Annotated in this window: 120 protein-coding genes, 2 tRNA genes and 1 other RNA gene (2 of these 123 only partly in view); 72 read left to right on the plus strand and 51 right to left on the minus strand. The window is 58.1% G+C overall.

From position 1 onward, the window contains the following. Positions 1-106, minus strand: partial view of a formate--tetrahydrofolate ligase gene (locus DV711_RS17040; protein WP_114696939.1) — the 5' portion only. 1568 nt of this gene lie to the left of the window's left edge; 106 of the gene's 1674 nt are visible here — the first part of the coding sequence; it begins with the start codon at positions 104-106; the stop codon falls past the left edge of the window. Positions 107-243: 137 nt separating this feature from the next. Next, positions 244-519 carry an HU family DNA-binding protein gene (locus tag DV711_RS17045; RefSeq protein WP_114696940.1) on the minus strand — a complete coding sequence of 92 codons (276 nt, stop codon included), beginning with the start codon at positions 517-519 and terminating at the stop codon, positions 244-246. 168 nt (positions 520-687) lie between these two features. Here DV711_RS17045 and DV711_RS17050 point away from each other — a divergent pair, with 168 nt between their 5' ends. The 4 genes from DV711_RS17050 to phoR all read left to right on the plus strand — a co-directional run bounded on the left by DV711_RS17050 (position 688) and on the right by phoR (position 4376). Next, the gene (locus tag DV711_RS17050; RefSeq protein WP_243633870.1) at positions 688-1224 is read left to right on the plus strand and encodes a chorismate--pyruvate lyase family protein; all 537 of its coding nucleotides are present in this window, start codon (positions 688-690) and stop codon (positions 1222-1224) included. 60 nt (positions 1225-1284) lie between these two features. Next, positions 1285-2163 carry a 4-hydroxybenzoate octaprenyltransferase gene (gene ubiA, locus DV711_RS17055; RefSeq protein ID WP_114696942.1) on the plus strand — a complete coding sequence of 293 codons (879 nt, stop codon included), beginning with the start codon at positions 1285-1287 and terminating at the stop codon, positions 2161-2163. A 128-nt stretch (positions 2164-2291) separates the two neighbouring features. After that, positions 2292-2984: a phosphate regulon transcriptional regulator PhoB gene (gene phoB / locus DV711_RS17060; protein ID WP_114696943.1), complete on the plus strand. Its 693-nt coding sequence runs from the start codon at positions 2292-2294 to the stop codon at positions 2982-2984. 42 nt (positions 2985-3026) lie between these two features. Beyond that, a complete protein-coding gene (gene phoR, locus DV711_RS17065) occupies positions 3027-4376 on the plus strand; it encodes a phosphate regulon sensor histidine kinase PhoR (RefSeq protein WP_114696944.1) in 1350 nt (449 codons plus the stop codon). Positions 4377-4426: 50 nt separating this feature from the next. On the opposite strand, the gene cysZ is transcribed toward phoR, so the two are convergent. Both cysZ and DV711_RS17075 read right to left on the minus strand, forming a co-directional pair. After that, the gene (cysZ, locus tag DV711_RS17070) at positions 4427-5215 is read right to left on the minus strand and encodes a sulfate transporter CysZ (protein WP_114696945.1); all 789 of its coding nucleotides are present in this window, start codon (positions 5213-5215) and stop codon (positions 4427-4429) included. A gap of 56 nt (positions 5216-5271) precedes the next feature. Then, positions 5272-5499, minus strand: a complete 228-nt coding sequence (locus DV711_RS17075; RefSeq protein WP_114696946.1) for a hypothetical protein — start codon at positions 5497-5499, stop codon at positions 5272-5274. Between the two features lie 203 nt (positions 5500-5702). Here DV711_RS17075 and DV711_RS17080 point away from each other — a divergent pair, with 203 nt between their 5' ends. Next, on the plus strand, positions 5703-6641 hold the full coding sequence (locus tag DV711_RS17080) for an NADP-dependent oxidoreductase (protein ID WP_114696947.1): 939 nt from the start codon (positions 5703-5705) through the stop codon (positions 6639-6641). Positions 6642-6657: 16 nt separating this feature from the next. Here the strand turns inward: DV711_RS17080 and DV711_RS17085 are convergent, their stop codons facing one another. Together DV711_RS17085 and yihA are read right to left on the minus strand one after the other, a co-directional pair. Then, positions 6658-7254, minus strand: a complete 597-nt coding sequence (locus DV711_RS17085; RefSeq protein WP_114696948.1) for a YjaG family protein — start codon at positions 7252-7254, stop codon at positions 6658-6660. Between the two features lie 128 nt (positions 7255-7382). Beyond that, a complete protein-coding gene (gene yihA / locus DV711_RS17090; RefSeq protein WP_114696949.1) occupies positions 7383-8027 on the minus strand; it encodes a ribosome biogenesis GTP-binding protein YihA/YsxC in 645 nt (214 codons plus the stop codon). A gap of 208 nt (positions 8028-8235) precedes the next feature. Between yihA and DV711_RS17095 the strand changes: the two genes are divergently transcribed. From DV711_RS17095 to DV711_RS17130, 8 genes are all read left to right on the plus strand, one after another. Then, positions 8236-8838 carry a c-type cytochrome gene (locus tag DV711_RS17095; RefSeq protein WP_114696950.1) on the plus strand — a complete coding sequence of 201 codons (603 nt, stop codon included), beginning with the start codon at positions 8236-8238 and terminating at the stop codon, positions 8836-8838. An 89-nt stretch (positions 8839-8927) separates the two neighbouring features. Then, positions 8928-10226, plus strand: coding sequence for a hypothetical protein (locus tag DV711_RS17100; protein WP_114696951.1), 1299 nt, complete (start codon positions 8928-8930; stop codon positions 10224-10226). 150 nt (positions 10227-10376) lie between these two features. Next, positions 10377-10586 carry a hypothetical protein gene (locus DV711_RS17105; RefSeq protein ID WP_114696952.1) on the plus strand — a complete coding sequence of 70 codons (210 nt, stop codon included), beginning with the start codon at positions 10377-10379 and terminating at the stop codon, positions 10584-10586. Between the two features lie 56 nt (positions 10587-10642). Further along, a tRNA-Arg gene (locus tag DV711_RS17110) sits at positions 10643-10719 on the plus strand. 48 nt (positions 10720-10767) lie between these two features. After that, positions 10768-10905, plus strand: a non-coding RNA gene (locus DV711_RS17115) — RtT sRNA. A 244-nt stretch (positions 10906-11149) separates the two neighbouring features. After that, on the plus strand, positions 11150-12883 hold the full coding sequence (locus tag DV711_RS17120; protein ID WP_207802677.1) for a S8 family serine peptidase: 1734 nt from the start codon (positions 11150-11152) through the stop codon (positions 12881-12883). Positions 12884-13081: 198 nt separating this feature from the next. Next, positions 13082-13564, plus strand: a complete 483-nt coding sequence (locus DV711_RS17125; RefSeq protein WP_114697118.1) for a nucleoside deaminase — start codon at positions 13082-13084, stop codon at positions 13562-13564. Between the two features lie 4 nt (positions 13565-13568). Further along, positions 13569-14222, plus strand: coding sequence for an ankyrin repeat domain-containing protein (locus DV711_RS17130; protein WP_114696954.1), 654 nt, complete (start codon positions 13569-13571; stop codon positions 14220-14222). 49 nt (positions 14223-14271) lie between these two features. On the opposite strand, the gene DV711_RS17135 is transcribed toward DV711_RS17130, so the two are convergent. The 17 genes from DV711_RS17135 to DV711_RS17210 all read right to left on the minus strand — a co-directional run bounded on the left by DV711_RS17135 (position 14272) and on the right by DV711_RS17210 (position 31291). Next, the gene (locus DV711_RS17135) at positions 14272-15513 is read right to left on the minus strand and encodes a B12-binding domain-containing radical SAM protein (protein WP_114696955.1); all 1242 of its coding nucleotides are present in this window, start codon (positions 15511-15513) and stop codon (positions 14272-14274) included. Next, positions 15510-16409: a sterol desaturase family protein gene (locus DV711_RS17140; RefSeq protein WP_114696956.1), complete on the minus strand. Its 900-nt coding sequence runs from the start codon at positions 16407-16409 to the stop codon at positions 15510-15512. The genes DV711_RS17135 and DV711_RS17140 overlap by 4 nt, the downstream gene beginning before the upstream one ends. Before the next feature lie 11 nt (positions 16410-16420). Then, entirely contained in the window at positions 16421-17056 is a 636-nt protein-coding gene (locus DV711_RS17145) for a GyrI-like domain-containing protein (protein ID WP_114696957.1), read from the minus strand. An 11-nt stretch (positions 17057-17067) separates the two neighbouring features. Next, entirely contained in the window at positions 17068-17238 is a 171-nt protein-coding gene (locus tag DV711_RS19525; RefSeq protein WP_165840153.1) for a hypothetical protein, read from the minus strand. 2 nt (positions 17239-17240) lie between these two features. Further along, the gene (locus tag DV711_RS17150) at positions 17241-17834 is read right to left on the minus strand and encodes a TetR/AcrR family transcriptional regulator (RefSeq protein WP_114696958.1); all 594 of its coding nucleotides are present in this window, start codon (positions 17832-17834) and stop codon (positions 17241-17243) included. 197 nt (positions 17835-18031) lie between these two features. Next, positions 18032-18493: a GAF domain-containing protein gene (locus tag DV711_RS17155; RefSeq protein WP_114696959.1), complete on the minus strand. Its 462-nt coding sequence runs from the start codon at positions 18491-18493 to the stop codon at positions 18032-18034. Between the two features lie 116 nt (positions 18494-18609). Next, positions 18610-19695 carry a sensor domain-containing diguanylate cyclase gene (locus tag DV711_RS17160; protein ID WP_114696960.1) on the minus strand — a complete coding sequence of 362 codons (1086 nt, stop codon included), beginning with the start codon at positions 19693-19695 and terminating at the stop codon, positions 18610-18612. A 252-nt stretch (positions 19696-19947) separates the two neighbouring features. Next, positions 19948-21576: a methyl-accepting chemotaxis protein gene (locus DV711_RS17165; protein WP_114696961.1), complete on the minus strand. Its 1629-nt coding sequence runs from the start codon at positions 21574-21576 to the stop codon at positions 19948-19950. A gap of 480 nt (positions 21577-22056) precedes the next feature. Further along, positions 22057-23688: a methyl-accepting chemotaxis protein gene (locus DV711_RS17170; protein ID WP_114696962.1), complete on the minus strand. Its 1632-nt coding sequence runs from the start codon at positions 23686-23688 to the stop codon at positions 22057-22059. A 178-nt stretch (positions 23689-23866) separates the two neighbouring features. Then, a complete protein-coding gene (locus DV711_RS17175; protein WP_279386523.1) occupies positions 23867-24613 on the minus strand; it encodes an endonuclease in 747 nt (248 codons plus the stop codon). Positions 24614-24815: 202 nt separating this feature from the next. Continuing rightward, positions 24816-25163 carry a RidA family protein gene (locus DV711_RS17180; protein ID WP_114697119.1) on the minus strand — a complete coding sequence of 116 codons (348 nt, stop codon included), beginning with the start codon at positions 25161-25163 and terminating at the stop codon, positions 24816-24818. Positions 25164-25269: 106 nt separating this feature from the next. Next, positions 25270-26385: an NAD(P)/FAD-dependent oxidoreductase gene (locus DV711_RS17185; protein ID WP_114696964.1), complete on the minus strand. Its 1116-nt coding sequence runs from the start codon at positions 26383-26385 to the stop codon at positions 25270-25272. Then, entirely contained in the window at positions 26382-27824 is a 1443-nt protein-coding gene (locus DV711_RS17190) for an FAD/NAD(P)-dependent oxidoreductase (protein ID WP_243633871.1), read from the minus strand. The genes DV711_RS17185 and DV711_RS17190 overlap by 4 nt, the downstream gene beginning before the upstream one ends. 4 nt (positions 27825-27828) lie before the next feature. After that, positions 27829-28227, minus strand: a complete 399-nt coding sequence (locus tag DV711_RS17195; RefSeq protein ID WP_114696966.1) for a (2Fe-2S)-binding protein — start codon at positions 28225-28227, stop codon at positions 27829-27831. Between the two features lie 167 nt (positions 28228-28394). Next, a complete protein-coding gene (gene dctP, locus DV711_RS17200; RefSeq protein WP_165840154.1) occupies positions 28395-29411 on the minus strand; it encodes a TRAP transporter substrate-binding protein DctP in 1017 nt (338 codons plus the stop codon). A 109-nt stretch (positions 29412-29520) separates the two neighbouring features. Next, a complete protein-coding gene (locus DV711_RS17205) occupies positions 29521-30819 on the minus strand; it encodes a TRAP transporter large permease (protein WP_114696967.1) in 1299 nt (432 codons plus the stop codon). Next, positions 30812-31291: a TRAP transporter small permease gene (locus DV711_RS17210; RefSeq protein WP_114696968.1), complete on the minus strand. Its 480-nt coding sequence runs from the start codon at positions 31289-31291 to the stop codon at positions 30812-30814. Before DV711_RS17210 ends, DV711_RS17205 begins: the two co-directional genes overlap by 8 nt. 143 nt (positions 31292-31434) lie before the next feature. On the opposite strand from DV711_RS17210, the gene DV711_RS17215 reads away from it, so the two are divergent. Continuing rightward, positions 31435-32361: a LysR substrate-binding domain-containing protein gene (locus tag DV711_RS17215; RefSeq protein WP_114696969.1), complete on the plus strand. Its 927-nt coding sequence runs from the start codon at positions 31435-31437 to the stop codon at positions 32359-32361. Positions 32362-32405: 44 nt separating this feature from the next. Here the strand turns inward: DV711_RS17215 and DV711_RS17220 are convergent, their stop codons facing one another. Next, positions 32406-33338 carry a LysR family transcriptional regulator gene (locus DV711_RS17220; protein ID WP_114696970.1) on the minus strand — a complete coding sequence of 311 codons (933 nt, stop codon included), beginning with the start codon at positions 33336-33338 and terminating at the stop codon, positions 32406-32408. A gap of 159 nt (positions 33339-33497) precedes the next feature. Between DV711_RS17220 and DV711_RS17225 the strand changes: the two genes are divergently transcribed. The 10 genes from DV711_RS17225 (at position 33498) to DV711_RS17270 (ending at position 43594) form a co-directional block, all read left to right on the plus strand. After that, on the plus strand, positions 33498-34058 hold the full coding sequence (locus tag DV711_RS17225) for a TRAP transporter small permease (protein ID WP_114696971.1): 561 nt from the start codon (positions 33498-33500) through the stop codon (positions 34056-34058). Then, positions 34051-35349, plus strand: coding sequence for a TRAP transporter large permease (locus DV711_RS17230; protein ID WP_114696972.1), 1299 nt, complete (start codon positions 34051-34053; stop codon positions 35347-35349). Before DV711_RS17225 ends, DV711_RS17230 begins: the two co-directional genes overlap by 8 nt. A gap of 53 nt (positions 35350-35402) precedes the next feature. Next, positions 35403-36401, plus strand: a complete 999-nt coding sequence (dctP, locus tag DV711_RS17235; RefSeq protein WP_114696973.1) for a TRAP transporter substrate-binding protein DctP — start codon at positions 35403-35405, stop codon at positions 36399-36401. Between the two features lie 113 nt (positions 36402-36514). Beyond that, positions 36515-37639 carry an NAD(P)/FAD-dependent oxidoreductase gene (locus tag DV711_RS17240; RefSeq protein ID WP_114696974.1) on the plus strand — a complete coding sequence of 375 codons (1125 nt, stop codon included), beginning with the start codon at positions 36515-36517 and terminating at the stop codon, positions 37637-37639. Next, positions 37623-37982, plus strand: coding sequence for a (2Fe-2S)-binding protein (locus DV711_RS17245; RefSeq protein ID WP_114696975.1), 360 nt, complete (start codon positions 37623-37625; stop codon positions 37980-37982). The genes DV711_RS17240 and DV711_RS17245 overlap by 17 nt, the downstream gene beginning before the upstream one ends. After that, the gene (locus DV711_RS17250; RefSeq protein WP_114696976.1) at positions 37979-39436 is read left to right on the plus strand and encodes an FAD/NAD(P)-dependent oxidoreductase; all 1458 of its coding nucleotides are present in this window, start codon (positions 37979-37981) and stop codon (positions 39434-39436) included. Before DV711_RS17245 ends, DV711_RS17250 begins: the two co-directional genes overlap by 4 nt. Further along, positions 39433-39780 (plus strand): RidA family protein, encoded by a 348-nt coding sequence (locus DV711_RS17255; protein ID WP_114696977.1) that lies wholly within the window; start codon positions 39433-39435, stop codon positions 39778-39780. The genes DV711_RS17250 and DV711_RS17255 overlap by 4 nt, the downstream gene beginning before the upstream one ends. 162 nt (positions 39781-39942) lie before the next feature. After that, positions 39943-41355, plus strand: a complete 1413-nt coding sequence (locus DV711_RS17260; RefSeq protein ID WP_114696978.1) for a sodium:solute symporter family protein — start codon at positions 39943-39945, stop codon at positions 41353-41355. A gap of 258 nt (positions 41356-41613) precedes the next feature. Continuing rightward, positions 41614-42297: a response regulator transcription factor gene (locus DV711_RS17265; protein WP_114696979.1), complete on the plus strand. Its 684-nt coding sequence runs from the start codon at positions 41614-41616 to the stop codon at positions 42295-42297. Then, positions 42290-43594 (plus strand): sensor histidine kinase, encoded by a 1305-nt coding sequence (locus DV711_RS17270; protein ID WP_114696980.1) that lies wholly within the window; start codon positions 42290-42292, stop codon positions 43592-43594. The genes DV711_RS17265 and DV711_RS17270 overlap by 8 nt, the downstream gene beginning before the upstream one ends. A 28-nt stretch (positions 43595-43622) precedes the next feature. Here the strand turns inward: DV711_RS17270 and DV711_RS17275 are convergent, their stop codons facing one another. Further along, positions 43623-44264: a LysE family translocator gene (locus DV711_RS17275; RefSeq protein WP_114696981.1), complete on the minus strand. Its 642-nt coding sequence runs from the start codon at positions 44262-44264 to the stop codon at positions 43623-43625. Between the two features lie 47 nt (positions 44265-44311). Then, the gene (locus DV711_RS17280; RefSeq protein ID WP_165840155.1) at positions 44312-45151 is read right to left on the minus strand and encodes an AraC family transcriptional regulator; all 840 of its coding nucleotides are present in this window, start codon (positions 45149-45151) and stop codon (positions 44312-44314) included. 457 nt (positions 45152-45608) lie between these two features. On the opposite strand from DV711_RS17280, the gene DV711_RS17285 reads away from it, so the two are divergent. Continuing rightward, complete coding sequence (locus tag DV711_RS17285; protein WP_114696983.1) at positions 45609-46799, plus strand: diaminopropionate ammonia-lyase; 1191 nt, start codon at positions 45609-45611, stop codon at positions 46797-46799. Between the two features lie 81 nt (positions 46800-46880). On the opposite strand, the gene DV711_RS17290 is transcribed toward DV711_RS17285, so the two are convergent. Next, complete coding sequence (locus DV711_RS17290) at positions 46881-47381, minus strand: Lrp/AsnC family transcriptional regulator (RefSeq protein WP_114696984.1); 501 nt, start codon at positions 47379-47381, stop codon at positions 46881-46883. 249 nt (positions 47382-47630) lie between these two features. Here DV711_RS17290 and DV711_RS17295 point away from each other — a divergent pair, with 249 nt between their 5' ends. The 7 genes from DV711_RS17295 to DV711_RS17325 all read left to right on the plus strand — a co-directional run bounded on the left by DV711_RS17295 (position 47631) and on the right by DV711_RS17325 (position 54413). Further along, positions 47631-48470, plus strand: a complete 840-nt coding sequence (locus DV711_RS17295) for a maleate cis-trans isomerase family protein (RefSeq protein ID WP_243633872.1) — start codon at positions 47631-47633, stop codon at positions 48468-48470. A 46-nt stretch (positions 48471-48516) separates the two neighbouring features. Beyond that, the gene (locus DV711_RS17300) at positions 48517-49680 is read left to right on the plus strand and encodes a M20 aminoacylase family protein (RefSeq protein ID WP_114696985.1); all 1164 of its coding nucleotides are present in this window, start codon (positions 48517-48519) and stop codon (positions 49678-49680) included. A 63-nt stretch (positions 49681-49743) separates the two neighbouring features. After that, positions 49744-50787: a TRAP transporter substrate-binding protein gene (locus DV711_RS17305; RefSeq protein WP_114696986.1), complete on the plus strand. Its 1044-nt coding sequence runs from the start codon at positions 49744-49746 to the stop codon at positions 50785-50787. Between the two features lie 85 nt (positions 50788-50872). Further along, positions 50873-51415 (plus strand): TRAP transporter small permease, encoded by a 543-nt coding sequence (locus DV711_RS17310; protein WP_114696987.1) that lies wholly within the window; start codon positions 50873-50875, stop codon positions 51413-51415. Beyond that, positions 51412-52755 carry a TRAP transporter large permease gene (locus DV711_RS17315; RefSeq protein ID WP_114696988.1) on the plus strand — a complete coding sequence of 448 codons (1344 nt, stop codon included), beginning with the start codon at positions 51412-51414 and terminating at the stop codon, positions 52753-52755. The genes DV711_RS17310 and DV711_RS17315 overlap by 4 nt, the downstream gene beginning before the upstream one ends. A gap of 71 nt (positions 52756-52826) precedes the next feature. Continuing rightward, on the plus strand, positions 52827-54005 hold the full coding sequence (locus DV711_RS17320) for a M24 family metallopeptidase (protein ID WP_114696989.1): 1179 nt from the start codon (positions 52827-52829) through the stop codon (positions 54003-54005). A gap of 48 nt (positions 54006-54053) precedes the next feature. Then, positions 54054-54413 carry a RidA family protein gene (locus DV711_RS17325; protein ID WP_114696990.1) on the plus strand — a complete coding sequence of 120 codons (360 nt, stop codon included), beginning with the start codon at positions 54054-54056 and terminating at the stop codon, positions 54411-54413. A 79-nt stretch (positions 54414-54492) separates the two neighbouring features. Here DV711_RS17325 and DV711_RS17330 read toward each other — a convergent pair whose 3' ends face one another. The 5 genes from DV711_RS17330 to DV711_RS17350 all read right to left on the minus strand — a co-directional run bounded on the left by DV711_RS17330 (position 54493) and on the right by DV711_RS17350 (position 61703). Beyond that, complete coding sequence (locus tag DV711_RS17330; RefSeq protein WP_114696991.1) at positions 54493-55308, minus strand: enoyl-CoA hydratase-related protein; 816 nt, start codon at positions 55306-55308, stop codon at positions 54493-54495. A gap of 10 nt (positions 55309-55318) precedes the next feature. Further along, complete coding sequence (locus tag DV711_RS17335) at positions 55319-56170, minus strand: 3-hydroxybutyryl-CoA dehydrogenase (protein WP_114696992.1); 852 nt, start codon at positions 56168-56170, stop codon at positions 55319-55321. A gap of 352 nt (positions 56171-56522) precedes the next feature. Continuing rightward, positions 56523-59672, minus strand: coding sequence for an efflux RND transporter permease subunit (locus tag DV711_RS17340; RefSeq protein ID WP_114696993.1), 3150 nt, complete (start codon positions 59670-59672; stop codon positions 56523-56525). Between the two features lies 1 nt (position 59673). Next, on the minus strand, positions 59674-61062 hold the full coding sequence (locus DV711_RS17345) for an efflux RND transporter periplasmic adaptor subunit (RefSeq protein ID WP_114696994.1): 1389 nt from the start codon (positions 61060-61062) through the stop codon (positions 59674-59676). Beyond that, complete coding sequence (locus DV711_RS17350; protein ID WP_114696995.1) at positions 61059-61703, minus strand: TetR/AcrR family transcriptional regulator; 645 nt, start codon at positions 61701-61703, stop codon at positions 61059-61061. The genes DV711_RS17345 and DV711_RS17350 overlap by 4 nt, the downstream gene beginning before the upstream one ends. Before the next feature lie 210 nt (positions 61704-61913). Between DV711_RS17350 and dbpA the strand changes: the two genes are divergently transcribed. Together dbpA and DV711_RS17360 are read left to right on the plus strand one after the other, a co-directional pair. Continuing rightward, the gene (gene dbpA, locus DV711_RS17355; RefSeq protein WP_114696996.1) at positions 61914-63299 is read left to right on the plus strand and encodes an ATP-dependent RNA helicase DbpA; all 1386 of its coding nucleotides are present in this window, start codon (positions 61914-61916) and stop codon (positions 63297-63299) included. Positions 63300-63322: 23 nt separating this feature from the next. Next, positions 63323-63799, plus strand: coding sequence for a LabA-like NYN domain-containing protein (locus tag DV711_RS17360; protein WP_114696997.1), 477 nt, complete (start codon positions 63323-63325; stop codon positions 63797-63799). 13 nt (positions 63800-63812) lie between these two features. On the opposite strand, the gene DV711_RS17365 is transcribed toward DV711_RS17360, so the two are convergent. From DV711_RS17365 to DV711_RS17390, 6 genes are all read right to left on the minus strand, one after another. Further along, positions 63813-64586 carry a M15 family metallopeptidase gene (locus DV711_RS17365; RefSeq protein WP_114696998.1) on the minus strand — a complete coding sequence of 258 codons (774 nt, stop codon included), beginning with the start codon at positions 64584-64586 and terminating at the stop codon, positions 63813-63815. Positions 64587-64590: 4 nt separating this feature from the next. After that, positions 64591-65868, minus strand: coding sequence for a TRAP transporter large permease (locus tag DV711_RS17370; RefSeq protein WP_114696999.1), 1278 nt, complete (start codon positions 65866-65868; stop codon positions 64591-64593). 2 nt (positions 65869-65870) lie between these two features. Continuing rightward, complete coding sequence (locus tag DV711_RS17375) at positions 65871-66302, minus strand: TRAP transporter small permease (protein WP_207802678.1); 432 nt, start codon at positions 66300-66302, stop codon at positions 65871-65873. Between the two features lie 105 nt (positions 66303-66407). Continuing rightward, a complete protein-coding gene (locus tag DV711_RS17380; protein ID WP_114697001.1) occupies positions 66408-67439 on the minus strand; it encodes a TRAP transporter substrate-binding protein in 1032 nt (343 codons plus the stop codon). A 200-nt stretch (positions 67440-67639) separates the two neighbouring features. Further along, the gene (locus tag DV711_RS17385; RefSeq protein ID WP_114697002.1) at positions 67640-68581 is read right to left on the minus strand and encodes a LysR family transcriptional regulator; all 942 of its coding nucleotides are present in this window, start codon (positions 68579-68581) and stop codon (positions 67640-67642) included. A 285-nt stretch (positions 68582-68866) separates the two neighbouring features. Continuing rightward, a tRNA-Leu gene (locus DV711_RS17390) sits at positions 68867-68953 on the minus strand. A gap of 109 nt (positions 68954-69062) precedes the next feature. On the opposite strand from DV711_RS17390, the gene queA reads away from it, so the two are divergent. From queA to secF, 5 genes are all read left to right on the plus strand, one after another. Next, positions 69063-70106: a tRNA preQ1(34) S-adenosylmethionine ribosyltransferase-isomerase QueA gene (gene queA / locus DV711_RS17395; protein WP_114697003.1), complete on the plus strand. Its 1044-nt coding sequence runs from the start codon at positions 69063-69065 to the stop codon at positions 70104-70106. A gap of 175 nt (positions 70107-70281) precedes the next feature. After that, complete coding sequence (gene tgt, locus DV711_RS17400) at positions 70282-71403, plus strand: tRNA guanosine(34) transglycosylase Tgt (protein ID WP_114697004.1); 1122 nt, start codon at positions 70282-70284, stop codon at positions 71401-71403. Between the two features lie 25 nt (positions 71404-71428). Further along, the gene (gene yajC / locus DV711_RS17405; protein ID WP_114697005.1) at positions 71429-71758 is read left to right on the plus strand and encodes a preprotein translocase subunit YajC; all 330 of its coding nucleotides are present in this window, start codon (positions 71429-71431) and stop codon (positions 71756-71758) included. Positions 71759-71902: 144 nt separating this feature from the next. Further along, the gene (gene secD, locus DV711_RS17410; RefSeq protein WP_114697006.1) at positions 71903-73768 is read left to right on the plus strand and encodes a protein translocase subunit SecD; all 1866 of its coding nucleotides are present in this window, start codon (positions 71903-71905) and stop codon (positions 73766-73768) included. Positions 73769-73771: 3 nt separating this feature from the next. Next, complete coding sequence (secF, locus tag DV711_RS17415) at positions 73772-74707, plus strand: protein translocase subunit SecF (RefSeq protein WP_243633873.1); 936 nt, start codon at positions 73772-73774, stop codon at positions 74705-74707. A gap of 63 nt (positions 74708-74770) precedes the next feature. On the opposite strand, the gene DV711_RS17420 is transcribed toward secF, so the two are convergent. After that, positions 74771-75949, minus strand: coding sequence for an acyl-CoA dehydrogenase family protein (locus tag DV711_RS17420; protein WP_207802679.1), 1179 nt, complete (start codon positions 75947-75949; stop codon positions 74771-74773). 55 nt (positions 75950-76004) lie between these two features. Continuing rightward, complete coding sequence (locus DV711_RS17425) at positions 76005-76496, minus strand: flavin reductase family protein (protein WP_114697008.1); 492 nt, start codon at positions 76494-76496, stop codon at positions 76005-76007. A gap of 163 nt (positions 76497-76659) precedes the next feature. Between DV711_RS17425 and DV711_RS17430 the strand changes: the two genes are divergently transcribed. After that, positions 76660-77349 (plus strand): winged helix-turn-helix transcriptional regulator, encoded by a 690-nt coding sequence (locus tag DV711_RS17430; protein ID WP_114697009.1) that lies wholly within the window; start codon positions 76660-76662, stop codon positions 77347-77349. A 16-nt stretch (positions 77350-77365) separates the two neighbouring features. Here the strand turns inward: DV711_RS17430 and DV711_RS17435 are convergent, their stop codons facing one another. The 6 genes from DV711_RS17435 to DV711_RS17460 all read right to left on the minus strand — a co-directional run bounded on the left by DV711_RS17435 (position 77366) and on the right by DV711_RS17460 (position 83628). Further along, positions 77366-78574: a winged helix-turn-helix domain-containing protein gene (locus DV711_RS17435; protein WP_114697010.1), complete on the minus strand. Its 1209-nt coding sequence runs from the start codon at positions 78572-78574 to the stop codon at positions 77366-77368. A gap of 133 nt (positions 78575-78707) precedes the next feature. Next, positions 78708-79289 carry a c-type cytochrome gene (locus DV711_RS17440; RefSeq protein WP_114697011.1) on the minus strand — a complete coding sequence of 194 codons (582 nt, stop codon included), beginning with the start codon at positions 79287-79289 and terminating at the stop codon, positions 78708-78710. 315 nt (positions 79290-79604) lie between these two features. After that, on the minus strand, positions 79605-80219 hold the full coding sequence (locus DV711_RS17445; RefSeq protein ID WP_165840156.1) for a cytochrome P460 family protein: 615 nt from the start codon (positions 80217-80219) through the stop codon (positions 79605-79607). 180 nt (positions 80220-80399) lie between these two features. Next, a complete protein-coding gene (locus DV711_RS17450; protein WP_114697013.1) occupies positions 80400-81350 on the minus strand; it encodes a LuxR C-terminal-related transcriptional regulator in 951 nt (316 codons plus the stop codon). A 239-nt stretch (positions 81351-81589) separates the two neighbouring features. Further along, entirely contained in the window at positions 81590-82936 is a 1347-nt protein-coding gene (locus DV711_RS17455; protein WP_114697014.1) for a sensor histidine kinase, read from the minus strand. Next, on the minus strand, positions 82936-83628 hold the full coding sequence (locus DV711_RS17460; protein WP_114697015.1) for a response regulator transcription factor: 693 nt from the start codon (positions 83626-83628) through the stop codon (positions 82936-82938). The genes DV711_RS17455 and DV711_RS17460 overlap by 1 nt, the downstream gene beginning before the upstream one ends. On the opposite strand from DV711_RS17460, the gene DV711_RS17465 reads away from it, so the two are divergent. Then, positions 83627-84373 carry a hypothetical protein gene (locus DV711_RS17465; protein ID WP_133297482.1) on the plus strand — a complete coding sequence of 249 codons (747 nt, stop codon included), beginning with the start codon at positions 83627-83629 and terminating at the stop codon, positions 84371-84373. The two genes, DV711_RS17460 and DV711_RS17465, sit on opposite strands and share 2 nt — an antisense overlap. Positions 84374-84416: 43 nt before the next feature. Next, complete coding sequence (locus tag DV711_RS17470; RefSeq protein ID WP_114697017.1) at positions 84417-84794, plus strand: hypothetical protein; 378 nt, start codon at positions 84417-84419, stop codon at positions 84792-84794. 89 nt (positions 84795-84883) lie between these two features. On the opposite strand, the gene DV711_RS17475 is transcribed toward DV711_RS17470, so the two are convergent. Beyond that, positions 84884-85621 carry a TSUP family transporter gene (locus DV711_RS17475; protein WP_114697018.1) on the minus strand — a complete coding sequence of 246 codons (738 nt, stop codon included), beginning with the start codon at positions 85619-85621 and terminating at the stop codon, positions 84884-84886. Between the two features lie 226 nt (positions 85622-85847). Here DV711_RS17475 and rnr point away from each other — a divergent pair, with 226 nt between their 5' ends. Next, the gene (gene rnr, locus DV711_RS17480) at positions 85848-88331 is read left to right on the plus strand and encodes a ribonuclease R (protein ID WP_207802680.1); all 2484 of its coding nucleotides are present in this window, start codon (positions 85848-85850) and stop codon (positions 88329-88331) included. A gap of 15 nt (positions 88332-88346) precedes the next feature. On the opposite strand, the gene DV711_RS17485 is transcribed toward rnr, so the two are convergent. Next, the gene (locus tag DV711_RS17485) at positions 88347-89765 is read right to left on the minus strand and encodes a bifunctional DedA family/phosphatase PAP2 family protein (RefSeq protein WP_114697020.1); all 1419 of its coding nucleotides are present in this window, start codon (positions 89763-89765) and stop codon (positions 88347-88349) included. Positions 89766-89907: 142 nt separating this feature from the next. Here DV711_RS17485 and serB point away from each other — a divergent pair, with 142 nt between their 5' ends. From serB to rplQ, 29 genes are all read left to right on the plus strand, one after another. Further along, a complete protein-coding gene (gene serB / locus DV711_RS17490; protein ID WP_114697021.1) occupies positions 89908-91119 on the plus strand; it encodes a phosphoserine phosphatase SerB in 1212 nt (403 codons plus the stop codon). Positions 91120-91375: 256 nt separating this feature from the next. After that, positions 91376-91687: a 30S ribosomal protein S10 gene (gene rpsJ, locus DV711_RS17495; RefSeq protein WP_114697022.1), complete on the plus strand. Its 312-nt coding sequence runs from the start codon at positions 91376-91378 to the stop codon at positions 91685-91687. A gap of 103 nt (positions 91688-91790) precedes the next feature. Continuing rightward, the gene (rplC, locus tag DV711_RS17500; protein WP_114697023.1) at positions 91791-92429 is read left to right on the plus strand and encodes a 50S ribosomal protein L3; all 639 of its coding nucleotides are present in this window, start codon (positions 91791-91793) and stop codon (positions 92427-92429) included. An 11-nt stretch (positions 92430-92440) separates the two neighbouring features. Continuing rightward, positions 92441-93046: a 50S ribosomal protein L4 gene (rplD, locus tag DV711_RS17505; protein WP_114697024.1), complete on the plus strand. Its 606-nt coding sequence runs from the start codon at positions 92441-92443 to the stop codon at positions 93044-93046. After that, positions 93043-93336, plus strand: coding sequence for a 50S ribosomal protein L23 (gene rplW, locus DV711_RS17510; protein WP_114697025.1), 294 nt, complete (start codon positions 93043-93045; stop codon positions 93334-93336). The genes rplD and rplW overlap by 4 nt, the downstream gene beginning before the upstream one ends. A 13-nt stretch (positions 93337-93349) precedes the next feature. Then, the gene (gene rplB, locus DV711_RS17515) at positions 93350-94177 is read left to right on the plus strand and encodes a 50S ribosomal protein L2 (RefSeq protein WP_114697026.1); all 828 of its coding nucleotides are present in this window, start codon (positions 93350-93352) and stop codon (positions 94175-94177) included. 23 nt (positions 94178-94200) lie between these two features. After that, positions 94201-94476 (plus strand): 30S ribosomal protein S19, encoded by a 276-nt coding sequence (gene rpsS, locus DV711_RS17520; protein WP_114697027.1) that lies wholly within the window; start codon positions 94201-94203, stop codon positions 94474-94476. Positions 94477-94490: 14 nt separating this feature from the next. After that, a complete protein-coding gene (gene rplV, locus DV711_RS17525) occupies positions 94491-94823 on the plus strand; it encodes a 50S ribosomal protein L22 (RefSeq protein ID WP_114697028.1) in 333 nt (110 codons plus the stop codon). 11 nt (positions 94824-94834) lie between these two features. Further along, the gene (gene rpsC / locus DV711_RS17530) at positions 94835-95521 is read left to right on the plus strand and encodes a 30S ribosomal protein S3 (protein ID WP_114697029.1); all 687 of its coding nucleotides are present in this window, start codon (positions 94835-94837) and stop codon (positions 95519-95521) included. A gap of 11 nt (positions 95522-95532) precedes the next feature. After that, positions 95533-95946: a 50S ribosomal protein L16 gene (rplP, locus tag DV711_RS17535; protein WP_114697030.1), complete on the plus strand. Its 414-nt coding sequence runs from the start codon at positions 95533-95535 to the stop codon at positions 95944-95946. After that, positions 95946-96137 (plus strand): 50S ribosomal protein L29, encoded by a 192-nt coding sequence (rpmC, locus tag DV711_RS17540; protein ID WP_114697031.1) that lies wholly within the window; start codon positions 95946-95948, stop codon positions 96135-96137. Before rplP ends, rpmC begins: the two co-directional genes overlap by 1 nt. 2 nt (positions 96138-96139) lie before the next feature. Further along, positions 96140-96400 carry a 30S ribosomal protein S17 gene (gene rpsQ / locus DV711_RS17545; RefSeq protein WP_114697032.1) on the plus strand — a complete coding sequence of 87 codons (261 nt, stop codon included), beginning with the start codon at positions 96140-96142 and terminating at the stop codon, positions 96398-96400. Between the two features lie 86 nt (positions 96401-96486). After that, positions 96487-96858: a 50S ribosomal protein L14 gene (gene rplN, locus DV711_RS17550; RefSeq protein WP_114697033.1), complete on the plus strand. Its 372-nt coding sequence runs from the start codon at positions 96487-96489 to the stop codon at positions 96856-96858. Between the two features lie 110 nt (positions 96859-96968). Further along, positions 96969-97286 (plus strand): 50S ribosomal protein L24, encoded by a 318-nt coding sequence (rplX, locus tag DV711_RS17555; RefSeq protein WP_114697034.1) that lies wholly within the window; start codon positions 96969-96971, stop codon positions 97284-97286. 16 nt (positions 97287-97302) lie between these two features. Then, positions 97303-97842 (plus strand): 50S ribosomal protein L5, encoded by a 540-nt coding sequence (gene rplE / locus DV711_RS17560; protein ID WP_114697035.1) that lies wholly within the window; start codon positions 97303-97305, stop codon positions 97840-97842. A gap of 10 nt (positions 97843-97852) precedes the next feature. After that, on the plus strand, positions 97853-98158 hold the full coding sequence (rpsN, locus tag DV711_RS17565) for a 30S ribosomal protein S14 (protein WP_114697036.1): 306 nt from the start codon (positions 97853-97855) through the stop codon (positions 98156-98158). Positions 98159-98213: 55 nt separating this feature from the next. Continuing rightward, positions 98214-98606 carry a 30S ribosomal protein S8 gene (rpsH, locus tag DV711_RS17570; RefSeq protein WP_114697037.1) on the plus strand — a complete coding sequence of 131 codons (393 nt, stop codon included), beginning with the start codon at positions 98214-98216 and terminating at the stop codon, positions 98604-98606. 9 nt (positions 98607-98615) lie between these two features. Further along, complete coding sequence (gene rplF / locus DV711_RS17575; RefSeq protein ID WP_114697038.1) at positions 98616-99149, plus strand: 50S ribosomal protein L6; 534 nt, start codon at positions 98616-98618, stop codon at positions 99147-99149. A 13-nt stretch (positions 99150-99162) separates the two neighbouring features. Then, positions 99163-99513 (plus strand): 50S ribosomal protein L18, encoded by a 351-nt coding sequence (gene rplR, locus DV711_RS17580; RefSeq protein WP_114697039.1) that lies wholly within the window; start codon positions 99163-99165, stop codon positions 99511-99513. A 10-nt stretch (positions 99514-99523) separates the two neighbouring features. Then, positions 99524-100024, plus strand: a complete 501-nt coding sequence (gene rpsE, locus DV711_RS17585) for a 30S ribosomal protein S5 (RefSeq protein WP_114697040.1) — start codon at positions 99524-99526, stop codon at positions 100022-100024. 6 nt (positions 100025-100030) lie between these two features. Further along, positions 100031-100213 (plus strand): 50S ribosomal protein L30, encoded by a 183-nt coding sequence (gene rpmD / locus DV711_RS17590; RefSeq protein WP_114697041.1) that lies wholly within the window; start codon positions 100031-100033, stop codon positions 100211-100213. A gap of 14 nt (positions 100214-100227) precedes the next feature. After that, the gene (rplO, locus tag DV711_RS17595; protein ID WP_114697042.1) at positions 100228-100662 is read left to right on the plus strand and encodes a 50S ribosomal protein L15; all 435 of its coding nucleotides are present in this window, start codon (positions 100228-100230) and stop codon (positions 100660-100662) included. Then, positions 100663-101988, plus strand: coding sequence for a preprotein translocase subunit SecY (secY, locus tag DV711_RS17600; RefSeq protein ID WP_114697043.1), 1326 nt, complete (start codon positions 100663-100665; stop codon positions 101986-101988). Positions 101989-102017: 29 nt separating this feature from the next. Continuing rightward, positions 102018-102134, plus strand: coding sequence for a 50S ribosomal protein L36 (gene rpmJ, locus DV711_RS17605; RefSeq protein ID WP_114697044.1), 117 nt, complete (start codon positions 102018-102020; stop codon positions 102132-102134). A 147-nt stretch (positions 102135-102281) separates the two neighbouring features. Further along, positions 102282-102638, plus strand: a complete 357-nt coding sequence (gene rpsM / locus DV711_RS17610; protein ID WP_114697045.1) for a 30S ribosomal protein S13 — start codon at positions 102282-102284, stop codon at positions 102636-102638. A gap of 20 nt (positions 102639-102658) precedes the next feature. Then, positions 102659-103051, plus strand: coding sequence for a 30S ribosomal protein S11 (gene rpsK, locus DV711_RS17615; RefSeq protein ID WP_114697046.1), 393 nt, complete (start codon positions 102659-102661; stop codon positions 103049-103051). Positions 103052-103068: 17 nt separating this feature from the next. Beyond that, the gene (rpsD, locus tag DV711_RS17620) at positions 103069-103689 is read left to right on the plus strand and encodes a 30S ribosomal protein S4 (RefSeq protein ID WP_114697047.1); all 621 of its coding nucleotides are present in this window, start codon (positions 103069-103071) and stop codon (positions 103687-103689) included. Positions 103690-103708: 19 nt separating this feature from the next. Continuing rightward, positions 103709-104710, plus strand: a complete 1002-nt coding sequence (locus DV711_RS17625) for a DNA-directed RNA polymerase subunit alpha (protein WP_114697048.1) — start codon at positions 103709-103711, stop codon at positions 104708-104710. Positions 104711-104753: 43 nt separating this feature from the next. Continuing rightward, the gene (gene rplQ, locus DV711_RS17630) at positions 104754-105149 is read left to right on the plus strand and encodes a 50S ribosomal protein L17 (RefSeq protein ID WP_114697049.1); all 396 of its coding nucleotides are present in this window, start codon (positions 104754-104756) and stop codon (positions 105147-105149) included. Positions 105150-105223: 74 nt separating this feature from the next. On the opposite strand, the gene DV711_RS17635 is transcribed toward rplQ, so the two are convergent. The 3 genes from DV711_RS17635 to uvrA all read right to left on the minus strand — a co-directional run. Then, positions 105224-105991 carry a Mut7-C RNAse domain-containing protein gene (locus tag DV711_RS17635; RefSeq protein ID WP_114697050.1) on the minus strand — a complete coding sequence of 256 codons (768 nt, stop codon included), beginning with the start codon at positions 105989-105991 and terminating at the stop codon, positions 105224-105226. Between the two features lie 263 nt (positions 105992-106254). Then, a complete protein-coding gene (locus DV711_RS17640; RefSeq protein ID WP_114697051.1) occupies positions 106255-107823 on the minus strand; it encodes a methyl-accepting chemotaxis protein in 1569 nt (522 codons plus the stop codon). A gap of 212 nt (positions 107824-108035) precedes the next feature. Further along, positions 108036-110547 carry the 3' portion of an excinuclease ABC subunit UvrA gene (gene uvrA, locus DV711_RS17645; protein ID WP_114697052.1) on the minus strand. The gene runs 317 nt beyond the window's last position, so 2512 of the gene's 2829 nt are visible here — the last part of the coding sequence; its start codon lies off the right edge, out of view; its stop codon occupies positions 108036-108038.

The raw sequence follows: 110547 nt of genomic DNA on the forward strand, positions 1-110547 counted from the left end.
GGCCATAGGGCATCAGGTGTTGAGGCTCGATACCGAGCTTGGCGCCGATCTCTTGAATCGGTAACAGCTTGGCTTCACGAGCGATCTCGATATCAGATTTATGCATAGAATCCCCATAATGCAGAGAATGAAGGTACCGGCTAACCATAGCAGTGCAGCAAGCGGAAGAATTGATACAGGTAAAGCGAAGGCAAAAAAAAGAGCCCAGAGGGCTCTTTTAGGATTTGGAAACGGTGTCGGCCGTTAGGCGTTGACGGCGTCCTTGAGTGCCTTGCCGGGCTTGAAGCCGACGTTGTTGGCAGCGGCGATTTCGATGGTGGCGCCGGTCTGCGGGTTACGACCCTGACGGGCTGCACGATGACGCTGTTCGAAGGTGCCGAAACCAATCAGGCTGACGGACTCGCCGCGAGCCAGGGCATCGGTAATGCTGTCGGTGACAGCGTTCAGTGCTGCTTGCGCTTCAGTTTTGGTCAGGCCCGCCTCTTCTGCGATCTGGGCTACCAGTTCCGCTTTCTGCATGTTATCTCCTGGATTTCCGTTTTGAGAGCTGAGGGCCATTAAATCAGGCCCTGAGGCCGAAGGTAAAGCCATTTTTACCGTCATCGCGGGAGTTTCTTGAAACCATGGCCTAGATCAATCATGCTCTGCGCCTTTAGAGCCATTCTTACAGATCCAAGGTCCAGATTTTTGCCTTCCAACACCCTGTCACGACAGCCCTTATCGGTGCGCTGGCGCAGCTTTCGGCGTCACCCGAGCCTGCAGCTACCCCGCCGTTGGCGTGGCTGGCTGCTGGACAGTGGTTCGCTGACCGCGCGGCTGGTTGCCCTGTCCGAGGGCGACTTCCGGGTCGAAGTGGTGGACCAGGGTTGGGGCAGGCCGAACCTGTCGGAAGCCCGCGCGTTGCGGATCGATCCGCGCCTGAGAGTGCTGGTACGTGAGGTGCGTCTGATCGGTCGGGATCAGGCCTGGGTGCATGCCCGCAGTTTGATCCCGGCGACAACGCTGACCGGCCCCCATCGCAAGCTGGCGCATCTGGGGTCCCGCCCGCTGGGGGAAGTGCTGTTCCAGGATCCGAGCATGGAGCGCAGCCCGATTGAGACTGCGCTGGTGCCGCTTTACCGGGATAATCAGAAAGCCTGGGCCCGGCGCTCGGTGTTCCGGCTCGATGGCAAGCCGCTGCTGGTCAGCGAGGTTTTTCTCCCGCAGTTACTGGCGCTACAATAGCCCCCGACCAGCCATCCACCGCCAAGCGGCGGAAATTGCCCTGACTTTGGGAACTGCTTCATGACGCTATCGGACAGCCTGTTAAGCCCGGAAAAACTGCTCGGATACTCGCAACTGATGCGGTTGGAAAAGCCGATCGGTATCTATCTGCTGCTGTGGCCGACCCTCTGGGCACTCTGGGTGGCGGCCGAAGGCATTCCTGACGTCAAACTGCTGATCATCTTCTGCCTCGGCGTGGTGTTGATGCGTTCGGCCGGCTGCGTGATCAATGACTATGCTGATCGCAATCTGGATGGCCATGTCGAGCGGACCCGTAACCGGCCGTTGCCGGCTGGACGGGTAACCGAACGCGAAGCGTTGGGGCTGTTCGGGGTGCTTTGTCTGCTGGCCTTTGTGCTGGTGCTGTTTACCGATACGCAGACGGTGCTGTTGTCATTTGGTGGCGTGTTGCTGGCTGCGATCTACCCCTTTATGAAGCGCTATACTCACTTCCCGCAGCTGGTGCTGGGGGCCGCTTTCTCCTGGGCGGTGATCATGGCGTTCAGTGCCCAGAGCGGCGAGGTGCCGCGTCAGGCCTGGCTGATCTACGTGATCAACCTGCTCTGGACCGTGGCCTACGACACCATGTACGCGATGACGGACCGTGAAGATGACCTGAAGATCGGCATCAAATCCACCGCGGTACTGTTCGGCGATGCCGATAAGCTGATCGTCGGTGTGCTGCAGTTGCTGGTGCTGTTCGGGTTGCTGTTGCTGGGTGACCTGATGGGGCTGGGACTGGCGTTCTATGCCGGGGTCGCGGCCTGTGCGGGGCTGTTCGGCTACCAGCAGTACTTGATCCGTGATCGTGCACCCCAGGCCTGTTTTGTCGCCTTTCTGAACAACCATTGGGCCGGCAGTCTGATCTTTCTCGGCCTGTTTATCGACTACCTGATTTAATCCCTCCGAAAGAAGTAGGCCGATTCGGCGTCGATAGCCGAATCCCGGCGCCGCTGTAACCTGTCTGTCATAATTGGCGGGTGTAATAGTTCGGTAATTGTTCATTCATTTAAGGGAGAGAGGGGATCATGACGTTTAAGCGCGTACTGATCGTCGATGATGAAGCGCCGATCCGTGAGATGCTGACACTGGCGCTGGAGATGGCGGGATACGAGTGTCTGGAGGCGGATAATGCGCAGGCTGCATTATCGCAGGTGGTGGACGCGCGCCCCGATCTGATTCTGCTTGACTGGATGATGCCCGGTACCAGCGGTATCGAACTGGCACGGCGTTTAAAGAAGGACCCGTTGACCAGCGATATCCCGGTGATCATGTTGACGGCCAAGGGTGATGAAGACAATAAAGTGCAGGGCCTGGAAGCGGGTGCTGACGACTACATTACCAAGCCGTTCTCTCCCCGAGAATTGGTGGCTCGTCTAAAAGCCGTATTGCGACGCACCTCCCCGGAAGGCGAAGATGCGGTGGTCAAGGTCGATGGCTTGATGATGGATCCGGTCTCCCATCGGGTAACTGCCGAAGGCAAACCGTTGGATATGGGGCCGACCGAGTTTAAGCTGTTGAATTTCTTTATGACTCACCAAGATCGAGCGTTTTCACGCGGACAATTGCTCGATTATGTCTGGGGCGGTAATGTCTATGTGGAAGAGCGTACGGTTGATGTCCATATCCGTCGACTGCGTAAGGCGTTGGGTGACCAGTATGCGCCCTTGGTCCAGACCGTACGGGGCATGGGCTATCGCTTCTCCAGTCAGCATATCTGACGGCTTATATTTGCTGTCGTCACCACAAGGATGTAAGCAAGGGTGACCAATCCGGCTCAATCTCAATTCAAGCGGTTGTTCTTGATACTGCTGCTGGCGCTGTTGATCGGCCTGATGATCGGGTCGGTGGCCTGGGCACTGGTGGTGGTGTTGGCAGGCCTGCTGGTCTGGCAGTATCTGCAACTTTACCGACTGATGCAGTGGTTGCGGCACAGCTCCAGTCGCGAGGTCCCTGAAAGCCACGGCAGCTGGGGCGAACTGTTTGACGAGCTGTACCGGCTGTTGAACCGTCACCGCAAGGCCGAAGGTAAGCTGCGTGGCGTAATCGAGCGGGTGCAGGAGTCGACCTCGGCGCTGCGCGACGCGGTGATCATGGTCGACGGTAACGGCGACCTGGAGTGGTGGAACCGCTCCGCCAAACGACTGTTGGGATTCCGCCGTCCGGATGATCTGGGTCAGGCGATCACCAACCTGATCCGGGATCCGATCTTTGTCCGCTACCTCTACCAACGGGACTTCAGCGAACCGTTGGAACTCCCATCGCCAGTCGATAAGCGGATCCAGCTGCAGTTTATGGTGACCGAGTTTGGCCGCTCCGAGCTGTTGATGCTGGTTCGCGATGTGACCCGGATCAGTCAACTGGAGCGGATGCGGCAGGACTTCGTCGGCAACGCCTCCCATGAGTTGCGCACGCCACTGACGGTGATTCGCGGCTACCTGGAAACCCTGCAGGACCAGTTTGACGGTCAGCACCCGGGACTGTTGCGGGCGTTGCGGCAGATGGAGGGCCAGGCTAAACGGATGGATAATCTGGTGACCGACATGCTGACCCTGTCACGGCTGGAGACCACCGACGGAATGCTGGATGAGCTGCCGATCGATATCGGTCGGATGCTGCGCGAAGTCTGCAATGATGCCCGTCGCCTGGCTCCGGAGAAGCAGCAGCGGATCGAGCTGGAGCTGGACGAAGGTTATGTGTTGATGGGGCACGAGAAGGAGCTGCACAGTGCCTTCTCCAACCTGGCCACCAATGCAGTCAAGTACACCCCGGAGCAGGGTGAAGTGAAGATTCGCTGGTGGGTCGATAAGGACGGCGGTCACTACGAAGTCTGCGATAGCGGTATCGGTATCGAAACCCACCATCTGAAACGTCTGACCGAGCGCTTTTATCGAGTCGACGACGGCCGTTCAACCGCCGAAGGCGGTACCGGTCTGGGGCTGGCGATCGTCAAGCATGTGATGATTCGCCATCATGCCCAGCTGGAGGTGCAGAGTACGCCGGGCAAGGGCACCTGCTTCCGCTGTCATTTCCCTGCAGATCTGATCCGCCAGAACCAGCTCGACGAGCTTGAGGCCGATGACGACGGGGCCGATCTGGAGTCGTTGCACTAACTGCACCGCCCAGTCAGAAACCGCCCCGCCAAGATTGAGCTACCGAGCCCCTAACGCCGAGTGTCGGCCTCTGAATGGGGTAAGATCGGTTTTCCAGCGGCGCTGGGGGACGAGGTTGTCGTCGGCGCATATTCTTCGACCCAGAACAGGGTCGCGCCGATCACCGCCGCCGGCATCACCAGCAGGTTCAGCACCGGCACCATCATCGCGGCTGATACCAGCCCGCCAAAGCCCAGCGAACTCAGACGCTGGGTCTTCAGCAGTCGTTTCATCTCGCCGAAACGGACCCGGTTGTTGTCCATCGGGTAGTCGCAGTACTGGATCGCCATCATCCAGGCGCCGAACAGGATCCACAGAATAGGCCCGACCACCGGAATAAACAGCGCCAGCAACAGCACCAGCAGCCTTGGCAGGTAGTAAGCCCATTTGGCGGCTTCCCGGGCCAGCGCCCGGGGAATCGATGCCAGTAGTCCTTTCCAGCCCTCGTCCTGAATCGGCATCCCCCGCAGGCGCTGTTCGACTTTTTCGGACAAGATGCCGTTGAACGGGGCGGCGATAAAGTTGGCCATCATGCCGAAGCTGAAATAGACCACCACCAGCACCAGCAGGGCGAAAAACGGCCACACCAGCCAGTCGAGGAACGACAGCCAGTCGGGCACAAAGCCCATCCAGTAGTCGAGCCAGACCGAGAAGTATTCGCTCAGCAGGTAGATCGCCAGCGAGAACAGCAGTACGTTGATCAGCAACGGTAAGATGATGAATTGACGCAGACCAGGCTCGGTCAGCATCTTGGCGCCGCGCAGCAGATAGATTGCGCCGCGGAAAGGATTTCCAGCCATAAGGCCCTCCGATGAAGGGCCGACCGGTCAGATAGCGATGACGCTGTGGATGGCCCTTAGGCAACCATCCAGGAGTTGGCAAAGCGCAGAACGATGCCCATAAACATCAGGATGATGCCGATACGATTGACGATAAATTCACGATGGCTCAAAGCCATCTCAGCCTGCCAGAACATCAGCACCGCACGGTAGTCGGTTGTGCGCTTCAGGTAGAGGATGATAGAACTGGCAAAAACCGCAAAGCCGACAGCCAGCAAGGTGGATTCCAGAATATCCAAGACCATGGTAAAGCCCCTCGTAATCTCGATTATTATTGTCGGAGGTTGAAACGGCGATACTACTGAAAACCGGCTGGGCGGCATATGGGACGATCGGCTAAGGACAACGCGTAACTAGCCGCTCAAACCCAGTGGACGCACCATAGCCCGAAGGCTAGGGCCGTTCAAGCGATTAATGATGACAACTCTATGTATGAGGTGAATACGCCATGTTAGCGATCCGATTGCACCAGTTCGGCGGGGCCGAGCAGCTGCAGGCCGAGCAGCTTGAGTCACCGGCACCGGGGGCCGGAGAGGTTCTGATCGATCTTGTCTCGGCCGGGGTCAATCCGATCGATTGGAAAACCCGCGAGGGTGGCGGGGCGGCGCCATTTCAGGGGGAGCCGCCGTTGACCCTGGGCTGGGAGTGCGCCGGCACCGTCCACAGCCTGGGCGAAGGTGTTAGCGGTCTGGCGGTCGGGGATCGGGTCTGCGGGCTGCTGAACTTCCCCGAGCCGGGACGCTGCTACGCTGAGCAGACCCTGGCCAAGCAGGATCAGTTGGCACGGGTCGCTGATTCGATCGACCTAGTCGAATGCGGCGGCCTGCCGTTAGCCGGCTTAACCGCCTGGCAGGCACTGTTCGAGGCCGGCAAGCTGCAACCGGGTCAGCGGGTGCTGATCTTGGCTGCGGCCGGCGGTGTCGGCCACCTGGCGGTGCAACTGGCCAAATGGAAGGGCGCCGAGGTGATCGGCACCGCTTCGGCGGCCAATCACGAGTTTCTGCAGAAATTGGGCTGCGATCGGGTGATCGACTATCGCAACGAGGAGGTCACCGAACTGATCCGTGACGTAGATCTGATTCTCGACGGCATGGGTGGCCAGACCGGGGTCGATGTACTGGCTTGCCTGAAACCGGGTGGCGTATCGGTGACGCTGCCGTCGGTGACCGCCGCGCAGGTGATCGAGGCGGCCGAGGCTCGCGGCTGCGAGGCGCTGTCGGTTCGGGTCGCGCCCAACGGTGAGCAACTGGCCCAACTACTGGCGTTGGTTGAACAGGGAGCGCTGCGGCTGGCGGTGGATAAGATCGTGCCGCTACGCCAGGTGGCACAAGCCCATCAGCACAGCGAGAGCGGCCGGACTCGCGGCAAAATCATCCTGCGAGTCTAAGCCTTGCGTGACGGCGTCAGTCGAGGCTGATGCCGATATTGCTGACCCCGTCGTTGGCGGCTTGGGTGCGGATCTTGTCCAGCGTCGCCGCATCGGGGCTGGCTTTTTGCAGCAGTTGATCGATCAGGCTTTCCTGGAACTCCAGCTCCTGCTCGATCAGCTCGTGGGTGTTGATAAAGCGGACCAACTGCTCGTCGGAAAGCTCGGCATCGGCGATCAGCTCCAGGTAGGTCTCGATCCCCTGCAGTGACAGCTGGCTGGTCTGGCGCGCGTCCTGGTGGGATGCTTCGACCATCTGGTTGAGGGTGGTGATCAGCGCCACACAGGTGTCCAGCGCCGGGTAAACTCCGTACATGTCGAAGTCTTCCGGATCGGGAACGACCGCATCGACCTTCTCCATCTGGGTCTCGAAGTTGACCGCACCACAACGGTTGCACAGCCGATCCCAGATTTTGTCCAGCGCCGTGCGCAGGGTCTGGGTATTGCCGAACTCGGCTACCTGGGAAAACAACGCATAGTTGGGCAGCAGGCGCTCGCTGATTGCGGCGCAGAAGGCCGACAACTGCTGGTCATTGAGTTGCTTTAGTCGTGGGCTTGGCTGGTTAGCGTCCATCGGGCTCTCCGGTTCGGGTATCGCGCCGGCACAGCCGGACAGGTTGTATTGGCGATCAGCTGGGTTAACGGCGGCAGATTCGCTTTGTTGAGTCGGGTTCTATCCCGTTGCATCGAGTCCTGAGCGAATCAGCCCGGATCCGCTTCCGTCTCGACTTCGGGTTCTCCCAGCATCCAGCCGTCCAGCCGGGCTTGAAGCTGTTCGATGCCGGCGCGTTTCAGCGCTGAGAAGGTCTGTACGCTGACCAGATCGCCCAACTCCTGGCGCAGCTCTTTGCGTAGTTTCAGCTGGGTGCTCTGGGCCGGCCCTTTTTTAAGCTTATCGGCTTTGGTCAGCAGGATATGCAGCGGCATCTGGGACTCGCGGCACCAATCGACCATCATCCGGTCAAACTCTTTCATCGGATGGCGAATATCCATCACCAAGACGACTCCCTGCAGGCACTGTCGCTTCTGCAGGTACTCGTCCAGGTGTTTCTGCCAGTGCTGCTTCATCGCCACCGGTACCTTGGCGTAGCCGTAGCCGGGCAGGTCGACCAGCTTGCAGCCGGGCTGGCTCAGCTCGAAAAAATTGATCAGCTGGGTACGCCCCGGGGTTTTCGAGGTGCGGGCTAGCTTCGAGTTGTTGGTCAGGGCATTGATGGCACTGGATTTACCGGCGTTTGAGCGGCCGGCAAAGGCGACTTCGGCTCCGCTATCTTGCGGGCACTGGTGAAGTTTAGCGGCGCTGATCAAGAACCGGGCGCTGTTATAGGAGATCCGGGAAGTGGTCATAGACTTAAGTTTGCTGCGGTGCGGAGGGGGTTCGTTCCCGTTTGGTCGGGGATTGGTATATAATGCCGAAAATTTTGCCCTGTGGGTAGCTCCTTGGGTGCCTGTCGGGTATCTGGACCAGCATAAGAAAGCGCCCGCAACCTTGCTTCGGCGACTGTGGTAAAGGCTAACGAATTTACTATTACAACTTACTTAATTGGACCGTTCGATGAAAAAACTTCTGATCCCTTTAATTGTCTCTCTTGGTTTCTCCGGTGCAGTCATGGCGCAAGGCGATGCGGCTGCAGGCGAGGGTAAAGCAGCGGTCTGCTTCGGCTGCCACGGCCCTGACGGCAACAGCATTGGCCCGACCTTCCCGAAACTGGCTGGCCAGCATGAAAACTACCTGACCAAGCAGCTCAAGGACATCAAGACCGGTGTTCGTCCGAGCCCGCTGATGATCGGTTTCGCGGCCGGCCTGTCCGACCAGGACATGGCTGACCTGAGCGCATTCTTCGCCAAGTTCGACGCCAGCAAAGGCCCGGTTGCCGACGAAGCACTGGTTGCCAAGGGTAAAGAGATCTACAACGCCGGTATCCAGAGCAAAGGCGTTGCCGCCTGTGCCGCATGCCATGCCCCTGACGGCAACGGTAACGGCCTGGCCAACTTCCCGGCGGTCCGTGGTCAGTACGCCATGTACGTTGATGGCCAGCTGAAGGCCTTCCGCAGCGGCGCTCGTGCCAACGATCCGGCCAAGATGATGCGTGACACCGCCGGCAAGCTGAGCGATGCCGACATCGCCGCGGTATCTGCCTACATCGAATCCATGTAAGGGATTCGAGTTCAAGAAAGGGCAGCCTAGGCTGCCCTTTTTTATTGCCTGTTCTATTTTGTCCATTCTGTTGAGCAAGGGCCCCGCTGGTGATTGAGAATCCGACCGGACTGCAACGATTGATCGGCTGGATGATGCTGAGCGCCGTGCTGTTGTCGGTGGCCGCCGGTCTGGGTTGGCTACCCGGCTTCTATTCCGGCGGGTTGGCCTGGTGTTGCGGGCTGCTGCTGTTCGGTCGGGTAGGTGGCTTTCTGCGACTGCAGGTGCTGTGTATCTTTTCGATCGGTTGTGCGGCTCTCTGGTGGGGCCTGGATGGGCGTGAGCTGCCCTGGGCCAAGCTGTTGGCCACCAATCAGATCCTGATTGCGATGCTGATTGCCGTGAGCTTCCTGCGCCTGGTCACCGCGTTGCGGGCCGATCCGCAGGAGCAGCTGCCGATGGGGCGGGGGGCGCTCTGGCGAACCCTGCTGGGGGTGCATCTGTTCGGTGCGGTGATCAATATGTCGACCCTGCAGATCGTTGGCGAGCGCTTGTCGCGTCGCCAACCTTTGACGCCGCAGCAGGGCGTGCTGCTGTCCCGAGGCTTTGCGCTGGCTTCGCTGTGGTCGCCATTCTTTGTCGCCATGGGCGTGGCGCTGACCCATGCCGATGGGGCGCAGTTGGAAACGCTGTCGTTGGCCGGGCTTCCGGCGGCGGCGGTGGCGCTGTTGGTGGCCGGTATCGGCCTCAGTCGGCATCCTGGTGTGACGAGTCAGGCCGGTTATCCGATCCACTTTGAAGCCCTGTGGCTGCCGCTACTGTTGGCGGTGCTGGTTTTTGGCGCCAGGGGGCTCTGGCCTGAAGTACCGGTGTTGAGCTGGGTGTCGCTACTGTCGTTACTGCTCTGTCTACTGGTCCTTGTGCTGCGCAGCGGAACCCAACGCTTGGCATCGATGCGTCGTCATGTCGAAGCGCAACTGCCCACCATGGGAGGCGAGTTGGCTCTGTTTCTGGCCGCCGGCGTGTTGACGGTTGGATTGGCGCAGGTGGTTGAGCGCAGTGGCTTCGACTGGCCGCTGCAGCAGTTCGGCCCCTGGCAAGCCTGGGGACTGCTGTGGATGATCCTGGTTGCCGCGGTGATGGGAATTCATCCGCTGATCAGCATCGCCACCTCGGGAGGCATCCTGGCCCCCCAGGTGCAGGATCCGAACCTGTTGGGGATGACCTTCCTGATGGGCTGGGCGGTCGGCATCATCGCCTCGCCGGTGTCCGGCACCCACCTGACATTGCAGGCCCGCTTCGGCCTGTCGGCCTTCGGCTTTCCCCGCTGGAACTTCGGCTTTGTGCTGCAGTTGATGCTGATCTGCCTGCTCGCGCTGCACGGCTACGACTGGTTCAGTGCGGGCTGAGCATCTCCGGCACGAGATAATCTTTTCGTTCTGCAATAGAGGGGACCCATCAAGGGCTTTTTTCCCAGCGCAGGACTGCGCTATTCTGAAGTCATGGATAGACAGCGAGCCAAATTCGGCACAACCAAACGCAGACGTTTGACACTGCATATGCCCGAACCGGTGTATGAGGCCTTGCCTTATGTTTACGCCTGTTTGGGGATCGGTTTGTTGTACTTGCTCGATTCCGGGGTGATGGCGGTGATGGGATTTGTACTGCTGGTTTCCGCCGGGCTGATCGTCTACATGCGTAACAGCGCCCGAAAGCGTGCCTATCAGGCCCGTTTGCGCAAAAAACAGCGGGACTGGATGGATTCATAGCGTCGATATGCTTGCCGTCCCTGACGCGCCTGAGTATCATACGCGCTCTCTTCTGCGCACCCGTAGCTCAGCTGGATAGAGTAGCAGGTTCCGATCCTGTTGGTCGGGGGTTCGAATCCCTCCGGGTGCGCCACTTTTTCCTTTTCTACGCACATCTTTCAGTTCTCTACTGATCTTTCCGCATGCCTCCGTACTTGGAGAGTGAGAAGCCCCGTGGGTTCGAACCGAGCGGCCAAGCCGCGACGCAACGACACCTTTATAAGTGTTGTCTCCGAAGGAGTGAGGAGCGTAGTGACGAATCATCCCTCCGGGTGCACCATCTTCCTCGAAGACTTTTCCCAGCTACCAATTTTTTCGCTGGTTTCCGTGCTGGCTCATTCAGTCACGTAGCCGAAGCTCGTCTGAGGGATGGCTGATTAGATCGCTTGAGCTTCATTCCTGCAGCTCAGCGGGATTGTTTTGATCTCTGTCAGTTAGATATTTTTTGGAATTTGGTGATTCTTTTTAGTCGGGCATGATTGTGGCTATATTGCCTAGACCGCATGCATCTAGAGGTAGCAGCCATGTCACCCCGCCGTATTCTGAAATTCCTGCCGTTATCTAAGTCCCTGATCGCTTCGGCTTGCCTAGCCGCACCCGTAGCGGCCTATTCGGCGCCGACTCCAACCGGCACCGATCAGCTGATCGTTAAGTTCGATGAAGCGTTTGTGATCGGCTCGAGCGAGGCGAACCGATTGTCAGAGGCGACTGGAAAATCGCTGAGGTTTGTCCGCCAAACGGCAGGCGGACGATTGCTCTTTCAGCTGAATGAAAACCAGTCATATAAAGCGATGCGAGGGCTCTCGCGGGCAATCGAGCGATTGGCAGGGGTCTCTTATGCCGAACCCGATATTCATATGGCTACGTTGGGTTTACCCAACGATCCGCTGCTACCCAATTACCAGTGGCATTATTATGGCCCCGATTCGAGCTCTGCCGAACCCGGTGGCCTGAATGCGGTTCAGGCCTGGGAAGCGTTGGATAGCAGCTACACCAAAACCGTTGTTGCCATTTTGGATACCGGCTCGACCAACCATTCCGATCTCAGCATTAATACGATTGCGGGTTACGACATGATCAGTGATCCGACCAACGCCAACGATGGCGATGGGCGTGACTCGGACCCCAGCGATCCCGGGGACAATCTGGACCCCAATGACCCCTACGGTAGCAGCTGGCATGGAACCCATGTCGCAGGGACAGTGGGCGCGGATACGAATAACGGCAACGGCGTGGCTGGTGTCGGTTTTGATCGTGTGCAGCTGATGCATGTTCGGGTGCTTGGCGTGGGCGGAGGTTCCTATTCCGATATTACCGATGCTATCTATTGGGCCAGTCAGAATGGGGCGAAAGTGATCAATATGAGCCTGGGAGGCGCCAGTTCCTGTTCTCCCAACTCGGCTCTGCAGGCGGCGATCAACTCGGCGGTTGCCAATGGGGTCAGCGTCGTCGTCTCGGCAGGTAACAGTGATACCGATACCGCAGGCTTTACCCCGGCGAGCTGTTCCAACGTAATGAATGTGGCTGCGGTTAACCGCAATGGCGGGAAAGCCAGTTACTCGAACTATGGCAGCCTGGTGGATTTTGCCGCACCGGGTGGTGATGGCAGCAACTCTATCGGTACCTATGTGGTTTCTACTCACAACAAGGGGACGACTTCGCCTGGTGAGGAAACCTACTCCGGTATGGCTGGCACCAGCATGGCGGCTCCGCATGTTGCGGGTCTGGTCGCGCTTATCAGCTCCGAGAATAGTTCGCTGACACCTGCCGAAATTGAGCAGCTGATCAAAGACAATGCTCGCCCGTTCCCGGCGACCTGTGACGGTTGTGGTGCCGGTATTGCTGACGCACACCTGGCGATGCAGGCCGCCTCGGGTGGAACGATTACCGATCCTGAGCCCACCCTCCAGGCGCCGGATGCTCCCAGCCTGCTAACTACTTCAGTGCAGTCAGATGGTAGCGTTATTCTGACCTGGTTTGATGTTGCCGACGAACAGAAGTACGAGCTGCAGGTTAGCCAAAAAGCCAGAGGAAAGAGATGGGGCAGCTACGGTGATGTGAATATGAACATTGCTGCCGATAGCACCACGCTCACTGATGTGCCGGGTAATGGCACCTTTAAGTATCGCATCAGAGCGGCCAACAGTGCCGGTTCCTCTGCCTGGACCGAGAGTGGCGAGGTGAGGGTGGAGTCCAATTCGGATGATGGCGATGGGGGTTCCGGTAAAACCAAATGTAATCCGAAGAAGGGTTGTTAATCCTTAGGCTGACAAAGACTGCTTCGTTAGTTTGATTGAATCCCCGGGCCGCGTTATCGCGGCCCGTTTCTTATGGGCTGAATGGTTAGTTCAGTCGCCTTTCCGAAGTACTTACAAACTCGATCAGATCCAATAGCGGCTGGAAAAATACCGCCTGCCGGACTATCTCCAATAGGAGAGGTCTGGGAGGTAATGGTGATGGATAAGATCCAGATTCAGCGGGGCCAAGATCAGATCCCGCGACGGTGGTTTCTGGCGTTCAGCGGCGCCGGTTTGCTGGGCGCCTGCGGATGGTCGGCAGCGGCACGGGGGGAGGAGAGCATCGTGCAGCCGCAGGGGACTGATGACCAGGGCTTTATCGCAAGGGCCTTTGAGATGCGGCAACTGGCGATCGAGAAGGGCGATCAGCCCTATGGTGCAGTGGTAGTACTCGATGGACGGATCGTTGGTCAGTCCTGGAGCCGGGTGTTGTTGGATCATGACCCCACCGGTCATGCCGAGATGGCGGCGATCCGCGACGCGGGTCGTCGTCTGAAACGTGAATCCCTCCGCGGTGCAGTGCTTTACTCCTCTTCGCGCCCCTGCCCGATGTGTGAAGCTGCGGCCGCCTGGGCCGGAATCGACAATATGGTTTACGGCCGCGCTGCCGAACGGGCGGGGCGTCCCCATCTTTGCGGGTAGATTGATGCGGATTCTGATAACAGCGCTGTTGCTATTGAGCAGTTTGTTTAACGTCGCCGTTGGCGAGCCAGCGGCGGCCGAGCGGGCCGACTATCTACGCGCGGCGGCACAGAATAATATTCCTCAACTGCAGCGGTCGCTCGCTTTGGGGGTACCGGTGGACAGCCGCGATAAGCGGGGTCGCACCGCACTGTTGATCGCCACCCACCACAACGCTGTTGAATCGGCCCGACTCCTGATCGCCGCCGGTGCCGATGTGAATGCCAAGGACGATCTACAGGACAGCCCCTACCTGTATGCCGGTGCGGAAGGGCGACTCGAGATCCTCAAGATGACCGTGGCCGCCGGGGCGGATCTGAGCAGTGTGAACCGATACGGTGGCACCGCGTTGACCCCCGCGGCCCATCACGGCCATATCGAGGTGGTGCGCTACCTGCTAACCACCGAGATCGATATCGATCAGATCAACCACCTGGGTTGGACGGCTCTGCTAGAAGCGGTGATTCTGGGGGATGGTGGGCCTACCTATCAGCAGATCGTCGCGCTGTTGCTGGCGGCCGGTGCCGACCGCTCCATTGCTGATCCCCAAGGGCGTACCGCGCTGGATAACGCCCTTCTGAGAGACTATTCGGAGCTTATCGAACTGCTCCAGGATTAACGACCAACCGCTAGCGCTCCGCCGGTTTCTTAGATCGAAGATCGGCCCGTCAGAGATAGGCCGCGTTGGTCCAACCGAGATTTTTAGTCCTGACGACACGCCGCTTCAGGCTGCGCCCCAGGCTGTTGTATTTGCTGTGGAACCAGCCAGTTCCCTTTTCCAGTTCCTTCGGCGTCATCTGCTTGGGTTGGAACACCGCCTGGGTGCCATCGTAGGCGGACCAGTCGCGGGTCAGGATCCGTTGCTCGGTTTCCAGTTGCTGGTACAGGTCGGTTCCCGGGTAGGGGGTGACGATCACGGCATGGCAGACGTCGAGTTCAACCTCGTCGACGTAGTCGAGGGTCTCTTCGAAGATGGTCGAGTCGTGCTGGTCAAAACCAAACAGCATCGCCGAGTCGACCGCGATGTTGTACTCATGCAGCTTGCGGATGTAATCCCGGGTCCGATCGATCCGGATGAAACCTTTGCCGGCGGCTTTGAGGGCCTGTTGCGACGGGGTTTCGATACCGGAAAGCAGCCAGATCAAGCCGCTCTCGGCCGCGGCTTCGACGATATCGTCGTGCTCGGCAATATTGATGGTGGCTTCGGCGCTCCAGTAGATATTCAGCGGTTTCAGCGCCTTGAACAGCTCTAGCGCGTAATCACGATCGGCGATCAGGTTGTCGGCGTGGAGTTCGAAGTACTGCAGTCCGGAGGCACGGATCTCGTCGATCACCTGCCCGACCGGCCGGTTGCGCATTGTCGGGAAGAACTTGTGCACGGTGCAGTAGCTGCATTTGAACTTGCAGCCGCGGGACACGATGATCGAACTGGTATCCCGGTAGGGGGACAGGTCGATCTGCGAATGGGGGTAGGGCGTCAATCGGCTCAGGTCGGTCTGCTCGGCCTGCTGATAGCGGGGCTGAAGCTGGCCACTGTAGTGGTCTTCCAGTAATTGGGGCCAGAGCTGCTCCGATTCGCCGATCATCACCGCATCGCCGTGTTGCAGCGCCTCGTCAGGCAGAAAGCTGGCGTGCAGGCCGCCGAACACCACGGTGGTGCCTCGGTCACGGAAATAGTCGGCCAGTTCGTAGCCGCGCAGCGCGTCCGGGGTCGACATAAAGATCGCCACCAGGTCGGCGGCCTGACTCTTGTCGACCGGCCCCTGGGAGGTTTCGTCATGGACGTCCACCTCGACCCAGTCGGGTATCGCCACCGCCGATGACCAGATGCTTTGCGGCGGTGTCCCCAGGTAGGCCTTGTAGTCCTTGAAGGCACTGTTGGCCGAGGCTTTGATCAGTAGGGCTTTCATTGGATCGACTCCTTGGTGCGGCGATGACTGGCATCCGCACCGGCTTTGGGTTTCCAGCCCGGCGGTCTAAACAGGTAGCCGAACCACTGCCCAACTCCCTGGGCTTGTCCCAGGTCGCGGAACAGTTTGGGAAACTCGTGAAATTGCACCTTAATCGGGTTCTTGCTGGTCATCGGGGTGGCCAGACCGTAGGTGGGCAGCTGGCGTTCGGCCTGGAAGGTGCCGAACAGCCGGTCCCAGATGATCAGGATGCCGCCGAAGTTCTTGTCGATATAAGCCGGATCGGAGCCGTGGTGAACCCGGTGGTGGGATGGGGTGTTGAGAAACCACTCCAACGGACCGAGGCGGCCGATCATCTCGTTGTGAATCCAGAACTGGTAGGCCAGCACCAGAATCTCGGCGGCGAACACCAGTACCGGGTTGAAGCCCATCAGCACCAGCGGTAGATGAAACAGAAATGACGGGATCGGATCGAACAGACTGAACCGGAACGCGGTGGCGGTGTTCATCATGCTGGAGCTGTGATGCACCGAATGGGCCAGCCAGAACAAGCGGATCCGGTGCACCGCGTAATGCTCGATGTAGTAGGCCAGGTCGGCCAGTATCAGCACCAGCAGGCCGGTGTAGCCGTTGGTCGGGATCTTCCAAGGGACCAGCTCGTAGATCATGAAGTAGAGGTAGACCCCGCCCCCGAAGATCACGATCTCGGCCAGGTAATAGGGGATCTGGGTCAACACGCTGGAGCCGGTTTCCAGCAGCCGTTCACCGCTGAAACGGCCGGTCACCAGGTCGTTGAGCAGCTCCAGCGCCAGAAACAACAGCGCGAAGATCAGCACCCAGTCGTAGACCGAAAATGAGATCGTCTCGAAGTACACCAGCCAATCTTGTTCCGTCATGATCCGCTCCTTTATTTCACCGCCACAAAGGCGGTTTGGCCGAGAATGTTGTGGTGGCTATCGAGTAGGTAACGCTCGTAGTCGGCGTTAAATTTCAATCGCAGCCTGTGGCTTGGATCGGCCCAGCTATCGAGGACATAGCTACCGTCGAGTGCCAGGTAGTTACCCGCGTCGATGGCGACGGATTCAAACCCCATCGGAAGTTGGCGCGACGGCGGTGTCGGATAGCCAAGCGTCATCCGGACCTGATTGCTGGCGGCGTCATAGTGGTGGTAGACCGCATAGACCAGCTTGGGATCGTCGGCACCGAGTCGCTTGGCGATATCCTGCTGGGCGAAGCGCTGCCAGTGACGCTCGATCTGGGTCTTTAGATTGCCGTCCAGCTGCAGGGTGATGCCGATCCCGGCAATGGTCTGGCCTGATTTGTACTGGCCCGGTTTGTTTCGATCTTGGCCGACGGGCTGAGCGGCAACCGCCTGCCAGCTCTCGGCCGGTGCCCTGGTGATCGCAGCGGTGCTGTCGTCGTAGCCAACGAAGTCGCCATTGTCGGCGTAGGGCAGTAGTAGCCAGCCAATAAAGCCGAACATGCCCAGGATGCTGATCAGATAGAGAAACCAGACCAGCGGGTTACGCTTGGGGAGTGCCATCGATCAATCTCCTACCAGTAAAAACAGGACACTGCGACCAGGGTCCACAACAGCATGGTTAGCCAGTAGCCAAAAGGCTCGTGGGTGCGACGGTATTCGCGATGCAGCCAAACCGAGCCACTGAACAGGTCCCATAGCACCCACAGCAACAGTGTGATTCCCAGGTAATAGGTCCAAGGCATGGTTAGTCTCCGGTAGTGGTTTCGAGTTGATCGACCAGTAGCTGAGCCGCCAGTCGGGCCGGTTCGCGGTAGTGATGGCTTTGCTGCAGCGGGGATAACGAGTCGAGATTGAAGTAGAGCGAGATCAGGCCGAAGCCGACGGCTTCGATGCGTGATTTTTCCGCGCTGGGATATTGCTTCAGCAGCAGGGCTTCGATGTCGCGGCTAAAGCCGGTCATCCATTGTTGCATCATGGCCTTGAGCTGCGGGTTGTTGCCGGCGGCAAACGTCAGGGCGGCGATCACCAGCACAAACTCGGGGTCGCTGGATTCGGCATCGAACAGATTGTCGAGCAGCACCGGAATCGGCTGCGTCTCAGGCAGGTACTCTAGCAGGGCGGCCCACTGCTGATCGGACTGCTGGATTACCCGGTCCGCCAGTTGCTGGACCAGATCATCCCGGTTACCGGCAAAATGGCGCACCAGGCTGCGTTGCAGGCCTGAGGTCTCGGCGATCCGCTCCAGGGTGCTGCCCTCCAGGCCGTAGCGAGCCACACAACTGTGGAACGCCTGCAGGATCTGCTCAAGGCGTTCGGCCTTCTTGCTGGGTCTTCCCATGGTTCAAACTCCTTAGTGATAACTCAGGAATAAATTGTCATGTTGGATAATTTATAGAGCGAAGCTTATTTTGTCAAACATGACAAAATAAAATATCTAGAAAGCTGGATTGCTTTGATCGAGCTAAAGGGGTGACGGGTGAGCGGTCGATTCAGCCCGAGCCGAGCCCCTTGCGGGGCACGGAGTATGGGTCGATCTCAGATCAGAAAATAAGCGGCGATGCGGGCCAGGTTGGTCTCGTCGCAGCGGTCGAACAGGGCCGGGGTATCGGAATCGATATCCAGTACCGCGATCAGATCACCATGGCGGTTGAGGATCGGTGCCACCAGCTCGGATCGGGTCGAGCTGGCGCAGGCGATATGGTCGGCTTCGGCATTGACGTCGGGGATGTTCAGCAGTTGCATCTGGCGGGCACAACGGCCGCAGATGCCGCGATCGAAATCGATGGTCAGGCAGCCGTGGCCGCCCTGGTAAGGGCCGATCTTGAGGGTTCGGTTGCCGACGTTGCGGTAGAAACCGACCCAGTTGAATGACTCGAACTGGTGGTAGAGCTCGCAGCTGATCGTCGCCATCAATGCGATCGGATCGGACTCGCCGTCACAGAGGGCATCCAGGCGTTGAAACAGTTGATCGTATTGCTGCTGCTTGTCGATGGTCATCGGCTTAGGGAACCTTGAGTGTGGGCCTTGAGTGGGATTGGGGTGCGGCAACTGCCGGGACTGCAGATAGTAGCATCATCCCAGCCCCGTCCCAGTCTGATTAGGCTCTTGTCGGATTAGCAGCCATTCTCAGCGGTGTCCGCCTGCTCGGGAGGCTGGTTGGCCAGATCCCGGATCGAGATGTGAGCCGGGTTGGCTTTAGCCAGGTACATCTCTTCGTCGGCCAGACGGATTAGATCGTGGAAATCGTAACCTGTACGGCTGTTGCAGATCACGCCGCCGAAGGTGAGGCCGAAGCCCAGCTCCATGATCTCGTCCGACAGCTTACCGAGGGTCGACTTACGGATGCGCTCGCAGATCAGGTACAGGTCCTCGGTACTGGTATCCAATGCAGCAAAAACGAACTCGTCGTCCTCGTAGCGACAGGTGATATCGGTGTTGCGCAGCTCCTGTTGGATACTCTGGGCGGTCTGGCGAAGCACCTCGTCGCCGGCGTGGCTACCGATCAGCTCCTTGACCTGGACATAACGGTTCAGATCCAGATAGACCACCGACAGGTTGCGATTGTCCCGTTTGGAGATGTTCATCAACAGCTCCAACGACTGCTCGAACAGGTAACGGTTGCTCAGCCGCGTCAACGGGTCGGTACAGGCGGTCTTCATCAGCTCCTTCTTATCCAGCGCCAGACTGGCGACGTGGGTGGCGGTCTCGAGGATCTCCAGCTCATAGTCTTCCGGCTCGGCGATTTCGGGGGAGTAGATGGAGAAGGTCCCCAGTACCTGATCGTCCTTGGAGATGATCGGCATCGACCAGCAGGAACGAAGCTGGGCCCGGATTAATACATCGAGAAAAGGCTCCCAGCTGGGATCGGTGAAGGTGTCGGAAACGATGCACTTGTCGCGGGAGTATGCCGCCGCGCCACAACTGCTGGCGTTGGGGCCGATCGGAGTCCCTTCGATCCCCTGGTTGTAGAAGTCCGGCAGCTTGGACTTGGCGTCGGAGCTGTGCAGGGTCTGACTCTGATCGTCGACCATCAGGATCGAGCCGACCTTATTAGGAAACAGTTCCTCAATGATGCCGGTCAGCTGTTCGATTACCTGGGCGTCGGAATGATAGGCGGCCAGATTCTTCAGAACCTGGTGAAATTTCCTATGCGCCAGCGTCAGCGTTTTCAAATGCTCGTATTCGATGACTTCATCCATGGCCAATCTACGCTTCCTTGAGTGGTTGGATAATTTTAGTACAACTCGTTGCCCGGCCCCAATGCCGAAGCGGTGATCGGTAATCCGATTAACGGAAAACTACGCTGAAGTTGCGTGACGAACCGGGTTCCAGCCGGATCGAGGCTAACTGCCTAGGGTTACTCAGGCAGGCTGGAATTTGCCCGGAGGGCGGTGCAAAGAGAGCGACGGAGCCGAGTTAGCCCCGTCGTGGTGGATGGACACGCCTTCGACTCAGGCGCCGACCTTGAAACTGCTGGTCAGGTGTCGCAGGTGCTCGGACAGCTCGGCCAAGGATTCGCTGGATTCGGCCACCTGATCGGCGGCGGTGGCGCACTCCGAGCTGACGTCGTTGATGCGGCTGACATTGGTATTGATCTCTTCGGTGACGGCCGATTGCTGCTCGGCGGCGCTGGCGATCTGGGTGGTCATGTCATCGATCTGGCTGACGTCGCCGACGATCTGATCCAGCGCCTGATCGGCCTGATGAGCCTTGTCGACCACACCGATGGCGACCTGGTGGCTCTTCGCCATCGCGTCAGCGGCACTCTCGGCGCCGTTCTGCAGGCTGGTTATCACCTGCTGGATCTCACCGGTCGACTGGGCCGTGCGTTGTGCCAAAGTGCGGACCTCATCGGCAACCACCGCAAACCCGCGCCCCTGTTCACCGGCACGAGCCGCCTCGATGGCAGCATTCAGCGCCAGCAGGTTGGTCTGGTCGGCGATATTGTTGATCACCTCCAGAATCGAGGCGATATTGGCGCTCTCCTCCTTCAGCTGGGTGGTCAGGCTGCCGGATTGTTCCAATTGCATCGACAGTTCGTTAACCGCGTCCACGGCCTCACGGACCTGCTGCTTGCCCTGAGAGGCGGCCAGGGATGCCGCATGGGTGGCTTGAGCGGTGCTTTCGGTGTTGTTGGCCACATCGTGGACGGTGGCCGACATCTCATTGACGGCGGCCGCGACCATCTCTGATTCTTGATGCTGTTGCTGCATCCCAGCCTGGGTTTGGGCCGTGGCGGCGGACAGTTCGGTGGCCGATGTGGAGACCTGCTGGGCGGAGCTGTTCACTTCGGTGATGATGCCATCGAAGCTGTCGAGCATCTCGTTGAAGGCTTCCGACATCTGGCCGACCTCGTCACGGCTACGGTAATCGCTGCGCAGGGTCAGATCATGCTCGCTGGCGGCCTGGCCCATCAGCTCCTTGAGCTCGACCAGGGGCTGAGCAATTGTTCTTGCCAGTCCCAGAGCGATGCTGAAGGCGATGCTCAGGATGACCAGCAGGCTGACGATGGCGGCGTTGATGCTCTGGGCAAACTCGGCTTCGATATCGTCGGTGTAAACCCCGGTGGCGACGATCCAGTCCCAGTTCGGGTAATGGCGGGAATAGGAAAGCTTGGAAACCGGGGTGCTGCTGTCGGCGCGAGGGAACAGGTACTCGACAAAGGTATCGCCGTTGGTGATGGCGCCGCGCACCATCTCTTGCATGACCAGGACCCCGTCGGCATCTTTCAGGTCAGACAGGTCCTTGCCAATCAGCCTGGAATCGGGGTGACTTAAGATAAGGGATCTGGTGTCGGAGACCATGAAGTAATCATTGTCGCCATAGCGCAGGGTGCTGATCAGCTCTTTGGCGATCGCTTGCGCCTGCTCGGTTGAGATATCGGTCCGGGCTGCCTGTTTTTCGATCAGCGAGAAGGCCGTGTCGGCCAGATCGACCAGCTCAGCCTGCTTGGCGCGATTTAACGTCTGCCATTGGTTGTTCAGATTGAGGGCCTCGATAACCAGCAGTGCAAGGGTCATCAAGGAGACTAAAAAGAGGACTTTCTGTCGGGTTTTAAAATGCTTAAGCAGGTTTTTCATTGTTTTCCTCCATTGAAAACAGGGCTCATCCTTGACGGCTTATCGATAAGCATTCGAGCGGTGGGTAACCCGTCTATGGGTTGTTATCAGATTTGCCTGATTGAACGTTGCTAATTTAGCTCTTCAGTAGCCGCAATGAGTATGACGCATATCAGCATATTGTTTGATGTTTAATCCCCGATTGATATTTGGACAAGCTTTATCCTGATTGGAAACCTGCTCAGCAACGGCGGACAGGCCCCTCTTCAGGGGGGTGATTCGAGGGTTTCCTAGTCAGCTCCCGCTGGTGCCGGATATCGTCGATCCCGATCAGGGCTGAGGCAACAATCGACGCCTGCCATCTCAAAGTTAGAGGATTTGATCGGATAAGAGAGCTTGGTCAGAAACAAGCGATCAGACTGGCGGTATAAGAGCCTGGGGTAGAAGAAGCAACGGGGCCAGCGGCCCCGTTGTGATCGATGGGACGGACTCGCCTTCGACTCAGGCGCTGACCTTGAAGCTGCTGGTCAGGTGTCGCAGGTGCTCGGATAGCTCGGCCAGGGATTCGCTGGACTCGGCCACCTGATCGGCGGCGGTGGCGCACTCCGAACTGACGTCGTTGATGCGGCTGACGTTGGTATTGATCTCTTCGGTAACGGCCGATTGCTGCTCGGCAGTGCTGGCGATCTGGGTGGTCATATCATCGATCTGGCTGACGCCGCCGACGATCTGATCCAGCGCCTGATCGGCCAGTTGAGCCTTGTTGACCACACCGATGGCGACCTGATGACTCTTCGCCATTGCGTCGGCGGCATTCTCGGCGCCGTTCTGCAAGCTGGTAATCACCTGCTGGATCTCGCCGGTCGACTGAGCCGTGCGTTGTGCCAGGGTCCGGACCTCATCGGCAACCACCGCAAACCCGCGCCCCTGTTCACCGGCACGAGCCGCCTCGATGGCAGCATTCAGCGCCAACAGGTTGGTCTGTTCGGCGATATTGTTGATCACCTCCAGAATCGAGGCGATATTGGCGCTCTCCTCCTTCAGCTGGGAGGTCAGGCTGCCGGATTGTTCCAGTTGCATCGACAGTTCGTTCACCGCGTCTACGGCTTCACGAACCTGCTGCTTGCCTTGAGAGGCTGCGTGGGAGGCCTCATGGGTGGCTTGAGCGGTGCTTTCGGTATTGTTGGCCACATCGTGGACGGTGGCCGACATCTCGTTGACGGCGGCGGCGACCATCTCGGATTCTTGATGCTGTTCCTGCATGCCTGCCTGGGTTTGGGCTGTGGCGGCGGATAGCTCGGTAGCCGATGCAGAGACCTGCTGGGCGGAGCTGTTCACATCGGTGATGATGTCGTCGAAGCTTTCGAGCATCTCGTTGAAGGCGGCAGACATTTGACCGACCTCGTCACGGCTGCGGTAGTCGCTGCGCAGGGTCAGATCATGCTGACTGGCCGCCTGGCCCATCAGCTCCTTCAGATCAACGATCGGCTGGGCGATGGTTCTAGCCAGTAACATGCCCAGTGAGACCGCAATGGTCATGGTGATCAGCAGGTTGATGATGGCGCCCTGAATCTCCTCATAGAATTCGGCTTTGATGTCGTCGATATACACGCCGGTGGCCACGACCCAATCCCATTTCGGGAAGTGGCGGGCGTAGGACAGCTTAGGAATCGGCTCATTACTGCCGGCCCGTGGAAACATGTACTCAACGAAGGCGTCACCCTGGTTGCTGGCCTGGCGACTCATCTCATCAAACATGCGGACACCGTTGGCATCCTGGCTTGAGGTCAGGTTTTTACCGACCAGATCCGGTTTGATCGGATGCGACAGCATCTTGCCCTGGCTGTCGAGAATGAAGAAGTAATCGTTATTGCCGTAGCGGAGGGTTTCGATCTGCTGTCGGGCGATATCCATGGCCTGCTCGGGCGAGAGATCGCCGCGGTTGGCTTGTTTCTCGATCAGTGAAAAGGCGGTATCGGTCAGATCGGTTAGTTCAACCTGTTTACCATGATTCAGCGCCTTCCATTGGGTATTGAGGTTAAGCGCTTCGATGAACAGCAGTGCCAGTATCATCAAAGAAACCAGCAGTAGGATTTTTTGGCGGGTCTTCAGTTGCTTAAGCAGATTGCTCATGGTTTTCCTCCGTTGAAAACGGTGTTCAGCCTGAACGACCCTCCTTCGGAAAAGGTGGGTAGGAAATGTTCATCCAACAGGTTGAATTAGACTTTTGGGTAATAGGGTGCTGCTGATTCTGCTCTTCAAAAACGGTGGTGAATATGACGCGTGTCAATAAAATATTGACGACTTATCATCAATTGACATTTAAGCGGGATGTTCTTGTGCCGTTATTTAACTGCGTCAACGACTTACAGGCACGGCTGACCCAAGGGTTGTCGTTGCCTTGGCGGGCTTGGATACGGTCATTACGCTGACATTCCCAGCTGGTGACCGGGTGTTGGCGGGACCAGCTCTGCATCAAGCGGGACTGTGATTTGGACAGACGCAGGTTGTATTGGTCGCGCATATAGAGGTAAGTGCGGGCGATGGCGCCGCGACTGTGCCGCGGTGGCTCCGCCACCCGTTGTTTGAAGTCGATCTTGATCTGGCAGGCTCCGTAGTTAGTGCTGTCGGCATCCAACAGGCCGAAGCGGAAGTTGGAGCGATCGCCGTTGACCTCGCCGATGGCCGGCACCAGATTGTGCAGATCGGCTTCCATCTTGCGGAATTGCGGATCCTTCTTGCAGTTCTTACGTCCACCCTGCTGCCAGCACTGGCGCTGATGACCGAAGTGATAGGCCGGCATCAGGTGCTCCCATTCGATCCGGTTGGCGCGCCGGGGCTGCTTGCGGACCTGGTAGCCGCAGCTGGACAGATCGGGCTTGAGCTTCTTGCCCTGTGTTTCGATCGCGCAGCCGCAGTAGAAACTGACCGGTTGGTCGGCGTAGATCTTGGCGGCTAGTCGCTTGGCTTTGGCGAAGCTGGACGGGTGTTCGGCGGCGTTCAGCGAGGGGATTAGCAGCAGGGCGGCGATCAGTGAGAACAGGGCGAGGGGGGGCACGGCATAGGGCTCCAGGGGCGGTTGTGACTGAACGCCGCGCAACAAAAAGCCCCGCATCGGCGAGGCTGTTTAGAGGGGCATTTCGGTCATCTCGACCGGCTCCCCCTGGCGGCGATGTTTGCTGACTATCCCTGTCGCGGCGCCATGGTAAGGCGCGGCTGCAACCGGGGCAAGCGGAACAGTCGCCGTGGAGCTGGGGCGATTACTGCGCGGCGACCACCGACAGTTCCACCAGGATTTCCGGGCGTGCCATCCGGGCTTCGACGCAGGCGCGAGCCGGCTTCGGAATGTCTGCTACCCAGGCGTCCCAAACCACGTTCATGGCGGCGAAATCTTTGATGTCGCGGATATAGATGGTGGTGGAGAGAATCTTGTCGCGGCTGCTGCCGGCTTCTTCCAGCAGTGCTTCGACCTTGGCCAGACACTGGCGGGTCTGCTCGGCGATATCCCAGTTGGCGTCACCGGCGGTCTGGCCGCACAGGTAGACAGTGCCGTTGTGCTTGACGATTTTGCTCATGCGCTCGGTAGAGCCGATACGTTCGATAGACATGCTCTGTTGTTCTCCTGACTGTTGGTCCCGGCGCTTGGCCGGTGGGGTTCGATAGGCAAATGAGGTGGTTAGAATCGGTGCATTCATGATGACATTCGGGTCCTGATTAAAGCACTTTGCGCTCAAACCGGTCGACCCGGAATGGGCTCAGATCGAAACAGCTGTCACCGCCCGTGATCAATTCGGCCATGATCTCCCCGACGACCGGCCCCAGCTGAAAGCCATGGGCCGAAAAACCAAACGCGTGCCAGGCGTTATCGGCGTTAATCGCCGCGCCGAGCACCGGTAGGTTGTCGGGGAGATAGGCTTCCAGTCCGGCCCACATACGGTTGACGGAAGCGGTCTTCATGATCGGGAAAAACTCGGTCGCGTTACGGGCGCCAGCGGCCAGTTTGGCGTAATCGAGTCGGGTGCGGTTGTTGTCGCGGTCGGCGAAGCCTTTGGCGCCGCCGCCGATCAGTACCGTACCATTTTCAAACTGTTTAAACGAGAGCGGCCGACTGACGGCCCCCACCACCGGGGTGGCAAAGTGGGGCATCCGGGTGGTGATCATCAGCATCGGCGCGCTGTAGGACATCGGCACATTGTCACCGATCATCACCGAAATTTTATCGGCCCAGGCGCCGGCGCAGTTGAGCAGGCGACCGGCTTCGAAACGGCCCTGGCTGGTCTCCACCAGCCAGGAGGTGCCGACCTGGCGCAGGCTCTGTACCTGACAGCCTTCGACGAAGCGAGCGCCCAGACGAACTGCGGCATGGCGAAAAGCGTTGGTGCTCTGGTACGGGATGGCATAACCGTCCTGCTCGGAGACCACGCCGCCGACGCAGTGCTCGGCGACCTGTGGCAGCCGCTCACGCAGCTCTTGTTGGTCGATGATCTGCTCGTGAAAATGTCCCAGTGCGTGCATCTGCTGCTGCCGGTCACGCAGGGTCTTCATATCGGCCTCATCGGCAGCGATATTGATCAGCGAGCGGCTGCGGAATCCGGTGTCGGCGTCCAGCTCATCGTCGAGTTGGTGCCAACGCAGCATCGATTCCTTACTCAGCGGTACTTCGGCGACATGGCGGCCCAGCAGGCGGACACCACCGGCGTTGACGCCGGAAGCGTGGCGCGAGACCCAATCCTTCTCCAGCACCGTGACACTGACGCCCTTTTTGGCCAGATGATAGGCGGTGGAGCAGCCCTGGATGCCGCCACCGATAATCAGTACCTCGGGTTTCATTGGCTCGGCTCCTGAATGCTGACCGGATCAGCGCTGGCATTAGTATTTGTAGTCGCGGGTTCTACGCGGCTGAAACGACCCAGTTCGGTCAGGTTGAGTAGCCGCATCGGCGAGCGCAACCGGTAGTAGCCGACCTCGTCGACCCGTTCGCCACGCCAGCTGGCCAGCAGCTCGCTGACGGTATGACCGCATTGGCGACCCTGGCAGGGACCCATGCCGCAGCGGCTCATCATCTTCAGCTCGTTGGGACCGCGGGCGCCGCGCTCAAATTCGGTTCGCAACTGGCCCAGGTTGCGCTCTTCGCAGCGACAAACCACGGTTTCTGCTTTTTCCGGAATCCGGTGCTGCTCTATGGGTTGGTAGAGCCGGTCGATAAAGCGGCGGAAGCGGTTCAGGCTGGCCAATTGCTCTTGGTCGCCGCGGGCCCGCTGATCGCGCTCGTCGAGGCTGATCCGGCCCAGTCGCGCCAGTTGATTGAGGGCCACCAGTCGGCCCATGCGTTCGGCACCGTCGGCGCCGACGATACCGCTGCTGTCACCGGCCACTGAGATCGAGGCGATCGAGCTCTGGCCCCAGCTGTCGAGGCTGGGTTTCCAGCACAGCTGTTGCTCGCACCAGTGGTGCTTGAGGTTCAGCGAGCGGGTCATATTCAGGTTCGGGATCACACCCTGATGCAGGAACAGGTGTTCGCAGTTGATCTGCTCGGAGCCCTTGTCGTTGAGCCAGCGCAGACCGCTGACGCGCTCGTCGCCGATCACTTCCAGATTCTGGGCGAAGCGGTGAACCGGAACTCCAGCTTGGCGGATCTCGTTCAGCAGCCCCAACCCTTTGACCAGCATCGCGGGTTGGGACAGCAGGCCCAAACCCTGGCCCATGGCGGCGAGGTAATTACTCTTCGGGGTGGTGTCGACCAGGGCTTTGACCTTGACGCCCAGGCGCAGGTACTGGGCCACGATCAGGTACAGCAGCGGGCCGCTGCCGGCGAACACGGCGTTGTCCTGTACCAGTGCATCGGACTTGAGCATCACCTGGGCGCTGCCGGCGGACATCACCCCGGGCAGGTGCCAGCCGGGGATCGGGAACGGGCGCTCCATGGCGCCGCAGCCGACCATCAGTTCGCGGGCGGTCAGGCTGTGGGTCTGCTCCTGTTGGGAGAACAGCACCTCGCCGTTATCGCCGACGTGCCAGACGGTGGCGCCGTAGCGTTTCTCGGCGGAGCAGCGCTCGAAAGCCTCCACCAGCTCGGCGCCGCGAAGGTAATCGGGGCCCAACTGCTCCGGCTGGGTTAACGGGCTGACGCTGACATTCCGGTAGATCTGGCCGCCGGCACGGGGCTTGTCATCCAGCACCACGACTCGGGCGCCGGCTTGGCTGGCCGTGATGGCTGCCGACATGCCGGCCGGGCCGGCACCGATGATGGCAATATCGTAGCTGTTCATGGCTTCAAATTTCCGTGGCCAGGTCATCGACCTGCGGTTGTGTCTGTCCCAGCGGCTGGGCTGCGGAATGCTGGGCTATCGGTTGCTGAAGCCCGTTGCTCGGGGCTTCAGCTTGGGTTTGTTCGGTAATCTGTTGACGGTTGATCTGCATACCCGGTTGGACGCGGACCAGACAGGCCTGGCGGTTGGGCATTCCGTCGATCTCGACCAGACACTCGAAGCACACGCCCATGGCACAGTAGGCGGAGCGGGGCTGTTCGGTCACCGGGGCAATCCGGGTGGTGGTCTGGTCGCTCAATGCCATGGCTGCCCAGACCGAGATACCGGCAGGTACCCGTTGGAGCTGGCCGTTAATGCACAGTTCGATCGGTTCGTTGGTGTCGGAGGCGAGGGAGCGAAACATGATCACAATCCAAACAAAGCGGTTGAGTGGCTGAGATTGCTGCCGAGCACTCGGAAAAGACGATCGAGTGCTGGGCAGCGGGTCAGTCAGGGAGCCTCAGAAGCCCCCTGGTTTGACGGCCTAAGCGGGAGGCTTAGGTGACGCTGTTGGCAACGTCAGTCGAAGACTTAGTTGGCGATCCGGTCCAGGATGCCCTGGCCCCAATCGGCGCCGATATCTTCGAGGATCTGCGGCCAAACTTCGGCACGAACCTTCTTGGCGGCAGCCGCCAGCTCTTCGTCGCTCAGCTTAACGATGGTGGCACCGTAGTCGGCCAGCTTCTGCTCGTAGTCGCTCTGGTCGGCTTCGGCACGATCCCAGCGCTTGGCTTCGAACGCCTTGGCGGCTTTCTGCAGCGCATCACGGTCTTCGCTGTCCATGTCGGCCAGGGTTCCGGAGTTGATCAGCATGTACCAGGCTTCGAAGTGAGTGTTGACCGGCACGTAGGTCTTGGTGACATCACGGAAGGAGGCGTAGTAACCCTCGGCACCGGAACCGATTACCCCGTCAACCACACCGGTCTGTACCGCGGTGAAGGCTTCGGAGAACGGAATCGGTGAGCTGATGTAACCCAGTGAGTCGGAGGTCAGCTGGAAGCTCTTGATGCCCGGCACACGGACCTTGATGCCTTTCTCGACGTTGGCATCGCCCGGAGAAACGGCGTCACGGTTCAGAGCTACACCACCGAAGTAAACCGGGTAGGCTGCCAGCATGGTGATGTCCTGCTTGGCGTACAGCTCTTTCATCGCTTCATAGATCGCACCGCCCGGACCGTAAGCCACTTTGGCTTCTTTCCAGTTAGCGGCAACGTACGGGAAGTAGGTGATCTGCATCTGGCGAGAGGCAGCAGTCGCAGCCGGCTGAACCGCCATGTCGACGGCGCCAACGGAGATCCGCTCTTGAACGGTGGTGTAGTCGCCCAGTGCGCTGGCGGCGAAGATCTTGACCTTCACATCGCCTTCGGTGGCTTTCTCAACGTCGGAGGCGAACACTTTCAGTTCCTGATCAACGATCGCGCCTTGCGGGCGGATGTGGCTGATCTTCAGGGTAGCGGCTTCAACCGCACCGCCGATCAGCAGTCCAGTCATCATGGCAGCGCTTAGCGGCTTTTTCAGGAAAGAGCTGGAAAGAAACGACTTTTTCATAGGTTTATCCTCATTATTGGTTGTCGTTGTTGTCTTTCTGTTGGGGCTTGCGGCAAGCCGCTCGCCCCGGTACTGCGATAGAAATTCGGTTGGTTCAGTGCTCCGTAACTCAGTAGCCGAAGAAGCGCGGCAGGCCGAGTGACAGGTCGTCCCAGAAGGAGGTCAGGAACACCACCGGCAGGTAACCGGTCAGAATCAGGATCATCGCCGGCTTGATCACCTTGGTGACCTTGACCTTGCCGATACGGGCGCCGAGGTACAGGATCGAGGCGTACGGCGGAGTCACCCCGCCCATGGCGGTGTTGACGCCCATGATGGCGGCGAACTGGACCGGGCTTACGCCGATCGCTTCCATCAGCGGCAGCAGCAGCGGCGCGATCAGGATGATGGCGGTGACGTCGTTGACCACCATGCCGACCAGGAACAGCAGCACGTTGATCAGGATCAGCAGCAGAGTCTTGTTTTCAGTGATCGAGAAGATCGCCTCGACCAGCTGCTGCGGGATGCTCTCGAGTACGAACATCTGCGACAGAATCATCGAGAACAGGATCATCAGCATGATCGCGCCGACCGAGGTGGAGGCCTCCTTACCGGCACCGAAAAAGGTTTTCCAGTCCAGACCCTTGTAGATCAGGAAGCCCACAGGGATGGCGTAGATCACGGCCACGGCTGCGGCTTCGGTCGGGGTCATGATGCCGCCGTAGATACCGCCGAGGATGATCACCGGCATCAGCAGCGCCGGGGTCGCCTTGAAGCCGCGACGACCCACTTCTTCGATAAAGTCGGCACCCTTGGGACGCTCTTCCAGCACCAGGTTGAACTTGCGTGCCATCCAGACATTGACCACTGAGAAGTTGGCCATGATCAGCAGGCCCGGACCCAGGGTGGCCAGGAAGCAGGCCAGGATCGAGGTATCGGTGACCCAGCCGTAGACGATCATGGTCACACTCGGCGGAATCAGCAGACCCAGCAGCGAGGCGTTGGCGATCAGCGCGGTGGCGTATTCACGGGGATAACCCTGCTTCTCCATCTCAGGAATCAGCAGCGGACCGATCGCCGCAACCCCGGTGAGACCTGAGCCGGAGATTGCGCCGATCAGCGCGCAACTGACAGTGGCGACAACACCCAGACCGCCGCGCAGGTGGCCGACGAAGATGTTGACGAAACGGAGCAGACTGGCGGCTATCCCGCTGACACTCATGATGGTGCCGGCCAGGACGAACAACGGAATCGCCAGCAATACCGGGTTACCCAGCTGTTGGAAGCCCCACAGCATGTTGCCCTTCATGATCACATCGCCGAGGAAGTACATCACCATCAGGCCGCCGCCGAAGCAGTAGGGCAACGGCACGCCCAGGGTCAGCAGGATGACCAGCACGGCCACCGCGATCAGTGCAATCTCAACCATGATGGGACTCCTTGGATGCAAACAGGCTGCGCAGATGGCCAAACAGATGGACGGCGGTGTAGAGCATCATCAGGGTCATGCCGATCACCAGCGCCACGTCGACGTAGAAGGTGGGGATATAGAGGGTTGGGCTCTCTTTCCAGACCCGCCATGAATACTTGGTGAAATCCCAGGCCCAGTAGGTCAGCCAGCAGCCGACGATCAGGCTCAGAATTTCGCCAAGAGTCGCCAGCAGAATGGCCTGACGCTCGGTACTGAGGAAGATCTCCAGTACGTTGGCACGGATATGGGTGTTCTCACGGGAGGCGTTGACGGCGCCCAGGACGTAGAGCCACAGGGTGGGGTAGAGCAGGCTCTCTTCGAGCCCCATCACCGGCACTTCGAGGACGTAGCGGGTGATGACTTGGACAAACTGCCCACCGGCGACCAGGCAGATCAGCCCGGTTAGCAGCAGGCTGGCAAATCGATTCATCGATGTTTCCTCAACTGGCTGTCTTGTTGTTGTGTTGAGGAAAGGTTCCGCTCGTTAGGCTATAAAATCAAAACGATAATATTGATATCTGCATCAGTTTTTTCTATGGTCTCTCAAATCAATCATGATTATCAGAGGGTTATATGCACCTCAGTATTCGGCAATTACAGGCGTTTCGGGAAGTGATGCGTACCGGTTCGATCTCTGAAGCGGCTCGGGCGTTAAATCGGACCCAACCGGCGGTCAGTGCGATGATCGCCGGATTGGAGGAGGAGTTGGGTCTGGCGCTGTTCGAGCGACAGCGTGGCCGATTGATCAAGGTACCCGAGGCATACTTCTTTCTGGATGAGACCGAGGCGATCCTGGAGCGTCTGGCTCAATCGACCCGCACCATGCAGGAGATCGGCAACCTGAAAGAGGGGCGGTTGCGGATCGCCTGTATGCCAGCCTCGTCCCAGTTCATGATGCCGCGGCTGGTGGCCGACTTCGTACGAGAAAAGCCCAAGGTGAAGGTCTCGCTGATGATGCGCGCTTCCAGCGTGATCGAGGAGTGGGTCGCCTCGCAGCAGTACGATCTTGGCCTGGCGGAAACCCCGGCGCCGAACCGGGCGCTGGCCGTGGAAACCTTCGAACTGCGCTGTGTCTGTGCGGTGCGGGCCGATGATCCGTTAGCGGAAAAAGCCCGCCTCGAACCGCAGGACCTGTCCGGACTGCCGTTGGCCACCCTGCAGCAGGATCACCCCAACCTGATCGCCACCAAGGCCGCCTTCAGCGCCGCCGGGGCCGACTTCAACCAGCGCTTCGAGCTGCGAAACTTCCAGCCGGCGCTGAAACTGGTGGAAGAACGACTCTGTTACTGCATCTGCGACCCGATGACCGCGGCCAGTTACTACGACTACCAGGGCAGCAACCGCACCCTGGTATTCAAACCCTTTGACCCGGAGGTGGTGCTGTCGGTGTCGATTCTGCAGCCGGCCCACCGTCCCGCGTCGAGGCTGGGGGCAGCCTTTGTTGAACTGCTGCGTGACGAGATCGAGCGGATCAACCGGATGTTCGAGTCGGTGCCCTGATCAGCCCTGAATGGCTGCTGTGACTCGGTGAGGGAGGCGAGAACTCAACGGTTCCGGTAGCGGAACAAGCCGTCGCTCTGGTCGGCCAGCAGCGCCAGCTGCTTTCGCAACTCGGTGGTGAAGGCGGTGGCCATCCGGGATTTGGAGCGGGTGGCCGGAAAAATTACCGCGAAATCAAACGGTACCGCCGGAGCAAAGGGTTTTACCACCAGGCCGCGCTGGGCATAGTTGATCGCGGTGGCCGGATCCACCAGCGAGACCCCACCGCCATCCAGTACGAAGGCGCAGGCGACGTGGGAGACCTGGGTGTCGAACATCAGCTGGCGTTTGACCCCGGCGCGCTCGAACACCTCATCCACCTTGTAGCGCACACTCTGCTCGGTCCCGAGTGAAACGAACATCTCTCCCTCCAGATCCTCCGGCACGATCACGGCCTTATCCACCAGTCGATGGTCGGGCGGCAGGATACAGAGCAGCTCACTGTCGGCCAGGGTTTCCACCTCGATCGCCGGATCCGACACCTTGATCGCCGAGATCCCGATATCGAAGTGCTGGGTCGCGATCCAGTCGGCCACCTGTTGCGAGCTACGGACCTGCAGGGTGACCTGAATCCCCGGGTATTTCTGCATGAACTGGTGCACCACCTTGGGCATGAAGTCCTGGGCCAGGGCCGGCATACAGACGATCCGCAGGGTGCCGCGGTGAAAGTGACGTAGCTCCTCGGCGGTTCGCGATAGTTTCTCGATCCCGACGAACGATTTCTCCACCTCCTCGAACAGAATCATCGCCTCGGGGGTCGGCACCAGCCGCTTCTTATGGCGCTCAAACAGACTCACCCCGACACTTTCCTCGAAATCGGCCAGCAGCCGGCTGATCGCCGGTTGTGAGACATAGAGGATGTCGGCCGCACCGGTGGTGGTACCGGCAATCATCACCGCGCGAAAGGCTTCCACCTGACGAAAGCTGAGCCGGGCCATGGTTGTTCTCCTGCTGGGTCTGAATCGTTGTTATATAACACTATGTTATCAAGTGTCGAAAATAAACGATTTGATGTTATTTGGTCGCTATTTGACCATATCTCCCACTGGATCGGCTGCCGATCCATCGATCCCCTCCGACATTAAAGAGACAAAAAAATGGAGAGAATCTTCCGTTATGTCCTGGCGTTACTGATCAGCACCGTGGCTGGTTTTCAGTTCGTCCAGGTCATCACTCGCTACGTGTTCGAGACCCCGGTGATGGGGCTGGAAGAGGTGGCGATGATTCCCACCCTGTGGCTCTACGCCCTGGGCGCGGTCAACGCCTCCCGTGAAGACACCCAGATCCGCGCTAACGTGCTGGAGATCTTCCTCAGCACCGAACGGGCCCGCCATATCCTGCTGGTGATCTCAGAAAGCCTGAGCCTGGTGATCTCGCTGTGGCTGACCTCCTGGGCCTGGGACTACCTGCGTTACGCAATTCGGGTCGGCAAGGAGACCCCCACCCTTTACCTGCCCACGCTGATCTACGAGTCGGCGCTGTTCCTGGCGCTGGCGGCGATGAGCCTGTACGTGGGCTGGCACCTGATCGGTCATATCCGTGCCCTGTGGCGCGGTGGTAGGGAGCTGGATACCCCGATCGATCACGAGCATCCCCACACCAGCGAACTAGATGAATTCCAGATTCTGGAGCCCCAGGAGGACAAGACCCATGGTTGAGATCGCACTGCTTGCCTTTCTGGTACTGATCTTTCTGCTAAGCCTCGGTGTTCCGCTGCCGTTCTGCTTCGGCGCCGGCCTGATGGTGATGACCCTGGTCGGGGACGCCACCATGAAGGGCATGATGCTGTGGGGCTTTGGTCAGCTGACCAACCCGGTGCTGCTGGCGATCCCGCTGTTCGTGTTCGCCGGTACCATCATGAGCGTCAGCGGCATCGCTGCCAGTCTGCTCAAATTCGTTAATGTCTTCGTCGGTCGTATTCGCGGTGGTCTCGGGGTCGTGGCGTCGGTCAGCTGCGCCATCATCGGCGCGATCTCCGGCTCCGGCCTGACCGGTATCGCGGCCATCGGCCCGCTGTTAATCCCGGAGATGGAGCGCAAGGGTTACCCCCGTGCTTACGCTACCGCGCTGATCGCCAACTCGTCGATCCTGGGTCTGCTGATTCCGCCCAGTGTGACGATGATCGTCTACGGCTGGGTCACCGAGACGTCGATCCTGGCCAGCTTTCTGGCCACCCTCGGGCCGGGACTGCTGATCATGTTCAACTTTGCGGTGGTCAACCTGGTGATGGCGCGCAAGTTTGACCTGGTGCTCGACGAGCCGGTCGCGTTCGGCGAGATGATCAAACAGGCCGGTAGCAACACCGTGCATGCGGTCCCGGCGCTGCTGATGCCGGTCATCATTCTTGGCGGTATCTACGGCGGCGTGATGACTCCCACCGAGGCGGCGGCCGTGGCGGTGATCTACGCCCTGCCGGTGGGCTTCATGATCTACAAGGGCCTGACCTGGCAATCCTTCCTGGAGTCCGGCAAGGAGTCGGCCACCGCGGTGGGTGCGATTCTGATCATGATCCTGTTCAGCCTGATGCTGAGCCAGATCTTCGTGATGGAAGACATTCCCCAGGCGCTGGTGGAGGCGATCTTCGAGATCACCGAAAACAAGACCCTACTGTTGCTGCTGGTGACCCTGTTCCTGTTCCTGATCGGCATGGTGGTCAACGACATCACCGCCATCATTCTGACCGCGCCGCTGCTGATGCCGTTGATGGAAGCGCTCGGGGTCAGCCCGATCCAGTTTGCCGCCATCATGGGGGTGACCACGGCAATGGGCGGAGTGACGCCGCCCTACGCCAGCATCCTCTACCTGGGCGCCCGTATCGGTAACGTCAAATTCACCGAAATCATCAAGCCAGCGATGGTGCTGCTGCTGTTCGGCTACCTGCCGGTAGTAGCGCTGGTGCTGATCTGGCCCGAATTGTCCGAATTTATTCCCCAGATGCTGGGTTATTAAACGCAAGACCGAACCTTTCCTCCGGGAACTGTAAAACAATAAAGGAGAACATCATGCGTAATACGCTGACCAAGAAACTCGCCCTGACGCTTTCGCTGACACTGGGAGCCATTACCGCGGCCGAAGCCGCCACCCTAAAGATCAGTCATGTTCGCCCGCAGGGTGCGATCATTGACCAGGAGATCAAGGCGTTTGCCACTGAGGTTAAGCAGGCCACCGATGGTGACCTGAAAGTCAAAATCTACGCGGCCAGCGCCTTGGGGGATTACACCTCCGTGCAGGAGCGTATCTCGGTTGGTGCCGTGGACATGGCGGTGCAACCAGCCGCCGCTGCTGCTGACCGTAAGATGCAGATCAGCTCTTTCCCCTATATCGCCGAGAATTGGGAGCAGGCGCGCAAGATCTACGGTCCCGGTGGTGCCATCTACGATGCGATGAAGAAGCTGTACGCCAAGCAGGACATCACCATGCTGGCAGCGTACCCGGTCTACTTCGGCGGTATCGCGCTGAACCGTGATGCCGTGTCTCCGGGTGATGTCGACGTCAAGAAAGGGATCAAGGTTCGGGTACCGGGCATCAAGAGCTTCCAGCTCACCGGTGACTCGTTGGGCTACATCAGCTCGCCGATTCCGTTCTCCGAAGCCTTTACCGCGGTTCAGACTGGTGTGGTCGACGGGGTGATCGGCTCCGGTGCCGAGGGCTACTACGCCTCGTTCCGTGATGTGACCAAGACCTACCTGCCGGTCAACACTCACTTTGAGGTCTGGTACATGATCATCAATTCCGAAACCCTGGCCGACCTGGATGCCGACGAGCGCGACACGCTGCAGAAGGCCGCGCTGGCGTTTGAGGCCAAGCGTTGGGAGCGGGCCGAATCCGATCAGGCCGCTTACGAGCAGAAGCTGGCCGACAACGGCGCCACCATCGTTCGCCTGAGCGATGCCGAATTGGCCGCCGCAGCCAAGAAGGTTCGTGCCGAAGTCTGGCCGCAGATTCTGGAAGATGTGGGTGCCAGCTGGGGTCAGGGCATTCTGGACCAGGCTGCCAACTAATCCTGCCTGAGGACGCTGGGTTGTCGGTTGCTGCCGCTGCAATGGTTGCGACGGTAGCGATCGATGCTCCAGCTCTACACCGGTAACAGTAGTTTTCCTCGGGAGAAAAGATGATGAGCGCAGCTGCAAAGATGGGCCGCGTTGAGGCCGACATTACCGTCATCGGTGGTGGCCTGGTGGGGCTGGCCGTCGCTCTGGGTCTGCAGGACCGGGGCCTTCGGGTCGCGGTGGTGGATGAGGGTGATCTGGCTTTGCGAGCCTCGCGGGGCAATTTCGGCCTGGTCTGGGTCCAGGGAAAGGGCGACACCTGCCCGGCCTATGCCCGCTTGAGTCGTCGCTCGGCGCGCCTTTGGGGCGACTTCGCCGCAGGTTTGCAGGAGTCCACCGGGATCGATGTGCAGCTGACCCAGCGGGGCGGTCTGTTTATCTGTCTGGAGCAGGACGAGCTGCAGAAAAGGGTCGATATGCTGGAATCGATGCGCCGTCAGCACGATGGCGATTATCCGTTCGAGGTGCTGGATCCGGCCGCACTGAGGGATAAAGAACCGGCGGTCGGGCCGACCGTGGCCGGAGCTACCTGGGGACCGGAAGATGGTCATGTGAATCCATTGCTGCTGATGCGGGCGATGGTGCAACGTTTTCTCGATGCCGGTGGTCAGCTGCTGACCGACGGCCCGGTGGAACGGATTGAATCCCACAATGGCGCGTTCCGACTTCAGGGTGCTGGCTGGACTCGGGAGACCGGACGGGTGGTGTTGGCCGCCGGGCTGGGCAATAAGTCACTAGCGGCTCAGGTGGGATTGAATGCGCCGCTGGAGCCCAATCGGGGCCAGGTACTGATCGCCGAACGGGTGCAGCCGTTGCTGAACTACCCCAATGGCCATGTTCGCCAGACTGCCGAAGGCACGATCCAATGTGGCGACTCCAAGGAAGATGTGGGTTTCGACTGCGGTACCACCACCGAGGTGGAGGCCGCGATCGCCGCGCGGGCGATTCGAATGTTTCCCGCGCTGGAGCAGGTCCGGCTGGTGCGCTCCTGGGGCGCGTTGCGGGTGATGACCCCCGACGGCTATCCGATCTATCAACAGAGCGAAAGCCACCCCGGAGCCTATCTGGTCACCTGCCATAGCGGTGTCACGCTGGCGGCGGTCCATGCCGGTCCGATCGCGGACTGGATTGCCGGTGAAAACAATGCCGGCGAACTTGAATTGGAGGTTTTCCATGGCGACCGTTTCTAACTTCAAACGCCTGCCTGCCAACGCCGCTGCCGAAGTCTGTATCTGGGTCGAAGGGCAGCCGGTGACTGCCCGCGAAGGCGAGAGCGTCGCCGCTGCCGTATTGGCGGCAGGCCTGGGGCCGACCCGTACCACCCCGGTTTCAGACAGTGCCCGCTCGCCCTACTGCATGATGGGGGTCTGCTTCGAATGCCTGATGGAGATCGACGGTCAGGCCAATAGCCAGGGTTGTATGACGGCGGTCGAAGAGGGGATGCAGGTCCGTTTCCAACGGGGTATTCGTGCCGTGCCCGCGGACACAGACACGGAAAAATCCACGGAAAAAGAAGCGGGAGAAAACCGATGAATCATTATGATCTCGCCATTATCGGGGCCGGCCCAGCCGGGATGGCTGCCGCTGTTACGGCAGCCGAAAGCGGACTGCAGGTGGCCCTGATCGATGAGCAAGCCCGTCCCGGTGGACAGATTTACCGCAATGTCGGCAGCCCGGCGTTGCGTCAACGGGAGATTCTGGGGCCGGATTACTATGCCGGTGAACGCCTGGTGGAGGCGCTGGATCACCCGCAGATCACAGATTTCAGTGGCGCCATGGTGTGGGAGGTTCGAACCGACACCCTCTGTCTGACCGTCGATGGTCAGAGTCGCCAGATCGGTTTCCAGCGGTTGCTGATCGCCACCGGCGCTCAGGAGCGTCCGGTGCCGTTCCCTGGTTGGACCACGCCGGGGGTGATGACCTGCGGGGCGGCTCAGATCATGTTGAAAACCAGCGGCTTGGCCCCCAACGGTCCATTGATTATCGCGGGTTCCGGTCCGCTGCTGCTGCTGATTGCCTGTCAGCTGAGCCGAGCCGGGGTCGAAATCGAGGCGCTTCTTGAGACCACACCGCGGCGCCGCTATCTGGAATCGCTGTCGGCCTGGCCCGGCGCGTTGCGCGGCTGGCGCTACCTGCTCAAAGGCGCATCGATGCTGGCCGAACTACGGCGCCGTGGGGTTAAACACCTGACCGGCGTCAGTCAGCTCCGGGCCGAGGCGGACGCCGAGGGGCAGCTTTGTGGGCTGAGTTATCACCGAGGCGGTCATCAGCAGCGGTTGGATTGTGCGACCCTGCTGGTACATCAGGGGGTGGTCCCCAACGTCCAGCTGAGTCGCTCGATTGGAGCTGCCCATGACTGGGACGAAGTGCAGCAATGCTGGCGGCCCCGGTTGGATCCCTATGGTGAAACGACCCAGGCCGGTGTGTTTATTGCCGGTGATGGCGGCGGTATCGGCGGTGCACTGGTGGCCGAATTGCAGGGTCGCCGTGCCGCCAACCGGATAGCCAATCAGTTGAGTCGACTCGGCGCGACCGAGTTTGAACATCGTGCCAACAGCCTGCAGCGTCAGATCGATTTCCAGTTGGCGATACGACCGTTTCTGGATCGGCTCTACCGTCCCGCCGATGAGTTTTTGCGACCCAGCGATGAGACCCTGGTTTGTCGTTGCGAAGAGGTTCGTGCCGGAGAGATCCGCCAGCTTGCTCGCGGCGGCTGCGCCGGTCCGAATCAGGCCAAGGCGTTCAGTCGCGCCGGGATGGGGCCCTGCCAGGGGCGGCTTTGTGGGTTGACGGTGTCGCAGCTGATGGCCGAAGCCAGTGACCGCCCGGTGGCCGAGGTGGGTTATTACAACATCCGCTCACCGATCAAGCCGGTGACCCTGGGTGAGGTGGCCGGGCTGGCGGCCGATCAAGATCAACAGCCGCAGGCACCGCAGATTGCGGAGCCTTCAGCAGTTTCAAATTATCAAAGGAGCGTCAGTCGATGACCATCGAGCGTTACCAGACCAATGCGCGGATGAGCCGCGTGGTGGTGCACAACCAAACCGTTTACCTCTGCGGCCAGGTGGCCGAGGACCGCAATGCGGATATTTCCGACCAGACCCGCACCATGCTGGCCAAGGTCGATCAGCTGCTCGAGAGCGTCGGCAGTAGTCGGTCGAAACTGCTGTCGGCCACGATCTACCTGAAGGATATGGCCGACTTTGCCGGGATGAACGCGGTCTGGGATGACTGGGTACCCAAGGGGCAGGCGCCGGCCAGGGCCTGTGTCGAAGCGGCCATGGCGGCTCCCGAACTGCGGGTAGAGATCTCCGTGGTTGCCGCCCTATAAACCCAAAGCGCTGATTGAAAAGTCGGCGCAGTTTCTGTCCTACCCTCTCAATTATTTACACCTGCCATTTTTTTATCCGCCTCCTGACTGGGGTGCGGCGCTGGACCCGCTCCTGCTCACCGGTAATACTTAGCCAAAACAACCTGTCTATTGAGCAGTACGATGCATCCGTTGGATCTGGCCGGGTTGGCCTTCTATTTTGTTTTGCTGATTGTTATCGGCTACCTGAGTTCGCGCCGGGTTAAGACCAGTGAAGACTTTGCCGTGGCCGGAAACCGGATTACCTGGCCGATTCTGTTCGCCACCCTGGCTGCCTCGTTTCTCGGTGGCGGTGCCTCGATGGGCCGGGCCGGTAAATCCTTTACCGATGGCTACGTGTTTATGTTCGTCGCCGCCGCCTTCCCCATCGCCACCGTGCTGACCGGGCTTTATGTGGCGCCGAAGCTCAAGCGCTATGTCGGCGCCCATACCGTCGGCGATGTAATGGCCCACCATTACGGTGCGCCGTCGCGGCTGTTCACCGGCCTGTTCTCGATGATCTACTGTATCGGTATTCTCGGTGCCCAGGCGCTGGCGATCGGGACCGTGTTCAACGCCATTCTCGGGGTCGAGGTCAGCACCGGCATCTTGCTGGGAATGGCGGTGGTGCTGCTTTACTCCACCCTCGGGGGGATGTGGGCGGTAATCCAGACCGATGTGCTGCAGTTCCTGATGCTGGCGCTGTTCGTGCCGTTGACGTTGTTGATCGGGGTGCAGCAGGTGGGTGGCGCCGAGGCGCTGATCGAGCGCCTGCCCGAGGCCCATTTCAGCATCATGGGCGATTACAGCGTCGGCCTGTTCGTCAGCCTGTTTATCGCCTACCTGCTCGGTGAAACTCTGGTGCCGCCCTACACCCAGCGTGCCCTGGCCGCCCCCGATGCGCGCAACGCCAAGTGGGGTTACAGTCTGGCCGGTGGCTTCGGCTTCCTGTTCTACTTCTGCACCGCCACCATCGGCCTGGTGGCGCTGGTACTGTTCCCCGATATCAGCCCGGACCGGGCTCTGCCCGAGCTGGTCCGTACGGCGTTGCCGGTGGGGATCACCGGGCTGGTGTTGGCGGCATTGCTGGCGGTGGTGATGTCCACGGCCGACTCCTACCTCAACTCGTCGGCGGTGGTGTTTGTGCGCGATATCTACCAGAGCTTTATCGATCCGGATGTGGATGAGCGCAAACGGCTATGGATCGAGCGCGGCGTCAACCTGGGGATCGGTATCGGCGCGGTACTGTTCGCGCTGTACGCCACCTCGATTATTGATGCGTTGCTGCTCAGTTATGCACTCTGGGCACCGACGGTGTTGATCCCCTTTGTCGCGGCGGTGGTGTGGGACCTGAACTGCAAGCGGGCGGCGTTGGCAGCGATGCTGGCCGGCGCGCTGGTGACCATCGTCTGGAAGTGGGGGCCGCTGGACCTGCAAGCCCTGACCGGGATGACCGCGCTGATCGCCGGCGTATTGACCAATATCGTCGTGTTCGTTGGGGTCTATCGACTGGCGCGGGTGCCGATCCCCGGCGCAGCCCTTGGGGAGGAGCGTTGAGATGCACTGGTATGAGTTGCTGATCTTTACCGTCAGCGGGCTGTCGATTGCCACCACCCTGGTGATTGGATTCCTAGCCTGGCGTTATTTCCGTGATAACTGATTCAGCGGGGTTCAAGCCCGCGTACCCTGTTGCCACGGCTGGACTTAACCCGGCTTTAACCCACTGTCTGCTCTACTGCTGCGATCATTCAACCTGTAGGTGTGCTCTATGACTGTTGCGTTAATCTGGTCCCGTTTAAATGGGTATCGCCACTAATGGATGGCGGACAGACGTTGCAGGTGCTGCTGGTCGAGGATGATCGTGACCTGGCCGCATCGGTGGCCGATTATCTGGCTCTGGAGCAGATCCAGGTTGATCATGCCTACAACGGTCAAGCGGGTCTGACCCTGGCGACCGAGAATCGCTACGACGTGCTGCTACTGGATCTGATGCTGCCGCGACTGGATGGTCTGACCCTGTGCGAGCAATTGCGGGGGCAGGGGGTAGATACGCCGGTACTGATGCTTACCGCACGAGATACCCTGGATGACAAACTGGCCGGATTCGAGGCCGGAACCGACGACTACCTGGTTAAGCCGTTTGCTATGGAGGAGCTGGTCGCCAGGTTGCGGACGCTGGCTAAACGCCGTAGCGGTCAGGTGCGCAAACTGCAGGTGGCAGATCTCCAGCTGGAGCTGGATAGCCGCACCGCCAGCCGCGCCGGACAACCGTTGAAACTGACGCCCAGCGGCTGGATTCTGCTCGAAGCCTTGGTTCGCGCCAGCCCGGCGGTGGTCAGTCGACATCAGTTGGAGCAGTTGTTGTGGCCCGACCAGGCGCCCGACAGCAATAGCTTCAAGGTCCATCTGTACCACCTGCGAAAGCAGGTCGACAAGCCGTTCGACCGAGCCTTGATTCACACCTTGCCCGGCCAGGGGGTGCTGCTTAAGGATGGCTAAGGGATCTCGCCCTTTGACCATGCGGCGCGAGCTGGCGCGCTATGTGCTGGGTTTGTCGGTACTCACTGCGTTGGCGTTTAGCCTGTTGCTGAAAGACTATTTTCAGCGCGGCCTGAGCGAAGCCTCGAAGGCCGCGATCCTGATGGAGGTGCGTGCCTATGAAGCGGAGTATCGACTCAGCCCCTATACCCCATTACCCAGCAGCTATGTGACCCGCTTCTTCCTGGACGATTGGCGTCACGCACCGCCGCTGTATCAGCAGTTGATTAAGCCCGACTCGCTGCAGATCGGCGAATTCAGCTATGTCGAGTGGACTCCCCACGGTAAAGCGGAGTGGCAGGACTCCCGCTATCTGGTGATCTATTGGCATAAATTGCCCGACCAGCGGGACCTGTTTGTAGTGACCGATTTTGATGCCAATCTGCTGACCACCCAGGAGCAGCGTGATTTCGATTCTACCCTGGTGCAGATCCTGATTTACGGTGGCGTCTATCTGCTGCTGATGCTGGTGGCGGTCTGGTTCTATAATCGCCGGACCCAGCAGCAGATTGAGCAGCTCAGCCATTGGGCCGAGAGCTTGACGCTGGATTCATGGAGCGAGCCCAGGCCGGATTTTCGCTATCACGAGCTAAACCGGATCGCCGAGCAGCTGCAGCAGGCGTTTGAACGGATCGCGTCCCTACTGGCGCGTGAGCACCAGTTTTTGCGCCACGCCAGTCACGAACTGCGTACTCCGGTGGCGGTGGTGAGGGCCAACATGGAGCTTCTGGACCGATTGGAACTGCCATCACCGATGCAGCGCCCGATCGAGCGGGTGCGACGGGCCAACCAGACCATGCTGCAGCTGATCGAGACCCTGCTTTGGCTCAGCCGTGAGAACGAAGCGCCGCCCAATGTGACCGAAGTGCAGGTCGATCGGCTGCTGGAAGAGCTTAGTGAGGAGCTGGGCTACCTGCTGCAGGATAAGCCAGTAGCGCTTCGATGCGAGTTCGAAGCGGATCAACCGGTGTTGGCCCTGCCGGTGACACCGCTGCGAATCGTGCTCAGCAATCTACTGCGCAACGCCTACCAGTACACTGCCGAAGGCGAGGTTCGGATCATCCTTAGTGGCCGGCAATTGGTGATCGAAAATTGTGATCAGGGTGAGGCGGAGGCCGACAGCGACAACAGTTTTGGACTCGGGCTGATGCTGGTGCAGAAGATCTGCGAGCGCCTGGGCTGGTCGTTGGATCTGCAGTTTACTGACCAAGGTGTCCGGGCGGCGCTGGTGCTGCCTTCGGTAACCACAGAGCCCTGACGGAACCTGTAGCGTGGAAGGAAGCGGATTATCGACTTGCTGACTGCGTTAACAAACCCATCCCAAACCCCATCAGCACCACGCCAGCACTCCGTTCAAACCAGTGCAGTCGCTGCCGCAGATAATGCTGCACCCGCTGCTGACCGATCATCGACGCAACCAGCAGGTCCCAACCCAGTACCGCCAGCACCATCCAGGCTCCGCAGAACAGCTGTTGGGTCAGACTGACCTCGCTGCCCAGGATTACCGTCATCAAGCTCATATAGAACAGCGCATTTTTCGGATTCAGCAGCGCCGAGTTTAATCCCAGCAACAGTTGGCGTAATCGGCCGGGAGGAGCCTGGGTGGCTGTGGTTTCCAGGCTCAGTTCCGCCGGCCGACTTCTGAGCAACTGGATGCCGATCCAGCCCAGATAGCCCGCACCCAGGATCTCGATGGTGGAAAACAGCCAGGGCAGGTCGCGGATGCCACTCCATCCCAGGATTGCAACGGCGATATAGATAGCATTGCCTAGTGCCACACCGACACAGATATAGCGACTGCCATCGAGTCGATGTCGCACGGCGTGGGCGGCGATCAGAAAGAAATCCTGCCCCGGGCTCAGCAGCGCCACGAAATGGGCCAGGGCCAGGGCAGGGAAGGCGGCGGGGATCAGGGATTCGAATGACATCGGGGCTTACCAGTGGAACGAGACCCGCTCACTGTAGCCCGGTGGGATTAATCGTTATTGTCGAAAATTGACCGGCTCTGCTGGTATTGCCTCGGGGTGGAAGCGGTGTAATTGACGAAAGCCCGGTGAAACTGACTCTGATCCGAAAACCCGACCGCCATGGCAACCTCCACCAGGGGGGCGTTGTTTTGCAGCAGCAGCTTGGCCTGTTCGATCCGGGCGTTGGTGATGAAGGCCTTGGGGGTGATCCCGAAAGCCTGCCCGAAGCGTCGGATCAGACTCTCCTTGGAGCGGCCGAACTCGACGGCCAACAGGTCCAGGCTCGGCGGCTGGGCGATGTCATCCAGCAGGCGGCGCCGGAGACGTTGCTCAAGTCCATCGGCTGAATCGTCGATCTCAGCGGGGGAGCACCAGCGGCTCAGCAGCTCGAGAGCCAGCGCTTCCAGGGTGGTTTCGGCCTGCTTGTAGCGTTGCTGTTGGAGTTGATCGATCAGAGCCAGATAGCGTTTGAACAATTCGGGATTATCGATCCGGCGCTGGTCGCAGTTAAATCGACGCGTCGGTTTCTGATACAACCGTGACAGTCGCTCCAGACACCAATGGTTGTCGACGTAGAGCATATGGTAGCTGCGGGACTGCCCGTCGATCGGGTTACAGGCGTGCACCCGTTCGGGTTCGATGATCACCAGCTCGCCGGTGCCTATAAGGTGCTGACCACCGTCGATGGTCAGGCAGGTCTGTCCATCGATCACGGCACCGATCGATAGCTGTGGATGACTATGGGCCTTGTAGCCTTGAGTGCTGCCGGAGGTACTGCGAAGTCCCAGCTGGGGTAGCGCGGTAAAGTGCTGATAGTGCTGATCGATCTGTTTCGTGGACGGTGGCAACGGCATCTACCCAAGGCGTTATCGGTTCTCTGATCGGTATACAATCAACCCCACTGAGCCACAAGAACATTTTCCACTTTTCCTCCGTGTGCCGGCTGGATCAAGGCTGGGGATTACCCTGCGCAGCTGTGTCGGGAAGATCAGGGTGTGCGGAATTTCCTCAACTTACTCCTGAAAATCGCTTGATTTCCTTCGTTGGGCGCAGAGTTAGACCGAATCGCCGCATTCCCAATCCGTAAACTTTCTAACAAGCCGGATGACTCTTCAGTCTCGCTGTAGGGGCGCTTTGCAAAGACTTAGTTACCGATAAAGCGTTGAGCACCGGCCCTCAGCCTGGTGAAAGTAGCCAGAAAAAATAAGATTGTTTTGTAGTTTCTCCAGCCAGATCGGGCTTTGCTGTTACTGTTAACGCCCGGCTTGGAGGAATGCCATCGATAAAGCGAGGACGTTGACCGCCATGCTAGAACTCACCGGAAATCTAACCCATTTCGCTAACCCTAAGGCTGATCTTGATCGCCCTTACTCTGACGAGCAGAAAGCGGTCATCAGCGTTGCCAAGGCGACTGACGCGATTCGCGATATCAAGACCTGGCCCGGTTACGCCGTGACCCCGTTGCACTGCTTGGAATCGATGGCCAAAGACGCTGGCCTGAATTCAATCTGGTACAAGGATGAGTCGCAACGCTTTGGTCTGAAGAGCTTCAAAGCCCTCGGGGGCGCCTATGCCGTGGCTCGCCAGCTGCAGTTGGCGCTGGAGGAGCGTCGGGGGATTAAGGCCAGTATCACCGAACTGTTGGATGGACGTTGGAAGTCCGAAGTCGCCGAACTGGTAGTCAGCTGCGCGACCGACGGCAACCATGGTCGTTCGGTGGCCTGGGGCGCACAGATGTTTGGTTGTGGCTGCGTGATCTATATCCACCGGGATGTGTCCGAAGGGCGCAAGCAGGCGATGGAGGCGTTTGGCGCCGAGGTGATTCGAATCACTGGAAATTACGACGAGTCCGTTCGTCAAGCCGATGCCGATGCCAAAGCCGAAGGGCGGATTATCGTCTCCGACACCAGCTACCCCGGCTATATGGAAGTACCCAAGGATGTTGCCCTGGGTTACACCGTGATGCTGTCCGAGATCGTCGAGCAGCTCGACGGTGAGATCCCGACCCATGTGTTTGTTCAGGGTGGTGTAGGCGGCCTGGCGTCGGCGGTTTCCGGTTACTTCTGGGACCTCTGGGGTAACAAGCGTCCGCGCTTGGTGGTGGTCGAGCCAGAGCAGGCTAACTGCCTGCAACTGAGCGCCAAAGCCGGTGAGCCGGTGGTGGTCGAGGGCGATCTGGATACCCTGATGGCCGGCCTGGCCTGCGGTGAGGTTTCCGCCCTGGGGTGGAAGATCCTGGCCGATGGCGCCGATGACTTTATGACTCTCAGCGAAGACGCGGTACCGGCCACCATGCGACTGCTGGCCAAAGGTTACCAGCAGGATCCGGCGATCGAAGCCGGTGAGTCCGCGGTACCGGGTCTGGCCGCTGCCGTCCTGGCCCGAGGCTCCGAGTCGTTCGCCGAGGCGTTAGGCTTGAACAGCAGCAGCAAGGTGCTGGTGATCGGTACCGAGGGTGCGACAGACCCGGAACTGTACCAGCAACTGGTCGGCTAGGCTGCATCGCTAACCGAACGCCTGTTGTTCCCTAGCTTGAACCCCGAGGATGCGGATCCTCGGGTTTTTTTTATGGGAATTTCAGGATTCGGACTCTTCGTCCGAATGGGTCGGGACGGAGAGCCCCACCTTGACGGTATCCATTACCACATTGGTCTGGAAGCTACGCACGTTGGCATTGTCGAAGAAGGCCTCGCGGGTGAAGCGCTCGTAGCCCTCCATATCGACGGCCGTCACGATCAGGATAAAGTCCGAGCTGCCGGTCACGTAGTAGCACTGCTGAACCGACGGGTTACGCTTCATCTCCTTCTTAAACGCATCCATCAGGTCAGCCCGTTCCCGCTCCAGACTGACCTGGACCACCAAGGTAACGGCACGCCCGATCGCTTTCGGGTTGACCACCGAGATATCCGCCTGGATCAGATTCTGTTCCCGCATCCGCTTGAGGCGGCGCTGAACCGCGGCGGGGGACAGTCCCACCTGCTCGGCGATCTGGTCGGAGGTGGTGCGGTTGGATTGCTGCACGATGTCGAGAATGTTGCGGTCGAAGCTGTCGATCTGGGGCGCCTTTGATGACGTCATCGGGTTTATCTCCTGTTTCGCGATGCCTGCCGGTGAGGCTTGTTGGTATGGCCCTATGGCCGCAGCCCCGGGTCTGGCTACGACCGGCGGAGCGGACCTGGTTTCTCCGCTATCGCCATGGGCTGATGAATTTTCTCGCTAATCGCCGGCTATTTGCAGTATTTCATCACTTTGGCGTGCGGATTACATCAATGGCTGCAGAGCCGCTCTGTAACATAGATCTTAATCAAGGCCCGGTTGAGGCTTGAGATGTATCGACTCTATTACAATAAAAAAGCCTGCGGACAGCAGTTCGTCGGCGTCGAGAATCTGATTATGAGAATTGAATCCGTAGCGCATCGTCAGCCTCTAGAGACGTTGGCCCCAGCCGGCCGGATCGGTGTGATCGCGCTGGCAACCGATTTCAATATTGAACAGGATCTGCGCCGTATCTACCCCGAGTCGGTCGAGATCTTCACCAGCCGGGTACGCAATACCAACCCCCTCACGATTGAAAACCTGCGTTCGATGGCGCCTGGAATCGGGGCCGCCGCCGACACCATCCTGCCCGGAACCGAGCTGGATGCGATGATCTACGCCTGCACTTCGGGCACGGTCGCTATCGGTATCGAGCGGATCACCGAGCTGGTTCATCAGACCCGTCCGGGCGTGCCGGTGACTAATCCGGTGACCGCCGCGTTGGCCGCCTTCGAGCAATTTGAGGCCCGCCGGATATCGATTCTGACCCCCTATACCCAAGCGGTGAACGAAGGGGTGGCCGAGCTGTTCGAGAGCAAGGGGCTGGAAGTGTTGAACATCGCCGGGTTCGACTTTGAAGACGACACCGCGATGACCTTTATCAGCCCCCAGGATATCGCCGATGCAGCGGTGGATGCCTGCGACCCCGCGGCGGATCTGCTGTTTGTGTCCTGCACGGCGTTGCGGGCGTCGCTGGTGATCGAGCAGATCGAACAGCGACTGGGCAAGCCGGTGGTGAGCAGCAACCAGGCGTTGGCTTGGCATAGTCTGCAACTGGTCAATTACCCCGAAACCGTGCCGGGCTTCGGCTCGCTACTCAGCCGGATCGCCTCTGCCAGATCCGGCGCCTGATTTATCCCTCCCTTACCCTGATTAACCAATTGGCTGGAGTCTGAATATGTCATCCCTGGAACAGCAACTGGTCACCCAGATGACCGAATGGCGTCGTCACATGCACCGTTTCCCCGAGTGTGGCTTCGAGGTCCAGCAGACCGCGGAATTCATCGCCGAGAAGCTGGAAAGCTGGGGTGTTGAGGTTGTTCGACAGATTGGCCAGAGCGGTGTCGTTGGAATCCTGCGTGGTGGTGAAGGCGATGCCAGTATCGGCCTGAGGGCAGATATGGATGCGTTGCATATCCATGAAGAGAATCAGTTTGACCATCGCTCCCAACATGAGGGCAAGATGCACGCCTGCGGCCATGATGGTCACTCGGCGATGCTGTTGGGCGCGGCTTGCCAGCTGGCCAAGACCCGTGACTTCAACGGTACGGTCTATTTCATCTTCCAGCCGGATGAGGAGCACGGTAAGGGCGCCCAGGCGATGATCGATGACGGTCTGTTCGAGCGTTTCCAGATCGATGCGGTCTACGGCCTGCACAACTTGCCGGGGCTGCCTGAAGGCACTTTGACCGTGCGTCCGGGCTCGCTGATGGCCAGCGAGAGCAGCTTCGAAATCATCATCGACGGCATCGGCGGTCATGCCGCCATGCCCCATACCGGGGTTGATCCCATTGTCACCGGCGCCCAGGTGGTGCTGGGGCTGCAGACCATCGTGTCGCGCAATCTTAGCGCCATCCACGAGACGGCGGTGGTGTCGGTAACCGAGTTCGAGACCAACGGCACGGTTAACGTGATCCCTTCGCAGGTAGTAATCAAAGGTGACTGTCGCTGTTTCAGCGAAGACTCGCTGGCCAAGATTGAGCAGAGCATGGAGCGCATCGTCGCCGGCATCTGCCAGGCCAGTGGAGCGCAGTACCAGTTTGAGTTTGTGAATACCTTCTATCCGACGGTCAACAGCGTCGCCGAAACCCAGTACGCCATCGAAGCCGCCCAGCAGGTGCTGGGCGCCGATAACGTCAACGGCAGCTGCGATCCGTTCACCATCTCTGAAGATTTTTCCAGCATGCTGCGGGTGAAGCCCGGCTGCTACGTGCTGCTGGGTAACGGCACCGAATCGGTCGGTGGCTGCGCCCTGCATAACCCCGAATACGATTTCAACGACCGGATCCTGGAACTGGGCGCAAGCTACTGGATCCAGTTGGTCAGTGATCGTTTGAACTAACCCTAAACCCCTATCCCAACAAGACGACCCTTGAGGCCGACAATTAAAATAAGAGGCAAGACCATGAAAAGACTCTTCACTGCACTACTCGCCCTGGGAATCTCCTTCGGCGTCCAAGCCGAAACCTGGAAATTTGCCTCCGAAGAGGACAAGACCGATGTGCAGGATATCTATGCACAGAAGTTTGCCGAGGTGATCAAGAAGGAATCCGGTGGCAAGACCAAGGTTCGTATCTACTACTACGGCCAGCTGGGTACCGAGAACGACATCGTTGAACTGGCGGCCAATGGCACCATCCAGTTCGTCTCAGTCGGCACCGGTCACCTGGGCTCCTACGTACCTGAGGTTCAGGCAATCAGCCTGCCGTACGTGCTGGGCACCAACGAAGAGGTTACCCGCGAGATCCTGACCAGCAGCAAGGCGATCTACGAGGACCTGGCACCCAAGTTCGAGAGCGTGAACCTGAAGCTGCTGTCGATGCTGTCCGAAGGGGAGATGGTCTGGGGCGCAAACAAGCCGATCCGCAGCCCGGAAGACTTCGCCAACCAGAAGATCCGTACCTTCACCTCGACCATCCCGGTAGAAACCTACAAGACCTTCGGCGCCACGCCGACCCCGCTGTCCTGGGGTGAGGTCTATGGTTCGCTGCAGTTGAAAACGATCGACGGCATGGTTAACCCGATCTACTTCATCTACAACGCCAAGTGGCACGAGGTTCAGGATTACCTGATGTTCCCCGGCCAGCAGCCCTACGTGGGAACCGTGTCCACCAACAGCAAGTGGTTCAACGGTCTGTCCAGCGAGAAGCAGGCGATGATCAAGAAGGCGATCAAAGCCGCCGACCAGGCTGCCTACGAGTATCAGCTCAAGATCAACAAGGAAAACATGGACAAGATCATGAAGGATCGTCCGGACATGCAGGTGGTCGTGCTGAACGAAGAGGAGCGCAGCCGTTTCAAAGAGCTGAGCAAGTCCCTGCATAACACCTACTACGATGTTGTTGAGAATGCCTATTCGGACGGCGACAAAGCGGCGGCACGGGACGGTGCCAAAGCGATTCTGCAGAAGCTGATCTCGGAAGTCGAAGCCGCCTCCCAGGGGTCCTAATTCCCCCTCTAGCAATAGCGCAACAATAACAAGATCCAACCAGCAACAGCCGCTAACGGACTAGCGGCTTTTGGGGAAAGCTATTATGAAAAAAGTACTTCATCACATCAGTCGACTGACTGAAAAGATTGAGAAATTCATCATCGGGTTTTCTATCGTCGTCATGATGGTTAACTCGACCGCCAACGCGATGGGGAGGTACTTTTTTAATAAGAGCATTTTCTTCTCCGAAGAACTGAATCAGTTTCTGATCGTCTCGGTCACCTTCATCGGCTTTGCCTATGCCGTTCGCAAGGGGCGCAATATCCGAATGACGGCGGTTTACGATGCCCTGGGTTATCGCGCCAAAAAGGTGATCGCCACCCTGATCGCCATCACCACCGGGCTGTTGATGTTCTACCTGGCCTACCTGTCCTATTTTTACGTCCTGGACCTGCAAAGCCTCAACCGCCTGAGTCCTGCGCTGCAGTTCCCGGTGTACATCATCTACTCCATTATTCCGATCGGCCTGACTATGGCTGGGATCCAGTTCCTGATCAGCTTCCTGATGAACGTGACCCACCGCGAGATCTACATCTCCCACGACCTGATCGAAAGCCAGTCTGATGTGACGGAGGACGTCGTATGAGCGATCTCGCCCAATTCTTCTCCGATGTGATTGCCGGAGAGCTCGATATCTACGTTGTCACCTTTACCCTGGTGACGGTGATGGTGATCCTGCTGTTCATGAGCTTCCCGATGATCGTCCCGCTGGCGGTCGGTGCCCTGATCGGCCTGCTGCACTTTTCCGGCGCCGATCCCCAGGTGATCATCCAGCAGATGGTTACCGGGATCTCGCCCAATGCCCTGATTGCGGTGCCGATGTTTATCTTGGCCGCTGATATCATGACCCGCGGCCACACCGCCCATAACCTGCTGGGGTTGATCGAGTCCTTCGTCGGCCATATGCGCGGCGGTTTGCCGATCACCACCTGTATCAGCTGTACTCTGTTCGGCTCGGTGTCCGGTTCGACCCAGGCCACCGTGGTGTCGGTAGGTCAGATCATGCGGCCGAAACTGCTGCAGGCCGGCTATAAGGACAGCTTCGTGATGGCGCTGATCATCAACGCCAGCGATATCGCCTTCCTGATTCCGCCCAGTATCGGCCTGATCCTTTACGGCACCCTGGCCAACGCCAGTGTCGGCGAGCTGTTTATCGCCGGTATCGGCCCCGGGATCCTGTTGGCGTTCCTGTTCTCCATCTATTGTTATGTTCATAGCGTGACCCACAGCGACAGCATCGCGCTGGTGGAGAAAACCGACTGGGCCCAGAAGCTCACCGCGGTTCGTAAGGCACTGCTGCCGCTGGGCTTCCCGGTGTTGATCGTCGGCGGTATCTACTCGGGTATCGTGACGCCGACCGAAGCCGCGTCCTTCTCGGTGCTTTACGCCATCATTGTTGAGTGTGTGATCTATCGTGAGCTGAAGGTCAGTGATATCTGGGATGCGGCCCTCAGTACCGGACTGATCACCGCGGTGGTGTTTATTCTGGTCGGTATCGGTCAGGCCTTCTCCTGGTACATCTCATTCGAGCAGATTCCGCAGGAGCTGCTGGCACCGCTGAACCTGGAAGATGCCTCCAAAGAGTACGTGCTGTTCGTGATCGCCGTGACCTTCTTTGTCGGCTGCATGTTCGTCGACTCGCTGGTGGTGCTGTTGATCCTGACCCCGATCTTTATGCCGATCGTCAGCTCGGTCGGCCTGGACCCGGTGCTGGTGGGGGTGATGGTGACGCTGCAGATGGCGATCGGTTCGGCCACGCCGCCGTTCGGCTGCGATATCTTCACCGCGATCGCGATCTTCAATAAGCCCTATATGGAGGTGATCAGAGGGACGCTGCCGTTCATTCTGATTCTGTTCCTGACCTCGGCGATGTTGATCTTCTTCCCGGATATCGCGCTGTTCCTGCGTGACCTGGCATTTGGTTGATCGATGGGCCGCCATGCCGCTCCTTAGGGAGCGGCTCCCTTATTCGCCGTTTGAAAAGATAGGAAAAGGCTATGACAGAGGCATTGAAAGCTCCCGCCAGAGGGTTTGAGCGGGCCGAGTTTGAACAGCGGACCGCCAAGCTGCAGCAGCGGATGGCGCAGCAGGATCTTGATGTGCTGTTCTTGACCACCGAGCCGGAGTTTCGCTACTTCAGCGGCTTCAAATCGCAGTTCTGGGAAAGCCCCACCCGGCCCTGGTTTCTGGTAGTGCCGGCGCAAGGGCTGCCGGTCGCGGTGGTCCCCGAGATCGGCGTGGCCGGATTCGAGCAGACCTGGATCGAGGATGTTCGCAGTTGGCCCTCCCCAAGGCCCGAAGACGACGGCATCAGCCTGCTGGCCGAGGCGCTGACGGAGTTCAGCCGTGATCATCGACGGGTCGGCGCCATGTTGGGCCCTGAGACCCATCTGCGCATGCCGGCGGCTAACTTTGCCCAGCTAGAGCAGATGCTGGGATCGCGCGAGCTGGTCGATATCTCCACCCTTATCCGCGACCTGCGCAGTGTTAAGTCCGCGGCCGAGATCGAAAAGATCCGTTTCGCCTGCGAAGTCACCGCAGCCGGGTTCGATTACCTGCTCGAGCATCTGCGTGCCGGGATGACCGAGCGACAGGCCTGCAAAGCGATGCATCTGGAGATGCTGCGGTTGGGGGCAGATGCCTGCCCCTATCTGATCTCGGCGTCGGGACAGGGTGGCTATGACAATATCATCATGGGGCCGACCGATCGGACGCTTGGCGACGGCGACCTGCTGATCATCGATACCGGAGCGAACTTCGACGGCTACTTCAGCGACTTCGACCGCAACTACGGCTTTGGGCGGGTGGATGACGAGGCCAAGCGGGCCTATGAAGCGGTCTATCAGTCCACCGAAGCCGGCTTGCAGGCGGCTACACCAGGGCGCACCACCGGCGATGTCTGGCAGGCGATGTGGTCCGTGCTCGAACAAGCCGGCGCCCTGGGTAACGATGTCGGGCGGATGGGGCATGGCCTGGGAATGCAGCTGACCGAGTGGCCCTCTCATGTTCCTGGCGGTGATGTGCTGTTGCAACCGGGAATGGTGCTGACGCTGGAGCCTGGGATGTCCTTTGCCCCGGGGCGAATGATGGTCCATGAGGAAAATATTCTGGTCACCGAAGACGGTTGTGAGATGCTTCACAAAAGGGCCTGGGAGACGCTGCCGATCATCGGTTGAGTCGGACCCGGCAGCAGAATCAGTCGCAACGGCGGGGTGAGACTAGCAATGATAGAAAGAGTTCGTGGGCAGTATATCGGGCGCAATCGTTCATCGGCCTACAAGGATCTGGTCTGGACCGTGGCAACGGCTTCGGATACCTCGCTGCCGATGGAGGGACAGACCCGACTGGCACTGCAGACGATCGACAGCAATCTGGCCGAACTGGGGAGTGACAAAACCCGTATCGTTTCCGCGCAGGTCTATATCGCCGACATGGCTGCGAAGTCCGAGATGGATCGGGTTTGGAAAACTTGGATAGGCGAGGACCCGGATCACTGGCCCCAGCGGGCCTGCCTGGGGGTGGCGCTGGAAGGAGAAACGCTGGTCGAGATTACCGTGACCGCCGTTCGAGCTGACGCCGATTAATCGTCTCAACACTCGGCGATTGGTTGATCCCTCCCCGGCTTGAACCGGGGAGGTTGACCCGCTCTCTGTCGTAAAAGACTTAGGAGAACTTGGCCTTGCGGTTTTCCAAGAAGGCGCTCATGCCTTCCTGGCGATCCTCGGTGGAGAAGCTCAGGCCAAACAGATCACTCTCCATCACACAGGCGTTGTCCAGGTCCAGATCCTGACCCCGCTGGACCAGCTGCTTGGTCAGCTGGATCGCGCTGCTGCTCTTGCCGGCGATCATCGCGGCCAGTTTCATCCCTTCATCGGCCAATTCCGCCTGCGGATAGACGTGGTTGACCAGACCGCGGCGCATCGCCTCTTCGGCCGACATGGTGCGACCGGTGACCAGTAGCTCCATCGCCATCGCGCGGCCGACCAGACGGGTCAGACGCTGGCTGCCGCCGAAGCCGGGGGTGATACCCAGGTTGACCTCCGGCTGACCAAACTTGGCGTTTTCGGCGGCCAGGATAAAGTCACAGCTCATCGCCAGCTCGCAACCGCCACCCAGGGCGTAGCCGTTGACCAGCGCCACCACCGGGATACGCAGGGTTTCCAAACGACGGAAGATCCGCATGCCCTGTTCGGCGAAGGCCTTACCCTCGATCGGGGTCAGGTGGCTCATATGCTCGATATCGGCCCCAGCGACAAAAGACTTCTCACCGGCACCGGTGATCAGCAGCACGCGGGCACTTGGATCGGCCTCGAGGATCTCAATTGCCGCATCCATCTCCTTCAGGGTATCGGCGTTGAGCGCGTTCAGGGTCTTGGGGCGATTGATGGTCAGGCGATAGATACCATTTTCGACTTCGTCGAGCAGGATGTTGCTGAATTCCTGGGCAGGTAGGCTGCCTTCAAAATGGGTTGCGTTCATGCTCGTCTCCTTAGCCGTAGTTGTAGAAGCCGCGGCCGGACTTACGGCCCAGGTAGCCGGCGTCGACCATCTGCACCAGCAGCGGGCAGGGGCGGTACTTGCTGTCCTTGAAACCATCGTAAAGCACTTCCATGATGCTCAGGCAGGTGTCCAGACCGATCAGATCCGCCAAGGCCAGTGGCCCCATCGGGTGACTCATACCCAGCTTCATCACGGTATCGATCTCTTCGGCGCTGGCCAGGTTTTCGTAGAGGCAGAATACGGCTTCGTTGATCATCGGCAGCAGGATCCGGTTGGCGACAAACCCCGGGGCATCCTTCACGTCCACCGGCACCTTGCCGATCTCTTCGGCCAGCGCGGTGACCTGCTGGAACACGGCATCGTCGGTCTGCAGCGCTCGGATCACCTCGACCAGCTTCATCATCGGCACCGGGTTCATAAAGTGCATGCCGATCACCTTTTCGGGGCGCTGGGTGACGGCGGCCAGGCGGGTGATTGAGATGGATGAGGTGTTGGTGGCCAGGATTGCGTCGGGTTGGCAGATCTCGTCCAGGCTGCGGAAGATCTTCTGCTTCAGCTCTTCGTTTTCGGTAGCGGCTTCGATCACCAGTTGTGCCGGGGCCAGGGCGGCCATGTCGGTGTTGATACTGATCCGTTCGACGATTGCGTCAGCGTCGGCTTGGCTCAGCTTTTCCTTCGCGACCAGGCGCGCCAGGCTGCTACTGATGGCGCCAAGGCCGCGTTCCAGCGCTTCTTGGTTCAGGTCACAAAGGGTCACTTTAAGACCGGCTGCCGCGCAGACCTGAGCGATACCGCTGCCCATCTGGCCAGCGCCTACGACTCCCACCTGTTCAATCGTCATGTTGATACCTTTATCTGTCTGGTTTTATCTGGGAATGATGTTTTGCTTCCCCGGTGGTGCGCCGCTTTGTGCGGCTGCACAAGGGGTGATCCTCGCTCCCGAGTGTCGCAGGCTGGTCGAGCTGCGGTCAAGAAAATGCGCGAAATACATCAAAAATGCAGTTTTTTACGGCATTTGCATTGAAAATGTATATGGGTGCCATGTCGTATGGTTATCGGTCAAGAGAGCGGATGCAGCAAGTGGCGGGAGCAACAGGTTTAGTACCGATCGGTCGAACCAACTCCGCTCTGTCGTCTGTTTTTCCGATCGGTTTTTCCTTACCGCTTCTCTTCTCGCTGCTGAACCGTCTGGCTTATGCCGGTTTGGAAGCCTTGTCGGAGGTTGCCGAGCCTTCGTTGTCGTCATCCGCTGCCGTGGATGAGGACAAGCTGGTCAGGCCGAAGTCTTCCAGGATGCAGAAGCAGCAGGGCACCACGAATAGCACCAGCAAGGTCGAGCTGGCGATGCCGAACACGATGCTGACGGTCAGCGGAATCAATACCTGGGCCTGCAGACTGGTTTCGAACAGCAGCGGCGTCATGCCGGCGATGGTGGTCAATGAGGTCAGCAGCACCGCGCGGAAGCGGTCATGGCTGGCCCGGGCCGCGGCCGCGTGGATGCTGAGTCCCTCGGCAACACGGCGTTTGACGAACTCGACCAACAGGATCGAGTCGTTGACCACGATCCCGGCCAGCGACACGAAACCGAGCATCGACGGCATAGTGATATCCAGCCCCAGCAGCCAGTGGCCCCAGATCACCCCGATCAGCGCCAGCGGGATATTCAGCATCACGATGACGGGTTCCAGGTAGGAGCGAAACTGAAAACTGAGCAGCACGAAAATGCCCGCCAGTCCCATCAGGAAGGCCGACTTCATCGAGCCTTGGGTTTCACCGCCTTCGGCCACTTCGCCTTTGAGCTTCAGGCTGACATCCGGGTAGCGTTGCTTGAACTCGGGCAGGAAGTTGGCCTGCATATGGCCGAGCACCGCGGCGGTGTTGTTGACGCTGGCGTCGATATCCCCGAGCAGGGTCAGGGTGCGTTGATTATCGACCCGATGAATCCGCGAATAGCTGCGGGTAGGGACGATCTCGGCGATATCCCCCAGCGGGATGATGGCGCCGTTGGCCGGATTGATGATCGGGAAGTTGTCGAAGTCGGCCAGCTCGTCGCGCGAGGCCTTATCCAGCTCCACCACCAGGTCGTAGGTTTCCAGTCCGATACTGGTCTCCAGCACTTTGGCGCCCTGAAAAGCGGCGCGCAGCTGGGACGAGATCGTCTGGGCTGTCATCCCCAGGCTGTAGGCGCCCTCTTTCAGGTGCAGGGTAAATTCCGGCTTGCCCGGACGCAGGTCGTCGAGCAGGTTAGAGACGCCGGGGTAGCCCGCCAGCCAGTGCTTCAGCTCCTGGGAGGCCTGGCTGAGCCGATCCAGATCAGAGCCCTGCAGTCGAATCTCGATCGCCCGTCCGGCCGGGCCGATACTGGGCTCCTTGATGGCGATACTCCAGGCGCCGTTAAGGTCTTCGGCGCGCTCCAGCCATTGTCGTTTCAGCTCGTTAATCGAGAAGTGGCGCTGCTCGGCGGTCAGCAGGTCGACACTCAGGGTGGCCAGGTGTGGACCCGATTCGAAGGCATCGGCATTGGTGCCGTACTTGACCGTGACCGCCTTGATTACCTGCTCGCCCTGCTGTTCGCTCAGCGGCGCGGCGATCTCATTGAGCTGCTGTTTCAGCTGGGTGACCAGCGCCTCGGTTCTGTGCAGCGGCGTGCCGGTGGGCATCAGCACCCGGGCCTGCAGAATGTCGCCCTCCACGGTCGGGAAGGCGGAGAACTTGACGATCCCAGACGGCAGTAGGCTGATGGAGACGATCAGCAGCGCGATCACCGCGCCGACAAAACCGTAGCGGATGCGGATCAGACCGCCGACCAACTGGTCGATCTTCAGTCGCAGTCGTTCGAACAGGGCGTTTACCTTTGCCTGGATAAGCGACGGGGTGGTGCTGCGGGCATGAGCCAGCGAGTGGTACAGATGATGAGGCAGGATAAAGAAGGCTTCGATCAGCGACACCGAGATCACCGAGATCAACACGATCGGAATCACCACCAGAATCTGGCCGATATCGCCGGTCAGGCTCAGCAGGCCGCTGAAAATACAGAGGGTGGTCAGAAACGACGAGAACACCCCACGGGCCACCAGTCGGGTGCCTTCGATGGCGGCCTGCAACGGCTTGCGGCCCTGGCGGATTTGATGACCGATGCTCTCGCTGATCACGATGGCGTCGTCCATCAGAACCCCGAGGGCCAGCAGCAGCGCGACCATCGACAGCATGTTGATGCTCATGCCGAACTGGCCCAGTACAAAGGCGCTGGCCAGGAACGACACCGGCAGCCCCATTACCACCCAGAAGGCGTAGCGGGTGCCGAAGAACAGCCACATCACCGCGAATACCAGCAGCAGTCCCTGCCAGGCGTTGGTACCGAGCATCTGGATCCGGTCTTTGATGATACTGGTGGAATCCTGGGTCAGCGCCAGTTCGACCCCCGGCGGCAGTCGGTGCTGCTCGGTGTCGATAAAGCGTTTGACCTGCTCGAGTACGTCGAGGCTGTCGTCGATGCTGTTCTTGCGGATCTGCAGGAACGCCGCCGGCTTGCCGTTGTAGGTGACCCGATTCTCATCGGTATCGAAATCGCTGTGGATGGTGGCGATATCTCCGAGGCGCAGCTCGCCGCCCTGTTCACCGTCGATGACGATCAGCTTCGCCAGCTCGTCGGTGGTGCGCTTCTCGTCGCTGAAGCGGATCTGATATTCGCGCCTGGCGGTACTAAGCTCGCCGTCGGGCATATCCAGATTCTGGCCCCGGACGATATCGGCGATCTGCTCCAGGCTGAGGCCGTATTGGCGCAGGTTGTGCTGCGGTACGTGAATCTGGAATTCGCGGCTGGCGAAGCCCTGGATCTCGATCAGCGGGATCGCGGTGGTCTGTTGCATCCGCTGTTTGAGTTGCTCGGCCAGGGTTTTCAGCTCCCGTGCCGGCAGTTCTGCACTCAGGGCCAGGGTGACCACATCCTGGGTGCGACCGGTCTCCTCGACCACCGGCAGTTCGCTGTCGTCTGGGAAGTTGTCGATGCCGTCGACCGCTGACTTGGTGTCGTCGAGAAACCGATCGAAGTCGCCCGATTCGAGCATCTTCAGGGTCATGATGCCGACCGAATCACGGGCCTCGCAGCGTTTCTCCTCCATGAAACTGATGCCGTCGATGGCATCTTCCAACGGCTTGCAGATCCCCAGCTCGACATCGGTGGGGGAAGCTCCTGGATAGGCCACGGTCACCTGGACTTCGTAGCGGTCGATCTCCGGAAAGGTCTCGCGTTTGATATCGGGCAACGCCAGCACCCCGGCCAGCATGAACATCCCCATCAGCAGGTTGGCGGCGGTGGGGTGGGCGGCAAAGAAGCGGATCATCTCAGTGTGCCTCCAGCCAGTCCTGCATCAGGGCTTGGGTGTCGGGATCGGGACTCAGCGCCAGCGGCATCCCGTCAACGGCGGGGAACAGATCGGAGGTGATGACCCGGGTCTCGGCGGCGATCGCGGTATTCGGATCCAGCAACAGCATCTGCTGCTGGGCGAAGCCACTGACCGCCATCCGATGGAGCTGTTGCTGCGGTCCGGTCAGGTACAGCTCGCCTTCGTGCAGCGCATCGCGGGGTACGACCCAGTAGGGCTGTGGCCGCCCCTGCAGCTCGACCTCCATGTACATGCCGTCGATCAGCGGTGGCTTGATGCCGGGCTGGATCTGCTGGTACGGATCTTCCACCCCGATGATGACGCCGACAGTACGCGAGACCGGATCCAGGTTGCTGCTGAAACGCTCCACCTTGCCGTTCCAGCTGACCGGCAGCTCATCACCGGCCAACCGGACCCTGGCACTCAGCCCCAGCCGTTGCAGCAGCCCGCTGGGATCTTCGCCGCTGTCGAACAGCGCTTTCATCTCGTTGGGTTTGAGGTCAAAGCCCCGCGCCAGGAAGCGGATCTTGGCCAGCGGGAACTGGGCGTTGATCAGCACCTTGTTGATGGTCTGGGCCGAGAACAGCGAAGCGCCCTGACCGACGAACTGGTTGGCCTCGACCGACAGGCCGGCGATGCGGGCATTGAAGGGCAGACGGATCTGGGTGCGCTGCAGGTTCAGTTGCTGGGTTTGAACTTCGGCTTCGGCAATCTCGATCTGCGCTTCCAGCACCTCGGTGGTGTGGGGCATCACGTCGAGCTGGTTCTGCAGGGTCTGGACCTCCTGTTGGGTCTGCAGTACCGCCGAGCGTTGGTTGTCGACACTGGATTTTGCTACCGAGCCCCGGGTCAGCAGCTTCTCGAACCGTACCAATTCAGTCTCGGCCAGCTGAAGCTTTTGCTTGGCCAGTTGCAGGTCCTGCTCGGCATCTTTCAGAGCCAGCTGCTGCTCGGCCAGGTTGGCGCGGTTCTGGGCCAGGGTGGCGGTGGCCTTTTTAAGCGCCAGGCGGTAGTCGCTGTCATCGATCTCGATCACCAGGGTATCGGCGGGCAGGATCACCCCTTTCTTCAACTGCGGATGTACATAGCTGACCTTGCCGGCGATCTCGGCGCGCATATCGAGCAGTACATCCGGGGTGACCGAGCCAAAGCCGATCACGCTGGGTCGGACATCATGGCGTTGCAGCTCAACGGCACGGGCCGGGGTCGGCGGCTGCGGTTTGGCCTGATGCTCCATTACCGGCTGACTCTTGATGATCGCCACGGCAATCGCCGCTCCCAATGCGATGACCAGTGGCAGCACCCAGACGCGCCCGAGCAATGGGCGACGTTGATTGGCTGGGTTCATGGGCGGGCTCCTTCGGTAAACAGTCGGTAGATGTGGTCGCTCCAGGACGAGGAGGGCAGCACCGAGTCATCGATCTGCCAGGCCTGCTGGCGAACCGGGCTGACGATAAACGGCATCATGATCAGGCTGACCAGCGAGAACGCGGCCCATTTGGGATCCAGATCGGCGCGCAGCTGGCCCGCCTGTTGCTGGGACTCAATCAGTTTCGGTAGCAGGGTCGCCATCCGCTTGGGGCCTGTTTCGATAATGGCCTGTTTCAGCGCACTGTCGCCGGCCAGCATCTCATCGGTGATCAGCCGGATCAGCGGCGAGTGTTCGGCAAAGAATTGCAGCGAGGCTTCAATAAAGGACCGGATCGGATCGGGAGCCTCCGAGAGTCGCTGGAAATGGCTGAAGCGTTGGTCGGCAATCTGTTTCAACATCGCCAGAAACAGCCCCTGCTTGTCGCCGAAGTAGTATCGGATCATCGCCGACTGGGTGCCGGCCTGGGTGGCCAGGTCTCGAATGGTGATGCTGCGGTAGCTGTTGTTGCGCAGCAGCTCGTAGGCCGCATCCATCAGATCTTGGCGGCGCTGTTGCTGCAGTTCAGGATCAACCGGGCGACCGCGCTTGGCGGGAGGGTTGTCTTGAGGTGTTGTCATCTCAATTTAATTACTCAAATGATTAATTAATTAATGCTACTCCCTGGGACGCTAATTGCAACCGCGCTAATGTAAAGTTGGGTAAAAGGATCAAGCGCCGATTTTTGTCGATGTTTCTGTGTGGAGCTAGAAGCGCTGTTATTGAGCCGGACGGAGGCGGGATAACGTGGGATAATCGCCGTTTGCCCGTCACCGACCTGGATAATCCTTTTGAGCAACGCCGACTTTTCCTCCCTGCCCCTCAATCCCAGCCTGATCGAAAACCTGGCTTCGCTGGACTATCACCGGATGACCGATATCCAGGCTCGCAGTCTGCCCACCATTTTGGAGGGCAAGGACCTGATCGCCCAGGCCAAGACCGGCTCGGGCAAAACCGCCGCCTTTGGGTTGGGACTGCTGCAGCACTTGCAAGTGAAGCGCTTCCGGATCCAGTCGCTGGTGTTGTGTCCGACTCGGGAGCTGGCCGACCAGGTGGCTAAAGAGTTACGCCGCCTGGCCCGCAGCATCCATAACATCAAGGTGCTGACCCTGTGCGGCGGGATGCCGTTCGGTCCGCAAATCGGCTCGTTGCAGCACGGTGCCCATATCGTGGTCGGTACGCCGGGGCGGATCGAGGAACACCTGCGCAAGGGCACCCTCAGGCTGGATGACCTCAACTTGCTGGTGCTGGATGAGGCCGACCGGATGCTCGACATGGGCTTTCAGGATGCCCTCGATGCGATTATCGCCAACACGCCCAGCGATCGTCAGACGCTGCTGTTCAGCGCCACCTATCCCGACCAGATTCGTGCCATCGCCCAGCGGGTGATGCAGGATCCGGTGATGGTCAAGGTGGAGGATCGACACGACGACAGTACCATCGTGCAGCAGCTGTACCGGGTCGAGGACGACGAACATAGGTTCACCGCGCTGCGACTGTTGCTGTTGCAGACGCGACCCGAGTCGGCGGTGGTGTTCTGCAACACCAAGCGCGAGGCCCAGCAACTGGCCGATAACCTTCACGACTACGGATTCAGCGCGCTGGCGCTACACGGAGATCTGGAACAGCGCGAGCGTGATCGCACCCTGGTCCGGTTCGCCAACAAGAGTGCCACGGTGCTGGTGGCCACCGATGTGGCGGCCCGAGGGCTGGATGTCAGCGGCCTTGATGCGGTGATCAACTACCAGGTCGCCAACGACTTCGAAGTCCATGTGCACCGGATCGGGCGCACCGGTCGGGCCGGCAACCAGGGTCTGGCCTGCACCCTCTACAGTGATCGCGAAGAAGCCAAGGTGGTCGGCTTGCAGGCCTACCTGGATCAGGATATTCCCACTGCACCCCTGCCGCCGTTGGCGCTGCTCGATCAGGAGCCGGCCAAAGCGGCGATGGTGACGCTGCAGATCGATGGCGGCAAGAAGCAGAAGTTGCGTCCGGGCGATATCCTCGGTGCATTGACCGGCCAGGGCGGCATCGACGGCAATCAGGTCGGCAAGATCCAGATCTTCGCCAACTGGTCCTACGTGGCGGTGAAGCGAAACTCGGTCAAAGCGGCGATGAAGAAGCTGGGCGAAGGCAAGCTCAAGGGGCGTAACTTCCGCCTGCGCCGAATTCGTTGAGTGAAAGACACCGAGACTTGAGCATGAAAAAGATCGCCCTGTTCGTCGATGTACAGAACATCTACTACACCTGCCGCCAAGCCTACGGGCGGCAGTTCAATTACCGTGAATTGTGGCGGCAACTGAGCCAGCAGGGCGAGATTCAGATCGCCAACGCCTATGCGATTCATCGCGGCGACGAACGCCAGCTCAAATTCCAGAACGCACTGAAGCAGATCGGTTTCAATGTCCGTTTGAAGCCTTTTATCCAGCGCAGTGATGGTTCCGCCAAGGGCGATTGGGATGTGGGGATTACCATCGACGTGCTCGACGCCGCCAGCCAGGTGGATACCGTGGTGCTGCTGTCCGGTGATGGCGACTTCGATCTGCTGCTGGATCGGATCCAGCGGGTCGATGGGGTTAACACCCAGGTCTACGGAGTGCCCTCATTGACCGCTAATTCGCTGATCGACGTCGCGGGTCAGTTTCTTCCGATCGATGAAAAATTACTGCTGTCTTAGGGTTATTTCACTTCTAACTACCATCTTTACCGGCCTGCTTGTTGAGCTGCTGCTGCCACATCGCTTCCAAACTTTCTGGATGAGTGGTGCCATAGATGGCATGGGAGTTACCGCTGCACCATGCCCACAATTGGTTGCCGTAGTCGAAGTGCCACCACTCACTGGGCAGGTTGGTAAAGCCTGATTGAACCATAACGTTGTACAGAAGACGGCGGTTATCCCGTGCTTGTTGCTGGGCCGGGGTCAGGTCGTTTTGCTTTTCGAAACTGGCGGTAAAGGAGAGCGGACTGGCCTCGTCGAACCGGGTGCCCATATCTAGCAGCTGGCCGTAGCGGTCCGCGAGGGTGATATCCACCGAACCGCCGGTCAGATGAGGGCTGGGTGCATCCACCTCGTTACTGGGAGGAGACACCAGGTCGCGTGCCTTGGCGTGCAGCTGTTCAGTCGTCAGATTCGGCAGACTGTGCTCCATCAAATTGACCAGCGTATCGTACAGGTGCTGTTGCACCGGGTAAGGTCGCCAGCCATCCAGCACCACCAGTCGAATACCGCTGGGCAGTTGTTGAGCTGCCTGAATTAATCGCGTGTAGACACCTAGGCGCAGATGACATTCTGCCGGTGCGCCTGGGATACCCATCTTGAAGTAGGCAGGGTAGGTGCAGATAGGCTCCGGGGCCAAACTCATCGGTTGCAATCCATCGCCGCACTCGACAATAGGGATCTGTGAAACACGCTGCCAGTCTGGCTGGGGGATCTCAGGAATCGCTTGTTCTAACAATCTGTTCATCGCATCAACCCACCAGGTTCGGTAGCAGAAGAGTGATCTGCGGTAACAGAATCAGCAGCATCAGCACCGCAATCGCCACCAGCACGAATGGCCAGATGGTGCGGAACAATTCGATAATCTGCAGATTGCTGACGGCTGCCGCCACAAAGACGCAGGCCCCCATCGGCGGTGTAATCAGGGCGATGGTGATGTTGAGGGTGATCACGATACCCAGATGAACCGGATCGATTCCTGCCATGCTGGCAACGGGAATAAAGATGGGCGTCAGCAGGATTAGCGCCGAGACCTCCTCCATAAACATGCCGGTGACAAAGGTAATGGCACTGAGCATCAGCAGTACCAGCACCGGGCTGTCCCGGAATGGCGCCAGCAGATCGGCAAACTGCATCGGCACCTGTGCATAGGAGAGTAACCAGCTGATCACCGAGGAGGCGGCCATGATGATGAAGATGGTGCCCGTTAGTATAGCGGTATCGCGAATCGAACGACTCAGCGCACGGAGTCTCAGCTCGCCATTAAACAGCCCTACCAGCGCAACATAGGCAACGATCAGCGCGCCCGACTCGGTCGGCGTGACAAAGCCGAACACGATACCCGCCACGATGATAAAGGGGGCAATGAGCGCCGGAATCGCCCCGAGCAGCGCTTGTCGGAATTCACTGGCAGAGGGTTTCTGGCCGGTCGTTGGTATTTTGGCGCGCCGGGCGTAAACCCAGTTCATCGCCATAAAGGCGGCACCCAGCAACAGCCCGGGAATCACTCCCGCCAGAAATAGGTCACCTACCGAGGTATTGGTGAGTGAGGCGTAAAGGATCATGAAGATGCTGGGAGGAATAATCGGTCCGATAAGGGAGCTGCCAGCGGTTAGGCCTGCCGCATAGGCAGCTGAGTAGCCCTCTTTCTTCATTGCGGGCACCAACAGTGAACCCAGCGCCGAGGTATCCGCTACCGCTGAACCGTTTACTCCTGCAAAAAATACGCTGGAGACCACATTCACATAGCCCAGCCCACCGCGTAGGTGTCCCACTAGCACCCTTGCTAGCCGCATCAGCCGTTCGGTCATACCGGCGCCGTTCATCAGGTTGCCAGCCAGAATGAACAGGGGGATCGCCATTAGGGAAAATGCGTCGATACCGCTGAAAAACTGCTGCGGAAGCATCCGGGACAACAGCATGGGTTCCGCTACCACAAAGCCCACCACCGCCGTCAGAATCAGGCAGAGGAACAGCGGGATACCCAGCAGGATATGAATAAAAAAGGTCGCAAACATTGCCAATAACATAGTTACCCCTTCGTGCCTTTCAGGTCAGGCCCATGGATCAGGGCGGCAACAAACAGACAGCCAAAGCCGATCGGAATCGAGAGCAAGGGAATGGTTTTGCTGATGCCCAGCCCCATGGTCATAAAACGCTGTACCGAAAAGGCGTAATGCCAACTGATCCAAGCGATATAACCGCTCAATCCCAACACCAGTAGCCAGCTGTAGAGGCGCAGTGCCATTTTCAGGCGGCGCGGTAGCATGGACTCCAGAAAATCTACCCGCATATGGCGTTGCTGCAGCCAGGCGGGAGCCAGTACCAACAGCACCGTGCCTATGATCAGGTAACGGGACAGCTCATCCATCCAGATTGGTGAGTGGCCCACCAGATAACGGGCGACTACGCCGTATAGAAGCACGCAGACATTGAGAACAAAAAGGGCTGAAGCGATCAGCATCAGCCCCTGGCCTAGTCTGTTTAACGGTTTGGAAAACATAGTGATACCTCAGGGAGGCGGTCGAAACCGCCGTCGCTGTTTAACCGAGGGTACTCTGACAGTCGATCAGTTCAGACCAGCGTCTTTCAGCGCCATATCGATCCACTTCTGATCGATGTTCTGCGCTTTCAGCCAAGCCAAAAAGGAGGGTTGGCTGGCTTGTTGGAACGCTTGTAGTTCGTCGGCAGACGGGCGATACACTTCCATGCCGTTATCGGCCAGGAACTGGATGCGCTTCTCCACCTGACTTTGCACGGCATCACGATTCAGGCGGTTGGCCTCCAGTACCGCTTCGTCCAGCGCTTTGCGTTCAGTCTCGCTGAGGCTGTTCAGCAGTTCATCGTTAGCGACCAAGAACTGGTCCGAATACTGGATGTTGGCCAGTGTCAGGTACTTCTGTACCTCATGCAGACTGCCAAGGATGATGTACATCGGCGGGTTCATCTGGCCGTCGGCGACACTGGTTCGCAGGGCCATATAAACTTCTGTCCAGGGGATTGGTGTGCCGGAAGCGCCGAAGGATTCATACAGTGCCACCTGGCTCTTATCCATAGCACGGAAACGCAGGCCTTTGAAATCCTCTGGGGAGTGGATCGGACGCTTGTTATTGGTAAACGCCAGGAAACCACCTTCTTCAATAACTGCCAGCATATGGGTGCCGGTGCGCTGGAAGAACTCTTTCTGAGACGCCTTCCAGTATTCACCTTGATCAAAGAAATGACGGGCGCTGTCGAAATCCGAGAACATGAATGGAATCGCGCTGACAAAGATCTCAGGGAATTGCGGGGAGACACCGCCGAATGAGGCGATGTTCAGGCTTGGTGTGTTCATCACCTGTTCCATCCGCTCATCCTCTTCACCCAGCATGCTGTTGGGGTAGAGTTTGAGGGACAGGGAGCCATTGGTTTTCTCTTCAACCAGTTTCTTCAGGTTGCTTGCAAATAGGTGCACGGCATTTTTGTCCGCATCTGGTGCACCGTTATAACTAAGGTTGATGGTCTGTGCGCTAACCGTCAGCGAGGTTAACAGTGCGCCAAAGCCCAATACGCAGCTTTTAAACAGCTTCTTGTGAACCGGGCTGTTGAGTGCCTTATTCATGCTTATGCCTCTTAGTTGAATTATTTTTTTTATGGTCGCCGTACGACCTGTATTGAAGGTAGTTGATGCGGCGTTGACTATTCAATTCACGAGGTGTTGGAAAAAACTCAACACTGTGGGCCAAAGGCTCTGCAGTGTAGGTGGTCAGAAAACGTACAGCAGGTTGTCGGGCTAGAGCTGCGATCAGAGCTCAGGGTTGATCAGCCAAGGTGGGTGGAAAGTAGCGGCGCATCTTCGCGCAGGAACTTCATGCTGGATTTGAGGTGATCCATCAGTGACTGGGCGGGCAGGGTTAGCTCTCGACGATTATGGCTGAGTACCCGAGCCCGTGCATCGGCTAGCATCGGCTGATCGATGGCGACACAGGCGATCTGCTGTGCATGGATTTCAGCGGCAACGGTCAGCTGCGGCATCAGGGCGATGCCCAGCCCGGAGGTGACAAAGCGGGTTAGCACCGCCACCGAGTTAGTGCGCAGGCTGGGGGTGAGTGCGCGGTGCTCTGCCTCCTCCACCCGGCGAATCAGCCGCCCCATGCCATAGGCTCCGTCGATCAGTGCTAGTGGGTATTGGCTCAGCTCATCAAAGCTGACGGCGCGAGCCAGGGATACCAGAGGGTGATCGGGCCGGGCGATCAGGTCCAGCGGATGACGGGTCTCCAGATGACAACATAAGTCTGCCACCTCCGGCCCGGAATAGACGATTCCGAAATCGACTTGATCATCCAGAATCATCTGTACCGCTTCATTAGCTCCGGCCATCTCGATACTGATCTGAATGCCGGGATAACGGCTCATAAACTCCTGTAGCGGCGCGGCAATCAGATCAGAGATAAAGCCTTCACCGACGGCTACCTTCACCTCACCCTTGCGTAGCCCTCGCATATCCTGGATCCGTGACAGGGTCGCCGCTTCACTAGCTTGCATCTGGCGGAAATGATCCAGCAGCTCCTCCCCTGCTAGTGTGATCCGTGCCCCCTGGTTATGACGTTCCCACAGAGGCAGGCCAACCTCTTCCTCCAGCAGGGCTAGTAATCGGCTGACTGCGGAAGGGTCTACGTTCAATTTCGCTGCTGCTTTGCGTAGCGAACCAAAACGGGCTACTGCATTCAGGTATTCCAGTGCTCGAGGGCTGAGTTTTGTCATAGGCCGTTACTAGAGGTCGTATGTCAGGAGGTGAAAGCGTCGCTAGCCAAATAACGGTCGTATAGCCCTTGCCATCAAGGGCGACTGTATCGCTTTGCTCGTTAATCCATCCTACCTGTCAAAACCCCAAAATTCAGCGGTGCGTCACCGCCGAATGCCAATTCGCCGATTGAGATGGGAGGGGAGTTGGTGCCAAGCACCGAGGAATTAATGCTGTAGTGCTGAAGTAGGCGGCAAAAACTATCAGGCACAAAAAAGCCCCGCTGTCGCGAGGCTTCCTGTAGATGGTACCAGAGGCCGGACTCGAACCGGCACACCCGTTAAGGCGGGGGATTTTGAATCCCCTGTGTCTACCAATTTCACCACTCTGGCATCAAAGAGCGTGCTATTATAGTCGGCTTTTTTCGCAGGTCAATCGCGCTTTGACGCTGATTTGACCGTTGTTGTTTGAACGTTGCCCGCGATAAGTTGTTGTCTGTCCATGCGTGTTGATGATTTCCATTTTGAACTGCCCGATGAGTTGATTGCCCGGCACCCGGCCGAGCAGCGTACCGGCAGCCGTTTGCTTTGCGTTGATGGTGATTCCGGTGAGCTGATCCATCGAGGTTTTGCCGATATTTTGGAGCTGGTCGAGCCCGGCGATCTGCTGGTGTTCAATGATACTCGGGTGATTCCAGCGCGGATGTTCGGTAACAAGTCCACCGGTGGCAAGATCGAGATGCTGGTGGAGCGGGTGGTCGATGCCCATAACGCGCTGGTCCATATCCGCTCCAGCAAGGCCCCCAAGCCCGGCGCCGAGCTGCTGCTGGAAGGTCAGCTGGAAGCCGAGGTGACCGGTCGCCAGGGCGCGCTGTTCGAAGTGCGTTTCAAAGGTGAGCGCTCACTGCTGAGCTGGCTCGATGAGATCGGCCATATGCCACTGCCTCCCTATATGGACCGCGAGGACCACGAGTCCGACCGGGAGCGCTACCAGACCGTCTACAACCGGGTCCCCGGTGCGGTGGCGGCGCCCACTGCCGGACTGCACTTCGATGAGGCCTTGCTGCAGACCTTGCGCGACAAGGGTGTCGAACTCGGCTTCGTGACCCTGCATGTGGGCGCGGGAACCTTTCAGCCGGTGAAGGTCGAAACGGTAACCGAGCATCAGATGCACTCGGAATATATCGAGGTATCCGAGCAGGTGTGCGAGCAGGTTCGTGCCTGTCATGCCCGCGGCGGCCGGGTGATCGGCGTCGGCACCACCAGTGTCCGCTCGCTTGAAAGCGCGGCGATGAAGCATGGCGGTGAGCTGGCCGCCTACAGCGGTGAGACCGATATCTTTATCTACCCCGGTTATGAGTTCCGGGTGATCGATTGCCTGGTGACTAACTTCCACCTGCCGCAGTCGACCCTGCTGATGCTGGTGAGCGCCTTTGCCGGTCAGCAGCATATATTGAACGCCTATCAGGAGGCGGTGGCGCAGAAGTATCGCTTCTACAGCTATGGTGATGCGATGTTCCTGACTCGGCGCCGCAGCGCGGGCTAAATTCGCTAATACGTCGTTAAAAGTCGGCTCAAAATGCTTATGTACTCTCGTACACTGCGCTTGCTCGCCGGCTTTTACCTAACCCCAGTGTGCTTATCCTCACGCTGAATGGTTAGCTGGTTTGAATTAAGAATTTGCAAGATTGATGGAGTCCTCAGTGACCAGAAAATGTTTTATGGATTACGAGCTGCTGGCTACCGACGGTAAGGCCCGTCGCGGTCGCCTGAGCTTCCCGCGTGGTGATGTCGAGACCCCGGCGTTTATGCCGGTCGGCACCTACGGTACCGTTAAGGGGATGCTGCCGCGGGATATCGAGGAATCCGGTGCTCACATTATTTTGGGCAACACCTTCCACCTGATGCTGCGTCCCGGTACCCAGGTGGTGCAGGAGCACGGCGACCTGCACGGCTTCGTCCAGTGGAAAGGCCCGATCCTGACCGATTCCGGTGGTTTTCAGGTGTTCAGCCTCGGGGCGATGCGCAAGATCACCGAGCACGGGGTGAAGTTTCAGTCGCCGGTGGACGGTTCCAAGGTGGAGCTGACCCCGGAGCGCTCGATGGAGGTTCAGCGTGAGCTGGGCTCGGATATCGTGATGATCTTCGACGAATGCACCCCGTACCCGGCCACCGAGCAACAGGCCGCCGAGTCGATGCGTCTGTCGCTGCGTTGGGCCAAGCGTTCCAAGGACGCCCACGGTGACAATCCGTCGGCGCTGTTCGGTATCGTCCAGGGCGGCATGTACGAGGCGCTGCGCGACGAGTCGCTGGCCGGGCTGACCGAGATCGGTTTTGACGGCTATGCCATCGGTGGTCTGTCCGTGGGAGAGCCCAAGGACGAGATGATGAAGGTGCTTGACTACACCACCCCGAAGATGCCGGAGGACAAGCCGCGTTATCTGATGGGTGTCGGCAAGCCGGAAGACCTGGTTGAAGGGGTTCGTCGCGGCGTCGATATGTTCGACTGTGTGATGCCGACCCGCAATGCCCGCAACGGCCATCTGTTCACCTCCGAGGGGGTGATCAAAATTCGCAATGCAACACACCGTCACGACACCCGGCCGCTGGATCCGGAGTGTGACTGCTACACCTGTCAAAATTTCAGCCGCGCTTATCTGTATCACTTGGACAAATGCAAGGAGATGCTGGGCGCACAGCTCAATACCATCCACAACCTGCGCTACTACCAAAACCTGATGAGCGGATTGCGAAGCGCCATTGAACAGGGTAAATTGAGCGACTTTGTAACCGATTTCTACCGCAAGCGCGGTCAAGACGTTCCCGCGCTAGCGCAGGATTAAGAATCCGTATTTTCAGGAGCAATCAATGAGCTTTTTTATCTCTCCCGCCATGGCGGAAACCGGTGCCGCTGGCCCCGGTGGTGACCTTTCCGGCCTGATCTTCCTGGTCGGCTTTGCGGCGATCTTCTACTTCATGGTTTGGCGTCCGCAAAGCAAGCGTGCCAAAGAGCACAAGGCATTGGTTGCCGATCTGTCCAAGGGTGATGAGGTAGTAACCAGCGCGGGCCTGCTGGGCAAGGTCACCAAGATCGACGAAGACTACGTGGTACTGAGCGTATCCGACAACGTCGAGCTGAAGTTCCAGAAGATGCACATCGCCGCCGCGCTGCCCAAAGGTACCATCAAGGATATCTAAGCCGACGTGTTGTAGTGAGTCTTTCATAAAACGCCACCGCCTCCGGGTTGTGGCGTTTTGTGTTTATTAGTCTGTCTGACAGCATCGGCAATTTTTGCCGGTGTCCGTAGCTTCTAAGCTTCTTATCAATAGGAGTCGAGCGTTATGCTCAACAAATATCCGCTTTGGAAGAATCTACTGATCATCTTTATCTTGGTGATCGGTGGAGTCTATGCGGCGCCCAACCTGTACCCGGACGATTACGCGGTGCAGGTCTCCGGTGCCAGCTCTTCCACTCCGCTTTCACAACAGACCCTCGACCGCGCCCTGAAGGGGCTGGATCGGGCCGGTATCGCCACCAAAGGGGCTGAGCTGCTCGACAAGGGCTTGCTGATTCGGGTCGGAAGTTCCGACGATCAGCTGCGCGCCAAGGCCGCGATCAGCCGTGCACTGGGCGACGACTACGTTACCGCACTGAACCTGGCGGCAACTACGCCGGACTGGCTGACCTCGATCGGTGCCGGACCGATGAAACTGGGTCTGGACCTGCGCGGTGGGGTTCACTTCCTGATGGAAGTGGACATGGCTGCGGCGGTCAAGCAGCGCCTGGACGTCTACGTCAGCGAGATCAAGACCAAGCTGCGTAGCGAGCGGATCCGTTACCGCGGCGTTGATCATAAGGCCGACGGCAGCCTGCTGGTGAAGTTCGCCAACCAGGAAGCGCGCGACGAAGGCTACTCGCTGCTGCGTCGAGACTACAACGAGTTCCTGCTGACCGAAGAGGAGATCGACGGTGAATTTGCCGTGGGCGTCAACCTGACCGAGGCGACCGTCCGTCAGATCGAGGATTACGCGATCAAGCAGAACCTGACCACCATCCGTAACCGGGTCAACGAGCTGGGTGTGGCCGAGCCGCTGGTGCAGCGTCAGGGCCGTAACCGGATCGTGGTTCAGCTGCCGGGTGTCCAGGACACCGCCCAGGCCAAGCGGATTCTGGGTAAGACCGCCAATCTGGAGTTCCGTCTCGAAGCGACTCCGGATGCGGGTCGTGCCAGCACCGAATCCTACCCCTTCCGTGAAGAGGGGCGTCCGGATGCGCGGCTGGAGAAAGATATCATCATCACCGGTAGCTCGGTGGCCAACGCCCAGGCTAACTTTGATGAGAACGGCCAGCCGCAGGTGTCGATCACCCTCGATGCCAACGGCGGTAAGCTGATGAACCGGGTTACCCGTAACGCGGTTCAGCGTCGCATGGCGGTGCTGTTTATCGAGCATAAGACCCGTACCCGCTACGTGCAGGAGAACGGCGTCGAAGTTGAGAAGCGGATCCCGTACGTCGAGAAAGAGATCATCTCGCTGGCGACCATTCAAACGGCGCTGGGCTCCAGCTTCCGGATCACCGGCCTGGACGGCGCCGGCGAGTCCTCTGAACTGGCTCTGCTGCTGCGTGCCGGTGCCCTGGCGGCGCCGATCTACTTCGTTGAAGAGCGGACCGTCGGCCCGAGCCTGGGTCAACAGAACATCGACCTGGGGGTTACCTCGGTCAAGATCGGTCTGGCCCTGGTGGTGCTGTTCATGCTGGCGTTCTACAAGGTGTTCGGTATTGTCGCCAATATCGCGCTGGCGTTGAACCTGGCGCTGCTGACCGCGGCGATGTCGATGCTGTCGGCGACGCTGACGCTACCGGGTATCGCCGGTATCGTACTGACGGTCGGTATGGCGGTGGACGCCAACGTGCTGATCTTCTCGCGGATCAAGGAGGAGCTGAAAAACGGCTTGCCGCCGCAATCGGCCATCAATGCCGGTTACGATCGCGCCTTCTCCACCATCTTTGATGCCAACATCACCACCCTGCTGGTGGCGGTGATCCTGTTCGCGGTCGGTACCGGCCCGGTCAAGGGCTTCGCCGTGACCCTGTCGCTGGGGATTATCTCCTCCATGTTCACCGCCATCATGGTGACCCGTGCGCTGGTCAACGTGACCTACGGCGGCCGTAAGATCAACAAACTGTCGATCGGTTGGGGGGTGTAAGCAATGAGTACCACAACCATGACTAACGAGGAACGCAGCTTCAATTTCATGGCGCTGCGCAAGGTGATGGCCGGTGTATCGATCGCGGTACTGCTGGCATCGATCCTGTCGCTGTTTATCAATCAGCTGCAGTTCGGCCTGGACTTCACCGGCGGTGCGCTGATCGAAGTCGAGTACAGCCAAGAGAAGCCGCTGGACGAGATCCGCCAGACCCTGGTCGGTGCCGGTTACGAGTCCGCTATCGTGCAGACCTTCGGCTCGCCCACCGACATTATGGTGCGGTTGCAGGAAGACCATACCCCGACCCTGGGTGATGACGTACTGGCGGCGTTGCGCTCCGGTAGTACCGGAGACGTTGAGCTGTTGCGTTCGGAGTTCGTCGGTGCCCAGGTGGGTGACGAGCTGCGCGAGCAGGGCGGTCTAGGGATGCTGCTGGCCCTGGCGATCGTGATGCTGTACGTGGCGATGCGGTTCCAGTTCAAGTTCTCGGTCGGTGCGGTTGTCGCCCTGGCTCACGACGTGCTGATCGTGCTGGGACTGTTCTCGATCCTGAAACTGGACTTCGATCTGACCGTACTGGCGGCGCTGCTGGCAGTAATCGGTTACTCGCTCAACGACACCATCGTGGTCTCCGACCGGATTCGTGAGAACTTCCGCAAGCTGCGTAAGGGCTCGTCGGAAGAGATCATCAATGTGTCGCTGAACCAGACTCTGGGTCGGACCTTGGTGACCTCGTTGACCACCTTGCTGGTATTGCTGGCGCTGTTCTTCTTCGGTGGCGAGATGATCCACGGCTTCGCTACCGCGCTGATGATCGGTGTGCTGGTCGGTACCTACTCGTCGATCTACGTGGCGGCCAACGTGCTGCTGGCGATGAACGTGACCCGCGAAGACCTGCTGCCGCCGGTCAAAGAGGAAGAGGAAGACGATCGTCCCTGATCGTTACCGTCCTATCGTAAAAAGCCGGCTTGATGCCGGCTTTTTTGTGTCTGAGTGGCTGCCTTAAAATGCCTGGCTCGGAGGCTCCTTGCCCATCGCCAGCGAGCCGGTGAATAGATGCTGACGCTTTTCCTGCAATGGGTGAAAGTGGGAGGCCATCACATCCCGCAGCAGGCATTCGATACCGAAGGGGCGCAGGTAACCCGGACCACCACAGGCTTCTACTGCTTTTGCGGCGGTTTCCTTGCAGGCGGCCGCGGCAATGGTTTTGCGTTTTACCATCTCGTTGGCGGCATCCAGATCCGCGCTGAAGTCGAATTCGTTAACCAGACGGATCATGTCGTCGACGGCCAGGTCGGCGGTGGTCATTGCATTTTCCATCTCTCCCAGCAGATAGGGGGTAACCGGATCGACACTGTTGCGGCAGCGCTCCCGGGCTTTGTCGGCCGCTGCCTTGGCGATGCCACGGTAGGCCGACATGATCAACGGCAGCGCCACCGGCAGTACCGTGCTCCAGATGGCGTGGTAATCGCCGCGAGGGCGTCGTACCACCACGGACTCTTCGGGGACGAATACGTTTTCCAGCTTGAGGCTGTTTGAGCCGGTGCCGCGCATCCCCATCGGCTGCCAGTTATCCAGGATGGTGACACCTTCGGCCTTGGCGGCGACCGGGAAGTGCAGTACCTGCCAGCCATGTTCGGGATCCTCATAGGGGCCTGAGGTGACGATCACATCGCCCGCCGGTGATCCGCTGGCAAAGTGTTTCAGGCCGGAGAACAGAAAACCACCTTCGGTTTTGGTCAGTTCACCGGTGGAGGCGAGCCAGTCTCCGGCACCGGTACTGACCAGCACCAGTTCGTTAGCGGCCACTTTTTCCAGTAGTGCCTGTCCGGGTTTGCCGTTGAGGTAGTTGTAGCGGTTGGCGGCAATAATATGCTGGTGCATGGAGCAGGATAGCGCGGTAGAGGGGTGGTAGGTGGCCAGTTGGGCGAGCATGGCGCAGACGTCGCTGTAGCGATGCCCGCCGCCGCCGAGTTCCTTGGGCACCAGGGCGGAAAAGAGCTTCGCCTCTTTCAGCAGGCTATAGTTGGTGATGGAAAACTGGTCATTCTCGTCGGCGAATTTGCCATTGTGGGATAACTCGTCACCGATCGCAGCTAACCGATCCTCCAGTGAGCTTTGCAGGTTCATATGCTGATCCTCCCAGTGGGTGTTGGCAGCAACTGCTTGTTGAATATTCATGATAGTCCTCCTCGAGGGATCAGGGGTTATGGGCAGTCTGGGTTGCTGATTTCGGCTAGCTGGCCAGCCGCTGGAACTGGCCTTCGGCAAACACCAGCGGCTGCTTGTCGGTTTGGTCGTGATCCATCACCAGGCCCACCAGAATCAAGTGATCGCCCATCAGCATCGAGCGATAGTGATGACAGCGCATCACCGCGCTGCCACCGGCCAGTGCTGGAATGCTATGGCTGTTGTCCAGCTTGATATCCTTAAATTTGTCGATGCCGCGGGTGGCAAAGCGCTGCGCCAGATCGGCCTGCTTTGCAGACAAAATCGTCAGCGAAAAACCTTGGCAGTTGGCGAAGGTGCAATAGCTGGCGGCTTTGCGATCGATACACCAGGTGACCAGTGGCGGGACCATGGAGGCGCTGGTGAAGCTGTTGATGGTCATGCCCACCAGTTCACCCTCGTCGTTTTGCGCAATCGCCACCGCAACGCCGGTGGGGTATTTGCCGAAAGTGCCGCGCAGTGCGCGTGTCTCTTTACTGGGAGTGAGTACTTTGCACATGTCGCCATCTCCTGTTCAGGCCTTCCGGGGGGAAGGTTTGGCTTTGTTTTGCTACATAACCAGCGTAGAAAATGGCGAGTTTGGGGAATAGTTCGTAACCTGTAGTAACTAACTACGCGAAATGTAGTAACGAACTATCGTTTGTGTAATTGGGAGCGGTGCGATGGTCTATAACCAGTTTTGCCCCATTTCCAAGGCCATGGAGGTATTGGGTGAGAAGTGGACGCTGTTGATTGTCCGGGATGCACTCTGTGGTAGTACCCGTTTCAATGAGTTTCAACGCGGGCTGTCCCAGATATCACCAACCGTATTGACCAAGCGGCTCAGCCAGATGGTTGATGAAGGGCTGCTGTTCAAGAAGCGGATTCCCGGTCAGCGGGGCTACGAATACTTTCCCACCCAGGCTTGCAAAGAGCTTTACCCCGTTATCGAGCAGATGGGGATCTGGGGGATGCATTGGGCGCGCCACCAGTTGACCGAAGAGGATTATGACCTCGAGCTGTTGATGCTGTATCTGGAGCGCAGCATTCAGCCGCAATATCTGTTGGGAAAGGAAACCGTGATTCGGTTCAACTTCAGCGACGTGAAGGAGTACCCCAGCTGGTGGTTGGTGGTGAGCGATGATCAGGTGGATGTCTGTGTCCATGACCCCGGCAAGGAGGTCGATGTCTACTTGAACTGTTGTGTGCGGGTGATGTGCCAGCTCTGGATGGGGGATATCAGCTATCGAGCCGCCATCAACCAAGGCGAGCTGGAGTTGGTTGGCCCTAAGCAGTTGACCGGCACGATTCAGCAGTGGATCAAGCCGAGCCTATGGGCGGGGTTACAGCCGGCCAGTGATATCGTTGCCTAATGGCTGGCCGCCGGGTTTAGTCGACAAGAGGGAACAACCCGGAGTTGATTAGCCGATGGGCCGAACTCGGGCTGGTTCGGTGCAACACGAGTTGATGGCATTGGTTGAACGCCACAAAGCGGCGCAGTTCTTTGGCCAAGGCGGCGGCAAAGCCATCGAGCTGCTTCAGACCGGGCTCCAGAGCCAGGTGCCGGATATGCAGCCGCCCTTCCCGTCGTTCGGCCTTGCAGTCCATTCGTGCCACCAGTTTTCCACTCCACAGAATCGGCAACGAGAAATAGCCGAAACGGCGTTTAGCGGCGGGCAGGTAACACTCGATTTGGTAATCAAAGCCGAACAGGGCCAGCGTCCGTTGGCGTTGAATCAACAGGTTGTCGAACGGCGACAGAATCTTCAGCTTGCTGCGTGCCAAGGGTTTGTCGAGCAACGACAGGGCGTCGGGCAGGGCCACATAGGGCAGCCCGCCAACCTGCAGCGACAGCAACTCGCCGTCGGACAGCATCTGCTGCACACGATCGTTGATCCGTGACTTGATGTTCTTCAACAAATACGCGATCTCACTCGCCCGACCCAGGCCGTTAGCCTCCAGATAGCGGCGGATCAGAAAACGTTCATGGGTTTCGGGGTCGGGCAGGCGGGTATCGACACCGGCAGGCAGTACCCGCTCGGTCAGATCGTAGACCTTATGGAAGTTGCTGCGGTGGGCCACCATCAGCTCGCCCTGCATAAACAGGGTTTCCAGCGCCTGCTTGGCGGGCTTGCTGTTCCAGTCGCCGGGTTTGGCGTTGCTCTTCGCCGCTTGTTCGAAATCCCTGGCCATCAATGGGCCGTCGATCCGGATTCGATCCAATACCTGCTGCACCAGCTTTGGCTCGGGTCGGTACCAGTGGTTCTGCTCGCTGCTGGCGATCGCCTGCTTGCGCGGAAGACTGAAGCGGTAATCCCGCATCGGCAGGTACGAGGCGGCGTGGGACCAGTACTCGAACACCTGCCCGGATAGGAGCAGTTTATCCAGTTGTTCGGGTTGGTAGCCTGGGTTGCGGTTCCATAGCGTGTGGTGATGAGCCCGTTGAATCGCCGAGATCGTGTCGATCTGGATATAGCCGAGCCGTTCAATCACCGACAGGGTGGCATCGATAGCGCGCCCTTTCGACTTTGCCGGGGGCAGATGCTGTGAGTGAAGGATGAGCTTTCGCGCCTGGGGCAGCGACAGCGTTTCGGTCATGGCGAAACAGCCCGGTTGGATCTATCGGATCGGCCAAGGCTAACGCAGAAGCGATTCAAGGCAAAGTTGTCGGAGGGTGAGCCACCCGATTAATGCGGGGGATGGCTCACACCGGATGGTTGCGGGTTTTGGATCAGTTGACGGTCGAGATCATGTAGTCGACAGTTGCCTTCACATCGGCATCGCTCAGACCCGGGTTGCCGCCCTTGGCGGGCATCGCGCCTCTGCCATTGATCGCGGTGTTATAGATTGCTTCGATGCCATTGGCTAGGCGCGGCTCCCAAGCGGCTTTGTCGCCCAGTTTAGGCGCGCCGGCAAGGCCGGTGTCGTGGCAGCTGAAGCACAGGCTCTTGTAGGTGGATTCGCCGCTGGCTGCTGTCGGAGTCACTTGTTCCGAAACGCTGGCGACCATATCGGTGGCTTTCTGTTCGGCCTTCTCCATTGTATCGGCAGCCTGCTCTTTGATCTCCTCAGCCATCTGCTCGGCCTTGTCGGTCATCTGTTCGGCCGTGTCCGCCGCCGCATCGACAGCGTTCGTTACTTCCTCTTTGACCTGCTCAACCATCGGCTTGGCTGCCTCTGGCTCCGGGGCGGGTTGCGCCGCTTTCTGCTCGGGCGCTGCTGGAGTGGATGCGGTCTGCTTATCGTCACCGCAGCCGACCAGTAATAGCGCGGTTACCGCTGAAACGCAGAGAAAGGGAGTTTTGCTAGCCATCGATCTAACCTCGTAGTGATATTTGTCAACATTGTATCGAATTGAGGTCAGCGTAGAGAGCTTTAGATGAATCGGCTCTGAATGGGAGGGGAAGATTGTTCGGCAGGCGTGTTAATCCGGGTAGGGGCTGGTCGGCGACCAGTATTTTTATTGCAGCTGCTAGCATGGCGAGGATCAGGGTCGGTTTAATCCGTTCAGGGCCGATGGCCAACGCTTCTATCGGTTGGCCATCGGCAAAATCAGGAAGGCGAAGTCGTTACCAATCAGGATTCGTATCGTCTGGCTTGATTGGATCTCAGCATCTCTTCGATGCCCTTACTCCACCGGCACAGCGACTCGACCCGTCCCCTTAGAGTCAGTTAGAACGGGGTAATGTTGGGTGAATACCATATCGTCCTGAGCGCCAGAGGTATGGCAGCCCGAACACTTATCGGTGGGAAGCTGTTTACTGGTTTTTTGAAATAGATCGCTATTTTCAAGCTTGGCGTAGCGGAAGAATCCCCAGTTGCCCGGCTCATCGGCGAACTTTACCGGATCCTTCAGCATCCCGGCGACCGCCACGACTTCACCGGCTGCGTATCCGGAGCCGGTCAGCCCTTTGTATCGCTCAACCCCCATCACTTCTTTGAGAAGTAAGGTGCCCGTTCGAAACTCACCGGTCTTCTTCCAGTGCTGAAAGGCGCCTCGATCCATGTAGATTGTGCGCATCTCGTTAAAAGGGGCCTTGCCGTTATTGAGTTCATTCGGAGATACATTGGCACCCACCTGAACCCACTCGCGATAGTCCAACGGGAGGATCAGCTCGTTGCTGTCGTTAAATTCGGCGGGCGAGGCGAGTTCTTCTGCATAGCTGGGATTGAAGATACAGGCAGAAGCTAGCATCAACATGCCGGTCAGTTTCGCAGTTGGATTCGGTGTTAGTTTCATCATTATTTGGCTTCCAAACAGAGATCGAAAATAGCTTCGGTCGGTCGCCCATAGATGTTGATTGATCATCTGTTGGCTACAGCCGAAGCCTGATAAATCACCGGGAAAAGTCTAGAGAGCGTGGCTGTGGATGGGAATACGAGGAAAATGGGGGAGAAATAGCAGAGTGGTTGTAGGGCTTTGTTATACCCGGGAAGTCAGGTAGCTCTTAAGGTTGATGGAACCGCTTTTTAGCCCCAACTTCTTTCGAATATTCTTCCGGTGAAAGTCGATGGTGCTTTTTGCCAGATGCATTAGGTCCGCGATCTCTTTGCTGGATTTGTCCTGTTGGATAAACCTGACAATTTTCTGCTCGGTTGGGCTTAGCAGCGTCGTTGCAATGGATTGCTGGTCGGCGGTGCTGGAAAGCTGATGGCGTAATCGGGCCAGGCAATTTGACTGTGTGGTGCTCAGCGCCTCCTGTTCAATTCTTTCAAGATAGGGGAGCACAAGCCGGGTCAGTTCTTCATTGGCCTCAAGTCGGATCGCTTTGCGGTCCTGCTCATGCTGCCGCAGTAACACCCTCAGGGCCGTGTGAGTTTCATCCAGGTCTGTTGATTGACTGGTGAGTTCCAGGTTTTGTTCTTCCAGGGAATATTCAAGTTGTCGCTGCCGTTGGCGGTTGTCCTCCAGTTCTTGCAACAGCATCAGATCGTTATTGATCAACGCCTGAAACTCTTCTATCAGGGCATGGTGCTTCTGAGCTTCATTATCGCTGCGGCGATCCATGACGCAGATTGTTCCGAAGGGCTCGCTATCCGGCCAAATTAATGGATAGCCAAGATAAAAGGTCATGCCTTGCTCAAATTTTGGCGCGTTTTTCCAGTCATCGGATTGCGTGGCATCTTCGACCAGTAAAGGCTTTTGATTACGGATAACTTCGTCGCAGTACATGTCGCTGCAGCGTTTACCGAAGCCAGTGTACTGGAACGGGTTATCGAGTTGGTCGCTGCGTACCAGCAGGCAGATTTCGTCTTTTCTCACACAAGTGATCAGTGTGGCCGGTGTGCCGGTTAGCTGGGCCAGCAGATCGACAATATGCTGCCACTTTTCCAGCAGGGGGGATGGAATATCCGGTCGTTGTTTCTTACTCATGGAGCCGATCTCAATCGCTCGGTATCAATATCGTCGTAAAAATCACTTAGTCAGATTGTGGGTAAGAGTATCTTAGGACCGAGCGTGTTTTTGCAGCCAGTTGGTTGTGCTCAGTGGAACCAGAGAGCTGTCTAAAAAGGGGAGTTGCGAAGTGTGGGCTTGATGAGCAGCACTCTTCGCAGCAAATGAGCCGAGTGCTGATAGTGCCCTTGCTTGATCACGGCCAGGTTTCGATGGTCTCAATCTTCCAATCGGCTTGGCGCAAAAGGTAGCTCTATATGTACAGCTAATCCTCCACCGCTTATGTTGGACGCAACAATGGTTCCGCCATGGCGAAGTATTGCTCGTTGCGCGATGGCCAGCCCTAAGCCATATCCTCCTTTGGGTCGTGAAGAGTCAAACCTGAAAAACGGCGAGAAGATTGCAGCCAGCTGAGCCTCTTCAACGCCGGGCCCCTGATCTTGAATCATGATGGACAGTCGCTGGCCCGGTTGTTGTTTCAGGTTCACTCGCACCTGACCATGATCAGGGTTGTATTTCACCGCATTCCGGATGATGTTTTCGAATGCGCGCCGGAGTAGCTCTTTATTGGCGGAGATGACTATCTCATTGTCGGGGAGGTCGCACTCGATTCGGCATCCTTTAGCCTGGGCTTCGGATTGGGCTTGTTGGCAGATCGCGCTTAGCAGTCCCGCTAGATCGATGAAATCATCCAGCGGGTAGTGGCTCTCCGCATCCAGTCGGGCCAGGGTCAGAACTTGATCGATCAACTCGTCGAGACGATCCAGCTCCTGCCCCAGGGCTTGGCTGTCGGTTTCGTTAATTGGTTGCTGGTGCTTTTCCAGCAGGGCGAACTGCAATCGAATTCGGGTTAACGGTGAGCGCAATTCGTGGGAAATATCGTTCAACAGTTGCTGTAGGGCCTGTTGGCGGTTGTGTAACGATAGCGCCATTTTGTCGAAGTCTTGTGCCAGCGATACCAGCTCATCCTTGCGGGAACCCAGTTGTGGCGCAATCGCCCGATCCAGCTCCCCGCGTGCCAACGCCCGGGTTCCTCTCGACAGGATTCGAATAGGCCGGGTCAGGTACCAGGCCAGCCAGGCGCAAGCCAGGGCGCCGACCAGCACGAATAGGCTGAGGCGTTCTGCACTGGGTAGCCGGTGCCGAAACGGTTGTGTGCGTGGAAGAAAGCGGTCGGTGAGCCGTTGTGGCGGGTTGTAGACCCTGAGTTGGTAGCGAACCCCCTCCGTCGATTTGACTTGCCGCGTGATCATTTGATCGGCCTCCAATGCAAGAATGGCCGCTGGAACAGGTCGCCCGAGAAGGTCGTGATTATTCTGGTCTAATACCCAGATTCTTGGCAGGACTCGGCCCACATTTTGTTGGTACTCCTGCAAGGCGGCCTTACCGCCATAGCTGAGCGCAATGGCAACCGCTTCGACACGCTGCTGTAGCAGCCTCTCTACGATGTGGTTCTGGTTTGAGTCGTCGGATAATTTATAGAGTGCCAGCCCGTATAGCAGGGCTGACAGTGACAGCAGGCTGGCCAGAAACCAGAGGAAGATTTTCCAGAAAAAGCGCCCCATCAGACCGCCTCAATGCGATAGCCGACACCGCGAGTCGTCAATATCTGCACATCGGCAGGCTGCAATTTCTTGCGTAAGTTACTGACATGGACATCCAGGCTGCGGTCGTAGATCTCTAGTGGTCGATTGAGCAGCTCAAGCGATAACTGTTCTTTGGCAACCACCTGGGATTGGTTGTCGATCAGAATTTTCAGCAACTTGAACTCGGTGCGAGTCAGCTCGATCGCTTGGCGATCTATGTAGACTTCAAAACTGGACGGCGACAGCACCAAGTTGGCGATGGCCATATCGGCGCCGTTCTTCTGAGGCGCAGTCGCGGGTAGACGCCTGAGAATGGCTCGAATGCGTGCCACCAACTCACGTGGGTTGTACGGTTTGGCAAGATAGTCGTCGGCGCCCAGCTCCAGGCCGAGTACTTTATCGATATCTTCTCGACGTGCGGTCAGCATCAGAACCGGTACGCAGGAGTCTCGCCGTAATTGTCGAAGCACTTCAAATCCGTCTAATCCCGGTAGCATCACATCCAGCACTACCAGATCCGGACACCAGCGCTTGGCCTGTTCAAGCCCGTTGGCGCCATCATCGGCACAGCGCACGCTAAACCCCTCCAGCGATAGGTATTCACAGAGCATCCGCTGAGCATCAGGGTCGTCTTCAACAACGAGTAGTTTGTTGGCTTCGATCAGGGGCATGGCGGCACTATCTGCTATCTCCCACCGTAGTAACAGTCACTTTACACAAACCTTACAAAACCCTTACTGGTTCCTAACAGAAACAGGCTGTCCATCGCTTTATCGTGTCAGCAGCAATATCGCCGTTTCAATCAACCCACGAGAGAGCAAAAACATGAACAGGATACGAATTTCAACCACCTTCAAACAGCGGTTTCGGTCGGTCGCTTTGGCTGCGAGCCTGGTGCTGATCATGGTGGATGCGAGCTTTGCCGATGGCGTCTCCCGCAAGCGGATTGTTAGCGGTCCCCAGGGTACTTCTATCCATAAGACTCGTTCCATGGTTTCAGAGAAGGGTGCTGCACGTGTCGATAGGCGAGTGACAAGCAGTGACAGTGGTGCAGCTCGCTACAGCCGCTCGGTTGCGCGTAGTGATGGTGAGGGAAACAGCTATCGTCGAAAGACTAAGGCCATCAGCACGGCTGACGGCGGGCAGGGTTACAAAGTGACCCAGAGTTACCGCGCAGAAGATGGCAGTCGTTATCGGAGCACGAACAAATCCGTCGAGGGCGCGAACGGCGGGTCATTCGAGTCCAGCAAGGAGACTTACCTGAATGAAACGGGTGAGCTTGGCCATAGCCGAACCCTTAGTGGCCAGACAGCGGATGGCAAAAGCTATCAAACGACGCTGAACGCAGAAAACGGCGTGGTGACACGTAGTAGCAGCTGTACCGATGCCGCTGGGAACAGCATTGATTGCCGCTAGTGAATCGCCCCAGACTTTAATCATTACCAAGTAGGAACAATGTATGAAAACTCTCAGCAAACTCATTCCGGCGCTTATCCTGGTGGCTGCATGCAGCGCAAGCTTGAGCGCGGCCGATCTGAGCGAAGAGCGGGCCCGCACCGCTACAGACCTGATGACTGATCAGTTGCAATTGAGCGATGAGCAGGCGGAACAGGTATATCGGCTTCACAAAGAGATGTTCGCCGATCTCTCTGAGCTTCAGGGCGAGCAGCGTAGCAACAGATTATCGCAGCTTCGCGCTTTGCGAGGTCTCGGTAAGGAGCTGGATACCTCAATGCAGCAGGTGCTAGATGAAACTCAGTATCAGACTTGGTCAGAGCAGGCGAAGCAGCGTCGAGAAAAGATGCGTGAGTATCTGAGTAAGCAGAAAACGCAGTAACTGGGCGATGGAACCGGTCGGGTGGTGATCCACTCGACCGTCCAGCGTCTGTGGGTAAGTCATGAGTCAGTAATAACTGATAAAAAGTATTAGCTGGTCAGTAGCATTTTCACCGCAACTGCCAGCAAAGCCAGGATCAGCACCGGTTTGACCAGTTTGGCGCCCTGGCTGATCACCATATTGGAGCCGATTCGGGCGCCGATCGCCTGGGCTACCGCCATCCCGATCGCCAGCTCCCAGATCAGTTGACCGTTGCCGATAAAGATCAGTGCGGCGGAGGCGTTGCTGATCAGAACCAGCGGTTTGGCGTGGGCGGTGGCGCTGCGGGCGTTGAGTCCCATCAGTCCGATCAGAGCCAGAGCAAACAGCGAGCCCATGCCGGGGCCGAAGAAGCCGCCGTAGAAGCCCAGGCCGGTGCAGGCGATCAGGTCGAACTGCAGTGGTGTCAGTCGGGGCTTGGCGTCTTCGTCGCTCAGGCGTGGGGTGAACAGGGTGTAACCGGCCAGCAGGAGTAGCAGCCAGGGAATGATCAGCTCCATCTGCTGGTTGCCCAGCCACTGCACGCACTGGGCGCCGGCGACGCTGCCGACCAGGGCGCAGACCAGTCCACGACGCAGACGGCGGAAGTCGATAAAGCCCTTGCGGTAATAGTTGAGGGTGGAGGACAGGGTGCCGAAGATGCTCTGGAACTTGTTCACCGCCAGGGTCGGTAACGGCGGGATGCCGAACCACAGCAGCGCCGGTACCGTGATCAGTCCGCCGGCACCGGCGATGGAGCTGATAAAGCCGGCAACAAAGGCGATGGCGATAAGAATCGGTAGTTCCATGGCGAATTAGGATCTGTTGAAGTACCAAAAAGGCGGCAAAGTTTAGCAGTTTTGAAGTTAATTAACGCTAAAGTGCTTCAAAACAATCTGTTGGCGTTGTTGTGGTTGGTTAAATCGGCAACAATGCGCCACACTTTTATAACCGCCTGCCAATATCTGCTGGGCTACGGCGGTTAAGGCCGCTGCACTCTGGCAGCGGTTTATCATCCCAGAATTGAGTACTGATATGAGCCGTGATCCCTACGCTGACCGGGAAGCGAAGAAATACGACAACCCGATCCCCAGTCGCGAGTACATCCTCGAACTGCTGAAAAAGGCGCGGCGGCCGATGTCGCATCCGCAGCTCAGCACCGAGCTGGGACTGGTGTCGGACCAGCAGACCGAGGCGTTGCGGCGTCGACTTCGGGCGATGGAGCGCGATGGTCAGTTGGTGCATACCCGCCGTGGCGGGTACGGCCTGGCCGATAAGATGGATCTACTGGCCGGGCGGGTGATCGGCCATCGCGATGGTTACGGTTTCCTGAGTCCGGATGACGGCTCGGATGACGTGTTTCTGCATAACCGTCAGATGCGCAAGCTGTTTCATGGCGATCGGGCGATGGTGCGGGTTTCCGGTGTCGATCAGCGCGGCCGTCGTGAAGGCAGCGTGGTCGAGGTGCTGGAGCATTGTACCCAGCAGTTGGTGGGACGTTATGTGGATGATTTTGGGATCGGTTATCTGGTCCCGGAGAACAACAAGATCAGCCAGGATGTGGTGATCGCCGACGAGGATCGACTCGGGGCCGAAACCGGCCAGTACGTGCTGGTGGAGTTGCTGGTGCAGCCCAGTAAGGGGCGCCCGCGAGCACGGGTGGTCGAGGTGCTGGGTGAGCAGATGGCGCCGGGGATGGAGATCGAGGTGGCGATCCGCAACTACGATATTCCCCATCTATGGCCCGATGCGGCGACGGATGAAGCCAATAGATACGGCGCCGAGGTGCGTGAGCAGGATAAGCAGCATCGGGTCGATCTGCGGGAGCTGCCGCTCGTTACCATCGATGGTGAAGATGCCCGTGACTTTGATGATGCGGTCTACTGTGAGGCCAAAAAGGGTGGCGGATGGCGTCTCTACGTCGCCATCGCCGATGTGTCTCACTATGTCCGCCCCGGCTCGGCGCTGGACCAGGAGGCGCGCAATCGCGGCACCTCGGTCTACTTCCCTCAGCAGGTGGTGCCGATGTTGCCGGAGGCGCTGTCGAACGGACTCTGCTCGCTGAATCCGAACGTGGATCGGCTGGCGATGGTGTGCGAGATGACCATCAGTGCCAAGGGCAAACTCAGCGGCTATCAATTCTATGAGGCGGTGATCCGCTCCCAGGCGCGACTGACCTACACTCGGGTCGGTGCGCTGCTGGATGAGCCTGAGTCAGCAGTGGCGCAGCAGTTGACTGCGGAACATCCGGACATCGTGCCACACCTGTACGAGCTGTTCTGGCTCTACCAGGCCTTGCGCGGAGCCCGCGACGAGCGAGGTGCGATCGATTTCGAAACCACCGAGACCCGGATAGTATTCGGGCCGGACCGCAAGATCGATCAGATCGTACCGGTGGTGCGCAACGATGCCCATAAACTGATCGAAGAGTGCATGCTGTGCGCCAACGTGGCCACCGCCCGCTTCCTCGAAAAGTTGAAGATCCCGGCGCTGTACCGGGTTCACCAGGGCCCCAAGACCCAGAAGCTGGAAAACCTTCGCGCCTACCTGGGTGAGCTGGGCCTGAACCTGCCCGGCGGCGAGAAGCCGACCCCCGATGATTACCAGCAGTTGCTGCAGCAGGCCGAAGGGCGCCCCGATGCGGCGTTGATTCAAACCATGATGCTGCGCTCCCTGTCGCAGGCGGTCTACACCCCGGACAACGAAGGCCATTTTGGTCTGGCCTATTCGGCTTACGCCCACTTTACCTCACCGATCCGGCGCTATCCGGATCTGTTGGTCCACCGGGCGATCCGCTCGGTGATTCTAGATAAGGGCGGCTTGATGGGGCGGGTCAAATCGCTGCTGAGCAAGAGCGCCAAGCCGCCGGTTCGACGGGTGGAAGGCGCACCTCGGGCCGATGCCGGCAAGGTGTATCCGTACGACCTGGCGGCGATGATGGAGCTGGGGGAACACTGCTCGCTGACCGAGCGCCGTGCCGACGAAGCGACCTGGGATGTGCAGGCCTGGCTCAAGTGCGAATACATGCGCGACCATATCGGTGATGAGTTCGACGGCGTGGTCAGCGCGGTGACCGGATTCGGCCTGTTTGTCGAGCTGCAGGGTATCCACACCGAAGGCCTGATCCATGTGACCGCGTTGCAGGGGGATTACTATCATTTCGATGCCGCCAAGCAGCGATTGACCGGTGAGCGTACCCGCGTGACCTATCGTCTGGGTGACGAGTTGCGGGTCCGGGTGGTCCGGGTGGATCTGGATGAGCGTAAGATCGATTTCGAGCTGGTGGAGACCTTCAGCAAGAAGAAGGGCCGCAAGCAGGATCGTCGGGCACCGCGTAGTTTTGGTGCCGACGCCAAGAGCGGTTCGAAGCCCGGTTTCCGTGGAGGATCTAGAAGCGCCAGCGGCGGGTCTAGAAGCGCCAACAGCGGATCAAGAAATACCAAAGGCGGATCTAAACGAGGCTCCAAGTCGGTTGGAAACGGCGGGCCCAGCAGTGCGGCGAAAAAGCGCCGTCGTTAATAATTAAGGGCGCCGCTAACCTCTAGCGGTCTGATACAGCTGCAGTGCATGTTCGAATCGCAGGCCGATGTAGACTGCGATACACAACAGTAGCAGTGGCCATAACCACACAGGCCAGTGAATCGGCTGACGGTCGAAGCGGCTGTAGCTGAGGCGGATCAGGCCGGCGACCGTTAGGCCCAGCAGCAGACCGCCGACGATATCGCTGAACCAGTGAACGCCCAGGTAGAGGCGTGAGAGAGCCACCGCCGAAATCGGCAGCAGGGTGGCGGCATAGCAGAGCCAGCGTCGCCGGTAGGGCCAGTGTTGGGCAATAAAAGCGGCGAGAAGGCAATACCAGAGTGCGGTGGCGCTGGTGTGGCCCGACGGGAAGCTGTAGGACTGTAGAGGCTCCAGCAGCACCTGCGGGCGTTCCGTCACAAAGCCGTTCTTGGCCAGTGTATTGAGACTCAACACCGCTAGGATCGCCACCAGCCAGTGAAGCGCGGCGATCCATTGCTGCTGGGTGGCCAGGCTCAGGGCGATCACCAGACTCAGTCCCCCCAGTAACCAGCCATCGCCGATCAGGGTGATCGCTATAAATCCATGATCAAGACTGTTGGTTCTCAGCAGCTGGCTGAGTTGGTGCAGGCCTTGGTCGAGCGGTGCCAGGGGATTGCCCAGGACTACCGACAGGCTCAGAAGCGTAAAGCCGATCAGCGCCACACCAGCCAACAGGGCCGAGGCCAGGGGTAACTCGTCGCTGCGGGGGCTGCGCAGCGGTTTCAGTTGTAGACTGCGTGCAAGTCGCTGGTGGTGAGGGTGTTCCGGATGCAGCCAACGGTGTAGGCCGAAGGCGATAAGCGGTATCAGTAGCAGCAGGCCCAACAGCAGCAGATTCAGCATCCCGTTTTCGCCGAGGTTGCTAAGCTCGGGGAGGGTTTCTCGGCCCAGTTTGCCGAGCAGGTAGCCGGGCAGGATATAGACCGGCGCCCACAGCAGTGCCGATGCCAGGTTGATGGCGATAAAGCGTGGCGGTGCCATCTGCAGCATACCGGCGACAAACGGCAGCACCGGCCGGATCGGGCCGACGAAGCGACCGATGGCGACACTATAGCCGCCGTAGCGTTGAAAAAACCGCTCGCCCCGCGTTACCCAATCCGGATACCGATTGAATGGCCAATGCCGCAGGGCGGGTTGATGAGCGTATCGGCCCAGCGCAAAACTGAGTAGGTCGCCGGCGATGGCGCCGAGCATGGCGGCCAGCAGACAGAGGCCTAGGTTCAGTTCGGCGCTGCCGGCCAGCAGGGCCAGCGCGTACAGCAAGGCCACGCCGGGTACGATCACGCCGATCAGCGCCAGTGATTCGACAAAGGCGCTGAGCCCGATCGCCATCAGGGTCCAGTGGGGGTGTTGATCAAGCCAGTCGATCAGAATACTGAGGGTTTCGGACATGCTGTTTAGATGTCATGGCTAAATGTCATGGATTGTGGGGTAGAATAGCGCCCCTTTGAGGCTTTATGAAAACGACTGCGCTCTCGCTTGTCACGTTTTCATATAGCCTCCTTTAATAGCTTAGCGATCAGGAAACGGCGGCGTGAAAGAGATCATCCTTATTAACATCTCCGGTGAAGACAAGCCGGGAGTGACCTCAACCATCACTGAAACCCTGGCCCGTTACCAGGTGAATGTATTGGATATCGGTCAGGCGGTTATCCACAGTAATTTATCGCTCGGTATCCTGGTGGAGATCCCGAAGCAGTCCGAGTCCTCGCCGGTGCTTAGCGATGTGCTGTTCCGGATGCATGCGATGGGGATGAATACCCGTTTTGACCCGGTCGATCAGGCTGACTACAGCCGCTGGGTCGAAGGACAGGGTAAGTCGCGCCACATTATTACCCTGTTGGCCCGACGGATTAATGCCGGCCATATCGCCAAGGTCACCCGCATCGCCGCCGATCATGGGCTGAATATCGACAATATCAGCCGCCTGTCCGGCCGGGTTCAGCTCGACGATGGAGAAGAGTCGACCAAGGCCTGTGTCGAATTTTCGGTCCGGGGTGAGCCGAGCGAAACGTTGCGTGCCGAATTTCTTAAAGCGGCCAGCGAACTGGATGTGGATATCGCGTTTCAGAAGGACGATATCTACCGTCGCAATCGCCGTCTGGTCGTGTTCGATATGGATTCGACCCTGATCGAAGCCGAAGTGATCGACGAACTGGCGATTGAGGCCGGTGTTGGCGACCAGGTGGCGGCGATCACCGAAGAGGCGATGCAGGGCAAGATCGACTTTACCGAGAGCTTTGAGCGTCGGGTGGCTCTGTTGAAGGGGCTGGATGCCGGCGTGCTGGAAAAGGTTGCGCAGCGGCTGCCGCTGACCGAGGGGGTCGAAGAGCTGGTCTCGAGTCTGAAGGCGCTGGGCTTCAAGACCGCGATCCTGTCCGGTGGCTTCACCTATTTCGGCGAGCACCTGAAGCAGCAGCTGGGCTTCGATTATGTACACGCCAATGAGCTTGAAGTGGAAGACGGTAAAGTCACCGGTCGTGTGACCGGCCGGGTGGTCGATGGTAACCGCAAGGCCGAGCTGCTACGTGAGATCGCGGCCAATGAAGGGGTCCGGCTGGAGCAGACCATTGCGGTTGGTGATGGCGCCAACGATCTGCCGATGCTGTCGATTGCTGGCCTGGGTATCGCCTTCCGAGCCAAGCCGCTGGTACGCCAGAGTGCCAAGCAGGCGATCTCGACCCTGGGTCTGGATGGCATTCTTTACTTGATTGGTTTTCGCGATCGCGACAACGTCCCAAAGTAAGTCTTGCTATTAGCGTGGGGGCGGTTATGATTGCCGCCCCTGATGCTTTTCCTTCCTCTACAAAGCATCTTATATCACCCCGAAATCGGGGCTCCAGCAGTGTCCAGTCACTGTTTTTCTAACGGGTTAAAAAATAATCGGTTAGAACGTCTATTTTCGCTTGCGTGCTTTTTATCCAATGCGTACAATTCCGTACCCTTTTTTTTGGGGGTGGCAGTTTATTGCCTAATAAATTCCATTTGGAGTTGTGGTCGAAATGCAAAACCAGAAAATCCGTATTCGATTGAAGGCTTTTGATCATCGCTTGATCGACGCTTCCACTCAGGAAATCGTTGATACTGCCAAGCGTACTGGCGCGCAGGTGCGTGGCCCGATCCCTCTCCCGACTCGCAAAGAGCGTTTTACAGTTCTGGTCTCTCCGCACGTCAACAAAGACGCGCGTGATCAATATGAGATCCGTACTCACAAGCGTGTTCTGGATATCGTCGAGCCGACTGAAAAAACAGTCGACGCGCTGATGAAGCTGGATCTTGCGGCGGGCGTGGATGTTCAAATTAGCCTGGGCTAATCGATAAGCGCGTAAGCGCTATATAAATGAAGTAGAGGAATGCTCTGAGAAGGGCAGCCATAGTGGGTTAAAGCCCCGTACTCAACTGGCAAGAGGTTTAAAAATGGCTATTGGTTTAGTCGGACGGAAAGCGGGCATGACCCGTGTATTCACTGATGATGGTGTATCCGTGCCAGTCACGGTCATCGAGGTGGAACCGAACCGCGTTACTCAGCTGAAGACCGATGAGGTTGACGGCTACAGCGCTGTACAGGTAACTGTCGGTGCTAAGAAGGCTTCTCGTGTAATCAAGCCGGAGGCGGGTCACTTCGCCAAGGCGAGCACTGAAGCTGGTCGTGGTTTGTGGGAGTTTCGCCTGTCGGGTGACGAAGAAGTCCAGGTTGGCGATCAGCTGACTGTTTCAGCTTTTGAAGCAGGTCAGAAGGTCGACGTTACCGGTCAATCCAAAGGTAAAGGTTTCCAGGGTGGCGTTAAGCGCTGGAACTTTAAGATGCAGGATGCGACTCACGGTAACTCAATCTCTCACCGTGCACCTGGTTCCATCGGTCAGTGTCAAACCCCTGGGCGTGTGTTCAAGGGCAAGAAGATGGCTGGTCACATGGGTGATGAGCGCGTAACCGTACAGACTCTGGAAGTCGTTCGCGTAGACGCTGAACGCAATCTGCTCCTGATCAAGGGTGCGGTTCCGGGTGCTGCTGGCGGTGACGTAATTGTTAAACCAGCGGTTAAAGCGCGCGGCTAAGGGAGATGACAATGAATCTTACTATTGCAGGCGCTAACGGTTCGGTAGAAGTATCCGAGCTGGCCTTTGGTAAAGAATTTAACGAAGCGCTGGTTCACCAGGTCGTCACTGCTTACCTGGCAGGTGGTCGTCAAGGTACCCGTGCTCAGAAGACTCGCTCCGAAGTGAGCGGCGGTGGTCGTAAGCCCTGGCGTCAAAAGGGTACTGGCCGCGCACGTGCAGGTACTATCCGCAGCCCGATCTGGCGCTCCGGTGGTGTTACCTTCGCTGCTAAGCCGCAGGATCACTCTCAGAAGGTCAACAAGAAGATGTACCGTGCGGCTATCCGCTGCATCTTCTCCGAGCTGGTTCGCCAAGAGCGTCTGGTGGTTGTTGAAGAGCTTAAGCTCGAAGCGCCCAAGACCAAGCTGATGGCTGCCAAGCTGAAGGAACTGGACCTGAGTGATGTTCTGGTGATCACCGAAGCAGTTGATCTGGATCTGTATCTGTCTGCCCGCAACCTGCCGCACGTTGACGTGCGTGACGTTGCTGCCATCGACCCGGTTAGCCTGGTTGGTAGCGAGAAGGTACTGGTCACAGTTGCTGCTCTGAAGAAAATTGAGGAGATGTTGGGATGAACCAAGAGCGCATCTTCAAAGTTCTGTTAGGCCCGCACATCTCTGAGAAGGCGACCATCGTTGCCGAAGACGCTCAGCAGGTTGTGTTCCGTGTAGCGCCTGATGCGACTAAGCCTGAAATCAAAAAAGCGGTTGAGCAGCTGTTCGAAGTAAAAGTTGCCAGCGTTCGTGTTCTGAACTCCAAGGGTAAGACCAAGCGTACTGCCCACGGTATGGGTCAGCGCAAGAGCATCCGCAAGGCTTACGTTCGCCTGGCTGAAGGCCACGATATCGACTTCGTTGGCGAATAAGGGAGGCTGACAGATGGCAATTGTTAAATGTAAACCGACCTCCGCTGGCCGTCGCCATGTGGTTAAGGTTGTAAACCCGGATCTGCACAAGGGCGCACCTTACGCCCCGCTGCTGGAGAAGAAGTCCAAGACCGGTGGCCGTAACAACAACGGTCGCATTACTACCCGTCACAAGGGTGGTGGTCACAAGCAGCACTACCGTGTAATCGATTTCAAGCGTAACAAGGACGGCATCCCGGCTGTTGTTGAGCGTCTGGAATACGATCCGAACCGTTCCGCCAACATCGCCCTGCTGAAATATGCTGACGGTGAGCGTCGTTACATCATCGCTCCCAAGAACATGCAGGCTGGCGACAAGGTGATTTCCGGTGCCGGTGCTGACATCAAATCAGGTAACTGCATGCCGCTGCGGAACATTCCGCTGGGTAGTGTTGTTCACTGCATCGAGCTCAAGCCTGGCAAGGGCGCCCAGATGGCACGTAGTGCCGGCGCTTCTGCACAGCTGGTTGCTCGTGAAGGCGCTCACGCGACTCTGCGTCTGCGCTCCGGTGAAATGCGTAAGGTCCTGGTTGACTGTCGTGCCACCCTGGGTGAAGTCGGTAACAGCGAGCACTCTCTGCGCTCTCTGGGTAAAGCCGGTGCTTCCCGCTGGCGTGGTGTTCGTCCCACCGTTCGCGGTGTTGCGATGAACCCGGTAGATCACCCGCATGGTGGTGGTGAAGGCCGTACCTCTGGTGGTCGTCACCCGGTATCCCCATGGGGTACTCCGACCAAGGGTCACAAAACACGTAAGAACAAGCGTACCGATAAGCTTATCGTACGTCGTCGTTCTAAGAAATAATCACTGAATTCGAGGAAACGGCTGTGCCACGTTCACTTAAGAAAGGTCCTTTTATTGACCTTCACTTGATGAAGAAGGTTGAGGCTGCCATCGAAAAGGGCGACCGCAAGCCGATCAAAACTTGGTCGCGTCGCTCTACTATCTTCCCGAACTTTGTCGGGTTGACGATTGCAGTCCATAACGGACGCCAACATGTTCCTGTTTTCGTTACCGAAGACATGGTAGGTCACAAGCTGGGTGAGTTTGCTGTCACCCGTACCTACCGCGGACATGCTGCTGACAAGAAAGCGAAGCGTTAAGCGAGGATATAAAGATGGAAGTAGCCGCTAAATTGAAGGGCGCCCGCTTATCCGCGCAGAAAGCTCGCTTGGTAGCGAACCAAATCCGCGGTAAGTCTGTAGACGAAGCCCTGAACATCCTGGCCTTCAGCCCCAAAAAGGGTGCTGCGATCATGAAGAAAGTGCTGGAGTCTGCAATCGCAAACGCCGAGCACAATGAAGGCGCTGATGTTGACGAGCTGAAGGTATCCACCGTATTTGTGGATGAAGGTATGACCATGAAGCGGATTAAGCCCCGCGCCAAGGGTCGTGCTGATCGTATCCTGAAGCGTAGCTGTCATATCACCGTCAAGGTCGCTGAGAAATAGGAGACACCAAGATGGGTCAGAAAGTTAATCCTACTGGCATCCGGCTTGGTGTCGTCAAAGACCATACCTCTGTTTGGTATGCAAGCCGCTCTGCCTATGCAAAAAACCTGCTGCAAGATCTGGAAGTACGTAAGTACCTCGAGGACAAGCTGAAGCAGGCCTCTGTTAGCCGCATCGAAATCGAGCGTCCGGCGCAGAATGCCCGTATCACCATTCACACTGCCCGTCCGGGTATCGTGATCGGTAAGAAGGGTGAAGACGTTGAAAAACTGCGCGCCGCCGTCAGCAAGATGATGGGTGTGCCGGTTCAGATCAACATCGAAGAGATCCGCAAGCCGGAACTGGATGCCAAGCTGGTAGCTCAGGGCGTTGCTGGTCAGCTGGAGCGTCGTGTGATGTTCCGTCGCGCCATGAAGCGTGCGGTACAAAACGCCATGCGTCTGGGTGCCAAGGGCATCAAGGTTCAGGTTGGTGGTCGTCTGGGTGGTGCTGAAATCGCACGTTCAGAATGGTACCGCGAAGGCCGTGTACCTCTGCACACCCTGCGTGCCGATATCGATTACGGTACCTACGAAGCTCACACTACCTACGGTGTCATCGGCATCAAGGTGTGGATCTTCAAGGGTGAGATTCTGGGTGGTATTGAGCAGGTTCGTGCTCAGAAAAGTGCCGCTTCCAAGAAGAAAGCTGCTAAGTAGAGGGTACGTCAATGCTGCAACCTAAGCGTCTGAAATACCGTAAGATGATGAAAGGCCGCAACCGTGGCCTGGCTCATCGCGGTAGCAAAGTAAGCTTTGGCGAATTCGGTCTCAAGGCTACCGGTCGCGGTCGTATCACTGCTCGTCAGATTGAAGCGGCTCGTCGGACCATGACTCGTCACATTAAGCGTGGCGGTAAGATCTGGATTCGCGTTTTTCCGGACAAGCCCATCACTACCAAGCCTCTGGAAGTACGTCAGGGTAAAGGTAAGGGTAACGTCGAATACTGGGTAGCTCAGATCCAGCCCGGCAAGGTGCTGTTTGAGATGGAAGGTGTTTCCGAGCAACTGGCCAGCGAGGCCTTCGCTCTTGCTGCCGCCAAGCTGCCTATTTCAACCACCATTGTTAAGCGGACGGTGATGTAATGAACTCAGTTGAATTACGTGAAAAGTCCGTAGATGAGCTTAATCAAGAGCTGCTGGACCTGCTGAAGGAACAGTTCAATCTGCGGATGCAGAAGAGCTCTGGTCAGCTGGCGCAAACTCACCTGCTGGGTAAAGTGCGTCGCGACATTGCTCGGGTTAAGACTGTACTGAACGAGAAGGCAGGTAACTAAGCATGGCTGAATCTAAGATCCGCACTGCAACCGGCCGAGTTGTCAGTGACAAGATGGATAAAACCATCACAGTGCTGGTTGAGCGTAAGGTTAAGCACCCGATTTACGGCAAGTTCGTAAAGCGCTCTACCAAGCTTCATGCGCATGACGAAAACAACGAATGCGGTATCGGTGACCTGGTTACCGTTAAGGAAACCCGTCCGTATTCCAAGTCTAAGTCTTGGGCGTTAGTAACAATTGAAGAACGCGCTGCAAAGGTGTAATATATTGCGCCTTTGCTCCGAGGACCTGGGTTACTCCGTTTTCAACAAGAGCGAAGCAATCCAGGTCAGAGTGATGGAGTGAAACCATGATTCAAACTGAATCAATGCTGGACGTTGCTGATAACAGCGGCGCTAAGCGCGTACAGTGCATCAAAGTACTGGGCGGCTCGCACCGTCGTTATGCTCGCGTCGGCGATATCATCAAGATTACCGTTAAGGAAGCAATTCCGCGCGGTAAGGTGAAGAAAGGCCAGGTGCTGAAGGCAGTGGTTGTTCGTACCAAGAAGGGCGTTCGTCGTCCTGACGGTTCAATCATCCGCTTCGATACCAACTCTGCTGTACTGCTGAACGATACCAGCGAACAGCCGATCGGTACTCGTATCTTTGGCCCGGTTACGCGTGAACTTCGCTCAGAGAAGTTCATGAAGATCGTTTCCCTGGCGCCTGAAGTGCTGTAAAGACCAAGCTCCGAGTAGCTTGGTTTATGTAAAACGCTGAGATCCGACGCGAGTCGGGTGCTCGGCGTTTTGAGCATGAGAAGGTCGCAGGAAATATAGGTAATTAACAAATGCGCAAAATCAGACGTGATGATGAAGTCATCGTCATTGCCGGTAAAGACAAAGGTAAGCGCGGTAAGGTCATGAAAGTTCTGGCCGACAACCGCTTCGTTGTTTCCGGTATCAATATGGTGAAGAAGCACACCAAGCCGAACCCGATGCTGGGCCAGGCTGGCGGCATCGTTGAGAAGGAAGCGCCGATTCAGGCCTCCAACGTAGCGATCTTCAACGCTGCCACCGGTAAAGGTGACCGTGTGGGCTTCAAGATCTTGGAAGACGGTACCAAGGTTCGTTATTTCAAATCCAACGGCGAAGTCGTCGGCGGATAATAGGGGAGCAGGTACCATGTCAAGATTGAAAGCGCTGTACAAAGATCAAGCCGCTGCTGACATTCAGCAGGAACTGGGTCTTAAGAACGTAATGGAAATTCCCCGCATCACCAAGATCACCCTGAACATGGGTGTTGGTGAAGGCATCGGGGACAAGAAAATGATCGAAAACGCAGTTGCTGATATGGAAGCAATTGCCGGTCAGAAAGTGGTTGTCACCATGGCGCGCAAGTCTGTTGCAGGCTTTAAAGTGCGTGAAGGTTGGCCGATCGGTTGTAAAGTGACTCTGCGCGGCGAGCGTATGTGGGAATTCTTCGACCGTCTGGTAGACATCGCTATCCCCCGTATCCGTGACTTCCGCGGCTTGAGCTCCAAGTCGTTCGACGGTCGTGGCAACTACAGCATGGGCGTTAAAGAGCAGATCATCTTCCCGGAGATCGACTACGACAAGGTCGACAAGCTGCGCGGTATGGATATCACCATTACCACCACTGCGCGCACCAACGAAGAAGGTCGTGCACTGATGACCGCTCTGGGCTTCCCGTTTAAAAAGTAGGTGAGTTGCTATGGCTAAGGAATCTATGAAGGCGCGCGAAGCTAAGCGCGCTAAGCAAGTTGCTAAGTACGCCGCCAAGCGTGCTCAGCTGAAGGCTATCATCAGCTCCCCGGAGTCATCTGAGGATGACCGTTGGGACGCGCAGGTTGCACTGCAAAAGCTGCCGCGTGATGCCAGCCCTGTTCGTCAGCAGCGTCGCTGCCAGATCACTGGTCGCCCGCACGCTGTATATCGCAAGTTCGGCCTGTCCCGGACTCAGCTGCGTGAAGCCGCCATGCGCGGTGATGTACCCGGCCTTAAGAAAGCTAGTTGGTAAGCGTCGGCTCCGATCCCCGGGGCCGCTCTGCTGCACAATAGTGAGGACTCATTAAATGAGCATGCAAGACACTCTTGCGGATATGCTGACGCGTATTCGTAACGGTTTGATGGCTGAAAAAGTCTCAGTGTCCATGCCTGCATCTAAGCAGAAGAAGGCCGTGTGCCAGGTTCTGCAGGATGAAGGTTACATCACTGGATTCAGCGTTGAAGGCGATGTAAAGCCGACTCTGAATATCGAGCTGAAGTATTTCGAAGGTAAGCCCGTTATCGAGAAGATTGAGCGCTCAAGTCGCCCTTCTCTGCGTCTGTACAAGTCCGCTTCCGACCTGCCGAAGGTTCGTGACGGTCTGGGTATTGCCATTATTTCAACTTCTAAAGGTGTCATGACTGACCGTGCAGCCCGTGCGGCTGGCGTCGGTGGTGAAGTCATCTGCACCGTTTTCTAGGAGATTGAAATGTCACGTATCGCAAAAGCACCTGTCAGCATTCCTGCTGGCGTTGAGGTGAAGCTGAACGGTCAAGCGCTGAGCATCAAAGGCGGTAAGGGTTCCCTGGAGATGGACGTTCATCCCAGTGTTACTGTTGCCAACGAAGACGGTGCGCTGCAGTTTGGTGCCCGCGATGGCTCCAAGCAATCCCGTGCGCTGTCCGGTACTATGCGCTCTCTGGCCAACAACATGGTTGTTGGTGTGAGCGAAGGTTTTGAGAAGAAGCTTGAGCTGATCGGTGTTGGTTACCGTGGTGCTGTTAAGGGTTCCGTTCTGAACCTGAGCCTGGGCTTCTCTCACCCGGTTAACTACGAGCTTCCCGAAGGCGTATCTGCCGAGATGCCGTCTCAGACTTCTATCGTTCTGAAAGGCGCCGACAAGCAGAAGCTGGGCCAAGCCGCCGCTGAAATTCGCGCGTTCCGTCCGCCTGAGCCTTATAAGGGCAAGGGTGTTCGTTATGCTGACGAATATGTGCGTCGTAAAGAAGCTAAGAAGAAATAAGTAGGGCAGGATAATGAGCGTTAAGAATGAATCTCGTCTGCGTCGTGCCCGTCGCTCCCGCATCAAAATGCGTGAGCTGGATGCGACACGTTTGTGTGTCTACCGTACTCCTCGCCACATCTACGCCCAGATCATCTCTGGTGACGGTAGTAAGGTGCTGGCAAGCGCTTCTACGGTAGAAAAAGATCTGCGCGAAGGCGCTACTGGCAACATCGAAGCCGCCACCAAGGTTGGTTCTCTGATTGCTGAGCGCGCTAAGACTGCAGGTGTTACCAAGGTTGCTTTTGACCGTGCCGGTTTTAAATACCACGGCCGTGTCAAAGCGTTGGCTGAAGCGGCGCGTGAAGGCGGCCTGGAATTCTAAAGGTTAGGTTATGGCAAATCACGAACAGAAAGACGGTGACCTGCAAGAGAAGCTTGTTCAGGTAAACCGAGTCGCCAAAGTGGTTAAAGGTGGTCGTATCTTCGGCTTCACCGCCCTGACCGTAGTTGGTGACGGCAATGGTAAAGTCGGCTTCGGCCGTGGCAAGGCGCGTGAAGTGCCGGTCGCGATCCAGAAGGCGATGGAGCAAGCCCGCCGCAACATGATTCAGGTTGACCTGAATGGCGGTACGCTGCAGTACCCGATCAAGGCCCGTCACGGCGGTTCCAAGGTCTACATGCAGCCGGCTTCCGAAGGTACCGGTGTAATCGCCGGTGGTGCGATGCGCGCAGTACTGGAAATGGCTGGTGTACATAACGTACTGGCTAAGTGCTACGGCTCAACCAACCCGGTTAACGTTGTACGCGCAACCATCAATGGTCTGAAGGCGATGAGCTCGCCGGAAGAGATTGCTGCCAAGCGTGGCAAAACTGTAGAAGAAATTCTGGGGTAATCTGCGATGGCTAAGACAATCAAAGTGACGCAGACGCGTAGCTCGATCGGCACCCTGCCCAAGCACAAGCTGTGCTTGAAAGGCCTGGGCCTTCGTCGCATCGGTCATACCGTTGAAGTTGAAGACACCCCTTCCGTACGCGGCATGGTTAACAAAGTTAACTACATGGTCAGCGTCGAAGGCGAATAGTGGAGAGGCATATCATGCGTCTGAATACACTGAGCCCGGCTCCCGGTTCCAAGAAAGCACCTAAGCGTGTTGGTCGTGGTATCGGCTCTGGCCTGGGTAAGACCGCTGGTCGCGGTCACAAGGGTTTGAAGTCCCGTTCCGGCGGTTCTGTTAAGCCCGGTTTCGAAGGCGGTCAGATGCCTTTGCAGCGTCGTCTGCCGAAGTACGGCTTTACTTCCCGTCAAGCTCAATACCGTGCCGAGATTCGTCTCAACGAACTGGCTAAGGTTGAAGCTGATGTGATCGATCTGGCGGCTCTGGAAGCTGCTGACATCATCGGTCACAGCATCAAGGAAGCGAAAGTTATCCTGTCTGGCGAGATCACCAAGGCGGTTACCGTCAAGGGGCTGAAGGTCACCAAGGGTGCCCGTGCAGCAATCGAAGCCGCAGGCGGAAAAGTCGAGGACTAAATGGCTAAGCAAGGTAGTACACCCACCGGAGTTCAAAGCGGACTGGGCGAGTTAAAGTCTCGCCTGTGGTTTGTTTTTCTGGCAATTGTGGTTTACCGCATCGGGGCGCATATTCCGGTTCCCGGGATTAACCCTGATCGCCTTGCAGCCATGTTCGAACAAAACCAGGGCACCATCCTGAGCCTGTTTAACATGTTCTCAGGTGGTGCTTTGGAACGTATGTCGATCCTGGCGCTGGGCATCATGCCCTACATCAGCGCCTCGATCATCATGCAACTGCTGACCGTAGTCAGCCCTCAGCTTGAGCAGCTCAAGAAAGAGGGTGAGGCAGGTCGACGGAAAATTAGCCAATACACCCGCTACGGTACGGTCATCTTGGCCACCGTTCAGTCTTTTGGTATGGCGGTCGGTCTCGCAGGGCAGGGTATTGCCTTCAGCGCAGACCTAAGCTTTTATTTCGTCGCTGTCGTCACCCTTGTTTCGGGTGCTGTCTTCCTGATGTGGCTCGGTGAGCAAATTACCGAGAGAGGTATTGGTAACGGCATTTCACTGCTGATCTTTGCCGGTATCGTCGCAGGTCTGCCCGGTGCGATCGGTCAGTCCTTCGAGGCATCCCGTCAAGGTGATCTGAACATCCTGGCACTGTTGACCATCGCCATCCTGGCGGTAGCCACAATCGCGTTTGTCGTCTTTATGGAGCGCGGTCAACGCCGCATTACCATTAATTACGCCAAGCGTCAGCAGGGTCGGAAGGTGTATGCCGCTCAGTCCAGCCATCTGCCGCTGAAAGTGAACATGGCCGGGGTTATCCCGCCGATCTTTGCTTCCAGTATTCTGCTGTTCCCGGCTTCGGTCGGTCAGTGGTTCGGGCAGGGTGAAGGTATGGACTGGCTGCAGGATGTAGCACTGGCGCTTGGACCAGGTCAGCCGCTGTATATCCTGCTGTTCTCTGCTGCGATTATCTTCTTCTGCTACTTCTACACCGCGATTATGTTTAATCCGAAAGAAGTGGCGGACAACCTGAAGAAGTCCGGTGCCTTTATTCCCGGTATTCGTCCCGGTGATCAGTCGGCCCGTTATATCGATCAGGTACTGTCGCGTTTGACTCTGTTTGGTGCGCTCTATATCACCGCAGTGTCGCTGATGCCTCAGTTCCTAGTTGTTGCGTGGAACGTGCCGTTTTACTTCGGTGGTACATCACTGCTGATCGTCGTAGTTGTGGTTATGGATTTCATGGCCCAGGTACAGTCGCATCTGATGTCTCACCAGTACGAGTCACTGATGAAAAAATCCAATCTCAAGGGTGGTGGTGGACTGGTTCGATAACCGGCCACCGATCCTATTTGGAGTAGATCATGAAAGTACGTGCATCTGTTAAAAAGATCTGCCGTAACTGCAAGATTGTACGTCGTAACGGTTCCGTACGCGTCATCTGCAAAACAGAACCTCGCCATAAGCAGCGTCAAGGCTAAACAGCCGGATCTGCTTCCGCGCGAAGGCGCAAGATTTGAGGTTGATTAATAACCGATCAATCTCTATAATCTTGCGCCTTTCGCAGAATGGTTAAGAGTAGCGTGCCGTCCATCGAAGCATGGGCGGCCGAAAACGGAGTAAATTGAATGGCCCGTATAGCTGGCGTCAATATCCCAGACAATAAGCATGCGGTGATCTCCCTGACCTACATCTATGGTGTCGGCCGTACTACCGCAAAGTCCCTGTGTGACTCGGTAGGCGTGGCGACCGATGCAAAGATCGGAGACCTGTCTGAGGAACAACTGGATAGCCTGCGCGCTGAAGTTGCCAAACTCTCTGTAGAGGGTGACTTGCGTCGTGAGGTTAACATGAACATCAAGCGTCTTATGGACCTGGGCTGCTTCCGTGGTATTCGCCACCGTCGCAACCTGCCGGTTCGTGGTCAGCGCACTAAAACTAATGCGCGCACCCGTAAGGGACCACGTAAGCCGATCCGTAAGTAGTGCAAGAGGAATAACCCAACATGGCTAAGCCAGGTACTCGCACAACGCGCAAAAAAGTTAAAAAGCAGGTGGTTGATGGGTTCGCTCACATCCATGCCTCTTTTAATAACACCATCGTGACCATTACCGACCGTCAGGGTAACACCCTGAGCTGGGCTACCGCTGGTGGTTCAGGTTTCCGTGGTTCGCGTAAGTCCACCCCGTTCGCTGCCCAGGTTGCAGCCGAGCGTGCAGGCAACGCGGCACAGGAATACGGTCTGAAGAACCTCGACGTGTTTGTGAAGGGCCCGGGACCGGGTCGTGAATCCGCCGTTCGCGCACTGAACAACGTCGGTTTCAAAATCACTAACATCACTGACGTGACGCCGATCCCGCACAACGGTTGTCGTCCGCCGAAGAAGCGTCGCGTTTAATCAGGAGACGGTAGAAAATGGCTCGATATATTGGACCAAAATGTAAACTGTCTCGCCGCGAAGGTACGGACCTGTTCCTGAAGAGCGGCGTTCGTGCACTGGATTCCAAGTGCAAGGCAGAAACTCCTCCGGGAGTTCACGGAGCTCGTCGTGGTCGTCTGTCCGACTACGGTCTGCAGCTGCGTGAGAAGCAAAAAGTACGTCGTATTTACGGCATTCTGGAGCGTCAGTTCCGCAGCTACTACAAGGAAGCCGCTCGTCTGAAAGGCGCAACCGGCGAAAACCTGCTGCAGCTGCTGGAAAGCCGCCTGGACAATGTGGTTTACCGTATGGGCTTTGGTGCGACTCGTGCCGAAGCACGTCAGATCGTTTCTCACAAAGCGATTCTGGTAAATGGTCAGACGGTTAACATCCCGTCTTACCAGGTACAGGCCGGTGACGTTGTCACCGTTCGCGAGAAGGCTAAAACCCAGCTGCGTATCAAGAACGCACTGGAGCTGGCTTCTCAGCGTTCCGCTGTTGAGTGGGTCGACGTAGACAGCAACAAAATGGAAGGTACTTTCAAGGCCGCTCCTGAGCGTGCTGAGCTGTCCGCCGAGATCAACGAACAGCTGATCGTTGAACTGTACTCCAAGTAATCATTGCTAGGTGGAAATAATGCAGGCTTCTGTAAACGAATTTCTAAGCCCTAGCCGGATCGATGTAGATGAGATCTCCAGCACTCGTGCGAAGGTCTCTCTCGAGCCGCTAGAGCGTGGTTTCGGCCACACGCTGGGTAATGCGCTGCGTCGGATTCTTCTGTCGTCCATGCCCGGTTGCGCAATCTCCGAAGTGGAGATTGATGGCGTGCAGCACGAGTACAGCTCTATCGAGGGTGTACAGGAGGATGTCATCGAGATCCTGCTGAACCTCAAGGGTGTTTCCGTCGCCATGCACAATGGCGAAGAAGCACTGCTGACTCTGACCAAGCAGGGCCCCGGTGTTGTTACTGCAGCCGATATCCAGCTGAACCAGGATATCGAAGTTGCGAACCCGGACCACGTGATCGCTCACCTGAGCGACAAGGCCGAGCTGTCTATGCAGCTGAAGGTCACCCGTGGACGTGGTTATGTACCGGCTGATGTCCGTGACAACGCAGACGAAGAAAGCCGTCCGATCGGCCGTCTGCTACTGGATGCTACCTACAGCCCGGTTCGTCGCGTGTCTTACGTGGTTGAGAGTGCGCGTGTTGAACAGCGCACTGACCTGGATAAGCTCGTTATCGACCTGGAAACCACTGGTGCGATCGATCCTGAAGAAGCGATCCGTCGTGCTGCAACCATCCTGCAACAGCAGCTGGTTGCGTTTGTGGACCTGGAAGGTGAAGCAGGTGTGGCTGAGGCTGAGCCTGAGCCGGAGATCGATCCGATCCTGCTGCGTCCGGTAGACGATCTTGAGCTGACTGTACGTTCAGCCAACTGTCTGAAGGCCGAGAACCTGTACTACATCGGTGACCTGATCCAGCGTACCGAAGTCGAGCTGCTGAAGACCCCGAACCTGGGTAAGAAGTCCCTGACCGAAATCAAGGACGTTCTGGCCTCCAAGGGTCTGTCACTCGGCATGCGTCTGGAAAACTGGCCGCCGGCTAGCCTGAAAAACGACGACAAGGTTGCTTCCTAAGCAACCTTGATCGAACAACGTTTAGTTTTGTAAGGAATTAAACATGCGCCATCGTAAAAGTGGGCGTCAACTGAATCGCAATAGCTCGCATCGCAAAGCGATGTTCAAGAACATGGCTGTTAGCCTGTTCGAGCACGAGCTGATTAAGACGACTCTGCCCAAAGCAAAAGAGCTGCGCCGTGTCGCTGAGCCGCTGATCACACTGGCTAAAGATGACTCCGTCGCAAATCGCCGTCTGGCTTTCGACCGTACCCGCTCTGACGCGGCTGTCGGCAAGCTGTTCAACGAACTGGGTCCTCGCTACGCGAACCGTCCTGGTGGCTACATTCGCATCCTGAAGTGCGGCTTCCGTGCCGGCGACAATGCGCCTATGGCCTACGTTGAGCTGGTTGACCGTCCGGTTGTAGCCGAAGAAGTTGAAGAGTCTGCTGAAGACTAATCAACCGCTACGGTTTAAATTCAAAAGCCCGGCTTACGCCGGGCTTTTTTGTGCCTGCTAGTCAGCGAAACAATTCAAAGCTTTTCCTGCAGACCACTCAGTTTTGCCATCAGACCTATGTAATGGGCACCACGCCAGAACAGCTGACGACAGTCGTGGCATTGATAAAAATTGTCGTAACTACGGCGGGTACCGGGTGGTAGTTGCTCGAGTATGTCGTCCTTGCTGACCCTGGCTAGCATGCCATTGCAGTTTATGCAGCGGGTTAGTGGCTGCCAGAAGTCGGCCAGCGTGAAATAGTCGGTGATCTCGGTAATTTGTCGAGTTGGCTCGATAGCGCGAACAAAGTAGCCCCAAGGCAGTCGTGCCTGCTTCAGAATTCCCAGATCTCGGGTTAGCACGATCCGCTGCTCAGCCAATGCGGTATCGATGATAAAGGGATCTTCATAGTCGTTACCCCAGCGTGTATCGAAACCCAGCATGCGTAGATGGCGGCATAGCTTGCCCAGATGGACATCGAGGATAAACCTTGGTGGCTCAGGTGGCGGAGGGTGCCACTGCTTCGATGACTCAGGTTGCAGGTGTTGAAAGCGTGGGTAAACCGCTATCTGGTCTTCAGGCTGCAGCTGGTATTCCGCTGACTGGGGCTGACCATTGACCAACACTAAGGCCACTTCGACATGGGGCACTCGCTGTGCCTGGATGCTGTCGCGCAGTCCCGGGGTGCCGCTAAACCGAAATGCTGATGCCTGATATCTTTTCTCGGCAGGCAGGAAATCGTTGAGACCGCCGTAAAACCGGAATTGGCAACTGTGAAGGTGCGGGGCGTGACTATCGGGCATCGGGCGAACCGCTATCGCTGATTGCTATTCTGATACTCTAGATCAACGGTTGTGTTCAATACCTCCCGACGCTCCTAAAAACCATCAGTCCTGATTTTTGGTACCGTTGTATCCGCATCTTAAAGTGCGGCTAAGGGCTACGTTTACCTGTAGGACTGTCTGGTTGTAGCTGAAGAAGTCTAAGGATCTGCTGAAGATTAAATAGCATTTCGAATTAAAAAAGCCCTGCTATACGGGGCTTTGATTGGCAATTGTGTTTTCAATTAATGGCGCTGCTGAAAATAGATAACTGTCGATTTCAGTTCCTGCATCACTTCAGCCAACTCTTTACCGGCAGCAGAACTGGCCTGTACCGAGCTGGAGATGCTACCGGCTGAATCGTTAATCTGCGTCAGGTTACGGCTGATCTCTTCGGTGACATTGCTCTGTTGTTCCGTGGCCGCTGCGATCTGAACGCTCATGTCGCTAAGCGTCTGTATCAAGCCGGCAATCTGCGACAGAGCCGTGTCGACATGTTGTGCCGATTGTCGGGTCGTATCAGCATAGCTTTGCGAAGAGTCCATGGTAGCGACGACATCGTTTACCCGCTTCTGCAGTGCCGTGATCATCGCCTCAATCTCCATGGTTGAGCTTTGAGTTCGGCTTGCGAGGCTGCGAACTTCATCGGCTACGACAGCAAAGCCTCGGCCCGATTCACCTGCCCGCGCCGCTTCGATGGCGGCATTCAGTGCCAGTAGGTTGGTTTGCTCGGCGATCGAATTAATCACCCCGATAATGCTGCTGATCTGCTCGGCGTCGTGCTGCAGCTGTTGGATCAGGTTGACCGCCGCTTTTACTTCGTCTGCCAGGGACTCGACTGCGCCGACGGCTGTTGCCACCAACTGGTTTCCCTGGTCCACCTCGTTATTGGCCTGGCGGGCGCTGTCGGCACAGCGTTGGGCGTTTCCGGCCACCTCCTGAATGCTGGCCGACATCTGTGTCACCGACGATGCCAGCAGGCCGAGCTCGTTGGTCTGCAGGCTGACGTTGTGGACATTCTGTTCGCTGCTCTGGTTAAGCGAGTCCATTTGCTGCTCCAACACTCCTGCGCTGTGTTGGATCAGTTGTACCAGGGTTGCTTGTTGAGATCGCAGCGCCTGTATCGCCACCTCTATGCCTGAAGCCTCGTCGGCACGGCCGCAATAGGCCAAGCACGCCAGGCGGCGTACCTCTTTCATGGCGCTATTGTTGGCGCGTAGCTGGCGTAACGGGCGGCGCAACCATTGGCGCAAACCTGCGCTAAGCCCAAGGGCTGTAGCCACTGCGATGATCCAGCCAAGCGGAGAGGCCTGCAGAGAGGGAATTGCGGCCACGGCCAGTATCAAGGTGCTAACGCCGACAACTTCTAGTGTTGTTAACGGGAGCTTGAACCCGTATGGTGCGCCGGAGTTGGCCAATGATCGGTACAGGCGGTCGGCTGATTCCACATAGCGGCGAGCGGGTCGGGTCCTGACCGACTGATAACCAACGACCTCTTTGCCATTGTAAATGGGGGTAACGTAAGCGTTGACCCAGTAGTGATCACCGTTTTTGCAGCGGTTTTTGACCAGCCCCATCCATGCCTGCTTTTGTTTCAGGCAGTGCCACATATCCTTATAAGCTTCTGGTGGCATGTCGGGATGGCGCACAATATTGTGGGGTTGCCCCAACAGCTCCTGTTCTTCATATCCGGAAATATCGATAAAGGCCTGGTTGATCGAGGTGATCCGGCCTTCCAGGTTGGTGGTAGAAATAATTCGCTGTTCAGTGTCGAACAGTCGCTCCTTCTGGGTGACGGGAAGGTTCGTTCTCATGGCGTTTCTTCCTAAAACGTCGGTTTAGCGCTTAATCCCTAGCGCTCCCGCTGATTAGTCGGGAGAGATGACAACGGACATTCCGTTAACTATAGACGATCGATGTGACAGTGAAGGGAGATGGCTCGCCGATTGGTGGTTATTGGATTCGGCGGTTGAAGAGGGGCTGCCGAGCGCTCCGGTTATCGGCTCGGCAGCATCAGGATTGCTGGCTAGGACTGTAGCATCGGTTGCAGAAAGCGCCCGGTATGAGACACGGACTGATCGGCCACCTGCTCCGGTGTGCCTTGGGCAATGATCTGTCCGCCTTTGACGCCGCCTTCAGGCCCCAGATCGACGATCCAGTCGGCGGTCTTGATCACATCCAGATTGTGCTCGATCACGACCACGGTGTTGCCATGGTCCCGCAGCCGGTGCAGTACGTTCAGCAGTTGCTGGATATCGTAGAAGTGCAGACCCGTGGTCGGCTCGTCGAGGATATACAGGGTGTTGCCGGTGTCACGCTTGGACAGCTCTTTTGACAGCTTGACCCGCTGGGCTTCACCGCCGGACAGGGTGGTGGCGCTCTGGCCCAAGCGGATATAGGACAGGCCGACATCCATCAGTGTTTGTAATCGGCGTGCCAGCATCGGGATCGCATCGAAGAATTCGCGGGCGTCCTCGACGGTCATCTCCAGTACTTCGTGGATGCTCTTACCCTTGTATTTGATCTCCAGGGTCTCGCGGTTGTAGCGCTTACCCTTGCAGACGTCGCAGGGTACGTAGATATCGGGCAGGAAGTGCATCTCGACCTTGATCACGCCGTCGCCCTGGCAGGCTTCGCAGCGACCGCCCTTGACGTTGAAACTGAATCGACCCGGTTTGTAGCCCCGCGAACGGGCTTCCTGGGTGGCTGCGAACAGCTCTCGAATCGGGGTGAAAATACCGGTGTAGGTGGCCGGGTTGGAGCGGGGCGTTCGCCCAATCGGGCTCTGGTCGATGTCGACCACCTTGTCGAGCTGATCCAGTCCCTGGATTTCCGCATAGGGTTGCGCTTCCAGGGTGGTGGCATTGTTGAGCGCCGTGGCAGCTAGCGGGTAGAGGGTGTTGTTGATCAGCGTTGACTTGCCCGAGCCCGAGACCCCGGTTACGCAGGTCATCAGTCCCAGTGGAATCGACAGGTCGACCTGCTGCAGGTTGTTACCGCTGGCGCCCAGTAGTTTTAGCTGGCGTTCGGGGTCGGACGGGTTGCGCTGTTCCGGGATCGCAATACAGCGCTTACCGCTCAGGTACTGTCCGGTCATCGACTCGGGGGAGTTCATCACCTGTTTGGGCGTACCCTGGGCGATAATCTCACCGCCGTGGACGCCGGCGCCGGGGCCGATATCGATGACATGGTCGGCCAGACGGATCGCGTCCTCGTCGTGTTCGACCACGATCACGGTGTTCCCCAGGTCGCGCAGGTGGGTCAATGTCGCCAGCAGACGCTCATTGTCGCGCTGATGTAGCCCGATCGACGGCTCGTCGAGGATATACATCACGCCCACCAGACCGGCTCCGATCTGGCTGGCCAGTCGGATTCGCTGGGCCTCGCCGCCGGACAGGGTGTCGGCATTGCGGTTCAGGGTCAGGTAGTCGAGTCCGACGTTGACCAGGAAGCTGAGCCGGACCCGAATCTCCTTGAGAATTTTTTCGGCGATCTCGCCCTGCTTGCCCGGAAGGCTGAGCTGCTCGAAGTAATCGGTGGCGCTGCCGACCGGCATGGCGGTGATGTCGGCGATGTTGTGCTGGTCGACAAACACGTGGCGGGCATCACGGCGCAGGCGCGAGCCGTTGCAGGAGGGGCAGCTCTGCTGAGCCTGGTATTTGGCCAGGTCTTCGCGCACGGTCTGGGACTCGGTGTCCCGATAGCGGCGCTGCATATTCGGGATCACGCCCTCGAACGGGTGCGATTTAACGGTGATATCGCCGCGATCGCTGAGGTAGTTGAAGCGGATCTTCTCTTTACCGGTTCCGTACAGCACCACCTGTTGCTGCTTGTGGCTGAGCTGGTTGAACGGGGTTTCGGTATCGAAATCGTAGTGCTCGCCAACCGCCTTGAGCAGCTGATAGTAATACACGGTGCGGCGATCCCAGCCCCGGATCGCGCCCTGGGCCAGGGTCAGGCTCGGGTCGGCAACCACTTTGGCCGGGTCGAAGAACTGCTTGACGCCGAGGCCGTCGCACTGGCTGCAGGCGCCATGGGGGTTGTTGAACGAGAACAGCCGCGGTTCCAATTCCTGGATGCTGTGACCACACTGGGGACAGGCGAAACGGGCCGAGAAAATGATGTCTTTGCCGCCGTCGTCGTCCATCGGCGCCAGCATCGCCAGGCCATCGCTCAGTTCCAGGCAGGTCTCCAAGGATTCGGCCAGACGGATCTGGATATCGTCACGGACCTTGAAGCGGTCCACCACCACTTCGATATTGTGCTTCTTGTTCTTGTCCAGCTCCGGCGGGGCGTCGAGATCGCAGACGATGCCGTTGATCCGGGCGCGGACAAAGCCCTGGGCCTTGAGGTTGTTCAGCAGGTGCAGGTGCTCGCCTTTGCGCCCCTGGATCATCGGCGCCAGCAGCATCACCTTGCTGCCTTCTTCCATGGCCAGGATCTGATCGACCATCTGGCTGACCTCCTGGGCTTTGAGCGGCAGGTCGTGATCGGGACAGCGGGGTTCACCGGCGCGGGCGAACAGCAGTCGCAGGTAA

Source organism: Motiliproteus coralliicola (genome assembly GCF_003345655.1).
Taxonomy (GTDB): Bacteria; Pseudomonadota; Gammaproteobacteria; order Pseudomonadales; family Balneatricaceae; genus Motiliproteus; species Motiliproteus coralliicola.

What these genes read in the sequence shown, in the direction of transcription:
- DV711_RS17185 (WP_114696964.1), bottom strand. Translation starts at nt 26,385, where the DNA reads ATGAAACCCGAGGTACTGATTATCGGTGGCGGCATCCAGGGCTGCTCC.
- DV711_RS17635 (WP_114697050.1), bottom strand. Translation starts at nt 105,991, where the DNA reads ATGCCCGATAGTCACGCCCCGCACCTTCACAGTTGCCAATTCCGGTTT.
- rplW (WP_114697025.1), top strand. Translation starts at nt 93,043, where the DNA reads ATGAACCAAGAGCGCATCTTCAAAGTTCTGTTAGGCCCGCACATCTCT.
- cysZ (WP_114696945.1), bottom strand. Translation starts at nt 5,215, where the DNA reads ATGGCTGGAAATCCTTTCCGCGGCGCAATCTATCTGCTGCGCGGCGCC.
- DV711_RS17295 (WP_243633872.1), top strand. Translation starts at nt 47,631, where the DNA reads ATGTATCGACTCTATTACAATAAAAAAGCCTGCGGACAGCAGTTCGTC.
- DV711_RS17255 (WP_114696977.1), top strand. Translation starts at nt 39,433, where the DNA reads ATGACCATCGAGCGTTACCAGACCAATGCGCGGATGAGCCGCGTGGTG.
- DV711_RS17250 (WP_114696976.1), top strand. Translation starts at nt 37,979, where the DNA reads ATGAATCATTATGATCTCGCCATTATCGGGGCCGGCCCAGCCGGGATG.
- yihA (WP_114696949.1), bottom strand. Translation starts at nt 8,027, where the DNA reads ATGACCACTTCCCGGATCTCCTATAACAGCGCCCGGTTCTTGATCAGC.
- rplX (WP_114697034.1), top strand. Translation starts at nt 96,969, where the DNA reads ATGCGCAAAATCAGACGTGATGATGAAGTCATCGTCATTGCCGGTAAA.
- DV711_RS17345 (WP_114696994.1), bottom strand. Translation starts at nt 61,062, where the DNA reads ATGAACCCAGCCAATCAACGTCGCCCATTGCTCGGGCGCGTCTGGGTG.
- rpmD (WP_114697041.1), top strand. Translation starts at nt 100,031, where the DNA reads ATGGCTAAGACAATCAAAGTGACGCAGACGCGTAGCTCGATCGGCACC.
- DV711_RS17320 (WP_114696989.1), top strand. Translation starts at nt 52,827, where the DNA reads ATGACAGAGGCATTGAAAGCTCCCGCCAGAGGGTTTGAGCGGGCCGAG.
- DV711_RS17485 (WP_114697020.1), bottom strand. Translation starts at nt 89,765, where the DNA reads ATGTCCGAAACCCTCAGTATTCTGATCGACTGGCTTGATCAACACCCC.
- DV711_RS17340 (WP_114696993.1), bottom strand. Translation starts at nt 59,672, where the DNA reads ATGATCCGCTTCTTTGCCGCCCACCCCACCGCCGCCAACCTGCTGATG.
- DV711_RS17370 (WP_114696999.1), bottom strand. Translation starts at nt 65,868, where the DNA reads ATGTTATTGGCAATGTTTGCGACCTTTTTTATTCATATCCTGCTGGGT.
- rplQ (WP_114697049.1), top strand. Translation starts at nt 104,754, where the DNA reads ATGCGCCATCGTAAAAGTGGGCGTCAACTGAATCGCAATAGCTCGCAT.
- DV711_RS17260 (WP_114696978.1), top strand. Translation starts at nt 39,943, where the DNA reads ATGCATCCGTTGGATCTGGCCGGGTTGGCCTTCTATTTTGTTTTGCTG.
- rpsQ (WP_114697032.1), top strand. Translation starts at nt 96,140, where the DNA reads ATGGCTGAATCTAAGATCCGCACTGCAACCGGCCGAGTTGTCAGTGAC.
- rpmJ (WP_114697044.1), top strand. Translation starts at nt 102,018, where the DNA reads ATGAAAGTACGTGCATCTGTTAAAAAGATCTGCCGTAACTGCAAGATT.
- rplV (WP_114697028.1), top strand. Translation starts at nt 94,491, where the DNA reads ATGGAAGTAGCCGCTAAATTGAAGGGCGCCCGCTTATCCGCGCAGAAA.
- DV711_RS17430 (WP_114697009.1), top strand. Translation starts at nt 76,660, where the DNA reads ATGGTCTATAACCAGTTTTGCCCCATTTCCAAGGCCATGGAGGTATTG.
- DV711_RS17375 (WP_207802678.1), bottom strand. Translation starts at nt 66,302, where the DNA reads ATGCTGATCGCTTCAGCCCTTTTTGTTCTCAATGTCTGCGTGCTTCTA.
- DV711_RS17360 (WP_114696997.1), top strand. Translation starts at nt 63,323, where the DNA reads ATGAAAAAGATCGCCCTGTTCGTCGATGTACAGAACATCTACTACACC.
- dctP (WP_165840154.1), bottom strand. Translation starts at nt 29,411, where the DNA reads ATGAAAAAGTCGTTTCTTTCCAGCTCTTTCCTGAAAAAGCCGCTAAGC.
- secY (WP_114697043.1), top strand. Translation starts at nt 100,663, where the DNA reads ATGGCTAAGCAAGGTAGTACACCCACCGGAGTTCAAAGCGGACTGGGC.
- rnr (WP_207802680.1), top strand. Translation starts at nt 85,848, where the DNA reads ATGAGCCGTGATCCCTACGCTGACCGGGAAGCGAAGAAATACGACAAC.
- DV711_RS17125 (WP_114697118.1), top strand. Translation starts at nt 13,082, where the DNA reads ATGGATAAGATCCAGATTCAGCGGGGCCAAGATCAGATCCCGCGACGG.
- DV711_RS17300 (WP_114696985.1), top strand. Translation starts at nt 48,517, where the DNA reads ATGTCATCCCTGGAACAGCAACTGGTCACCCAGATGACCGAATGGCGT.
- DV711_RS17445 (WP_165840156.1), bottom strand. Translation starts at nt 80,219, where the DNA reads ATGATGAAACTAACACCGAATCCAACTGCGAAACTGACCGGCATGTTG.
- DV711_RS17080 (WP_114696947.1), top strand. Translation starts at nt 5,703, where the DNA reads ATGTTAGCGATCCGATTGCACCAGTTCGGCGGGGCCGAGCAGCTGCAG.
- DV711_RS17640 (WP_114697051.1), bottom strand. Translation starts at nt 107,823, where the DNA reads ATGAGAACGAACCTTCCCGTCACCCAGAAGGAGCGACTGTTCGACACT.
- rplF (WP_114697038.1), top strand. Translation starts at nt 98,616, where the DNA reads ATGTCACGTATCGCAAAAGCACCTGTCAGCATTCCTGCTGGCGTTGAG.
- DV711_RS17245 (WP_114696975.1), top strand. Translation starts at nt 37,623, where the DNA reads ATGGCGACCGTTTCTAACTTCAAACGCCTGCCTGCCAACGCCGCTGCC.
- DV711_RS17315 (WP_114696988.1), top strand. Translation starts at nt 51,412, where the DNA reads ATGAGCGATCTCGCCCAATTCTTCTCCGATGTGATTGCCGGAGAGCTC.
- DV711_RS17330 (WP_114696991.1), bottom strand. Translation starts at nt 55,308, where the DNA reads ATGAACGCAACCCATTTTGAAGGCAGCCTACCTGCCCAGGAATTCAGC.
- DV711_RS17385 (WP_114697002.1), bottom strand. Translation starts at nt 68,581, where the DNA reads ATGACAAAACTCAGCCCTCGAGCACTGGAATACCTGAATGCAGTAGCC.
- DV711_RS17150 (WP_114696958.1), bottom strand. Translation starts at nt 17,834, where the DNA reads ATGGGAAGACCCAGCAAGAAGGCCGAACGCCTTGAGCAGATCCTGCAG.
- DV711_RS17465 (WP_133297482.1), top strand. Translation starts at nt 83,627, where the DNA reads ATGGCGGCACTATCTGCTATCTCCCACCGTAGTAACAGTCACTTTACA.
- rpsJ (WP_114697022.1), top strand. Translation starts at nt 91,376, where the DNA reads ATGCAAAACCAGAAAATCCGTATTCGATTGAAGGCTTTTGATCATCGC.
- DV711_RS17135 (WP_114696955.1), bottom strand. Translation starts at nt 15,513, where the DNA reads ATGAAAGCCCTACTGATCAAAGCCTCGGCCAACAGTGCCTTCAAGGAC.
- DV711_RS17220 (WP_114696970.1), bottom strand. Translation starts at nt 33,338, where the DNA reads ATGGCCCGGCTCAGCTTTCGTCAGGTGGAAGCCTTTCGCGCGGTGATG.
- dctP (WP_114696973.1), top strand. Translation starts at nt 35,403, where the DNA reads ATGCGTAATACGCTGACCAAGAAACTCGCCCTGACGCTTTCGCTGACA.
- DV711_RS17045 (WP_114696940.1), bottom strand. Translation starts at nt 519, where the DNA reads ATGCAGAAAGCGGAACTGGTAGCCCAGATCGCAGAAGAGGCGGGCCTG.
- DV711_RS17120 (WP_207802677.1), top strand. Translation starts at nt 11,150, where the DNA reads ATGTCACCCCGCCGTATTCTGAAATTCCTGCCGTTATCTAAGTCCCTG.
- DV711_RS17625 (WP_114697048.1), top strand. Translation starts at nt 103,709, where the DNA reads ATGCAGGCTTCTGTAAACGAATTTCTAAGCCCTAGCCGGATCGATGTA.
- queA (WP_114697003.1), top strand. Translation starts at nt 69,063, where the DNA reads ATGCGTGTTGATGATTTCCATTTTGAACTGCCCGATGAGTTGATTGCC.
- ubiA (WP_114696942.1), top strand. Translation starts at nt 1,285, where the DNA reads ATGACGCTATCGGACAGCCTGTTAAGCCCGGAAAAACTGCTCGGATAC.
- DV711_RS17460 (WP_114697015.1), bottom strand. Translation starts at nt 83,628, where the DNA reads ATGCCCCTGATCGAAGCCAACAAACTACTCGTTGTTGAAGACGACCCT.
- DV711_RS17475 (WP_114697018.1), bottom strand. Translation starts at nt 85,621, where the DNA reads ATGGAACTACCGATTCTTATCGCCATCGCCTTTGTTGCCGGCTTTATC.
- rplN (WP_114697033.1), top strand. Translation starts at nt 96,487, where the DNA reads ATGATTCAAACTGAATCAATGCTGGACGTTGCTGATAACAGCGGCGCT.
- DV711_RS17205 (WP_114696967.1), bottom strand. Translation starts at nt 30,819, where the DNA reads ATGGTTGAGATTGCACTGATCGCGGTGGCCGTGCTGGTCATCCTGCTG.
- DV711_RS17170 (WP_114696962.1), bottom strand. Translation starts at nt 23,688, where the DNA reads ATGAGCAATCTGCTTAAGCAACTGAAGACCCGCCAAAAAATCCTACTG.
- rplD (WP_114697024.1), top strand. Translation starts at nt 92,441, where the DNA reads ATGAATCTTACTATTGCAGGCGCTAACGGTTCGGTAGAAGTATCCGAG.
- DV711_RS17450 (WP_114697013.1), bottom strand. Translation starts at nt 81,350, where the DNA reads ATGAGTAAGAAACAACGACCGGATATTCCATCCCCCCTGCTGGAAAAG.
- DV711_RS17310 (WP_114696987.1), top strand. Translation starts at nt 50,873, where the DNA reads ATGAAAAAAGTACTTCATCACATCAGTCGACTGACTGAAAAGATTGAG.
- DV711_RS17145 (WP_114696957.1), bottom strand. Translation starts at nt 17,056, where the DNA reads ATGGCACTCCCCAAGCGTAACCCGCTGGTCTGGTTTCTCTATCTGATC.
- rplO (WP_114697042.1), top strand. Translation starts at nt 100,228, where the DNA reads ATGCGTCTGAATACACTGAGCCCGGCTCCCGGTTCCAAGAAAGCACCT.
- DV711_RS17275 (WP_114696981.1), bottom strand. Translation starts at nt 44,264, where the DNA reads ATGTCATTCGAATCCCTGATCCCCGCCGCCTTCCCTGCCCTGGCCCTG.
- DV711_RS17440 (WP_114697011.1), bottom strand. Translation starts at nt 79,289, where the DNA reads ATGGCTAGCAAAACTCCCTTTCTCTGCGTTTCAGCGGTAACCGCGCTA.
- DV711_RS17130 (WP_114696954.1), top strand. Translation starts at nt 13,569, where the DNA reads ATGCGGATTCTGATAACAGCGCTGTTGCTATTGAGCAGTTTGTTTAAC.
- yajC (WP_114697005.1), top strand. Translation starts at nt 71,429, where the DNA reads ATGAGCTTTTTTATCTCTCCCGCCATGGCGGAAACCGGTGCCGCTGGC.
- DV711_RS17265 (WP_114696979.1), top strand. Translation starts at nt 41,614, where the DNA reads ATGGATGGCGGACAGACGTTGCAGGTGCTGCTGGTCGAGGATGATCGT.
- DV711_RS17240 (WP_114696974.1), top strand. Translation starts at nt 36,515, where the DNA reads ATGAGCGCAGCTGCAAAGATGGGCCGCGTTGAGGCCGACATTACCGTC.
- DV711_RS17195 (WP_114696966.1), bottom strand. Translation starts at nt 28,227, where the DNA reads ATGTTTCGCTCCCTCGCCTCCGACACCAACGAACCGATCGAACTGTGC.
- rplE (WP_114697035.1), top strand. Translation starts at nt 97,303, where the DNA reads ATGTCAAGATTGAAAGCGCTGTACAAAGATCAAGCCGCTGCTGACATT.
- DV711_RS17155 (WP_114696959.1), bottom strand. Translation starts at nt 18,493, where the DNA reads ATGACCATCGACAAGCAGCAGCAATACGATCAACTGTTTCAACGCCTG.
- DV711_RS17420 (WP_207802679.1), bottom strand. Translation starts at nt 75,949, where the DNA reads ATGAATATTCAACAAGCAGTTGCTGCCAACACCCACTGGGAGGATCAG.
- DV711_RS17425 (WP_114697008.1), bottom strand. Translation starts at nt 76,496, where the DNA reads ATGTGCAAAGTACTCACTCCCAGTAAAGAGACACGCGCACTGCGCGGC.
- DV711_RS17305 (WP_114696986.1), top strand. Translation starts at nt 49,744, where the DNA reads ATGAAAAGACTCTTCACTGCACTACTCGCCCTGGGAATCTCCTTCGGC.
- rpsC (WP_114697029.1), top strand. Translation starts at nt 94,835, where the DNA reads ATGGGTCAGAAAGTTAATCCTACTGGCATCCGGCTTGGTGTCGTCAAA.
- rpsH (WP_114697037.1), top strand. Translation starts at nt 98,214, where the DNA reads ATGAGCATGCAAGACACTCTTGCGGATATGCTGACGCGTATTCGTAAC.
- DV711_RS17230 (WP_114696972.1), top strand. Translation starts at nt 34,051, where the DNA reads ATGGTTGAGATCGCACTGCTTGCCTTTCTGGTACTGATCTTTCTGCTA.
- DV711_RS17350 (WP_114696995.1), bottom strand. Translation starts at nt 61,703, where the DNA reads ATGACAACACCTCAAGACAACCCTCCCGCCAAGCGCGGTCGCCCGGTT.
- rpsK (WP_114697046.1), top strand. Translation starts at nt 102,659, where the DNA reads ATGGCTAAGCCAGGTACTCGCACAACGCGCAAAAAAGTTAAAAAGCAG.
- rpmC (WP_114697031.1), top strand. Translation starts at nt 95,946, where the DNA reads ATGAACTCAGTTGAATTACGTGAAAAGTCCGTAGATGAGCTTAATCAA.
- DV711_RS17270 (WP_114696980.1), top strand. Translation starts at nt 42,290, where the DNA reads ATGGCTAAGGGATCTCGCCCTTTGACCATGCGGCGCGAGCTGGCGCGC.
- DV711_RS17225 (WP_114696971.1), top strand. Translation starts at nt 33,498, where the DNA reads ATGGAGAGAATCTTCCGTTATGTCCTGGCGTTACTGATCAGCACCGTG.
- secD (WP_114697006.1), top strand. Translation starts at nt 71,903, where the DNA reads ATGCTCAACAAATATCCGCTTTGGAAGAATCTACTGATCATCTTTATC.
- rplB (WP_114697026.1), top strand. Translation starts at nt 93,350, where the DNA reads ATGGCAATTGTTAAATGTAAACCGACCTCCGCTGGCCGTCGCCATGTG.
- rplR (WP_114697039.1), top strand. Translation starts at nt 99,163, where the DNA reads ATGAGCGTTAAGAATGAATCTCGTCTGCGTCGTGCCCGTCGCTCCCGC.
- secF (WP_243633873.1), top strand. Translation starts at nt 73,772, where the DNA reads ATGAGTACCACAACCATGACTAACGAGGAACGCAGCTTCAATTTCATG.
- DV711_RS19525 (WP_165840153.1), bottom strand. Translation starts at nt 17,238, where the DNA reads ATGCCTTGGACCTATTACCTGGGAATCACACTGTTGCTGTGGGTGCTA.
- DV711_RS17285 (WP_114696983.1), top strand. Translation starts at nt 45,609, where the DNA reads ATGCTAGAACTCACCGGAAATCTAACCCATTTCGCTAACCCTAAGGCT.
- DV711_RS17105 (WP_114696952.1), top strand. Translation starts at nt 10,377, where the DNA reads ATGCCCGAACCGGTGTATGAGGCCTTGCCTTATGTTTACGCCTGTTTG.
- DV711_RS17095 (WP_114696950.1), top strand. Translation starts at nt 8,236, where the DNA reads ATGAAAAAACTTCTGATCCCTTTAATTGTCTCTCTTGGTTTCTCCGGT.
- rpsE (WP_114697040.1), top strand. Translation starts at nt 99,524, where the DNA reads ATGGCAAATCACGAACAGAAAGACGGTGACCTGCAAGAGAAGCTTGTT.
- DV711_RS17380 (WP_114697001.1), bottom strand. Translation starts at nt 67,439, where the DNA reads ATGAATAAGGCACTCAACAGCCCGGTTCACAAGAAGCTGTTTAAAAGC.
- rpsN (WP_114697036.1), top strand. Translation starts at nt 97,853, where the DNA reads ATGGCTAAGGAATCTATGAAGGCGCGCGAAGCTAAGCGCGCTAAGCAA.
- DV711_RS17325 (WP_114696990.1), top strand. Translation starts at nt 54,054, where the DNA reads ATGATAGAAAGAGTTCGTGGGCAGTATATCGGGCGCAATCGTTCATCG.
- rpsM (WP_114697045.1), top strand. Translation starts at nt 102,282, where the DNA reads ATGGCCCGTATAGCTGGCGTCAATATCCCAGACAATAAGCATGCGGTG.
- DV711_RS17470 (WP_114697017.1), top strand. Translation starts at nt 84,417, where the DNA reads ATGAAAACTCTCAGCAAACTCATTCCGGCGCTTATCCTGGTGGCTGCA.
- DV711_RS17140 (WP_114696956.1), bottom strand. Translation starts at nt 16,409, where the DNA reads ATGACGGAACAAGATTGGCTGGTGTACTTCGAGACGATCTCATTTTCG.
- DV711_RS17215 (WP_114696969.1), top strand. Translation starts at nt 31,435, where the DNA reads ATGCACCTCAGTATTCGGCAATTACAGGCGTTTCGGGAAGTGATGCGT.
- rpsD (WP_114697047.1), top strand. Translation starts at nt 103,069, where the DNA reads ATGGCTCGATATATTGGACCAAAATGTAAACTGTCTCGCCGCGAAGGT.
- DV711_RS17335 (WP_114696992.1), bottom strand. Translation starts at nt 56,170, where the DNA reads ATGACGATTGAACAGGTGGGAGTCGTAGGCGCTGGCCAGATGGGCAGC.
- rplC (WP_114697023.1), top strand. Translation starts at nt 91,791, where the DNA reads ATGGCTATTGGTTTAGTCGGACGGAAAGCGGGCATGACCCGTGTATTC.
- DV711_RS17365 (WP_114696998.1), bottom strand. Translation starts at nt 64,586, where the DNA reads ATGAACAGATTGTTAGAACAAGCGATTCCTGAGATCCCCCAGCCAGAC.
- DV711_RS17165 (WP_114696961.1), bottom strand. Translation starts at nt 21,576, where the DNA reads ATGAAAAACCTGCTTAAGCATTTTAAAACCCGACAGAAAGTCCTCTTT.
- DV711_RS17455 (WP_114697014.1), bottom strand. Translation starts at nt 82,936, where the DNA reads ATGGGGCGCTTTTTCTGGAAAATCTTCCTCTGGTTTCTGGCCAGCCTG.
- DV711_RS17435 (WP_114697010.1), bottom strand. Translation starts at nt 78,574, where the DNA reads ATGACCGAAACGCTGTCGCTGCCCCAGGCGCGAAAGCTCATCCTTCAC.
- rplP (WP_114697030.1), top strand. Translation starts at nt 95,533, where the DNA reads ATGCTGCAACCTAAGCGTCTGAAATACCGTAAGATGATGAAAGGCCGC.
- DV711_RS17210 (WP_114696968.1), bottom strand. Translation starts at nt 31,291, where the DNA reads ATGAATCGATTTGCCAGCCTGCTGCTAACCGGGCTGATCTGCCTGGTC.
- tgt (WP_114697004.1), top strand. Translation starts at nt 70,282, where the DNA reads ATGGATTACGAGCTGCTGGCTACCGACGGTAAGGCCCGTCGCGGTCGC.
- DV711_RS17085 (WP_114696948.1), bottom strand. Translation starts at nt 7,254, where the DNA reads ATGGACGCTAACCAGCCAAGCCCACGACTAAAGCAACTCAATGACCAG.
- phoB (WP_114696943.1), top strand. Translation starts at nt 2,292, where the DNA reads ATGACGTTTAAGCGCGTACTGATCGTCGATGATGAAGCGCCGATCCGT.
- DV711_RS17190 (WP_243633871.1), bottom strand. Translation starts at nt 27,824, where the DNA reads ATGAACAGCTACGATATTGCCATCATCGGTGCCGGCCCGGCCGGCATG.
- DV711_RS17160 (WP_114696960.1), bottom strand. Translation starts at nt 19,695, where the DNA reads ATGGATGAAGTCATCGAATACGAGCATTTGAAAACGCTGACGCTGGCG.
- DV711_RS17180 (WP_114697119.1), bottom strand. Translation starts at nt 25,163, where the DNA reads ATGTCTATCGAACGTATCGGCTCTACCGAGCGCATGAGCAAAATCGTC.
- DV711_RS17290 (WP_114696984.1), bottom strand. Translation starts at nt 47,381, where the DNA reads ATGACGTCATCAAAGGCGCCCCAGATCGACAGCTTCGACCGCAACATT.
- DV711_RS17075 (WP_114696946.1), bottom strand. Translation starts at nt 5,499, where the DNA reads ATGGTCTTGGATATTCTGGAATCCACCTTGCTGGCTGTCGGCTTTGCG.